Consider the following 115,343-nt stretch of genomic DNA (forward strand, 5'->3'; position numbering starts at 1 on the left):
TGGTCGGCGCGATATGCGTCGGCTTCGTCCACCACGCCTTCTACGAGATCTTCGACCACCTGGGACCGCAGCTTCGCTGGTGGGAATGGACACTGGACCATCCGATGAACCAGCCGTTCTTCGCGTCGGTGCCGCTGCCCAGCGTGGTGGTCTTCGCTGCGCTCTGGCCGATGTCGCTGGCCTTCTGTGTCCAGTTCTTCGTCGGCAGGCATGTCGACCGCGGCCGGCGCTTCACCGGCGGCCAGATCGTCTGGCGCACCGTCGTGGTGGGTCTGCTCGCGTCGGTGGGCACGGTATTGCTACCTGCTCCGGCGACGGTCATCGGCTCATTCACGAACGTCACGGTGATGGGTGTCGTGTACGCGTTGGAGTTGTCGGTGATCACCGTTGTCGCGATCCCGGTGCTTTTCAAGCAGTGGCAGCGGCTGCGCAACACCGCCGCCTCCGCCACTGAGGCGCGTTACGTGAATCCGCCGATGATTCGTTACGGCGTGCTGTATTTGGCGGTGATGGCAGTCCTATGGGCTACCGCGCTGCCTGAGTACTTCTCGGCAGTGGATGGCGTCACCACCAATGGTGATCCCACGGGCAGCCTCGTCTACACCATCGTGTGCTTCGTCATCGCCGGCCTCAGTGCCGCTGCCGCACTGACGGTTTCGTCGGTCCAGCCGGCCAGGGATCTGACGACTTCGGCGCGCTGACGATCGCACAGCGATCGTCAGCGCGCCGAAATCAGACGAGACTAGGTCCCGGTGTAAGTGGCCGGGTCCGGGCGGTACCGGGTGCCGTCATCGAGTCCCGTCAACGCCGCGAGATGCTCCTCGGCCAACACGAAGTCCAGTACGTCGAAGTTCTCCGCGATGCGTTCGGGCTTGGCTGAACGCGGGATCACCACGTTGCCCAACTGCAGATTCCACCGGATCAACACCTGCGCCGGGGTCTTGTCGTACTGCGCGGCCACCTCGGTGACGGTCGGGTTGTCCAACAACTTGCCGACACCCAGTGGGCTGTAGGCCTCGGTCACGATGTTGTGTTCGGCATGCGCGGCACGCTGTTCGGTCTGCACCAGTTGGGGGTGCAATTCGATCTGATTCACCGCGGGGGCCACATAGGACAGGTCGATGATGTTGGTCAGGTCCTCGGGTGTGAAGTTGGCGACACCGATGGAGGTGGCCAACTTGTCCTCGCGAACCCGCAGCAGTCCGCCCCAGCTGTCGACATACTTGCCGGTGTCCCCGCCCGGCCAGTGGATCAGATACAGGTCGAGATAATCGACCCCGAGCCGTTCCAGGCTGGCCTTGGCCGCGTCCTGAGACGCCTGGAAGCCCTGATCTTGGGTGGCCAGCTTGGTGGTGAGGAAGATCTCGGCACGCGGGATGCCCGACGCGGCGATGGCACGACCCACGCCGGCCTCGTTCCCGTAGGCAGCGGCGGTATCGATAAGCCGGACACCGATTTCCAGCGCCGCGGATACCGCGCGCTCGGCCTCATCGTCGGTCAGCTCGCCCACCCCGATTCCGAGAACCGGAATCGTGTTCTCGTCGTTCAAGCCGATACTGGGCACAGCTGCTGCCGATGTCATGTCCTACCTATCCCGTGAAGTTGAAGGTGCGTGGGTCGGGACCCAACCGAGTGCCGTCATCGAGAGATCCGATGGACGCAATGTCCTGCTCGGTCAACTCGAAGTCGAACACGTCGAAGTTACTCGCTATCCGATCGGGGTTCACCGACTTCGGGATGACGATATTACCCAGCTGTAGATGCCATCTGATCAGCACCTGGGCTGGTGTTTTGCTGTGTGCCTCGGCAATCGCGGTGACCGCCGGTTCGCTGAGCAGACCGCCCTGGCCCAGTGGGCTCCACGCCTCGGTGGCGATGCCCAACTCGGCGTGCAGGTCGCGCAGCTCCTGCTGCGGAAGCCGGGGGTGCAGTTCGATCTGATTGACCGCGGGCACGATCCCGGTGGCGTCGATAAGTGTGCGCAGATGCTCGGGCTGGAAGTTACTGACGCCGATGGAGCGGACGCGGCCCTCGTCGCGCAGCGTGGACAACGCCTTGAAGCTCTCCACGTAAAGGTTGATCTCGGGCAGCGGCCAGTGGATCAGGTAGAGATCGACATAGTCCACGCCGAGGCGTTGGGCGCTGGCATCGAATGCCCGCAACGCCTTGTCGTAGCCTTGCTCGGAGTTCCACAACTTGGTGACCAGGTAGATGTCCGCACGGGGCACGCCCGAGGACACGAGACCCTCGCCGACCTCGGTTTCGTTCTGATAGGCCGCGGCGGTGTCGATGTGGCGATAGCCAGTCCGCAGCGCACTTTCGACGGCGAGTCTGGTGTCCTCGGGTGGGGTCTGCCAGACTCCCAACCCGACCGCGGGGATGGAATGTCCGTCGTTGAGCAACCGTGTGGGATATGAGGGGGCAGTCATGGAAACGAGTCTGCCAGCGCGGCCGAACCCGAGCCCGCTGCGATTGAAGGCCGCCACCGTGGCGAGCCGGGTGTCGGTGCCGCTTCTAGCGCGCATCCCGGATCCCGTGAAGAGACTGCTGATGGGCCGGCGCAGCGTCGTCATCGACGGCAACACCCTGGACACCAGCCTGCAATTGCTCCTCAACGCGCAGCGCGCTTCGGGTATCGGCGGCCTTGTGGCCTGCGATGATGTGACCGTCGCGCGCACCCAGCTCGACGCCGCGTCGGCCGCCTTCAAGGCCGACATCGTGGTGCCGACCGACGACTTCTCCATCGCCGGACCGGCGGGCCCGATCGCGCTGCGGCACTATCGCGGTGAGGCGGGCGCACCGCTGCTGGTTTTCCTTCACGGTGGCGGCTTTGTCGTCGGAAGCCTGGCCACCCATGACGGGTTCTGCCGTCGCATCTGCCGTGATGCCGGCGTGCACGTGCTCGCCGTCGACTATCGACTGGCGCCCGAACACAAGGCACCCGCCGCGGCCGAGGACTGTTACGCCGCCTACTCGTGGGCACTGGAACATGCCGCGGAGCTCTGCGCGGACCCCGACCGGGTCGCCATCGGCGGCGACAGCGCCGGTGGCAATCTCGCCGCCGTGGTCACTCAAATTGCCCGTGCCGCCGGCACCAGGATGCCTGTGCTGCAACTGCTGATCTATCCGATGGTCGATCCGGTGGGTGAAACGGTCTCGCGCTCGCTGTTCGCCGAGGGCTTCTTCCTGACCAAGGCCGATATCGACTGGTTCGATCACCACTATGTGGCCGGTTCGGGTGTGGCCCACGACGACCCGCGGGTGGCACCGCTGCACGCCGCCGACCTGACCGGACTGTCGCCCGCGCTGGTGGTGACGGCCGGTTTCGACCCGCTGCGGGACGAGGGCAGGGCCTATGCCCGGGCGCTCACCGCCGCGGGGGTGCCGGTGGATCACCGTGAGTACGGCTCGCTGGTGCACGCGTTCATCAATTTCTTCCCCCTGGGCGGGGACAGTGAACTCGCCGTCGTCGACCTCACCTCGGCGCTACGGGCGCATCTGAGCCGGTAGGCTGCATCCCGTGGCGAACAAACCGAAGAAGCAGGCCAGTTACGACTTGAAGGCCGCTGACCGCAAGCGCAACCTTCTCGTCCAGATCGGGCTGACCTCGGTGGTCGTCCTGTTCGCGGTGGCACTGGTGCTGTGGATCGTGCTGAACGGGGAGACCAACCCCGAGGCCGGTGAGGCACGTGCGGTCCGCGTCGAATCCAGCCAGGTGGTCCGCAACGACGACGGTGTCGACCCCAAGGTCGTGCTCTCGGTGTACGAAGATCCGCTCTGCCCGCACTGCGGAGCATTCGAGAAGGCCTTCGGATCGACGATCAACCAGCTCATCGACAAGGGCGTGATCGCCGTCGACTACTACATGGTCGGCATCCTCGACAGCGCCGGGAACCAGAACTACTCCTCTCGTGCCAGCGGTGCGGCCTACTGCGTCGCCGACGAATCCGTCGAGGCGTTCCGCCGCTTCCACGGCGCCCTCTACGCCCAGCAGCCCTCGGAGGTCGGCGGCTCGTACCCGACCAATGCGCAACTGATCGAGACCGCCAGGCAGGCCGGCGCCGCCGGCAAGGTGCCCGAGTGCATCGACAAGGAGCGCTACGTCAAGATGGCCGGCGGCATGGCCGCGGCCACCAAGATCAACGCCACACCCACCGTGCGGATCAACGGTGAGGACTACCAGTACAGCACCCCCGAAGCGCTGGTCGCCAAGATCAAGGAGATCGTCGGCGACGTCCCGGGTCTGGCCGCGGCATCGTGACCGCCACCGCCGATCTCGACACGGCTGAGTCTCCGGTCGAGCCGAGCGGTGTGCGCAGATCCAGCGCCATCGGGGTGCTGATCGCCGGGGTGCTCGGCCTGGCCGCGGCGGGTGCGCTGACGATCGAGAAGATCGAGATCCTCATCGATCCGAGCTACGTCCCGTCGTGCAGCCTGAACCCGGTGCTGTCCTGCGGATCGGTGATGACCACTCCGCAGGCTTCGGCCTTCGGCTTCCCCAACTCGTTGATCGGCATCGTCGCGTTCACCGTCGTCCTGGTCACCGGCGTACTGGCGGTGTCCAGGGTGTCGCTGCCGCGCTGGTACTGGGTCGGTCTCACGGTCGGCAGCGCGCTCGGCGTCGTGTTCGTCCACTGGCTGATCTTCCAGAGCCTGTACCGGATCGGGGCGCTGTGCCCCTACTGCATGGTCGTCTGGGCGGTCACCATCCCGTTGCTGGTGATGGCCTCGTCGATCGCCCTGCGCGCCGAGACCGCCACCGGTGCCGGGCGCATCCTCTACGACTGGCGATGGTCGCTCGTGGCGCTGTGGTTCACCGCCGTCGTGCTGCTGATCCTGGTCCGCTTCTGGAACTACTGGTCGACGCTGCTGTAACCGGCCACTCACAGTCCGGGGATATCCCGCGGTGAGCTAACTGCAGGTCAGTATCCTCATACCTGCGCATCAGCCGGTCTGTGGTGTCGCCAAGCGCGCCGAATCCGGCGCCCTACCGACTCGCGCGGTCCGGGGCCGTCGGGATCCGAAGACGAAGGAGTAAGAGTTCGATGATTTCGAAACTCTTGGTGGCCAACCGCGGCGAGATCGCCATCCGCGCGTTCCGTGCAGCGACCGAGATGAATATCGCCACCGTGGCCGTGTATCCGTTCGAGGATCGCAATTCGTTGCACCGGTTGAAGGCCGACGAGTCGTATCAGATCGGGGATGAAGGCCATCCGGTCCGGGCGTATCTGTCGGTGGACGAGGTCATCCGAGTGGCCAAGCATGCCGGCGCGGATGCGGTGTATCCCGGCTATGGATTCATGTCGGAGAACCCGGAGTTGGCGCGGGCGTGCGTGGAGGCGGGGATCACCTTCGTGGGTCCCTCGGCCGAGGTGCTGGAGCTGACCGGCAACAAGGCGCGGGCGATCGCGGCGGCACGCGAGGCCGGACTTCCGGTGCTGGCGTCCTCGGAGCCCTCGGATTCGGTCGAGGACCTGCTGGCCGCGGCGGAGTCGATGGAGTTCCCGCTGTTCGTCAAGGCGGTCTCCGGTGGTGGCGGTCGCGGGATGCGCCGGGTCGCCGAGGCGTCGGCGCTGCGTGAGGCGGTCGAGGCGGCCTCCCGGGAGGCGGAGTCGGCGTTCGGGGACGGCCGGGTGTATTTGGAACAGGCGGTGATCAACCCGCGTCACATCGAGGTCCAGATCCTGGCCGACGGTGCCGGCAATGTGATTCATCTGTTCGAGCGGGATTGCAGTTTGCAGCGTCGCCATCAGAAGGTCATCGAGTTGGCGCCTGCGCCGAATGTGGATCCGGCGGTGCGGGAGAAGATCTGCGCCGATGCGGTCGCGCTGGCCCGGCATATCGATTATTTCTGTGCCGGCACCATCGAATTCCTGCTCGATGAGCGGGGCCATCATGTGTTCATCGAGTGCAATCCGCGGATCCAGGTCGAGCACACCGTCACCGAGGAGATCACCGATGTGGATTTGGTGTCCTCGCAGTTGCGGATCGCGGCGGGGGAGTCGCTGACCGATCTCGGACTCTCGCAGGACAATCTGGTCATTCGGGGAGCGGCGATGCAGTGCCGCATCACCACCGAGGATCCGGCCAATGGCTTCCGGCCCGACACCGGGCGGATCACCGCCTACCGCTCTCCGGGGGGTGCGGGCATCCGCCTGGACGGTGGTACGCATACCGGTGCGGAGATCAGCGCGCATTTCGACTCGATGTTGGTGAAATTGACTTGTCGCGGCCGGGATTTCACGATGGCCGCTGCGCGTGCGCGTCGTGCGTTGGCGGAGTTCCGGATCCGTGGCGTGACGACCAACATCCCGTTCCTGCTCGCGGTGATCGATGATCCGGATTTCCGGGCGGGTCGGGTGACGACGTCGTTCATCGATGAGCGGCCGCAGTTGTTGACCTCGCACACTCCGGCCGACCGGGGTACCAAGATCTTGAACTATCTGGCCGATGTCACGGTCAACAAGCCCAACGGGGTGCGCCCGTCGACGGTGTATGCCGCCGACAAGTTGCCCGAATGTGACCTGTCGGTGCCCCCGCCGGCGGGGTCCAAGCAGAAGTTGGTCGACCTGGGCCCGGAGGGTTTTGCGAAGTGGCTCAGGGAGTCTGCGGCGTTGGGGGTGACCGATACGACGTTCCGGGATGCGCATCAGTCGTTGTTGGCGACCCGGGTGCGCTCGAATGGGTTGTTGTTGGTGGCGCCGTATGTGGCGCGGTTGACTCCGCAGTTGTTGTCGGTGGAGTGTTGGGGTGGGGCGACTTATGATGTGGCGCTGCGCTTTTTGAAGGAAGATCCGTGGGAGCGGCTGGCGGCGTTGCGCGAGGCGATGCCCAATATCTGTTTGCAGATGCTGCTGCGTGGCCGTAACACGGTGGGCTACACCCCGTATCCGGAGCTGGTCACGAGTGCCTTTGTCGATGAGGCGACCGCCACGGGTGTCGATATTTTCCGGATTTTCGATGCGTTGAACAATGTGGAGTCGATGCGGCCGGCCATCGATGCGGTGCGCGCCACCGGGACTGCGGTGGCCGAGGTCGCGATGTCCTATACCGGGGATCTGAGTGATCCGGCCGAGGATTTGTACACCCTGGATTACTATCTGCGCCTTGCCGAGCAGATCGTGGCGGCCGGTGCGCATGTGTTGGCGATCAAGGACATGGCCGGGTTGTTGCGTCCGCAGGCCGCCTCCTTGCTGGTGGGTGCGTTGGTGGAGCGGTTTGATCTGCCGGTGCATGTGCACACCCATGACACCCCGGGTGGGCAGTTGGCGACCTATTTGGCGGCGTGGACCGCCGGTGCCAGCGCAGTCGATGGGGCGTCGGCGCCGTTGGCGGGCACGACGAGTCAGCCGGCGCTCTCGGCGATCGTGGCCGCGACTGCGCACACCGATCGTGATACCGGTCTGGATCTCAAAGCGGTGTGTGATCTGGAGCCGTACTGGGAGGCGTTGCGCAAGGTGTATGCGCCCTTTGAAGCTGGTCTGCCGGCGCCGACGGGGCGGGTGTACACCCATGAGATCCCGGGTGGGCAGCTTTCCAATCTGCGCACCCAGGCCGTCGCGTTGGGGTTGGGGGATCGGTTCGAGGAGATCGAGAATGCCTATGCCGGGGCGGATCGGGTGTTGGGCCGGTTGGTGAAGGTGACCCCGTCGTCGAAGGTGGTCGGGGATCTGGCGTTGGCGTTGGTGGGTGCCGGGGTGGACGCATCAGAGTTCGCCGCGGACCCGGACCGCTACGACATTCCCGATAGTGTGATCGGCTTCCTGCGGGGTGAGTTGGGCGATCCGGCCGGTGGCTGGCCGGAACCGTTGCGTAGCAAGGCATTGCAGGGCCGCGCCGACGCCAAACCGGAAACCCCGCTCTCGGCCGAGGATGAAGCGGCGCTGAAGGTGGGCGGGCGCACCCGTCAGGAAACGTTGAACCGGTTGCTGTTCCCAGGGCCGACCAAGGAATTTCAGGCCCACCGCGACCAGTACGGTGACACCTCGATGCTCTCGGCGAACCAGTTCTTCTACGGGTTGCGCCAGGGCGAGGAACACCGTGTACAACTCGAACCCGGGGTGGAGTTGCTGATCGGGCTTGAGGCGGTGTCTGAGGCCGACGAACGCGGCATGCGCACCGTGCTGGCGATCCTCAACGGCCAGCTGCGTCCCACGCTGGTCCGCGACCGCAGCATCGCCAGCGAGGTCGCCGCGGCCGAGAAGGCCGACAAGACCAACCCCGACCACATCGCCGCCCCGTTCGCCGGGGTCGTCACTGTCGGCGTGGACACCGGTGACACGGTGCAGGCCGGACAAACCATCGCCACCATCGAGGCCATGAAGATGGAAGCCTCCATCACCGCACCCAAAGCCGGCACCGTCGCGCGCATCGCCGTCACCGGCACCGCCCAAGTCGAAGGCGGCGACCTCCTGGTCGTGGTGGGCTCGACGGGTAAGGGTGACGCGACCGGGGGCTCGCACTGACCCGGATCATCGCCGGAGCCTACGGTGGGCGCCGAATCTCGGTGCCCGCCAGTGGAACTCGGCCGACCACCGACCGGGTGCGCGAGTCGCTGTTCAGCGTGCTCACCGCTCGGCTGGATTTCGACGGTATCGGGGTGCTGGATCTGTACGCCGGTTCCGGAGCCCTGGGCCTGGAGGCGCTGTCCCGCGGTGCGTCCTCGGCGCTGTTCGTGGAGTCGGATCGGCGGGCCGCTGCGGTGATCGAAGCGAACATCGACGCGCTCGGAGCCCGCGGGGCCGCAGTGCGTCGCGCCCCCGTGGACAAGGTCGTGCAATCCAAGGGCCGGCTCATCGATCTGGTGTTCGCCGACCCGCCCTACGAGGTGAGCACCGCCGCCGTGGAGAAGGTGCTGAGTGCTCTGCACGCCAATGGCTGGGTGCGTTCCGGTGCCCTCGCGGTGATCGAACGACCTGCCGGGGCGGCAGCACTGACCTGGCCGAGCGGCTGGGAAGCCGATGACGAGCGTCGCTACGGTGACACCCGGCTGGAGTTCGGGGTCATCGCGTAGCGTCTCGGATCATGAGCGGCGCTGTATGTCCCGGATCCTTCGACCCCGTCACCCTCGGCCATGTCGACATCTTCGAACGGGCGGCCGCCCAGTTCGACGAGGTCGTGGTGGCGGTGCTGGTGAACCCAAACAAGAAGGGCATGTTCACCGCGGCCGAACGCATCGAGCTGATCGAGGCCTCGACGACGCATCTGCCCAACCTGCGGGTCGAGTCCGGGTCCGGACTGGTGGTCGATTTCGTGAAGGAGCGCGGGCTGACGGCCATCGTCAAGGGCCTTCGCTCGAGCACCGACTTCGAATACGAGTTGCAGATGGCGCAGATGAACAAGCACGTGGCAGAAGTCGACACGTTCTTCGTCGCGACCACGCCGGCGTACTCCTTCGTGTCGTCGTCGCTGGCCAAGGAGGTCGCCGCGCTCGGCGGTGACGTCAGTGACCTGTTGCCCGAACCGGTCAATGCGCGGCTGCGGGACAAGCTCAAGAAGTAGCGTTCCGCGACACACCGGCCGACAAAGCCCAGTCACACGAGTAACACCAGGCACACTGGTCACTAACAACGACGCCTGGAGGGTGCTGCCGTGTACCGAGTTTTTGAGGCCCTTGACGAGCTGAGCGCGATCGTCGAAGAAGCGCGTGGTGTGCCGATGACGGCCGGGTGCATGGTGCCGCGCGGCGACGTGCTGGAACTGCTCGACGACATCAAGGATGCGATTCCCGGCGAGCTGGACGACGCCCAGGATGTGCTCGACGCCCGCGACGGCATGCTCAACGAGGCCCGCGAGCACTCCCAGTCGATGGTCGCCACCGCGACGGCCGAGGCCGACTCGCTGGTCAACCATGCCCGCGGTGAAGCCGACCGGCTGCTGGCCGATGCCAAGGCCCAGGCCGACCGAATGGTCGCCGAGGCGCGTGCGCACAGCGAGCGGATGGTCGGTGAGGCTCGCGAGGAGGCCGCGCGCATCGCGGCCACCGCCAAGCGTGAGTACGAGGCCACCACCGGACGCGCCAAGTCCGAGGCCGACCGTCTCATCGAGAACGGCAACCTGTCCTACGAGAAGGCCGTCCAGGAGGGCATCAAGGAGCAGCAACGCTTGGTGTCGCAGACCGAGATCGTGCAGACCGCGACCGCCGAGGCGACCCGGCTGGTCGACACCGCCCACGCCGAGGCCGACCGGCTGCGCGGCGAATGCGATATCTACGTCGACAGCAAGCTTGCCGAGTTCGAGGATTACCTCAACGGCACGCTGCGCTCGGTGAGCCGCGGCCGTCACCAGCTGCGTACCGCGGCCGGCACCCACGACTACGCCACGCGGTAATCATCGGGTGTCAGAGCTGCCCGTGCCGGGGCGGCTTCGTGCCCGACAGCGTGTAGCGGCCGATGTGTTGCACCTTCCAGCGGGTCGCATCGTGCAGGGTGTGGGTGCGCGCATCGCGCCAATAGCGGGACAGGTTGGCCGCACCTGAGGCGCTGCGGGTCCCGCCGAGTTCGAACAGCGTGCTCGACGCGTCGAGCGAGGCGCGGGTCGCTGCCACCTTCGCGACCGCGACGGCAACCGAGGCCGCCGCGGAACTGTCCTCGTCGAGGTCGGCGGCTGCCGCATCAACCGCACGGGCGGCCTCGCCCAGTAGCGCTTGAGCGCCACGCACCGTCACCGTCAACTCTCCGGCGATCTGCACGACCGTCGGATCATCGGTCGCGCTGTCCACGCCGGCCTCGAAATGTGGCCGGGCCTTGACGGATTGCCGAACGCCCTCGGCCAGGGCGGCAGTGGCGATACCGACATCGAGTGCGGCATGCAGCAACTGTGCGCGTGCACCGTAAGTGGTAGGCCGGGAAAAGATCGGGGTGAACGGCACCACCTGTGATGTCGGCACGCGCACCTCATCGAGGGTGACTGTCCCCGATGCGGTGGTGCGTTGGCCCATCCCGTCCCAGTCGTCGACGACCTGCAGGCCCTCGGTATCGGCGGCGATGAACGCCAACGCTTTCGGGGTCGACGAGGTCGGTGTCTCACCGGGACTGTCGGGCAGTGACGCCCGCACGATCACCCAGTCGGCGAACAGCGCGCCGGTCGAGTAGTACTTGCGGCCACGGAGCACATAATCGTCCCCATCGCGGGTCAGGGTGGTCGCGTCCACGTCGATCGGATGTGGACCCCTTTCGGACTGGGCGTTGGCGAAAAGTGCCCCACCGAGCACCTTCTCGTAGAAGAACGCACGCTGGGCATCGCCACCCTGTAAGCGCAGCGCTTCGAGGAAGGTGAAGTGCGAGTGGGGGATCTGGGCCAGTGATGGGTCGCCGTGGGCCAGCAGCCGGAACACCTCGGCGAGCACCGCGGCCGGGGCGGCAATCCCGCCGTACTCGACCGGCACCGACAACGCCAATAGGCCGGAGTCCTTGAGGGCCTGCACCTGAGCGTGCGGCAGCTCCCGCTGAGCGTCCCGGGCCGCGGCCCCTTCGGCGAACGACGCGGACAGTTCGGCGGCCACCGTCAGCGCGTGGTCGGAGCCGGTGATCCGGGTGGCCGGTGCGCCGACAATCGAATGAAGACGTGGAGTCACCTCGGGATCGTGCCCGCCGCCGCGTTCCGATGCACCCGTTCGGCTCAGTCGGATTCTAGCGTTGCAGGAAGCGAGCCAGGCTGTCGTCCAGTTCCTCCCACCAGGTGGTGCTCGGTACCGGTCCCGCGGTGCCGGTGCACGGCGAGACGAACGACTTGTCGCGGTAGCCGGTGATGCTCTCGTCCTTGTCGTGCTCCCAGGTCAGAAAGTGCTCTCGCACCATGTCCAGGTCGAAGGCCGGATAGTCGGTGAGTGCCATCAGATCGCGCACATAGTCGGTCTGGAAGTCGATCTGTCCCGGAATGCTGTCCACCGCTGCGTATGTGGTCAGCCACATGTCGACGTCGGCGGCCATGGCTTCGGCCGAGGGGAGCATCAGTGTGCCCAGCACCACATCGCGCGCGACGAAGGCCTGCGCGTCGAACATGTTGAACGTGTAGTACTGGTCCTGCATGCCCAGGTACAGCAATCGCGGGTTGCCGGTCCAGACGATGCCCTTGTACAGACCGGCGGGATACAGATTGTTGACGGTTTCCAGGCGCAACGTCGGATCGATGAACGGGAAATGGTGCCGATAGCCGGTGCACAGCACGATGGCATCGACGTCTCGACTGGTGCCATCGGCGAAGTGTGCGGTGCGGCCGTCGAGATGGTGCAGTGCCGGCAACTCGGTGATGCCCGCCGGCCAGCCGAATCCCATCGGGGCGTGTCGGTAGGCGATGGTGATCGATGCCGCACCGTATTTCAACGACTGCAGCGCAATGTCCTCCGCGGAGTAGCTGCTGCCCAGGATCAGCATGTCCTTACCGGCGAACTCCACGGCGTCGCGGAAATCGTGGGAGTGCAGGATTCGTCCCGGAAAGGTCTCGAAGCCGGGGTATTCCGGCACGAACGGTGTGGAGAAGTGCCCGGTGGCGACGATGACGTTGTCGAAGATCTCGGTGTGCAATCGGCCGGTGCCGGTGTCCCAGGATTCGACGGTCACGGTGAAGGCATCGTCGACGAAGGAGACGTCGCGGACCGCGGTGTCGAATCGGATGTACTGGCGCACACTGCTCTTCTTCGCACGACCGACGATGTAGTCGTAGAGCACCTCACGCGGTGGAAACGACGGGATGGGTCCACCGAAGTGCTCGTCGAAGCTGTAGTCGGCGAATTCCAGGCATTCTTTGGGCCCGTTCGACCACAGGTAGCGGTACATGCTCCCGTGCACCGGATCGCCGTGGGAATCCAGGCCGGTACGCCAGGTGTAGTTCCACAGGCCGCCCCAATCGCTCTGTTTCTCGAAGCACACCACCTCGCCGACGTCCGTGCCGTTCAGACGAGCCTGTTCGAAGGCGTGCAGCTGGGCAAGGCCGCACGGGCCTGCGCCGATCACGGCGGTTCGGGTCATCGGAATCTCCTCACGAGCGTGGGCGGGTCTTGTCGGGGTCGTAGAACGGCAGGGTCGTGACGGTGGCAGGAATGCGCTTGAGATGGCCGTCGAGCTTGCCGACCTCCACCGCGGCACCGGGACGGGAGTATTGAACGGCGATGCGGCACATCGCGATGCTGGCGGCCAGGACAGGAGACCGGACGGCACTGGTGACCACGCCGACCTCTGCTCGCCCGGCGTAGACGCAGTCGCCGTGGGAGGCCGTCTCGTTGCTGTCGAGGACGAGGCCGACAAGTGCGCGCTGCGGGTGTGCCTTGCGCTCCATCAGTGCATCCCGGCCGATGAAGTCATCGGCCTTGCTCTGCAACGGGACGGTGAATCCGATCCCCGCCTCGTACGGGTCGGTCTGATGGTCGAATTCATGACCGGCGGCCACCAGACCCGCTTCGACCCGCAGCATTTCCAGCGCCTCCAACCCCAGCGGGGCCAACCCGTACGGGCCGCCGGCCCGCCACACCGTGTCCCACAATGGCGCGGCGTTGTCAGGGTGAACCCATAGTTCGTAACCCAACTCGCCGGTGTAGCCGGTGCGCGAGACGACCACCGGCGGTCCGTCGGGCCCGTCGAGCCGACCGATCAGGAAACGGAACCAGCCCAGCTCCGCGAGCGCCGGCTGGGTGGGTGGGGACCAGATCGATGCCGCCAGCACGTCCCGCGCCGCGGGACCCTGCACCGCGATGTTGTGCATCTGGTCGGTGGAGTCCTTGATCCAGACCTTGTCGAGGCCGAGCAGCCGGGCCTGCGTGCGCAACCAGAGCCCGTCGTGCGGATCACCACCGACGAATCGGAAGTTGTTGTCACCCAGCCGGAAGATTGTGCAGTCGTCGACAACTCCACCGGCCTCGTTGCACATTGCCGAGTACACCACCTGGCCGCGGGACAGCTTGCGGATATTGCGGGTCAGCGTCGTCTGCAGCAGGGCTTCGGCGTCAGGACCCAAGACCTCGAACTTGCGCAGCGCCGAGAGATCCATCACCGCGGCACGTTCCCGGCAAGCCCAGTACTCCTGGTGTGGGCCGTGGGCGTCGAAGCTGTTCGGTAGCCAATAGCCCTGGTATTCGGTGAAGTTGGAGGTCAATGCCCTGGTCCGGGTGTCGAAGGCGCTGGGTTGTGTCAGCACCGGTTCGGTGTCCGGGGTCAGCCGGCGACCCACCGCCACAGAGAACCTCCTGGTCGAGTCGTAGATGCGCACGTGGATGTCGGTGGGCGACCAGCCGTTGGCCGGGTCGATATCGTCGGGACATGCCGACGAGGCGCACACCAGGTCGGTGGCGGCCCGTAGCAGCACGTAATCACCGGGCCTGGACCAGGGTTCGTCGGAGGTCAACTGGTGCGCCGCGTCGAAACTGGTGTTGTAGAACAGGTTCAGCGCCGGCCACCCGGTCTTGGGGGCCACCCCGTGATGAGCCAAGGCGTTGTTGAAGTTGTCGGTGCAGTTGACGTGACCCGGGTAACCGGCGTCGGCGTAATATTTGGCCGTGCACGCCAGCGCGAAGGTGTCGTGGCGGCCGACGGTGTCGCGGACGACCTCGACAAGCGGCCGGCCGCGTCCATCGAAGAACTTCCCGAACAGCCCGGGCTGGGGGTAGGCGCCACCACCGATTGTGCGGGTGGTGGTGGCGTCAAGCCCGTATTCTCGCCCCTCGTCGAGGCCGCGGGCGTCGAAGGCCAGGAAATCCGAGCACTGCTTGCCCTGCACATCGATGATCTGAATGAACTGCCCGGCCCGGATCGGGTAGGCCGATGCCGTCGAGGCATCGATGCGCATGTCCCACAACGGCTCTGCCAATGGTGCGGGCGGTTCGTACGCGGTGGTCGGTCTGGGCTGCGCGCGTCGGACTTCCAGCAGCAGCTCGGAAGGTGGGTTGGGGTTGTCGCTGCCCAGATCCATCGGCGACGCGGGGGCCGCCACCAGGACCACGGCGTCGGCGTTGACGGAGAAGGCGTGCCGGGCGCCGGGTGGGGAGGCGGAGTCGAACAACCGGGTGGCACGTGCGTCACGCTGGTCGCCGTCCAGCAGCGTCAGGATGCGACCGGCCGCGTAACCATCCTCGTCGGGGCCGGCGACCAACCGCCGCAGGACGGTGGCCGGTGCGTCCGGCATCGCCCCGGCGACGGCCCGCGGATCGGCGGAGAGCACCGTGAGCTCTGCAGGCTGCCGACCGTGCCGATCGATGATCTCGAACCGGTCGCCGCCGGCCACGGTCAACGCTGTGACCGACCCAGGGCCCACCCGGAAGCGTTCGATCATGCTGTCCGGCAACGTGATCAGGGCGCGAACGACCGGTAGCCGACGTAGAAGGCCAGGGCGCGATCCGGCGTGGAGAACAGGATCCGCGAGCCCTTCGGGAAGAAGATGGCGTCCTTGGGACCAGCGATCTGCACCTGCCCGGTATCCGGGTTCTCCAATCGGAACTCGCCCTCCAGGACGACCTTCATCTCGTCGTAGGCGTAGTAATAGTCCAGCGGCGCATCGGTATTGCGTAGTTCGAAGTAGCCCGAGCACATCGGCACGCCATCGGGGTTGGCGTAGACGTCGTCGATGAATCCTTCGGTTCCGGGGTACTGCTCGTCCGGCATCTGCGGCAGTGTCTGCCAGAAACCGGACGTCACCTGGAAGATGGGTGGGGCGGTGCGCGTCACGGGACCTCCATCGTGATCCCTCTCATGAAACTCGGTCTGATGAGAGGAAACCATTGGAGGATTTCGGCGAGATTACGCCGACGTTAGGGCTCCCGAACCACGTCTTTCAGCGTGTGCGGCCGTCTTTCAGCGCGCGCCCACGAACGGGATTGCCACACTCGGCGCCTCGTCGGAGCCGGAATTGAACAACCCGCGACGACGCAGGATCGGCACCACGCCCTCGCCGAACCAGAACAGCTCCTCCAGATGCGGGTAACCGGAGAAGATGAACTCGTCGATACCGATGGCGGCGTACTCGGCGATGCGATCGGCCACCTCGGTGTGACTGCCCACCAGGGCCGTTCCGGCCCCGCCGCGCACCAGGCCCACGCCCGACCAGAGGTTCGGTGCGATCTCCAGACTCCTTGCATCACTCCAGGTTCCGTTGGTCCGATTGCTCTCGTGCAGAGCCAGCATCCGCTTCTGCCCCTCGGACTGGCTCCGGGCCAAACCTGCCTGTGCGTTCGCCACCGTCTCCTCGTCGAGCGCGGCGACCAGTTTGTCGGCCTGCGCCCATGCCTCGGCGGAGGTATCACGCGAGATCGTGTGTAGCCGGATCCCGAAGCGCACCCTCCTGCCCTCCTTCTCGGCCTCCGCGCGAATCCAGGCGATCTTGTCGGCCACCGCGGCCGGCGGTTCACCCCAGGTGAGATACACATCGGCATGACGCGCGGCAACAGGGCCGGCGGCCTTCGAGCTGCCGCCGAAGTACAGCGGCGGGATCGGGTTCGGCGGTAATGCCAGGGCCGCCTCCTCGACATCGATGTAGGAGCCCTTGCGGGTGACGGTCTCACCGGCCCACAACCGGCGCACCACGTCGAGGAACTCGTCGGCGCGGTGATAGCGCGCGTCCTTGTCCAGGTGGTCGCCGAAGGAACGCTGCTCGTGGGCCTCGCCGCCGACGACGACATTGAGCAGAATCCGTCCCGGTGCGTGCCGGGCAAAGGTGGCCGCCATCTGGGCCGACAGGGTTGGGCTGACCAGACCCGGCCGGAACGCGACCAGAAACGCCAGCGAGGTCGTCTCGCGGGCCAGCAGGGCGGCGGTGATGAAGGCGTCCTCGCACCATGCTCCGGTCGGGATCAGCGCTCCGGTGAAGTCGAAGCGTTCCGCTGCCCGCACAATCGAGGCCAGATAGTCGATCGAGGCGTCCCGGTCACCGCTCGCGGCACCGGCCGGGGTGCCGTGACCACCCCCGACGATCAGTCGGCTGTCGCCGTAGGTGGGCAGAAACCAATGCAACTTCACGGTCACAAAATCAGTCCTTACGCAGCCGAGGATCTCGTGCGGTCGAGTATCGGCGCTGTATCGGCGGGCCGCGGACAGTCGCCATAGGGAGCGGGACTGCGCGACCGACCTCACCGGGCACGGCGCGGCAAGAGACATAAAAATCTCGGTGATCCGGGATCGGCCCCCGGTCAGCGGTATGGCGCCCCACGTAGAATCTGGAGTCATGTCCGCCAAGAGTCCGCTCGCGATCGACATCTCGCGCCTGGGTCGTCGTCCGGGCTCGTTGATGGAGCTTCACGAGACGGTGCCCGCACCGTCACGTATCGGTCTTGACCTGATCCGGATCGAGCAGGGTGCCCCGCTGGAGCTCGATCTGCGCATCGAGTCGGTGTCCGAAGGTGCGCTGGTGACCGGAACGGTCTCGGCGCCCACCAACGGTGAATGCGTACGGTGCCTGGAGCCCGTCGAAGGTCATGTCAGCATCGACATCACCGAACTGTTCGCCTACCCGGGCAGCGCGACCGAGGAGACCACCGAGGAAGACGAGGTGGGACACGTCGTCGATGACCGGGTGGACATCGAGCAGACGATCGTCGACGCCGTCGGACTGGTCCTGCCCTTCACCCCGCTGTGCCGCGACGATTGCGCGGGGCTGTGCCCGGACTGCGGCATCGTGCTCGCCACCGCCGAGCCCGGGCATCAGCACGAAAAGATCGACCCGCGCTGGGCCAAACTCGCCGCACTGCGCGACGAGGTCGGAGACAGCAGTGACGGCTGAGCACGAGGCGCTGAGCGAGGCGCTGGGTGTGCAGCTACCGTCCGATCTGCTCACCATCGCGCTCACCCACCGCAGCTACTCCTACGAGAACGGTGGCCTGCCGACCAACGAGCGCCTGGAGTTCCTCGGTGACGCGGTGCTGGGCCTGACCATCACCGAAGAGCTCTACCATCGCCATCCCGATCGCCCCGAGGGTGACCTGGCCAAGCTGCGTGCCAGCATCGTCAACACCCAGGCACTGGCCGACGTGGGGCGCAAGCTCGGGCTGGGCCAACACCTGCTGTTGGGCAAGGGGGAGGAGAGCTCGGGCGGCGCCGACAAATCCAGCATTCTGGCCGACGGTGTCGAATCACTCTTGGGCGCAATCTATCTCGAATTCGGCACTGTCACCGCCCGTGACGTGATCCTGCAACTGTTCAGCGAACTACTCGACACCGCACCGACGCTGGGCGCGGGTCTGGACTGGAAGTCCAGCCTGCAGGAACTCACCGTGGCGCGCGGGCTCGGACCGCCCGCCTACACCGTCACGGCACAGGGCCCGGATCACGACAAGGAATTCACCGCGGTGGTGACACTGGCCGAGCGCGAATACGGCCGGGGTGTGGGCCGAACCAAGAAGGAAGCCGAGCTCAAAGCGGCTGCGGCGGCATGGAGCGCGCTGGACGCCGCCGGAACCGACGAGACCGACGGTGCCGGAACTCCCTGAGGTCGAGGTGGTGCGGCGCGGTCTGGACGCGCACGTGCTCGGCCGCACCATCGCCGATGTCCAGGTGCTGCACCCGCGCGCCGCCCGCCGGCATCTGGCCGGGTCGCTGGATCTGACCGCGCGCCTGCGCGGCACCCAGATCACCGGGACCGGGCGCCGCGGCAAGTACCTCTGGTTGACGGTGAGCAGCGGCGACGCCATCGTCGTGCACCTGGGGATGAGCGGGCAGATGCTCATCGGTGCGGTGCCCAACCCCACCCACCTACGCATCGCGACCACCTTCACCGACGGCACGTCGATGAACTTCGTCGACCAGCGCACCTTCGGTGGTTGGATGCTGGCCGACCTGGTGACCATCGATGGCACCGAGATCCCGGAGCCGGTGGCGCACATCGCCAGGGATCCGCTGGACCCGGCGTTCGACCGCGACGGTGTCGTCACGGTGTTGCGGCGCAAGCATTCCGAGATCAAACGCCAGCTTCTGGATCAGACGGTGGTGTCCGGGATCGGCAACATCTATGCCGACGAAGCGCTGTGGCGGGCGAAGGTCAACGGCGCACGACTGGCCTCGGCGCTGACACGCCGTCAACTCGCCGAGATTCTCGATGCGGCCACCGAGGTGATGACGGGCGCCCTCGGTCAGGGCGGCACATCGTTTGATTCGCTGTATGTCAACGTCAACGGTGAATCCGGATACTTCGACCGGTCGCTGGAGGCCTACGGCCGGGTGGACGAACCGTGCCGGCGTTGCGGTGCGCCGATGCAACGTGACAAGTTCATGAATCGCTCGTCGTTCTATTGCCCGAAATGCCAACCACGGCCACGGGTTCGGCGTACCGCTAGCGCTGGTTGAACTCCACCGCCGCCGACATGCAGACCTTCCACTGACCGTTCTCCTTGCGGAAATAAGCGGTCTCGAACGAGCCACCGGGCTCCACCGTCGCCGAGGCGACGTCACCCTTGACCTCGATGTTGGTTGCTTTCATGTCGGTGGGCGGCGCGGTCTGCGGGAGCTCGATGCCCTCCAAGATCTGACCGAGCTCGCCGAGAGCGCCGAACATGGCCGCCTCGTTGGCGCAGAAGTACTGTCCCAACTCCGAGAACTTCCCCGTGTTGCCTGCCGCGCTGAAATCCTCGACCAGTTGCGTGATCTCGGCTTCGTCGCTGGAGACCAGGATGTCGCCACCGCCGCGCACCAGGAACACCCCACCGATCACCAAGGCGGCAACCACCATGACGCTCAGGACGCCGCCGGCGATCCACCACCCGGTCTTGCTCTGTGCGCGCTGCGGCGGGGGAGGCGGGGGATACGGAGCCGGGTAGCCCTGCGGCGGAAGGCCGTACCCGTAGGGCTGCCCACCGTAGCCCGGATACTCCGGATATTCGAAGGTCGGCGGCTGGGTGTTCGGCGGCCCCGGCGGGCCCCACGGGCCGGGCGGCCCCGGCTGCTGCGGGGGGTATTGCGTCACTGCGATGGCTCCTCAGCTGGTGTCTTTCAACACTAACTCCCGTGGCAACCATGCCGGCGTCCGTACACTCGCCGGCGGACACCAGTCGGATACGAGTAGATCAGGTAGACGATGACCGAATTGTGGGTTGAGCGGACCGGCGTTCGCCGTTACACCGGACGGAGCAGCCGCGGGGCCGAGGTGCTGGTGGGCTCCGAGGACGTCGAGGGTGTGTTCACCCCAGGCGAGCTGCTCAAGATCGCGCTGGCTGCGTGCAGCGGTATGAGCAGCGACCATCCGCTGCGCACCCGCCTCGGTGACGACTACCAGGCCACGATCAAGGTCTCCGGCGCCGCCGACCGTGAGCGCGAGGTCTACCCGCACCTGGAGGAACGCCTCGAGGTCGACCTCTCCAGCTTGACCGAGGACGAACGCGCTCGACTGCTGACGATCGTCCGTCGTTCCATCGACAAGGTGTGCACTGTCGGGAACACCCTGAAAGCGGGTACCGAGGTGACCCTGGCGGTGACCGATGTCGGCCAGTCCTGACGTCCGTCTCAACGCCTGGGTGCACGGTCACGTGCAGGGCGTCGGTTTCCGGTGGTGGACGCGTGCGCGGGCACTCGAACTGGGTCTGACCGGGTACGCGTCCAACCGCCCGGACGGCCGGGTGCACGTGGTCGCCCAGGGGCCCAGGGATGACTGCCAGCGCCTGCTTGACCTGCTGCAGTCCGGCGGCACGCCGGGAACCGTGGACAAGGTGGTGGCCGACTGGGCCGAGGTGGGCGACCCGATCGCGGGCTTCAGCGAACGCTGATCGCCCCGCCGGTAGGGTAACTCGGCATGCATCTCAAGAGTCTGACGTTGAAGGGCTTCAAGTCCTTCGCTGCGTCGACGACTCTGCGCTTCGAACCGGGCATCACCTGCGTGGTCGGCCCCAACGGCTCGGGTAAATCCAATGTCGTCGACGCCCTGACCTGGGTGATGGGCGAGCAGGGAGCCAAAACGCTGCGCGGCGGCAAGATGGAGGACGTCATCTTCGCCGGGACGTCCTCGCGGGCGCCGCTGGGGCGCGCCGAGGTGACGCTGACCATCGACAACTCCGATAACGCGCTGCCCATCGAGTACTCCGAGGTCTCGATCACCCGCCGGATGTTCCGCGACGGCGCCGGGGAGTACGAGATCAACGGCAGTCGCTGCCGGCTCGCCGATGTGCAGGAACTGCTCTCCGACTCCGGTATCGGCCGCGAGATGCACGTGATCGTCGGCCAGGGCAAGCTCTCGGAGATCCTGGAATCGCGGCCGGAGGATCGGCGCGCGTTCATCGAGGAAGCCGCCGGCGTGCTCAAGCATCGCAAGCGCAAAGAGAAGGCGGTCCGCAAGCTCGACTCGATGCAGGCCAACCTGGCCCGGTTGACCGACCTGACCACCGAGCTCCGCCGCCAGCTGAAGCCGTTGGGGCGCCAGGCCGAGATGGCACGCCGCGCCCAGACCATCCAGGCCGATCTGCGTGACGCCCGGCTGCGACTGGCCGCCGATGACCTGTTGCGCCGCCAGACCGAGTTCAACGACACCAACCAGGCCGAGACCACGCTGCGCCGCGAGCACGACGAGGTGACCTCCCGTCTTGAGGTGGCGACCGTCGAATTGGCCGCCCACGAGTCTGCGGTGGCCGAGCTGACCGAGCGGGCCGAAGCCGCCCAGCAGACCTGGTTCCGGTTGTCGGCGCTGGCCGAGCGGGTCAGCGCCACGGTGCGCATCGCCACCGAGCGCACCCAGTTGCTCGACGCCGAGCCTGAGGTCGATTCGGGACGCGATCCCGATGCGCTGGAGGCCGAGGCCGATCGGATCGCCGAGCTGGAGCAGGAGCTGCTGGCCGAGCTGGAGGCCGCCCGGGAGACATTGGAGTACGCCCGAGCCGAACTCGCCGAGCGGGAGAATCTCGCCGCGGAGGCCGAACGTGCGCATCGCGCGGCGGCGCGCGCCGAGGCCGATCGTCGCGAGGGGCTGGCCCGGCTGGCCGGACAGGTAGACACCCTGCGGGCCCGCGTCGAGTCGACCGACGAGACGATCGCCACATTGGTGGCCCGCATCGAGGAAGCCGCCGCGCGGGTGCAGAAGGCGCAGGCCGAGTTCGAGACCGTCCAGGCGCGCGTCGGCGAGCTCGACGAGGGTGAGGTGGGCCTGGACGATCAGCACGATCGGTCGGTTTCCGCGTTGCGGGTCGCCGACGAGCGGGTGGCCGAACTGCAGGCGGCCGAACGCAGTGCCGAGCGTTCCGCGGTGTCGCTGAAGGCCCGCATCGACGCCCTGTCGGTGGGCTTGGAGCGCAAGGACGGCGCGGCCTGGCTGCTCGAAAACCATTCGGATGCAGGGCTTTTCGGGCCGGTCGCGAAATTGCTTCGGGTGCGCGCGGGTTACGAGGTCGCGATCGCCACGGTGCTCGGACCGGCCGCTGACGCGCTGGCGGCCGAGAACGTCGGCACCGCGCGTGCCGCCGTCGCGGCGCTCAAGGAGGCTGACGGCGGGCGTGCGGCAATCCTGTTGGGGGACTGGCCGATACACGGTGGTCGTGATGATGAGCAGCTGCCGGCCGGTGTGCAGTGGGCGGTCGACCTGGTTGAGGCACCCGAACGGCTGCGGGGCGCCACGGCAGCGCTGTTGTCCGGTGTGGCCGTGGTCGACGAGCTTTCCGCGGCACTGGATCTGGTGGCGGCCCGGCCGCACCTTCGGGCGGTCACCCTCGAAGGAGACCTCGTCGGCGCCGGCTGGGTCAGCGGCGGTTCCGATCGCAAGGTGTCGACTCTGGAGATCGCCTCCGAGATCGAAAAGGCTCGCACCGAACTGGAAGCGGCCGAGCGCCAGGCCGGTGAGCTTGCGGCCGCATTGGCGGGCGCCAAGGAAGAACAGGCGGCCCGCCAGGACGCGGCCGAGCAGGCATTGGCCGCGCTCAACGAGTCCGATGCGGCGATCTCGTCGGTCTATGAACAGTTGGGCCGCCTGGGGCAGGAGTCGCGCAACGCCGACGCCGAGTGGCAGCGGCTGCTCAAACAACGCGATGAGTTGGAGACCGGCCGCGCCGCCACCGTCGAGGAGCTCACCGAGCTGGAATCCCGACTGCACAACGCGCAGCAGACGCCGATGTTCGAGGTCGACGACTCCGACGAGCGCCAGGAGTTCACCATGGCGGCCGAGGCCGCCCGCGCAACCGAGGTGGAAGCGCGGTTGGCCGTGCGCACCGCCGAGGAACGTGCCAATGCCGTCCGGGGCCGGGCGGATTCGTTGCGTCGATCCGCTGCGGCCGAGCGCGAGTCCCGGTTGCGTGCGGCGCGGGCCAGGGAGGCGCGCGAGCACGCAGCGACGGTGGCCGCGGCCGTCGCCGATGCCGGTCGTACGGTGGCCGCCCGGCTGGCGTCGGCGGTGGCGCTGGCGTCGCGGACCCGCGATCAGCTTGCTGTCGAACGGAGTGCGCAGGCCGAGGCGCTGAGCCGGGTGCGCACCGAGGTCACCGAACTGGGTGCGCGGCTGACCGCGCTGACCGATTCGCTGCACCGCGACGAGGTCGCCAAAGCCCAAGCGGCCCTACGCATCGAGCAACTCGAACAGCAGGCGTTGGAGCAGTTCGGCTTGGCCGCGGCGGATTTGATCGCCGAGTACGGGCCGGATGTGCCGCTGCCGCCGACCGAGCTGGAGATGGCCGAGTACGAGCAGGCACGCGAGCGCGGTGAACAGGTCACCGCGCCGGCGCCGATGCCGTTCGACCGGCCCACCCAGGAGCGTCGGGCGAAGAAGGCCGAGCGGGAGCTCTCGGAGCTCGGCCGTGTCAATCCGCTGGCGCTGGAGGAGTTCGCGGCGCTGGAGGAGCGCTACAACTTCCTGTCCACACAGTTGGAGGACGTCAAGGCGGCCCGCAAGGATCTGATGGACGTCATCGCCGATGTCGATGAGCGAATCTTGACGGTGTTCGCCGATGCCTATGCCGACGTGGAGCGCGAGTTCACCCAAGTGTTCGCCTCGCTGTTCCCCGGTGGTGAAGGCCGGTTGCTGCTGACCAATCCCGACGATCTGTTGACCACCGGTATCGAGGTGGAGGCGCGTCCGCCGGGCAAGAAGGTCAAGCGGCTGTCGCTGTTGTCCGGTGGTGAGAAATCGCTGACCGCGGTGGCGATGCTGGTCGCGATCTTCCGGGCCAGGCCGTCACCGTTCTACATCATGGACGAGGTCGAGGCCGCCCTCGACGATGTGAACCTGCGGCGGTTGCTCGGCCTGTTCGAGCAACTGCGGGAGAAGTCGCAGCTGATCGTGATCACGCACCAGAAGCCGACCATGGAGATCGCCGACGCGCTCTACGGGGTCACCATGCAGGGCGACGGAATCACGCAGGTGATCTCGCAGCGGATGCGTGGTCAGGACCTGGTGGGGACCGGCTGATTTTGGTGTGCGCCCGGGGTCGGGGGCTCCGGTAGGGTTTTTGGGGTTGGAGGTGGCCCGATGGATCTCAAAGTTGACGCCGAACTGCTGAACGCTGCGGGTGAGCGGTTGCTCGCTGCGGCGCAGAGTTTGCCGGATGCACCCGAGCCGTTCACTGCCTCGTTCGGGTCCGATGCGCTGTCCCAGGCGCTGTCCGCCGATATCCCGAAGGCCGAAGCACCCATCATCGAGGGATTGCCCCCGCTGAAGACGGCGGCGACGGGAACGGCCGAGTCGGTGATCGAGGCGGCCCGCCGGTACGGACAGGGCGATGCCCACCTCAAGAGCAAGATCGAAGAGGCGTTCACGCCGTCTGCCGGTGCGCCGGGTTCCGGTGGTGGGGCCGCAGGTGGGGCCGCGGCTGCCGGAGGGGCGGCTGCCGCTGTGCCGGCTGCGGCCGGTGCCGCGGGAGCCGCTGGTGCGTCTGGCGCCGGCGGGATGGGGCAGATGGGCGGCATGCTCGGAATGCCCATGCAGATGGCCCAGCAGGCCGCCCAGATTCCCCAGCAGGTTGGCGGAATGGCGGCGTCGCTGCCGCAGTCGGCCATGCAGGGTGCCCAGCAAGTGGGGGAGCAGGTTCAGCAGATCGTCGAGCAGTTCTCCGACAAGGATTCTTCGGAGAAGGACGCTGAGTCGAAGCCCGAGGAACGGTCAGAGGCCGGCGAGCGCGGGGAGCGTGCCCCGGTCGACAAGCCGTCGCGTTCCACTGAAAACGACGCGACCATCAATCTCTAGGCGTGCTGTCGGCAGACCTGGTGACAATGCCTCCGCAAACGTAGTACTGCCGGTAGTACTAGGCGTTTCAGCTGACCATTGCCGGTAGGGCGTCGCTGGTGAGCACGCTGATGTGCTGCCAGTAGATCCAGTCGGTGATGGCGGCGCGCTGACCCTCGGGGTCGAGCGCTGTCTGGGCCTTGTGCAGTGCGACGGCTTGCAGGTGGTCGGCGTAGGTGATCATCGCTTTGAGGTGTGCGCCTGCGCGGTCGGGGTTGGCGCTCAGCAGCGGTTTGCACACTTCGAGCAGCAGGCTGATGCGGTTGTCCGGCGGCGGGGTTGCGTCGGCGGACGTGGGCGGCAGCAGTTCGGCCAACCCGGCCGGTCCCACGGTGGCGAGTTTGGTGGCGACAGCTGGAGCGATGACCTCAAGTCGGTTGCGGCCCTGCATCTTTCCGGTGTCGGGCATGTCGTCTGGGGTGAGGATGTCGCGGGCTGCGCCGAGGTCGAAGCCTTTGAGGTTTGCTTCGGTGCCGATGACGGCCTGCAGGGTGAGGTTGTGGTGGCGTGCCCATTCCTGAAGGGCGAGCAGGGGATAGGTGGCCCAGGTGCCTCGGGTGGCGGCGGGGATGGATTCGTCGGCGGAGACCATCTTGACCTGTTGCGGCAACTGGACGTGGTCGGGGATGTAGGCGAGCCCGTAGTTGTTGGCGACCAGGATTTGACCGTCACCGGTGACGCCGGCGATCCAGAACAGGCTGGGGTCGGTGATGTCGACGTTGAGTGCGGCGGCGATGTGGCGGGCCAGTTGGCGTGGGTTGTTTCCTTTGCGGCGCAGTGCTCCTGCGGTCGCCGCGGTGGCGATGGCGTCGCGTTCGCGGCGGGCGGCGGAGATGGGCACGGGGGCGGCTGCTGCGCCTGCGGCGCCTTGGCTGGTCGAGGTCGGTGCGATGGCGGGGCCAGCGGTTCCGCCCGTGGGTGCGACCGGTGCGGCCGGCGCCGGTGTCGATGGGGGTGCCAGTGGCATGGGCGGGGCGCCGGCTGGTGGCGCGGCGGGTGCCGCAGGTGCGGGAGCGCTGGGTGCGACGGGTCCGCTGGTGTGGTTGACCGCGGCGGCCGGCGAGGTTGCACTCGATGTGTCGGGCGGTTGGTAGACCGCGGGTGCCGGGGTTGCGGGTGCCGGGGTCGGCTGTCCCAAGGGTGCTTGGGTCAGCGGAGGCTGCGTTGTGCCGGCGGCCTTGGTGATGTCGTTGAAGCCCTTTTGGAAGTCTTGCTGAGGCGTATTGACTGGCGCGGCACCGGATCCCGCGGCATTGCCAGCCGAAGCTGCGGGGGATTGGGATGTTCCGCCGGAAGCTCCACCACCGCCTGAACTGCTCCCGGTGCCCAAGCCGCCGCCTCCGGAAGATGCGCCGCCACCGAAGCCTGGCGAACTGGCGGAGCTGCCAGGTGTCTTTGAACCCGTGGGCGCAGGCGTTGCTGTTGAGCCGGCGGTCGTAGCTGGCATGGTCGGTGGACTGGTCGGCGCCGGCCCAACTGCGTTTGGAGATGGTGGCGGTGCTGCAGTTGGACCGGTCGGACTATTAGTCGGTGTCGCTGGCGCCGGTGGACTGGTCTGCGCCGGAGGAGCAGATGTTGGAGGTGTGAGTTCCGCCGATATGGGTGACTCGGTGTTTGTAGGCGTCTGGGGTGCCGACGGCGGAGTAGCGCCGGATTCTGTTACTGGGTTGGTTTGGTGGGCCTGCTCAGGGTCAGGAGTCCGTGCTGTTCGGTTATTCCGTACTCCCTGGATGTTTGGAGGTGAGGGGTTGCCGTTTAGGTGAGTTGGAGTTTCAGGGGAGGCAGGAGCCTCTGCGGGAACCTGCTGGCGTGTCAGTGCCTCGGTTGACTTCGATATCTGCTCTGGGGTTGGAGTCCACTTATCAAGAGCGCCCGCCTCGGCCGCCGCCTTAACGTCAGCAACGTTCGACTTGTAGACGGCATCAATAATTTCATTGATTCGCTTGTCGCGAATTTCTGGCTTTAGATCTTGCGATTCTAAGTTTGCTATCTCAGCTTGTTCGGAAACAACTCGTTCGAAGATTGCTACCTTAGTAGCAAGCACAATTCCAAAGACATGATTGATCCAGCCTACAGCCCGGACTATAGCAGTCTGTTGGCTTTCGAGGGATCTTATTGTCGATTCTATTGCTGCAGTGCCAGCGGAGGCACCACTGCCTGACCAATGAACTCCGGAAGCGATGTCCGTGTGCTCGTGCCGCCAAGATTCGAGTTTTAAGGTTAGATGTCTGAGAAGATTGACGAGTTGGGTTGAATGATCCATGAGCAACTGCTCGTCTACGTGCGGCCATCCATCTGAGCCGACCATTCGATCAACATACTTGCCGGTTGGTTTCGCGAACCCCATCAGTCAGCTCTTACTTAACGGCTTCACAAGCGTGGTAGACCATGTAAACCACGTAGGCTGCCGTCGCCGACAGGTAATTGTCAGTTGGGCTGTGTGTAGGCACGGACTTGCTGTAGGCCAGCCAATAGATGGAAGCCAATTCGGCAAAGTCCTGGAAAGCGGGATTGTCGCTTCGTGAGCCGAGCTCGCTTAACAATACAGAGTATCGCTCCATCTTCTCAGCCGCAGTTTGCATGAGATCGCGTTGGTCGGGTGTCCAATTGCTCGCTGGAATATTGCCATCAAACTGCTGCCATTCGGCGATTGACGCATCAAATTTGTCTGACTCAATATTCCAGTCATTGCAGACATCTTCCGGCTCAGCGAGAAATATCTTTGGGGTGCTCACATCCCCTACGGCTGCGGTGCTACTTGGTGTGGGGCCGGGGTCGACGAGAATGGAGCGTGCTTCCGCAGATCCATACTCGATCGATCCGCAAATGGACACTATTGCGCTCGAGGCGTTAGTTCCTGCGACGGCGAAGCTGTTGTCTTCCTCGGTGTATTGAGGAATGCTGTCGGCATAGAGGCGCCAGTAGGCAATTGACTGTTCGTAGAGTTCTCGCATCGCCCTGTGAGGGGTTTTGCTGACCAGCGGTACGGTCTGATCAGCCGCAATCTGCATCGCTTCAGCAATAGACTCGTGCATTGACCGCTGCTCCGGCGTCCAAGCCGTTGCAGGTAGCTTATAATCTCGGTTCTGCCAGCCCTGACTCTCTTGCTTCGACAGGGTGCTTGCGATCGGCCGCCAGGCAGCGCAGGTGGGATCTCCGGTGATGATCGAGATCGGACCCTTGTCGTTTGCGCTGGCGATATCCATAGCGCCCGGCGAACTTGCCGTCGACATGGCTGAGTCCCCGTCATCTTGCGTAAAGAGGAGGGTTGTTCCGACTGATATTGCGATGACTAGGAGGACGGCGACGGCAATTAGCAGCCATTTGAGACTGTTGTGCTTTTTTGGTGTAGGAGGCGGTGTCCAATTGGGCTGCTGAGGCCACCGACCTGAGTCGTAACCGGGCTGTGGCGGTCCCCATCCAGGGGGCGGAGGGTTCGTCACCGGCGCCACCTCTTGGAACCGCGCGCAGTCACTCATCCACCCCAATCGTCGTCGAATATCATGATATCGATGCTAGCTACTGTGGCCTATCGTCAGTTTAAGCGAGGCCCGAGTGTTCCAGACACACTACTTTCACATCACATTCGCGCGGCAGCAACTATTGCGAGGGTGTCGGCTGGAGTGTCAACAGGCACTACGCCCAAGCCGAAACAGAGTCAGATGTCGATGAGCGAGAGGAGTCGTCACTGAGGCGCACTGCCAGCTGCTAACTTAAACTAGCCAAGAGATGCCTGGTCCGGGATATCATCGAGCTCACCCCGCGCTTAAGAGACTCGCGCTCTAGTAGAGCTCGACGCTCATGAACCAAATCAGGCCAACTTGCGACCTGACACGAAGCAGCGCAGCGACGGTTACGCCGGCTGAACGTTGACATCCTCACATCCAGACCTCATGAGAGATGAAGTAGCAAACTCTCTGGATGACCGTCGGGCGATTGCGCTAGCCGGTTTCGTCCGGCCACCCGGGCACGGGTGGGCCTGAGGGTGGCGGTTCGTTTTTGATCCCGCTCATCATGCTTCGTCGAACTTCCGGCGCATCAGGCATCGCCGCTGCGCATCGGTCTTGATACTCGGAGGCAATGTCGACAAACTGATCCCTTGATCCCCAGAAAGAGGTGCTGGATCCGGTCACAGACCAATCGCCAAATACGTCGTCGGTTGGCGCTGGCAGCGGACCTTTTTGCGGGGCCTTTGGAGTCTCAGGCATGGTGGATCCGGCAACGGCCTCGCGCTGTGCCAACTCGACTTGGCGGACTCCGACACCAGGATCGTCGATAGGGACGGTGGCACCGAGCTCCTCGTTGAAGACCACCGAGACAAACTTGCCTGGTTGAGTGCTGCTGGGTACGAAGCGGGAATAGTCCCCGAAGCACAGAATGGCGCGGTATCCGGTCGCGATGGGTGCGAGTTCCAAGACGTGCAGCGGTTGGTATCCGTACTGTGGTTGCGCATCTTTGGCGCTTGACAGGGTGCCCTCACCGAGTGGGCGAACCCGCAGCAGCTGCCATTGGAACTGTTCCGACTTAGTCGATTCATTTTCCGGCGTCGCGCGTTCGAATCCAGGGTAGGTGTTGGCGGCATCAAAGGTGTAGTTAGCGATCGAGTGGGACTCTACGTAAGCCCGAATCACGCTTGCTGGCGGGGACGTGAGATCTATTGTGGGATCCGCACTCCAGTGGAAGCGGAAATTGTCGAGCGTCGCTGGCCAGTTTGGCTCTCCATGATTTGCGGGGCTATCAGAATCGCGGGGCATGGAACCGCAGGCCGTGAGCAGGCAGGCCGCGAAACCTAAAGTCACGACGCGCAATGGCAACGGCGGCATCACTTTTGGGGCTCCGCGTTGGCGATAGCGCCTGTGTACTTCTGCCAGTAGGCCTGGTTTAGCGACTCGGCTGCAGGAATGTCGACGTTTCCCTGCCGGCATCGACGGGATCGATAGTTTGTCACTCTCGCTAACCGCCCTTCGGCCATCCGGGTGCCGGCGGCGAGGTGGGGAAGTCGCTCCGCGGGTGATCGCCCGAAGTGAGGAAAGCGCGTCGTGCCGGATCGTCGGGCGCCTGATCGATGCAAGTATTCTTATCTTGCCGGAAAGTGGGCCACTCGGCGACCGACGAGCCAGGCAGGCCGAAGCCGTTGACAAAGCCGGTGATCTTCCAGTCGCCAAATACATCGTTCGCCGGTGCAGGCTCAGGTCCAGCCTGATCGGGCAGATACTCTGCAGTATCTGAGCGTTTGGCAAGGACGACCAACATGGGATCAATGCCGTCGTCATTACGGAACTGTGACGCCACGCTACGGAACGCGCCGTTGTCTTGTCGGTGTGCAAGTCCATACCGGAAGTTGCATAGCAGCGCTGTGCGGCTTTCTCCTTCGGCCACGATGCGAGAGATGCGAAACCGGTTGTTGCCAAATACAGCTTCTGTGAGCGGACCCCGGTCTTTGTCAGGGATCAGACCCACTGCCAGCGGGGAGGGGTCTGATTGTGAGCTGGGCTTCTGGACTGCGTTCTCGAAGCCAGGGTAGGTGTAGTCGAGGCTCCCCATAGTCTGCGCGTTGACCCGCGATTCGATGTATGCGCGGATTGCGACGGCCGATCCCGAGACGAGGTCAATCTCCGGTGCGGCGGTCCACTGAAAGTTCCGCTCTTTCAACGGTGTTTCCGGGCGGTCGACCCCATATCTAGGGTCCGCTGTCTGGCAGGCTGCGACAGAGAAGGTAAGCACAGAGATGATGGAAACGACGGTTGCTTTCATGAGGTGACCGTCAATTCTGGCTTCCGCGCGCACTCACTGATTCGCCCCTATCATCGCCGGTAGTTACGAGCTGATGCTAAGCAAGTTGAGCCTCAAGCTATTTGATTAGTGGGAAGCTGTTTCCCGGTCGCAAGTATCACAATTAGGCCGTACACCTGAGCGTTTAGTTGTCATGACCCCCTCCAGCCGCGAACTCGTACTGACCAAGAAACGCGTCGTCCACAACGTCGTCGACGTTCGCGGCCTCATCAAGAAACTGCGCCAGAGTGTTCCTGTACTCGGAATACTCGGACTCGGTGAGGTTCTGTTTCGCGTCGGCCGGGGATACGACGCGACCGTCCTGCAGAAATTCTGGGGGGAACGTGGCCGATGGGCTGCGCGCCAGGATCGCGTTGGCCAAAACGTACTCAACGTTCACGACCTCTGTCTCGACATCAGGCGGGGTGATGCCAGCTTGGCGGGACCCTACTGCGAGCAGTCCGAGAAGACGACCCGAGTATGCAAGCATCGATGAGAAAGGATTCGAGGGATCGGTGGGGTCATTGTCTGCATATAGCTTTAGGTAACTGTCTATACGCTCATGGATGGCGTCTGAAAAGTCCCTGTACGCATCCTCGTTCGTGCTGAGTGCTTCGAAAATCGGTCTGGCAGCGATGACTGATTGGTCACAGCCACCAGCGATCAACTCGAAGCCGATGGTTGTCCGGTAGTCGCACACCAATCGTCCCTGGAACGGTGTGAGTGCACGACCGTATGCAGCGACGAGTTCGGGATTAAGCTGACCAACCTTCGTACTATCCAAATTTAAGAATCCGGATGAGATGTCGAGGAGTTGACGCCCGTCCGCGCTGAGAAAACGGGCGATCGCATTGGCAGTTGTTCCGGCGCGCTCGGCAGTCGATCTGTCGGGTGACGTTGCGTCGTTCTCGATCCAAGCGAACAGGTCCGCCGTCGCTTCTCCTTCATCTTTCCACCGATGAGTGCTGATCTCTCTGAGGAAGTCAGCACCGGTGGGTCCAGTAAGAAGGTCATGTATTGCTTGAGGCGACCTATCCGAGGGCAGTGTGGGGGCACTGGACCCGCACCCAATAAATGCAAATGGTGTCATCGCAATGAACAGCGAAGTGATGAGAACGGGCCGGCGAGTGATCACTTCTTGCCTGCGGCGTTCTTGTATTGATCATCGAATTGATCCATCGGCTGGGCCAACCTGTAGTTCTCCGGATTTTCCAGATAGCTGTACAGATTTCGATAGTAGTCGTCGATTTTGTCCGCGCCGCCGACCTCAGCCAGAACTTGCTCGGGTGTTTTCAATCGCTGACCGTCGTCGGTCATCCATTGCGACGGAGGCATCGGTCCGTCCGGCCGCTCTTGAATCAACGCGTCCGCCATGATGTAGCTGTAGGCATTCTTAAAGTCTTGTGACCCCTGCATTTCGATGTTCGGCGGCTGCGCAACGTCGGCCAGAGTTGGTGACTCTCCTAGCATCGTCTTTACGAACGCGTCTTTGCCCATCGCGTCGATCAGACCGCCGGCGAAAGGTACTTTGTCGGTCCCGAGCGTCGTCAAGTATTCCAGCGCGTTCTTCTTGATTTCGTAGGTGCTCGTGGCTGCGGCCAGTGCGTCCTCGCCGCGTGCCTGGGCTTCCATCATCGCGCCACCTTCGACCAAGCCAGCGAGAGTGCCTGCGCGGGCCATTCCTTGACTGGCCTGAGCGTCGACATCTATGTTTGGCCCTTGCGCCGCCACGCCAGCAAACTCTCTCTGGAATTGGGTAATTTGCTCGTAGGCATGGGCATTGAAGTTCCTTGCAGCGGTTTCGTCGGAGTCGATCACCGCAAACAGTTGGCGTGTTAGCGGCAGATCGCTGCCGTTCGGGTTCTCTAGCGCACTGAACCCCGGCATCTTGTCTTCGCCGACCATTTCACCTTGGTATGGGATCAGCGCTTCTGCATAGCTCTGAACCAGCAGATGATTTCGGTTCCCGAGCGATTCTGTCCCGCCACCGAGGCCGGAACTCCCGAGGTCTAGCAGCTTGTTGTCGGGGTTACCGAGGTAGTCCGCGAGTGCCTGTGCGGTCTCTCCGGCCCGCAGTTGCTGGTCGAAGCTTGCGACCTGTGGATCGGCAGCATCATCGATCCAATCGGTCATGGTGCGCGCAGCTTGGCCGTCATCGGCCCAGTTGTGTTCTGAGATCGCTTTGATATTGTCCACCCCGTTCGGGCTGGTGAACAGGTCATGATCGACAACAGTGTCGCGGCCTGCAGATTTCAGAATGTCTTGAGCAATGGCATCAGACTGTTCGTTCGGGCTGCCCCACATGTGATCTTTGGACTGCTGGTCCCCTCCGTGGATTACGTCGATTGCGCGGTCCATCATCGTGCGGTCCAGTTCGGAGCCCTGCTGGAATTTTGCGTCACCAGCGGAGATCAGTTCCGAGACCTTCCGAAGGTCCTCTCCCGACGGGTATTTAGTGACTGGCGTGGTTGAGTCGGGATCTGTAGGAAAGTCACGGGTGACCGGCGCCGCATTTATGGCTTGCTGAACGCTCTCGGGGAGAAGCTCCGCGCTGCCTGAACGGATCTTGGTATCCAGCTCTTCCGGAAGGAACAGCCCGTCGCCCTTTACCGGGAACTGAACATCCGGGTCGCTCATTACCTGCATCGAATCACCAAGTATGTCACCGTGATCGCCCAGATCGTTCTTGAGCTTTGTCATGTCATCGAGTGACATCTTCGACATCTGCCGCTGCATCTGGCTGACAACCTCGGCTTGAGTCGTTGATAGAGGTTGCACTGGCAGTGTGGAATTGGGGTTGTTTGGATCGACGTGCGGTTGCAGTTGCTCGGGGCCGATCGTATCGAGGATGTCATCAACTTTCCCTGCCGCCTGCTGATCACCTGCGAGTGCATCACGCACCAGATCTTCGACCTGTTCAGGGTTTGGCTCGCCGCCTGCGGCATCCTCTGTCAACGGCTCTTCATCACTCACCAGCTGCACTTCGTCGTCCCGCTGCTCGGGCTTGTCCTCCTTGCCCGCACCACCGAACTTCTGATCTTGCAACGCATCCCACTCGGTGCCCAGCTTGGTGATGTCACCGGCTACCCGGTTCAGTTCGGAATTCGATGTGCTGACGATCCCGGACAGCTCGCCGAGGCCTTTTTGCACGATCGGCAGGATCAACTGCTCGCGGTTCTTGCCGGGTGGCACCGATGCGGCGGCGTCGACCACCCACTGGCGCAGATTGTCGAGGTTCTGCCGGCCGGTGGCGACGACGTTGGCCGACTCGTTCACGTGATTGGCCAACCGCTTGTCGAGTACGGCCAGCTCGCCCAACACGCGGGCGTGTTCCTTGTTCACCTCGCCGTAGGCGTTGGCGGCCGTGCCTGACCACGCCGACCCCGGTGCGGCGGTCTGCACCGTGGACTGCAGCTGCTGCAACTGTGCGCTCTGATCGAACTGGTCACCGCTCTGGGGCGCCCCAGCCCCGAACGTCTGGCGAGCCTTGTCCCACGTCGACAAGAAACCCTCGAGCGCACCCACCTGATCTCCGTCCCCCGATCCAGCCCTTTGAGTCTATTTGCCGGACGATGCCAGAAAGTGCACCTCTTTGGGAGACGCTCGCCGAACCAAAAAACGGCAAAAGTGACAAAACGGGGCATGCGCCCTCGGTACCCTGCCGCTGTGGAGCTGACCCTGCAACGCATCGGCGCCTGGTGCGGAACCGTCATGATCTTGCTCTACGGCGCCAGCTTTTCCGGTATCGCCCAACTGTTCCCGCCGCTGTCGCCGGCCGACTCTGCCGACCAGATCGCCGCGTTCTTCGTCGACAACAAGCTCTGGATCCGGTTCGGCGTGTCGGGCGCACTTCTCAGCGCCGTCCTGGCGCTGCCCTTTCTGGCCGCCATCATCCTGCGGATCAGACGCGCAGAGGGCGGCTGGGGAATGCTGTCGATGACCCAGCTGATGGCCGCCACCGTCTTCGTGCCCGCCCTGCTGTTCCCGCAGTTCTTCCTCGGCGTCGCCGCCTTCCGCCCCGAGGAACGATCCGCCGAACTCACCCAGGCCCTCAATGATGTGTTCTGGCTGTGGTTCATCGGCATCGTCGGCACCATCATCATCCAGAACCTCACCCTGGCCGCCGCCGCATTCATCGACAAGGGTGACCCGCCGACCTTTCCGCGTTGGTACGGCTACCTCAATCTCTGGGTCGCCACGCTCTCACTACCCGGTTGCGTCGTGGTCGTCTTCAACGACGGTCCGCTGGCCTGGGACGGCATCTTCGCCTTCTACATTCCCGGCCTGGTCCTGGTGGTGTGGCTGTTCAGCACCACCGCGGTGATGCTGAAGTCGATCAGCGCCGAACACGACGCGCCGGCCAACACATGACCACCACGGTGGCACCCACCCAGGGCAGGCGTATCCCCGGTGAAAGCGGCACCTGGGTCTTCCTGTTCGGCGACATGCTCGTCTTCGGCGCCTTCTTCGTCACGTTCCTGGTCGAGCGCGCCGCGGCGCCGGAGGTGTTCGACACCGCGCGCACCACCCTGCACATCGGGGTCGGCGTCACCAACACCCTTGTGCTACTGACCAGTTCGCTCTGTGTGGTACTGACCATCAACGCGATGCGCGCCGATCAGCGGGCCCTGGCGACGAGGGCTGCAGTCACCGCGATGGTGTTCGGCCTGGCCTTCATCGCGCTCAAGGTCTACGAGTACTTCTCGTTGGGTACGGCGGGACATGGTCCGGGCGCCAACGATTTCTATCTGTACTACTTCATCCTCACCGGACTGCACCTGTTCCACGTATGCCTGGGTCTGGGCGCGCTGTCGTTCGTGCTGAGTCACACCCGCAGACACGATCTGAGCGACACCCGCACCGCGCTGGTCGAAGGGGCCGCCTGCTTCTGGCACCTGGTCGACCTGTTGTGGATATTTCTGTTCGCCCTGCTCTACCTGGTGAGCTGATGACGGCGCTGAAGCTACTCACCAATCGAGCGGGCGCCAGTTGGCTCTTCCTGGTCGCTGCCACTGTGCTGTCCTGGGTAGTCGGTGCCGAGCACGGGACCGGATCAATGGTGGCGGTGCTGGTGCTCGGCATCGCCGCCATCAAGGTGCGCCTGATCGGGCTGGACTTCATGGAGTTGCGCCACGCGCCGATCGCACTGCGAGCGGCATTCGAAACGTACTGCGTGGGGATGTGGGCGCTGTTGTCGGCGCTCTATCTCTGGCTCTAGACCCGGGTGATCCCGCCGGCGCGCAACGCGGCCAGATCGGGGGCGCCGCATCCGTGCAAGCACACGCGCAGTTCGGCGATGAAACGCCCCAGCCAGTCCTCGACCGCCGCGGCGGACTCGATCGCCGGCACCAACAACGGCTGCGCCACGGCGACGACGTCGGCGCCCAGCGCAATCGCCTTGGCCGCATCCATCCCGGTACGAATACCGCCGGAGGCGACCAACGGCATCGACGGCAGCGTCGAGCGGACCTCCACCAGGGCCTGCGCGGTCGGAATGCCCCATTCGGCCACATCCGGATCGCTCACCGAGCCATAGCGCACGAACTGTTCGACGCGCGCCCACGACGTGCCGCCGGCCCCGGCCACGTCGACGGCCGCGACCCCGATATCGGCCAGCCCGCGCGCGGCCACCCCACCGATCCCGTGGCCCACCTCCTTGACCAAGACCGGATAACCGATCGACGCGATCACCTGCTGCAGCCGGGTCAGCGACCCGGCGAAATCGGTGTCACCTTCGTACTGCATCGCCTCTTGGAGCGGATTGGTATGCACCGCGAGCGCATCGGCGCCCACCGATGAGAGCGCGTCGCGTAGCGACGGCACCACGTCAACACCCACCTGCGCCAGCCCGATGTTGCCGACGAGCAGCACGTCGGGGGCGATATCGCGCACATGAAAAGTGGTGACCGACTCGTCGCCGAGCATGATGCGCTGCGAGCCGAGCATCATGCCGACACCGAGTGATTGCGCGGCCGCGGCCAGATGGCGGTTGATGGTGCCCGACAATTCCGAGCCGCCCGTCATGGCGCCGATGAGCACCGGCGCAGTGAGCCGCTTACCGAGGAACTGCGTGCTCAGGTCGATGCGGGCCAGATCGGTCTGGGTGAGCGCGTTGTAGGGCAGCCGGTAGCACTCCAACCCCGTGCGCACCGTCTGGTACTGGACGGCCTCCGATAGGCATACGTCGATATGCCGACGCTTGCGCACCTGCATGCGGTCGTCGAAGCCGGGGCCGATGCTCACCGGATCGACATTGCCACATTAATGCGGGTGTCGCGGAGTGCGCCATGAACCCGGCAGCCGGCCCCTGAGACAATGGCCTTGTGTCTGATGCCTTGTGGATCGCGCTCGCGGTCATAGCCGTACTGGTCGTCGTCGCGCTGGTCGTCGGACTGGTGCGCTACCGGAAGCGTCGGATCAGTCTCTCCGCCCCGGAGACCACCACCGAGATCGACAAGTCCGGCGGTTACAAGGCCTCGACCGGGATCACCTTCAGCTCGTCGACGGCCGCGCCGCCGGCCGAACGGATCGACACCACCGGTCTTCCGGGCGTCGGCGACGACGCGGCGGTGCCGCGGGATGCGCCCAAGCGCACGATTTCTGAGGTCACGCTGCCGGAACCGACCGTCGAGACCCCTGTCGAGCCCCCGGTCGAAGAGCCCGCACCGGTCGTAGAGCCCGAGCCCGAACCGATCGCTGAAACCGAACCGGCCCCGGTCATCGAACCGATCGCACCCAGCGAGGGCCGCCTGGAGCGGTTGCGTGGTCGCCTCGCCAAATCACAGAGCACGCTGGGCCGCGGCATGCTCGGTCTGCTCGGCGGCGGCGACCTCGACGAGGACTCCTGGGAGGAGATCGAGGACACCCTGCTGATCGCCGACCTGGGTCCCGTCGTCACCCAGAATGTCATCACCGCACTGCGCGCGAAGATGGCCAGCTCGTCGGTGCGCACCGAGGCCGATGCCCGCGCCGTCCTCAAGGACGTCCTGGTCGCCGAACTGCGCCCGGACCTCGATCGCTCCATCCGCGCGCTTCCGCACGCCGACAAGCCCTCGGTTCTGCTCGTGGTGGGCGTCAACGGCACCGGCAAGACCACCACGGTCGGCAAGCTGGCCCGTGTCCTCGTCGCCGACGGCCGTCGGGTCGTCCTGGGCGCCGCCGACACCTTCCGCGCCGCCGCTGCCGACCAGCTGCAGAGTTGGGCCGCGCGCGTCGGGGCCGATGTCGTGCGCGGACCCGAGAACGCCGACCCTGCCTCGGTGGCCTTCGACGCCGTCGACAAGGGCATCGCGACCGGCGCCGATGTCGTCGTCGTCGACACCGCCGGCCGCTTGCACACCAAGACCGGTCTGATGGACGAGCTGGGCAAGGTCAAACGCGTGGTGGAGAAGCGTTCCAAGGTCGACGAAGTGCTGCTGGTCCTCGACGCCACGATCGGTCAGAACAGTCTGCCGCAGGCCAAGGTTTTCGCCGAGGTCGTCGACATCACCGGTGTGGTGCTGACCAAGCTGGACGGCACGGCCAAGGGCGGCATTGTCTTCCGCGTGCAGCAGGAACTCGGCGTCCCGGTCAAGCTGGTCGGTCTCGGTGAGGGGCCCGATGATCTGGCCCCCTTCGAGCCTTCGGCATTCGTCGACGCGCTCCTCGGATAGCGCCTGCGCAACCCGGAAACACACGTGTAACAGACAACGGGAATCCGTTCACGCACGCGAAACATCGGTGAACCACCGATGAAACGAGGGCGAAAGAGTCTCTTCGGGAGGCCGATTACAGCGGCGCATTTCCCAAGGAGGTTCATACAAAGTGGTTCCTGGCTTGCACGATGTGGCCCTGGCCATACCCGACGAAAATTTCCTGCCGTTCGGCCCCGGAGGCCTGGACTCCGGCAACACGGCATGGGTGCTCGCATCCGCCGCCCTGGTGCTGTTCATGACCCCGGGCCTGGCGTTCTTCTACGGCGGTCTGTCCCGGCAGAAGTCCGTGCTGAACATGATGATGATGTCTTTCGGTTCGCTCGGCTTGGTCAGCGTCATCTACGTGCTGTGGGGCTACTCGATGTCCTTCGCCTCCGCGCACACCGGCGAGACGCCCGGCCTGTTCTTCGATAACCCGTTCTCGCTCTTCGGGGTCAACCAGTTGACCGAAGTGCGCGAGATCAACGGAGCCGAGTCCTACGTCCTGGGTGGCTTCGGCACCGTTCCGGCCATCGTCTGGGTCGCCTTCCAGCTGACCTTCGCCGTCATCACCGTCGCCCTGATCAGCGGCGCGGTCGCCGAGCGCATGAAGTTCGGCACCTGGCTGGCCTTCGGCGGTCTGTGGGTCACCTTCGTGTATTTCCCGCTGTCGCACATGGTCTGGGGCGGCGGTCTGCTCTCCGGTAGCGATCAGGGCCTAGCGGCCAAGCTGTTCGGTGTCGACGAGGAAGGCGCGGCCAACGTCGCACCGATCGACTTCGCCGGTGGCACCGTGGTGCACATCAACGCCGGTATGGCCGCGCTGGTGCTCGCCATCCTGCTCGGCAAGCGGACCGGCTTCGGCAAGACCGCATTCCGTCCGCACAACATCCCGTTCGTGATGCTCGGCGCGGCCATCCTGTGGTTCGGCTGGTTCGGCTTCAACGTCGGATCCGAGGGTGGCGCCGATATGGTTGCCGGCCTGGTGTGGGTCAACACCACCGCCGCCACCGCGGCCGCGATGCTCGGCTGGTTGCTCGTGGAGCGTCTGCGTGACGGGCACGCCACCAGCGTCGGCGCCGCCTCCGGTGTGGTCGCCGGTCTGGTCGCCATCACCCCGGCCTGCGGCAATCTGACCCCGGTCTGGTCGTTGGTCGTCGGTGCGATCGCCGGCATCCTCTCGGCCTTGGCCATCGGCCTGAAGTACAAGTTCGGCTACGACGATTCGCTCGATGTCGTCGGCGTCCACCTGATCGCCGGCCTCTGGGGCACCGTGTCGTTGGGCTTTTTCGCCACCGAAACCGGGCTGTTCGTCGGCGGTGACTACAAGCAGTTGGTCGTCCAGGTCGTGATCGCAGGCGTGGCACTGCTGTTCACCGCGGTGCTGACGACGATCATCGCCTTCGTGGTCAAGCCACTAGGCTGGCGAGTCAGTCAAGAGGAAGAAGCCACCGGCATCGACGAGACCGAGCACGCAGAAACCGCTTATGAACTCGCGTGATCGCGAACAAATGACTCCAGTCCTGGAAGGATCGACCATATGAAACTGATCACCGCGATCGTCAAGCCATTCACTCTCGAAGACGTCAAGACCGGCCTGGAGCAGACGGGCATCCTCGGTATGACCGTCAGCGAGGTGCAGGGTTACGGCCGCCAGAAGGGCCACACCGAGGTCTACCGCGGCGCCGAGTACTCGGTGGACTTCGTGCCCAAGGTGCGCGTCGAGGTCGTCGTCGACGACTCGGCCGTGGACAAGGTCGTCGATGTCATCGTCCAGGCCGCCCGCACCGGAAAGATCGGTGACGGCAAGGTGTGGGTGAGCCCGGTGGACACCGTCGTGCGGGTACGCACCGGTGAGCGCGGAGTCGACGCCCTCTGATCATGCGGTGATGGAGGTCGTTTCCCGGCCATGTACGCAAGACCGTTTCAACGTAGGGCCGGGGGAGGACCGAAATGACTGATCAGACACCAGGTCCCGCCGCTGGGGCAGCCCGATGGGAAGCCCCGGCGGCGGGATCGCCGCGTCCGGCCACCGATCTGGCCAAGGCCACGGCGCAGCTGCTCAACACCGGCGGTAAGCAGTTGGATTCGGCGGGGCTGCGCGATGCGCTGCTGGACCTACACGAGTTCTGGTTGTCCACCAAGGCAACCGAAATCGGCATTACGGCCACCAGCGGTTTCGCGATCGTCGCCACCGGGGGATTGGGCCGTGGCGAACTATTGCCCTACTCGGACCTCGACCTGACGCTGCTACACGACAACATGCCCGCCGATGTGGTCAGCAAGGTCGCCGAACTGCTGTGGTACCCGTTGTGGGACGCCAACATTCGCATCGACCACAGCGTCCGGACCGTTCCCGAGGCACTCAAGGTCGCCGGCGAGGACATCGCGGTCGGTATGGCGATGCTCGACGCCCGCCACATCGCCGGTGACGCAGAGCTTTCCGCGCTGCTCACCGGCGGCGCGCGCCGCCAGTGGCGGATCGGCATCGCCGGTCGTTTCGAAGAACTCGTCGAACACACCAAGGCGCGGTGGGAACGCAGCGGCGAGATCGCACACCGCGCCGAACCCGACCTGAAGAACGGTCGCGGCGGCATCCGCGACGTCCAGCTGCTCAATGCTCTTGCCATCGCCCAGCTGGCCGACGTATACCCGAGTCGCCTTCTCGCCTCACCCACCGGGACGCTCGGCGGGGCGCACCTTTCGCTGCTCAACGTCCGCACCGAGTTGCATCGCGTGTCCGGGCGCGGACGCGAGCAGGTGTTGGCCCAGTATGCCGACGAGATCGGCGCGGCCCTGCGGATCGGAGACCGATTCGACCTGGCGCGCGCGATCTCCGATGCCGCCCGCACCATCAGCTACTACGTCGACGCCGGCATCCGGACCGCGGGAAACGCCCTGCCGCGCCGCGGTTTCGCCGCACTGCGGCGCCCGACGCGGCGTCCCCTCGACGAGGGGGTCATCGAGTTCGCCGGTGAGGTCATCCTGGCCCGTGACGCCCGGCCCGAGCGCGATCCCGGCCTGATCCTGCGGGTCGCCGCCGCGTCGGCCATCACCGGGCTGCCCATCGCGGCACCCACGCTGAGCCGATTGGCCGGTGCGGCACCCGAATTGCGTACGCCATGGCCGCGGGAGGCACTCAAAGACCTGCTGGTACTGCTCTCGGCGGGCCCGACCGCGGTGTCCACCGTCGAGGCCCTCGACCGCACCGGGCTGTGGGGTCGGCTCTTCCCCGAGTGGGGAGCCGTTCGTGACCTGCCTCCGCGCGATGTCGTGCACATCTGGACCGTCGACCGTCATTTGGTCGAAACTGTCTCCCGCGCAGCGGCATTGACCACCCGTGTGTCGAGGCCGGATCTGTTGGTGCTCGGTGCGCTGGTGCACGATATCGGTAAGGGCCGTGGCGGCGACCACAGCATCATCGGTGCCGAGCTGGCCACCCAGATCGGCACCAGGCTCGGTTTGTGGCCCTCCGACGTCGAGGTGCTCTCGAAGATGGTGCGCTACCACCTGCTACTGCCCGACACCGCGACCCGCCGAGACCTGCAGGACCCCAACACCATCGCCTCGGTGGCCGAGGCGCTCGGCGGTGACTCACAATTACTGGAGCTGCTGCACGCGTTGGCCGAGGCCGATTCGCTGGCGACCGGCCCCGGGGTGTGGGGCGACTGGAAGTCCTCGCTCATCGGCGATCTCGTGCGGCGGTGCCGACTCGTCATGGCAGGCGAACCGCTACCCACCCCCGATCCGGTGGACCCCCGCTATCTGGAGCTGGCAGCCGACGCGAAGGTGCACGTGGAGATGGTCCCCGGCGAAGGACCGCACATCCATAACGTCACGATGATCGCCCCGGACCGGCGGGGTCTGCTGTCCAAGGCCGCCGGTGTGCTGGCGCTCAATGCCCTGCGGGTGCACTCGGCGTCGGTGAACAGCCACGAGGGCGTGGCCATCAACACCTTCGCGGTGTCACCGCATTTCGGTACGCCGCCGGCCGCCGAGCTGCTGCGCCAACAGTTCATCCTCGCACTCGAGGGCGGTCTGGACGTCGCCGATATGCTGGCCCGCCGAGACCTGGAGGCCGCCGCTGGGCCGGCTCGGGTCGGTGAGACTCCGGCCTCGGTGCCGGCCATCAGTGCCACGGCGCCGCCACGCATCCTGTGGTTCACCGGGGACGCTCCCGGTGAGCTGGTGCTCCAGGTACGTGCCGGTGACCGACCCGGCCTGCTGTCACGGCTCACCGCGGTCATCGAGCGCAGGGGTCTGGACATCGCCTGGGCGAAGGTGACGACCTTGGGTTCGGTGGTCATCGACGTGTTCAACATCGTGGTACCTGCGCTCGGCGAGACGAAGCTCGACGAGGTGCGCGCCGAGATGGAACGCGAGCTCTACGCGATGCTGCCCACTCCGCCGCGCAAGGTGTCCGAAGCCAGTTAGCCTGCCGGCGATACGGTCACCCAGGTGTTGTTCACCGCCGCCGTTCCCGTATAGGTGTCCACCCGTGTGGGGTCGTGGAGCTCGTTGACATTGGCCCCCGGCAACGTGTTGGCGTGCTGCCAGCCCGTGTTGCGGTGCCCCCAGCCGTGCGGCACGGCGACGGTGCCCGGCCGCATCTCATCGCTGATATCGACCGGGATCTCGATGCTGCCGACATCGGAGGCGATGCGCACCAGCGCACCCTGAACCAGCCCACGCGCGCCGGCGTCCTCGGGATGCATGAGCACCGTGCACCTGTTGTTCCCGCCGGTCATGGTCGGCGCGTTGTGCAGCCAGGAGTTGTTGCTGCGCAGGTTGCGTCGGCCGATCAGCTGCAACCGGCCCGTGCCGGAATCGTCGGCCGCAGCGGCCAGTCGCGCCGCCGCGTCGGCGATGAACGCCGCCGGGGCCAGCTGGACCAGACCGTCGGCGGTGGCGATGACCTCCCGCAGCCGCGGCTGCAACGGCCCCAGGTCGATACCGCCCGGGCTGTCACGCAACGCGCGCAGGGTGATGCCCTTGCGGCCGCGGCGCAGTCTGCCGTACGGGCCGGTCGCCAGCACCAGGGCCGCGGTGCGCATCGGGTCGATCGCCTTCATCAGCAGGGTGCGCACTGTGCGGGGCATCCGCCGTAGCGGGGCCGGTGCGAGCTCGAGGGCGAGTCGGGTGAGGATCTCCCAATCCTCCAGTGCCCCGGCCGCCGGCTCGAAGGAGCGATGCTGATACCGGACGTTGTTGCGCACGCTGTAGACGGTGGTGAGCAGGTTGACATCCTCGCGCTCCAACGGCGAGACGGGCGGCAGGATGAAATCGGCGTGCCGGCTGGTCTCGGTGACGTACATGTCCACGGCCACATAGAAATCCAGCTGAGCCATCGCCGCGTCGAGGCGTCCCTTCTGCGGGATAGAGGACACCGGGTTACCTGCATAGGTGACCATCGCCCGGATGCGGCCGGGACCGTCGGAGAGCATCTCGTCGGCCATCACGACGGCCGGCAGTTCGGATCGGAACGAACGGTGCCGTCCCGAGCGGTCGGTGTAGGTGCCATGTTTGATCGGAAGACGTTTGGCCAGACCCGGAACGTCGATGATCGGGGTCGCGAACATGGTGCCGCCGGGGCGGTCCAGGTTCCCGGTCACCGTGTTGATCACCATCACCAGCCAACTGACCAACGTGCCGGTTTCCTGGTGACAGATACCGATTCGCGCGTAGATGGCCGCCGATTCGGCCGCGGCGTGATCGCGGGCAAGGGCCCGGATCTGCTCTGCCAGGACACCCGCGCGCGGCGCCATGGCCTCCGGGGTGGCCTCCTGGACCAACGAGGTCAGCTCAGTCCAGCCGGTGGCGATCCGGGCCAGGGCCGCTGTGTCGCAATGGTTTTCGGTGACAAGCACATGCAGCATGCCCAACAGCAGGAAGAGATCGCCACCCGGGCGTACCGACACGTGCTGATCGGCCAGGCGGGCGGTCTCGGTGCGTCGTGGATCGATGACGACCACCGTGCCGCCGCGCTCCCGTATGGCCTTGATGCGTCGTTTGGCCCCGGGCATGATCGACAACGATCCGTTGGACACCGCGGGGTTGGCGCCGATGACGACGAGTCGGTGACAACGGTCGATATCGGTCACCGGCATGAGGAAGTTCGAACCGAAGACCTGCCAGGCGGCGTACTCGTGGGGCATCTGGTCGATCGAGGACGCGGTGAAGAAGTTCGGCGTGCGCAGGGCCATCCGCAGCAATAGTCCGTAGCCGGCGCCGGAGCTGTGCGCGGCCGGATTGCCCAGGTACATGCCCAGCGCGTGGGAGCCATGCCGGTCGCGGACCGCGCGGAGCCGACGGCCGATCTCGCGGAAGGCCTCGTCCCAGCCGACCGGTTCGAACCGGTCGCCGACGCGGCGCATCGGGGTTCCCAACCGGTCGGGATCATCGTGCAGTGCGCCCATCGCGGTCGCCTTCGGGCAGATGTAGCCCTTGGAGAAGACGTCCGCGGGGTTGCCGGCGATGCGGCTGACGCGACCGTCGGTGATGGTGACGTGGATGCCGCAGTGCGCCTCGCACAGGGTGCACTGGCTGATATGGGTGGTGCTGTCCGGCTCGGCCGGCGCGGCGCGCTGGGGGAGGGGGAGGTCAACGGTTGTCATGGGGCCTCCGGCCGTTTCTGTCAGCGGGCGTTGTCAGATTAACGCCCGCTGTCGCCCGAGGCCAGAGTGCGCCGTGAGGTCATCATGGCTGACCGTTAGGCTTACCAGGTGTTTGAATCGCTGTCTGACCGGTTGACCGGTGCTCTCCAGGGGCTGCGCGCCCGCGGCCGGCTCACCGACGCCGACATCGACGCCACCGCGCGCGAGATCCGACTTGCCCTGCTCGAGGCCGACGTCTCGCTGCCTGTGGTGCGCGCCTTCGTCGGCCGCATCAAGGATCGTGCCAAGGGTGCGGAGGTTTCCGCGGCGCTGAACCCGGCCCAGCAGGTCGTCAAGATCGTCAACGAGGAGCTCATCGGCATCCTCGGCGGCGAGACCCGCCAGCTCTCCTTCGCCAAGACCCCGCCGACCGTCATCATGCTTGCCGGCCTGCAGGGTTCCGGTAAGACCACGCTGGCCGGAAAACTCGCCAGATGGCTCAAGGCGCAGGGGCACACACCGCTGCTGGTGGCCTGCGATCTGCAGCGACCCGGTGCCGTGCACCAGCTCCAGATCGTCGGCGAGCGAGCAGGTGTCTCGGTGTTCGCGCCGCACCCCGGGGTGTCGCCTGACGGCGTGACCATCGATCAGATGACCACCGGTGACCCGGTGTCCGTCGCGGCCGCCGGTCTGGCCGAGGCCAAGGCCAAGCACTTCGACGTCGTCATCGTCGACACCGCCGGTCGCCTCGGCATCGACGAGGAGCTGATGGGCCAGGCCGCCGCGATCCGCGATGCGGTCAACCCCGACGAGACGCTGTTCGTCCTCGACGCGATGATCGGCCAGGATGCCGTCACCACCGCCGAGGCCTTCGGTTCGGGCGTCGGGTTCACCGGTGTCGTGCTGACCAAGCTCGACGGTGACGCCCGCGGTGGCGCCGCGCTGTCGGTGCGGGAGATCACCGGTGTGCCGATCCTGTTCGCCTCCAGCGGCGAGAAGCTGGAGGACTTCGACGTCTTCCATCCCGACCGGATGGCCAGCCGCATCCTCGGGATGGGTGACGTGCTCTCCCTGATCGAGCAGGCCGAGCAGGTCTTCGACGCCGAGCAGGCCGAAGCGACTGCCGCCAAGATCGGCTCCGGCGAGCTGACACTGGAGGACTTCCTCGAGCAGATGCTGGCCATCCGCAAGATGGGCCCGATCGGCAACCTGCTGGGCATGCTGCCCGGTGCCGGCCAGATGAAGGACGCCCTGGCCGCCGTCGACGACAGCCAGCTCGATCGCGTGCAGGCCATCATCCGTGGGATGACCCCGGCCGAGCGGGCCGACCCGAAGATCATCAACGCCTCCCGCCGGCTGCGCATCGCCAACGGATCGGGCGTCAGCGTCTCCGAGGTCAACCAGCTCGTCGACCGGTTCTTCGAGGCCCGCAAGATGATGTCGCAGATGGCAGGCCAGATGGGAATGCCGTTCGGGCGCAAGAACGCTCAGCGTAAGGCGGCCAAGGGCAAGAACAAGCAGGCAGGCAAGAAGAAGGGTCGCGGTGCCAAGGGGCCGACCCAGCCGAAGAACCCGTTGGGTGCCGGTATGCCCGGTGGCTTCCCGGACCTGTCCAACATGCCCAAGGGCCTGGACGAGTTGCCGCCGGGGCTGGCCAACTTCGACCTGTCCAAGCTGAAGTTCCCCGGACAGAAGTAGCCCGTGCCGCCGCTGCATATTCGGGGCCGAGGGTTACCCGACGGCGAGCAGGTGCAGTGGTGGGTGCACGACGGCGTGCTGTCTGCCGAGCCGATCGCCAACGCGGACACGGTCTTCGGAGCTGGTGGGGCCGACGGATGGATCATCCCCGGTCTGGTCGACGCGCACTGCCACGTCGGGCTCGGGCCCGGTGGGCCGACGACCGTCGAGGAGGCCGTCGAGCAGGCCGAGACCGAACGCGATGCCGGCGCGCTGTTGCTGCGTGACGCCGGCTCTCCGGTGGACACCCGTAGCTTCGACGATCGCGACGACCTGCCGCGCATCATCCGCGCTGGCAAGCACCTGGCCCGGCCGAAGCGCTATATGCCCGGTCTGCCGATCGATATCGAGGATGAATCACAGCTACCTGCCTACGTCGCCGAGCAGGCCCGCTGGGGTGACGGCTGGGTCAAGCTGGTCGGGGACTGGATAGACCGCGGCGTCGGGGATCTGGCCCCGCTGTGGTCCGACGATGTCCTGGTCGAGGCGATTGCCGCCGCCCACGCCGAGGGTGCCCGGGTCACCGCGCACGTCTTCGGCGAGGAGGCGCTGCCCGGGCTGATCAAGGCGGGCATCGACTGCATCGAGCATGGCACCGGTATCACCGAGGACACCATCGAGCTGATGCTGGAGCATGGCACCGCGCTGGTCCCGACGCTGATCAACATCGAGAACTTCCCTGGCATCGCCGACAAGGCGGCCAAGTACCCGACCTACGAAAAGCACATGCGCTCGCTGTACGCCTCGTGCCACCGACGGGTGGGTGCTGCGCACGAGGCGGGTGTGCCGATCTTCGCCGGTACCGATGCCGGCGGGATGGTTGCCCACGGTCGCATCGGTGACGAGATCGACGCGCTGCGGCGGGTGGGGATGACCGCGACGGAGGCGCTCGGTGCGGCGTGCTGGGATGCGCGGGCCTGGTTGGGCCGCCCCGCGCTGGCCCACGGTGCGTCGGCGGATCTACTGTGTTTCCGCGAGGATCCGCGCGAGGTCGGCGTGACCAACCCCGATCTGGTACTGCTGCGCGGGCGCGTCTGGGGGTAGAGCCCGGCTCCGCCTACGCGGTTTCAGTCAGGTACGGCCCGCGCCGCCCAGACTGCACTCAGGTAGGGATTTCCGCGCTGCGGGCTACCTGGTCTCAGTACACGTCGCGCACGTAGCGGTGACTCTTGATCAGGTCGTTGACGTAGGCGTGCGCACCTGCGGCATCGAGACCGGCGCAGCGGGCGACGATATCGTGCAGTGCCGCGTCGACATCCTTGGCCATCCGGTCGGCGTCACCGCACACGTAGACGTATGCGCCCTCGGTCAACCAGCGGTAGAACTCCTCGGCGTTCTCCTGCATCCGTTGCTGCACATAGACCTTGGTCCCCTGATCGCGCGAGAAGGCCAGGTCCAGCCGGGTCAGGACACCGGCGTCGGCGAACTCCTGCAATTCTTCGCCGTAAAGGAAATCGGTGTCGCGGCGCCGGTCACCGAAGAACAACCACGCCTTCCCGCTCGCCTTGGTCGCACGGCGCTCCTGCAGGAAGGCGCGAAACGGCGCGATGCCGGTGCCCGGACCGATCATGATGATTGGGACATCGCCGGCGGGAAGCCGGAAATGCGTGTTGGGGCGCAGGTGCACCAGGACGTCCTGGCAGCGATCAGCCAGGAATGTCGACGCCACCCCGCCGTGGGTGCGGCCGTCGAGGTCGTAGCGAACGCTGGCGACCGTCAGATGCACCGCGGCGGGATGTTCCAGTGGGCTGGAGGCGATCGAGTAGTCGCGGAACTGCAGGGGGCGCAGAGTGTCGAGCACCTCGTCGACGTTCAGATCGGCCAGCGCGACGATATCGAGCACATCCTTGCCGTACAGCCACGAGTTCTCGGTACCGCCGTGGGTGTCGCCGGACTGCAGGGCCGCGGCCACCTCGGTATCGGTGGTGCGGCCGGCGGCCAGGTTCAGCAGTGCCCGTGACGGCGTACGGATTTCGAAGTGTTCGGTCAACAGCACACCGAGGGGCTGCTCGTGTCCGGTGACGGCGTAGTCGGCGCCGACACCGAACGCGGCCAGCAGCGCCTCGACAAGTGCGGGGTCGTTGGTGGCGTGCACCGCCAGCGAATCACCGGCCTGGTAGGCGATGCCGGTCCCGGCCAAGTCGATCTCGTAGTGGCGGACCTCCTTGTCCGACGCGGTGGAATTGAGCCATCGGTTGACCGAGAGCTGGGCGCGTACCGGTACGTTGCGCTCGCGCGGTTCGCTGCGTTCGGGCGCTGAGACCGCCGGCTGCGGTGCCGTTCCGCCCTGTTGGGCCGTCATCACCTTGATGATGTCGGCGGTCCACGCCTTGGCGGGCTCCTCGTAGAAGCCGTCGACGTCGACGCGGTCGACCATGCGTTGGGCGCCCAGGGCCTCGAGTCGCTCATCGAGCAGCTTGCCCGCGTTGCAGAAGAACTCATAGGAGCTGTCACCGAGCGCCAATACGGAGAAGTGCAGATGCTCGAGCCGGTCGGTGTCGGCGCTGATGGCCTCCCAGAACAGGGTCGCCGAGTCGGGAAACTCGCCCTCGCCGAACGTCGAGACCACCACGACGAAATGGGTGGCGTCCTGCAGTTGGCCGAGTTCGACCTGGTTGAGCTCCACCGCCTCGGTCTCGATGCCGATCTCGGCGACCGATTCGGCGAAGGTCATGGCGGCGTCCTCGGCGTTACCCATATCGGTGCCGAACGCGACGATCAACGAGATATCAGCTTGGCCGGACAACGAGTCCCCTTCGGTCGGGCGCGGGACGGCTGTCCGACGCTCAAATTAGGGTGACCTTACTTGTTTGGCCGTCCGTTGTGCGAGCCACCCCGGTCAGGGTTGGCTGAAACCCCAGTCGAAGAGGCTGATCGCCTGGCCGTACAGATCACCCGAGCCGTACATCTGTACCACCACGAGCCTGCGGCCGCCGCGCTGGGCGGCCCCGACGTAGGTTTTGCGGGCCAGGTTGGTGAAACCGGTCTTGCCGCCCAGATCACCGGGGTAGCGGGTCAGCAGTTCGTTCTGATTGGTCAACGTGCGCCCCGGAAATCCCGCCGATCTCGACCCCATGATCTGGGCGATCAGTGGATAGCGCAGCGCGGCCCGGAAGATGACCGCCAGATCATGCGGTGTGGTGACCGATTCCCAGCCCGGGCCGTCCAGTCCCGAGGGCGAGGACGCTCGGGTGTTGCGCGCACCGACGCCGGCGGCCTTGCGGTTCATCGCAGCGACGGCATTGCGCTGGCCGCCCAGCATATCGGCCAGCATGTTCGCCGAGTCGTTGCCCGACACCATGAGCAGCGCGCTGAGCAACTGGGCAACGGTGTAGGGCTGGCCGGCAGTGAGTCCCACACACGAGCATTCGACCTTGGTGTGCGACGCGTTGGCCCTTGCGAAATTGTCCGGCCGCAGATTGTCGAGCACCGTCATGGCCAGCAACACCTTGATGGTGCTGGCCGGGGCGTAGGAACCGTAGGGGTCGTTGGCGGCCAGGACCCGGCCGGTATCCAGATCGGCAAGCAGGTATGCCTTGGCCGGGCCGTTGGCGAACGTCTGGGCGCCAACGGGTTCCACGGTGGGCGCAGCCTGCGCAGGCGCCGCCATGACCGTGCCGAGGGCGAGCACGGTCGCCGCGAGCAGATGCCGCACCCGCGTGAGCGTACGGTCGGCAGGACTCGAACCGGTCTCCGTCGGGTCTCGACTTACAGTGCGCCGACGCTGACCGCTCGGTCCTGGGCGAACCCCCAGTCCAGCAGGGCCGACGCCTGATCCCAATAGGTCGGACCGCCCTCCCGGACGAGACCGAACATCATCGCCACCACCAGGCGGCGGCCGTCGCGCTGGGCCGCGCCGACGAAGGTCTTTCTCGCCATATCGGTGAACCCGGTCTTGCCGCCCAGCATGCCGGGATAGCGGGTCAAGAGCTCGTTCTGGTTCACCAGGATCCGGTCACCGTTGCGACCGGGAAACACCGCCGTCGGCTGCGCGGTGATCGCCGCGAACGCCGGATTGGCCATCGCCGCCCGGAAGATCACCGCGAGGTCGTGCGGCGAGGACCAGATGTCGATACCGGGCCCGTCCAGGCCCGAGGGGGAGCCCGCGGTGGTGGCCCGCGCACCGATCGCCGCGGCCTTGGCGTTCATTTTCTCCAGTGCCGCGGGCCTGCCGCCGAGCATCGTCGCCAGAGTGTTTGCTGCGTCGTTACCCGAGACCAGCAGCAGCCCCTCCAGAAGCTGGCGCGCCGTATAGGTCACCCCGGGCGCCACACCCGCGCAGTTGCACTCCACCTTGGTGTCGGCCTCATCGGCGACCACCGTCGCCTCCAGTGGCAGTTCGTCGAGTGCGACCAGGGCAAGCAACACCTTGATCGTGCTCGCCGGTGGGTGTCGTGCGTACTCGTCCTTGGCAGCCAACACCGCGCCCGAATCCAGATCCGCGACCACCCATGCCTGTGCAGGTCCGTCGGGTATCGGCAGTGAACCGACGGGTTGGTTCACCCCGATGTCGGCACCTGCGGAACCCGTGCCGATGGTCACCAGAATGAGCGCCGACAGGACGGCGGCGACAAGCCTTCGCATGGCTTGTGACCCTAACTACCTTTCGCACCCGGAGGTTTGGAAGGTGCCCTGACCGGTAACGTAAGACCAGCGCGAACCAGAGTGGCCATCGACCATCGAGGGGGACGAAAACAATGTGCGGCATCGCCGGCGAGGTTGCTCGCGGCCGGTCGGCAGATCTCGGAGCCATTGCCCGAATGGCGGAAACCATGGTGCCGCGGGGCCCCGACAGTGGAGGTTTCTGGTCGCAGGGCGGTATCGCCCTCGGCCATCGCAGGCTGGCGATCATCGACCTGTCCAGCCACGGGCAACAGCCGATGCACGACCCCGAACTCGGCCTGACGGTCGCCTTCAACGGATGCATCTACAACTACCCGCAGCTGCGTCAGGAACTCCTGGGCAAGGGTTACCGCTTCTTTTCCCACAGCGACACCGAGGTCGTGCTCAAGGGTTACCGCGAGTGGGGCGAGAAGGTCGTCGATCATCTGTTCGGCATGTTCGCCTTCGCCGTCACCGAGGTGGACAGCGGTCGGGTGCTGTTGGCCCGCGACCGGCTCGGGATCAAGCCCCTGTACTACACCGAAACCCCCGACGCGTTGCGGTTCGCCTCCTCGCTACCCGCGCTGCTGGCCGCCGGCGGCGTCGACACCTCGATCGATCCCGTTGCGCTACATCACTATTTGAGCTTCCACTCGGTGGTTCCCGCACCACACACCATCGTGGCAGGCGTCAAGAAGCTACCGCCGGGCACCGTCATGCGGATCGAACCCGACGGCAAGCGGACCGAACACACCTACTGGGAGCCCGTATTCGAGCGATCGGCCGAGCGATCGGGATGGTCGGACACCGAATGGGAAGAGGCCATCCTGGCCTCGCTGCGGACCGCTGTCGAGCGCCGATTGGTCGCCGACGTCCCGGTCGGCTGCCTGCTGTCGGGCGGATTGGACTCCAGCCTGATCGTCGGGCTGCTGGCCGAGGCCGGACAGCACGGGCTGGCGACCTTCTCGATCGGTTTCGAGGCCGCCGGCGGCGAAGAGGGCGACGAGTTCAAGTACTCCGACATCATCGCCCGCCACTACGGCACCGACCATCACCAGATCCGTATCGACACCGCCCGCATGCTGCCCGCGCTGTCGGGAACGATCGCGGCGATGAGCGAGCCGATGATGAGCCACGATTGCGTGGCCTTCTACCTGCTCTCCCAAGAGGTCAGCAAGCATGTCAAGGTGGTGCAGTCCGGTCAGGGCGCCGACGAGATCTTCGCCGGTTACCACTGGTATCCACCGATGGCCCATGCCCCCGACGGCGATGTGACGGCTGCCCTGGCCAGCTACCGCCAAGCGTTCTTCGACCGCGACCACAGCGCGTTGAACGCACTGCTGCAACCGAACTGGCGCCTCGACGCCGATATCGCCGGTGACTACGTACGGAGCCATTTCGCCCACCCTGGTGCGGCGACGGCGACCGACCGCGCGCTGCGCCTGGACACCACGGTGATGCTGGTCGACGACCCCGTCAAGCGCGTGGACAACATGACCATGGCGTGGGGGCTGGAGGGGCGCGTGCCCTTCCTCGATCACGAACTGGTCGAACTCGCCGCGACCTGCCCGCCGCATCTCAAGACCGCCTACGAGGGCAAGGGCGTACTGAAAGAGGCGGCCCGCAAGGTGATCCCGCACGAGGTGATCGACCGGCCCAAGGGGTATTTCCCGGTACCGGCCCTCAAGCACCTCTCCGGGCCCTACCTGGACCTGGTTCGCGATGCGCTGCACAGCGACGGCGCCAAGGCCCGTGGGCTGTTCGACAAGAGCGAAGTCGACCGACTGCTGGCCGATCCGAACGGTTACCACACCCCGCTTCGGGGTAACCCGCTGTGGCAGCTCGGGCTGCTGGAACTCTGGCTGGCGCACCACGTGGATGGGGTAACGACGAAATGACCCTGGAGAAGGCGACTCCAGACGGCCATGCCCCGCCTAAAGAGGTCATTCAGGATCTCGGTTGGGGCAGGCTGGTCTTCGGACAGACCTTCGACGATCCGGGTGAGCTCGGTACCGCCCTGCGCGCCGAGGCCAGCGGCCGCAGAGACATCGGCATGTACCTTGAGGCGCCGCACGTGTTCGTGGCCCTGAACCCGCAAGAGTTCTTCATCGACCCGAGCTTCACCTACCGGTTGGACCTCACGACGCCGCTGGCTTACCGCCCGCAGGACCTGCCGGGAGTGACGGTGCGGCCGGTCCAGTCCATGGCCGACTGTGCCGCGATCAACGAGATCTACCTGCAGTGCCGGATGGTGCCCGCCGACGTCGATCTGATGTGGCACAACAGTCAATCCGAAGAGCACATGATCTACCTGGTCGCGGTCGACGACCAGAGCGGATCGGTGGTCGGCACCGTCACCGGCATCGACCACGCCCAGTTGTTCGACGACCCGGAGAACGGCTCGAGCCTGTGGTGCCTGGCCGTCAGCCCGACGTTGTGCCGTCCCGGTGCCGGTGGGCTGTTGGTGCGCTCGCTGGTCGAGGAGTTCATCGCCCGTGGGCGCGCCCAGATGGACCTTTCGGTACTGCACGACAACGAGGGGGCCATCGCCCTCTACGAGCGGATGGGCTTCCAGCGGGTCCCTGAACTCGGTGTCAAGCGGAAAAACGCGATCAACGAAAAGCTTTTTGCGCCCGCACAACCCGAGGAAGAGCTCGATCAACTCAATCCGTACGCGCGCATCATCGCCGACGAAGCCATCCTGCGCGGTATCGCTGTCCAGGTCCTCGATGCCCAGGGCGGCTACCTGCAGCTCACGCACGGGGGCACCACCGTCACCACGCGGGAGTCGCTGTCGGAACTGACCAACGCGGTGGCGATGAGTCGGTGTGACGACAAGCGCATTGCCCGCAAGGTGGTCGGCGAGGCGGGAATCGTTGTGCCCCAGGGTGTCACGGCCACCTTCGGGGAAGAGGACCATCGCTTCCTCGCCAAGGTGGGCTCGGTGGTGGTCAAACCGGCCCGCGGCGAACAGGGCGCCGGTATCACCGTCGGTGTGACCCGTCACGACGAGCTGGACCGCGCACTGCAGCTGGCAAGCAAGCACTGCCCCGACGTGTTGATCGAGGAACGTTGTGCCGGCGAAGATCTGCGCATCGTGGTGATCAACGGCAAGGTGATCGCCGCGGCGGTGCGCCGCCCACCGGAGATCATCGGCACCGGCAAGCACACCGTGCGCTCGCTCATCGAAGCGCAGAGCCGCCGTCGGGCGGCGGCCACCCAGGGGGAGTCCCGAATACCGCTGGACTCGGTGACCGAGGACACGGTGCGCGAAGCCGGCTGGGAGATGGACGATGTGCTGCCCGCCAACGAACGCCTGGTCGTGCGGCGCACCGCGAACCTGCATACCGGTGGCACGATCCTCGACGTCACCGACGACCTGAACCCGCTGCTGGCCAAGGTGGCGGTCGACGCCGCCGATGCCATCGGTATCCCCGTGACCGGTATCGACCTGATGGTGCCGTCGGTCGACGGCGAGGAATACGTGTTCATCGAGGCCAATGAGCGTCCGGGGTTGGCCAACCACGAACCGCGCCCGACCGCGCAGGCCTTCGTGGATCTACTCTTTCCCCGGACCGCGGCGACACCCTGGGCGTGGCAGCCCGATCCTGTCGACCAGGGTTAGCGGTGTACGGGGACGCCCGGACTGTTCGGGCGTCCCGAATCCGATGCTTGAGAAGGAGGCATGGTGTCCGAACGTGCGGTGATGCCGGAGGAGACCCGGGCGTGGATGATCGACACGCTGTTGGGACTGCTGCAGACGCCCAGTCCGTCGGGTCGCACCGACGCGGTGATGCAGCTCATCGGCGACACACTGAACGAGATCGGCGTGCCGTTCACCCTGACCCGCCGCGGCGCGTTGACCGCGGTGCTGCCCGGTGAATCCGCCACCACCGACCGTGCGGTGGTGGTGCACGCCGACACCATCGGCTGCATGGTGCGCGATCTGAAGGACAACGGCCGCCTGGAGTTGATCCCGGTGGGCACGTTCTCCGCCCGTTTCGCCACCGGCGCCCGGGTGCGGATCTTCACCGACGACGCCGACGAGTTCTTCACCGGAACGGTGATGCCGCTCAAGGCCTCCGGCCATGCGTTCGGCGACGAGATCGATACCCAACCCACCGAATGGGAACACGTCGAGGTCCGCATCGACCGCAAGGTCACCAACCGGGCCGAGCTCGAACGGCTCGGCTTCCGGGTCGGCGACTTCGTCGCCCTGATCGCCGCCCCGGAGCTGACCTCGGATGGCTATATCGTCTCCCGCCATCTGGACGGTAAGGCCGGCGTCGCGGTGGCGCTCGCACTCGCCAAGACCGTCGCCGAGCAGAAGATCGTGCTCCCGCACACGACGACGATCATGGTCACCATCACCGAAGAGGTCGGGCACGGCGCCAGCCACGGTCTGGACCCCGACGTCGCCGAACTGGTGTCGGTCGACAATGCGGTGTGTGCCCCCGGGCAGCATTCGATCGAGGACGGCGTGACCATCCCGATGGCCGATCTGCACGGACCGTTCGACTATCACCTGACCCGCAAGCTGTGCCGGCTGGCCGAGGAACGGCAGATCCCGCACGCGCGCGATGTCTTTCGCTATTACCGCTCCGATGCGGCGGCGGCCATCGAGGCCGGCGCGAACACCCGCGCAGCGCTGGTCGGATTCGGCCTCGATGGCAGCCACGGCTGGGAGCGCACCCACATCGACTCCCTCGAGGGGGTCTACAACCTGCTGTTCGCCTGGTTGCAGACGCCGCTGACGTTCGCGAAATGGGATGCCAAGCCCTCCGGCCAGCTGCGCGATTTTCCGTCATCCAAGCAGCCGGCGCCCACCGAACAGTGGGTACCGCTGTCCCGCGGCGACCACGCCGAGCCGGGCGAATGGTCGGGGGAGCACTGGCCGCCTGCGGAAGGTCCCGCCGGCCAGCAGTGATGGATGGTTCAATCGAGTCGTGCTGAGCATCGAAGAGATCTCCGACCGTCTGGAAATACAGCAACTGCTCATCGCCTACTCCACCGCGATCGACTCGCGCCGGTTCGATGACCTCGATCAGGTCTTCACCGCCGATGCCTATATCGACTACCGGGCCATGGGCGGTGTGGACGGCCGCTACCCAGAGGTCAAGGCCTGGCTGTCGGAGGTGCTCCCCAACTTTCCGGCGTACGCGCACTTGGTGGGTAATTTCGACGTGCGGATCACCGGCGACACCGCGACCTCGCGCACGCTGTGCTTCAACCCGATGGTGTTGGGCGGCGAGGAGGGCCAGGTGCTGTTCTGCGGGCTCTGGTACGACGACGAGTTCGTCCGTACCGCCGAGGGTTGGCGGATGACCAAGCGCGTCGAGGAGAAGTGCTTCGACCGAATTGTCTGAGTCGGCTCGCCGACGTGTGGTCCAGCCGGGATTTGGGCAGGCCCCGGCTGCTCTGGCACAATGGTCCGCTGTCCGTTCGCGACCCGTTAGATGCGCCGCGCGGCGGTCACACACGTAAGGCAAAACCGGATCCCGGCACCCCGCCGGAGATCGCTGAATTGCAGCGTGGCAATGCACAGGAGTGATTCATGGCTGTCAAAATCAAGCTCACCCGTATGGGCAAGATCCGCAACCCCCAGTACCGCATCTCCGTCGCCGACGCGCGCAACCGCCGCGACGGCCGCTCGATCGAGGTCATCGGCCGCTACCACCCGAAGGAAGAGCCGAGCCTGATCGAGATCGATTCCGAGCGTGCGCAGTACTGGCTGGGCGTCGGCGCGCAGCCGACCGAGCCGGTCCTGGCGCTGCTGAAGATCACCGGTGACTGGCAGAAGTTCAAGGGCCTGCCGGGTGCCGAGGGCACCCTGAAGGTCAAGGAGCCCAAGCCCTCCAAGCTCGATCTGTTCAACGCCGCACTGGCCGCCGCGGATGACGCGCCGACCGGTCAGGCCGTGACCCAGAAGAAGAAGAAGGCCCCCAAGGCCGACGACGCTGCTGAGGCTCCCGCCGAAGAGGCCGCGGCCGAAGCGCCCGCCGCCGAATGAGTTCCGTCGTCGTCGACGCCGTAGAGCACCTGGTGCGCGGGATCGTCGACAATCCTGACGATGTCCGGGTGGACATGGTCACCAACCGTCGTGGTCGCACGGTGGAGGTGCATGTGCACCCCGACGACCTGGGCAAGGTCATCGGCCGCGGCGGGCGTACCGCCACCGCGTTGCGGACCCTGGTCGCCGGGATCGGCGGGCGCGGGATCCGTGTCGACGTGGTGGACACCGACCAATAGCGTCATGGAGCTGGTCATCGGGCGGGTCGCCAAGGCACATGGCGTCACCGGCGAGGTCGTCGTGGAGATCCGCACCGACGATCCCGAGCGGCGGTTCGTCCCTGGTGCGCAGTTGCGTGGACGCGCCGCCAGGGGTGGTCCGGAGCGGAGCTTCGTCATAGAGACGGTGCGTGAGCACGCCGGTCGACTGCTGATGCGGTTGACCGGCGTCGCCGACCGCAATGCGGCAGATGCGCTGCGCGGCACCCTGTTCCTCGTCGACACCGAGCAGCTTCCACCCATCGATGATCCCGACGAGTTCTACGATCACCAGCTCGAAGGGCTGGCCGCGCGCACCGTCGACGGCACGGCGATCGGCACCGTTGCCGAGGTGCTGCACACCGCGGCCGGTGAGCTGCTGTCGATCAAGACCCCGGAGGGCCGTGAGGTGCTGGTCCCGTTCGTCAGCGCCATCGTCACCGCCGTGTCGCTGGCCGACGGCACCGTGGATATCGATCCGCCCGACGGCCTGCTCGATATGGACTGATATGCGGCTGGACGTCATCACGATCTTCCCCGCCTATCTCAACCCGCTACACGAAGCCTTGCCTGGCAAGGCAATTCAGGCGGGCATTGTCGAACTCGGCGTGCACGACCTGCGACGCTGGACCCATGATGTGCACCGATCGGTCGACGATTCACCCTACGGCGGTGGTCCCGGCATGGTGATGAAGGCGCCGGTGTGGGGCGCGGCACTGGACGAAATCTGCACCCCCGAGACGCTGTTGGTGGTGCCCACCCCGGCCGGGCGGCCGTTCACGCAGAGCACTGCGCAACGATGGAGCGCCGAGCGGCACCTCGTATTCGCGTGTGGTCGCTACGAGGGCATCGATCAGCGGGTGGCCGATGATGCTGCCCGGCGGATGCGAGTCGAAGAGGTGTCGATCGGCGACTATGTGCTTGCCGGCGGCGAATCGGCGGCATTGGTGATGATCGAGGCCGTGGTTCGGCTCATTCCGGAAGTGCTCGGCAATCCCGAGTCGCACCAACAGGATTCACATTCGGACGGACTGCTCGAGGGGCCCAGCTACACCCGGCCCCCGGTCTGGCGCGAACTGGAAGTTCCGCCGGTCCTGCTGTCGGGCGACCACGCGAAGATCGCGGCCTGGCGCCACGACCAGTCCATGCAACGCACCAGGGAACGTCGACCCGACCTCCTCGACTGAGCCGCTCTGCGCGATGCCCGGCCACCCGGGGGCGCAACGAAACTCCCTTCCCGGGTGGTGTCGTCGTTGCTGACCGATGAGTGGGAAGGGGAATCTGTGAAAGCTGAGAGTTCTCTCAACGTAGGTTAGGCATACCTATTGTTTTCTCCTTCAAGTGCAGCTAACGTTCCGGCGCGTCTAGCTGACACCGCTGTCAAAAAGGAGAATTCGTGCCAATGCCTCTACCTGCCGACTCATCGGAGCGCAGTTTCCGCTCCCCGGACGAGTCGGTAGCGGCTCCTCGTCCTGGCAAACTTCTCGCAGCCGGTGTGGCAATGGCCACCGCCGGTGCCCTCGTTGCCGCTCCGGTGGCGACGGCGCCGACAGCGCTGGCGGCCAGCACCCAGGTCCGTCACCAGGCGGTCGAGCTGGCGGCCTTCGAGAACCCGTTCGTGGTGCTGCAGAACGCATTACAGGTCACCGGCAGCAACCTGAACACCCTCGGCGGCAATATCAACACCCAGTGGACCACCCTCGGTGCGACCCTGGGCACCCCGGCTGTCCAGGCCGAGCTGGCCGACACCATCCGCAACGTCTTCAACCCCGGTCGGACCATCGGCGCGACCATCGCAGCTCCGGGGAAGTACGGCCCGCGCATCCTCGAGGGCGCGAGCGACATCGGCAGTGCGGCCTTCAATGCGCTGGCAGCGCTCGTGGTCAGTCGCCCGTCCTTCGACACGGCGGGCCGGCCGATCCTGGATCCGGAGACCGGTGAGCAGGTCATCCGCCCGGCGGTGCTGCCGCTGGTCGCGGGCCTGCTGGCGCAGGGCAAGGTCGTGGAGGCCTTCGGCGAACTGAATTACTGGTTCCTGGTGGACGGGCTGGTGCACCTGCGTGCCGCCTCGCTGGACCTGCTGCGTATTCCGGGTGACTTCCTCGACGATCTGGGCCTGAGCGCACTCGGTCGAATTCTCGGCACCTCGTGGATGACTACGGTCAGGCCTGATGGCGAGCTCGATGGCCCTGGCCTGTTGTCGCGCGGTGTGATCGGCAACTTCGGCAGGGCAATGCTGGCGCCCGCGGTGACGGCGACGTTCCAGACCGTCGAGATCGTGCAGGCCACGATGTCGGCGGTGCTGAGCGGAAACCTGGTGGATGCTCTCAGTCATCTGGTCAATGCGCCGGTCAAGATCATGAGTGCCTTCGTCAACGGTTACGTGCCGGGCTTCCTCGGTGGTGACGATCCCATCTGGGAGCCGGGCAGCGGCCAGACCTTCCCCGGCCTGCTCTCCCCGCAGGGCACCTTCGACTTCTTCTTCGCGCAGCTGCCGCAGCAGATTGCCCGTGCTCTCAACTTCCCTCGGCCCGAACCGGTGCCCGCGGCAGCAGAGCAGGAGGCCGATCCGGCCGAGGGGCTGGTGCTGCAGGCGGGCCTGCGGTCCGATGATGAGGGCCAGGCGCCCGAATCCGCCGATGATGTGATCGATCCTGTTGCGGGCGAGTCGGTTTCCGAGGAGGCCACCGTCGACGAGGGCACCGACAGCATCGAGGTCGTCGATGAGGTGACCGATGTGACCGACGGTGAAGCCCCCGACCTCACCGATGGCGAGGGCGGTGCGCAGGCCGGCGACCTGACCGACGGCCTGACGGACGACGAGGGGTCCGAGGATTCCAAGGACGACCTGAAGAACGAGTTCAAGGACGACCTGAAGAACGAAAAGGACGCGAACGACGCGAAAGACGCCAAGGAGTCCACGGACGCCAAGGACTCCGGCGAGTCCACGGGTGCCAAGGGCTCCAACGAGTCCACGGGTGCCAAGGACTCCCGCGACTCCGATCGCGGCGACAACAAGCCGAGCGGATCCGGATCCGACAGCGGAGAGTGATCTCGGCGACATGAGATGAGAGGCCTGCCCAGAAGGCCTCGTCCGTGGGGGTGACCGACAGGTCATCCCCACGGCTCGTCTCAACCTAGAGGTGTCCGCCGGGAAAGATCGTGCGGACGGCATCGGTGATGGTCTCGCGCGCCGCGTCGTCGCTGGTGGCCTGCATGGAGCTGATGGCCATCACGAACCGGCGATCGGGGCCGATGACACCGGTGGACAGGTGCATCCAGTCAGCACCCACGCAGCACATCCAGCCCTGCTTGACCGCGACCGGTTCGCCGGGAATCCCCTCCGGGATGCCGAAGCGCTGCGGATAGACCCCACCAGGAACCATCCCGTCGGGCGCGGTCGGGGTGGACTGCGACAGGTTGGCCATGATGATGCTCGCCCGCTCCGGCGGCAGCCCGCCGGTGCCGGCGAGCAGCTTGTCGTAATAGCGGACCAGGTCGGTCACCGTGCTCGTCGTGTTGAACCACCGCCCGTTGCCCGGCGCGCTGGTTGTCGACAGGCCATACCGCGCGACGACGCGATCGATGATGTCGGTGCCCCCGCTGCGATTCCAGAACACCTCGGCGGCACTGTCATCGGAGGATCGCAACATCACGTCGAGCATCACGCGGTCCTCGGGGCTGAGTTCTGCCCGCCCTTCGGATTCCTGCAGCAGCAGATCGTCGGCGATGAACAGTTTCACCACCGAGGCGATCGCCACGGGGTTCGGAGCGCCATTGGTCACCAGCTGGCCGGTATCGCGGTCCAGGATGGCGACCGTCAGGTCGGCGCCGGCCTCGGCGGCATCGGCGCTGGCCTTGTTCACCCGGGCCTGCAGCCCGTCGAAGGTTGCGGTCGGCTGATCGGGTGGAGCCTGGGGGAGCGGTGCCGCCGTTGCTAGTGGGGCCATCACCGTGAGCTGAGGTGCTTGCGGAGATACCGCGGGTGCGCCGTACCCCTTCGCCTCACAACCGGCCACCAGGGCCGTCGTACACGCTGTCGCCAAGACCAGGTGGAAGGCGGTCACCGGCCGCGGCATGGAGTCCTCCAGATGCTTGAAGGGGCGGGGATCGCCGGCCACGATGGCTCGGGCTCGTCGTCTACCCCGGTGACCAGTAGCCTAATCACCGCCTAACACCGCTGCAGCCCGGTCTGGCCGATGTGCGATTTCGCCTGTCGCGTCTCGTCTGGCACAATTGAGCAGTTGCCTGCGCAGGGTCGGTCCCTGCTGCCTGGCACATCCAGTCAGATCCGCCCGAATACGTCGGCTCGGCTGCGCGAACGTTGCGCCGCCCACGAAGAGCCGCCCACAGCAAGGAAGAGTCACCGATGAACACGCTTGACTTCGTCGACCAGGCGTCGCTGCGCGACGATATCCCGGTATTCGGCCCCGGCGACACCGTCAACGTGCACGTCAAGGTCATCGAGGGTTCCAAGGAACGTATCCAGGTCTTCAAGGGTGTCGTGATCCGGCGCCAGGGCGGCGGTTCCCGCGAGACCTTCACCGTGCGCAAGGAAAGCTACGGCGTCGGCGTCGAGCGGACCTTCCCCGTGCACTCGCCCAATATCGACCACATCGATGTCGCCACCCGCGGTGACGTCCGTCGCGCCAAGCTGTACTACCTGCGCGAACTGCGTGGCAAGAAGGCCAAGATCAAGGAAAAGCGCTGACGCTGGCCTGTCAGGTCATGACGACACGCCCGCCGGTCCGGCTGCTTTCAGCCATGCTGGCTACCCTGATGCCGTGACCGACGACGCCGAGGAAACCGCCAATCCGGAATCGGGTACCGATACCGACGGCGACGAGCAGCGCAAGCCGAAGAAGAAGGGCGGCGCCCTGCGTGAAGGCGCCATCCTGGTCACCATCGCGCTTGTCCTCTACTACGTGATGCTGACCTTCGTCGCCCGTCCGTACCTGATCCCCTCGGAGTCGATGCAGCCGACGCTGCACGGTTGTCCCGGCTGCGTCGGTGATCGGATCATGGTGGACAAGCTCACCTTCCGGTTCACCGAGCCCGAGCCCGGCGATGTCGTCGTCTTCAAGGGTCCGCCGAACTGGAACATCGGCTACAAGTCGATCCGCTCGGACAACACCGCGATCCGCTGGGTGCAGAACGCGCTCTCGTTCATCGGCTTCGTCCCGCCCGACGAGAACGATCTGGTGAAGCGTGTGATCGCGGTCGGCGGGCAGACCGTCCAGTGCCGTGCGGCCACCGGTCTCACGGTCGACGGCAAGAAGCTCAACGAGCCCTACCTCGACCCCACCACCATGAATGCCGACCCGGCGGTCTACCCGTGCCTGGGCAACGAGTTCGGGCCGGTGACCGTGCCCGAAGGCAAGCTGTGGGTGATGGGTGACAACCGCACGCACTCGGCGGACTCGCGCTCCCGGTGCGCGAGCCTGCCCCAGGACGCACAGCGTGGGCTGATCTGCACCGGCGACCCGGAGGCCGGTACGGTTCCGGTCGCCAATGTCATCGGCAAGGCGCGGTTCATCGCGTGGCCGCCGGGCCGGTGGGGCGGCGTGGACAGCGTGAACCCGCAGATCGACTAGGAGCCCGTGCTGTGCCGGCGAGTTGGCCGCCTCGACCCGTAATTCGCAGGTCCGGCCTGCGCACCCTGGAATCGGCGCTCTACCGCAACGGGCTGGGCCCGGTGGCCGGTGTCGACGAGGTGGGCCGCGGCGCATGCGCCGGTCCGCTGGTGGTCGCGGCCTGCGTGCTCGGCCCCAACAAGTTCAAAAGCCTTGCCGCCCTTGATGACTCCAAGAAGCTCACCGAAGTCGAACGGGAACGGCTGTTCCCGCTGATCCGGCGGTACGCGCTGGCCTATCACATCGTCTTCATACCGTCGGTCGAGGTCGACAGGCGCGGGGTGCACCACGCGAACATCGAGGGCATGCGGCGTGCGGTGGCGGGGCTGCCGCTGCGCCCGGGCTATGTGCTCTCCGACGGCTTCCGGGTTCCCGGGCTGCCGATGCCCTCGCTGCCGGTGATCGGCGGGGACGCCGCGGCGGCTTGCATCGCGGCGGCTTCGGTGTTGGCCAAGGTCAGCCGGGACCGCTTGATGGTGGCGATGGACCGCCAACACCCTGGCTACGGCTTTGCCGAACACAAGGGTTACAGCACGCCGGTCCACACGGCCGCCCTGGAAACACTCGGGCCGTGCGCCGAACACCGGTACTCGTTTGCGAACGTCCGGCGAGTCGCGGGCCAGGGTGCCATGGTGCGCAGCTTTGATGGTGACGCCGGGTGGGGAATGATGGATGCCAACCTAGACGAAGGACAGCAGAGCAGATGAGTGCCGAGGATCTCGAGAAGTACGAAACCGAGATGGAGCTCTCGCTGTACCGCGAGTACAAGGACATCGTCGGGCAGTTCAGCTATGTGGTGGAGACCGAACGACGGTTCTACCTCGCCAACAGCGTCGAGATGGTGCCACGAAACGCAGACGGTGAGGTCTACTTCGAGCTGCGTCTCGCCGACGCCTGGGTGTGGGACATGTACCGCCCGGCGCGCTTCGTCAAACAGGTGCGGGTCATCACCTTCAAGGACGTCAACATCGAAGAGGTCGAGAAGCCCGAGCTGCGCCTACCCGACTGACCATCGGGAATATGCGCCCGGCCGCTCGGGTATGTACACGGCATGGACAAAGCAGCCATCGACGCGATGAACCAGGCCGTGATCCAGGAGTTCCGCACCACCGGCGGTACGGCGGGCGGCGTTTTCGCCGGTAAGCCGCTGATCTTGTTGCACCATATCGGCGCCAAGTCGGGGACCGAGCGCATCGCGCCGCTGGTACCTCTCATCGACGGCGACAAGGTCTACATCTTCGCCAGCAAGGGTGGCGCGGACACCGACCCCGACTGGTACCGAAACCTGGTTGCGCACCCGCGGGTCACGGTCGAACGCGGAACCGAGACCTACCAGGCGTCGGCCCGGGTTCTCGAAGGCGCCGAGCGGGACGAGGTGTACGCCAAACAGGTTGCGCTGGAACCGCAGTTCGGGGAGTACCAGCGTAAGACCGACCGGGTGATCCCGGTGGTGGAGCTGGTCCGCTCCTGACCGTGTGGGTGCGCGTCGACGAAGGTGAACACCCGGCTGTCGTGTCTGACTCCGTCGGCCTGCCGTTGAGCTGATCCAGGGTTGATAGCTTGACCGGGTGACTGGCGTGGCGCACGCACCTCTGGCCGGGGTGCGCATCATCGAGATATCGAGTTTCGTGGCGGTGCCGCTCGCGGGTATGACGCTCGCACAGCTGGGCGCGGAGGTGATCCGCGTCGATCCCGTCGGAGGTGCCGCCGACTACCGACGCTGGCCCGTAACCGAGGCCGGTGAGAGCATCTACTGGGCCGGACTGAACAAGGGCAAGCAGTCCGTCGCGGTCGACATGCGCTCGGCCGACGGCCGGCAGATCGTCCGCAAGTTGATCGCCGATGCCGGCATCCTCATCACCAACGTCGCTGGGCGGCAATGGCATTCCTACGACGAGCTGGTTTCCCTGCGTCCCGACCTCATCCACGTCGAGATCTCCGGACGCGCCGACGGGGGAACCGGCGTCGACTACACGGTCAATGCCGCGGTCGGTTTCCCGCTGGTCACCGGCCCCGCCGAGTTGAATGCCCCGGTCAACCACGTACTGCCGGCCTGGGACGTGTCCTGTGGGCTCTACACCGCGCTGGCCGTGGTCTCGGCACTGCGCGCACGCGATGCCGGTGCCGGTGGACAACGCATCACGATACCGCTGGAGAACGTTGCGCTCGCCACGGCGGGCAACCTGAGTTTTCTCACCGAGGTCCTGCTCGGGGCAGGCGAACGTCCACGCCTCGGGAACTCCCTGTACGGCCAGTACGGTCAGAACTTCACCAGCAGCGACGGTGCGGTGTTCATGGTGGTCGCCTTGACCGGCAGGCATTTTCGGGATCTCGCCGACGTCACCGGGACCACCGCGGCCGTCGATGCGCTGGCCGTCGCGTTGGGGGCGGATTTCACCGACGAGGGGCAGCGTTATCGACATCGTGACGCCCTGACCGGTTTGTTCACGCTGTGGTTCGCCCAGCACAGCGCCGCGGAGATCACCGACGCCCTGACACCCACTTCGGTGCTCTGGGAGCGTTACCGCAGCTTCTCCGAGATCGCCGCCGATCCGCGCGTCACCGACAACCCGCTGTTCAGCAGCGTGGAACAGCCCCGGATCGGCCGGCATCTGGCACCGGGGCTGCCCATCGCCACCGACGGGAGCTATCCACCGGCGGTACCCGCACCGGCGCTTGGTGACCACACGGCCCAGGTGCTCGCGACATTGGGTCTTTCCGCCACTGAGATCGAGGCACTGATCGCGTCGGGAGTCGTTGCGTGAGCACCGTGCTGGACCTGCTGACCGTGCGGCAGACCGGTGTCGACCGCTGGCGAGGACAAGGCGCGGGCCCGCAGGGAAAGCGATCTTTCGGTGGATTGTTCGCCGCGCAGAGCCTGGCGGCGGCGATCGCCACGGTGCCCGCCGAGAAGCGGGTGACCAATATGCATCTGCAGTTCCTGCGCGGCGGGGAGGCGGGCGACGGCGCGGAGTACCGCGTCGAGCGGGTCTATGACGGCAGGACCGCCGCGGCCCGCCGGGTCGAGTGCCGTCAACACGATCGCCTGCTGAACACGGCGACGGTGTCTTTCTCGGCCGAGATGGTCGGGCCCGAGCATGGCACGCATCCGATGCCCACGCACCCGGATGCGCTGGACCCGGACCGATCGCTGGGCCCGTCGCCGTCGGTGCCATTGCACGAGTTCGACATCCGAGTCGACGATCAGGGCGAGGGAACGGATTTCGTGCGGAGTTTCTGGTGGCGGACGACGGTTCCGTTACCCGCAGATCCGGTATTGCACACACTGGTCGCGGTGTATATCACCGACCTCTACGGCGTCGACCCGATCTTCGCAGTGCACGGGCATTCGATGCGCGATCGCACCTACCGCGGCGGCACGACCGACACGTCGATGTGGTTTCACCGGCCCGTCTTCGCCGATCAGTGGAATCTGCTGGAATCCCGGTCTCCCGCGGCCGCCCAGGGGCGCGGTGTCGTCACCGCATCGCTGGTGCGTGCCGATGGCGCCGTTGCCGCCACCATGGTCCAGGAGGGATTGGCCGCCAACCGCTGACGTAGTCGGCGGATCGCCTGCGCCACCGCGACTCCGACCGCCAACGCGGACAGCACACCCGCCAACCGGTGCTCACCGAACAGCGGGTAGATCTGGAAATGCGTCAGATAGATGTAGAGCGAGGCATCGGCCAACACCGCGAGCACGCCCGCCGCCGGTATCGGGCACCGCAGCGACGGCAGCCAGATCAGTAGCGCCAGACCGCCGAGCACCAATGTCTCCCGGACCGGATCGGCGAAGTAGCCGTACACACCGACGGCGGTCACCGCGGTGACCGCGGCACGTTGCCACACCGTGGTCGCCTTCGAGACCGCCCACCCGACGGCAAAGAACCAGAAGGCCGCCATGCTGAACCACGCGGCCTCCCCGGTCACCAGGTAGCGCACGATCAAACCGGCGACCAGGAAGACCGAAGCAAAGCCGAACGCGTGCCGACGTTCGATCCGGTCGACCACCGGTAGCGCCAGCGCCAGGGTCAGCGCCACCAGGATCCAGACGAGCACTTCGATGAACCACAACCGGCCCGCGGTCATGCTGTCGAAGGGGCCGAGAATCTTGTTGGCCAGCAACAGATTCGTCCAGCCGTAGTCGTCGCTGAACGACATGGTGATCGCGATCCACAGGACGGTCGGCACGGCGATCCAGCCGATCGTGTTGCGGAGCCGACGGATCCGCTCAGCGCGGGGCACTCCGGTCAGGCAGAACCGGCCGAAGTTGTATCCGGCGACACCGAGCAGGATGTGCGCGCCACCCCACATCTCGAAGAGTTCGGCATGTGATCCGACGATGAGCACGATAGCCACGGCGCGCAGCGCCACACTGGTATCCATGGTGGCCGTCCACCGGCGGCGCCGCGGTTGCAGCGCTTCCAGCTCGGCCAGCGGCAGCTGCGCCCACTGCCGGGGCAACCTGCCCAGGGCACGTTCGATGCGCACCGACATGGACACGTAGCTCAGCGAGTTGCCGCCCAGGTCGACGAAACTGGCGCGCGGGTCGATGCCTGCGGGATCGACATGCAGGACGTCGGCGAAGATGGTGCGCAACGGGGTGGGAGCGGCGGTTCGCTCGGTGTGCAGCCCCTGGACCGCCGGATAGTCGGGCTTTCCGGAGGACAGCATGGGCAACTGCTCGACGGCGACGATATCGACCGACCCGGCCGGCAGTCCGGTGATCTCGGCGACCGCAGTGCGCACCGCCGCGGTCGAGGCGGTGGTCGCGACCACCAACATCTCGCCCGCTGCGGCGCACAGCGCCGGTAGTCCACGCTCGCGCAAAGCCATTTCGACCCGTTGCAGGTCGATCCGCAGGCCGAACAGTTTGGCGATGCGATTGGCTCTGCCGACGACCTCGAAGAGACCGTCGGGACCGACACGCGCGAGGTCGCCGGTGCGCAGTTCGGTGATGACGCGCCCGGTGGCCAGGTCGGCATGATCGTGGGCATAACCCATCATCACGTTGGGCCCGGTGTAGACGAGCTCACCGACGCGGCCCTGGTCTGCGTCGGTGCCGTCCCCGGCGATACGCAGCTGCCCACCGGGAATGGCGCGCCCGATCGCCTCGGGACGCTCGACGGCGAACTCGGGTGGCAGATAGGCCATTCGGGCGGTGGCCTCCGTCGCGCCGTACATGACGAACAGCGCCCAGCCCTTTCGGCGGCCGAGTTCGGCGAAGGCGCGCACCCGCGGCGGTGCCATGGCGCCGCCGGCTTGGGTGACGTACCGCAGGTGCGGCAGCTCCATCGCGTCGAATCCGATGCGGTCCAACAGGTCGAAGGTGTAGGGCACTCCGGCGAACGTCGTGGCCCGGTGCGTGCGGAACAAGTCCCAGAACTGGCTGTCGATCACCGAGAGCTCGGTCAGCAGCAGGGCCGCGCCGCGCAGCAGATGGCTGTGCACGACAGACAGTCCATAGCAGTAGGACATCGGTAACGTCGTTGCCGCACAATCGGTATCGCGGATATCGAGATACTCGGCGATGGACTGGGCATTGGCGATCAAGTTCGCAACTGACAATCTGACCAGCTTGGGCGAGCCCGTACTGCCCGAGGTGGACATCAACAGTGCCAGGTCGGGATGCAGCTCACGCGCGGGCGCCCGGCGAGGGTGCGCGCCGAGCTCGTCGATGACGATATTGGGCCCATAGGTGTCCAGCAGATCGGTGTGGTCTGCGCCGGGCGGTACCGGTAACACCACATGTCCGCCTGCGAGTGCACCGAGATACCAGGTCAGCGTGTCGATATCGTTGCGGGTCTCCAGCAGCACCAGCTTTCGGGGGCTGCCGAGTTCGGCGGCCGCGGTCTCGACGAGATCGGCCAGGGTCCGATAACTCAGCGTGGTGTCGGCGGTATGGACTGCCGGTCGCGCACCGTGACGACGCAGATGGGCGATGAGACCTCTCATGGCAGCATCAGTGCGGTACCCATGACGGTGATGCGGACCTTGGTGTCCACCGCCGGCGGGTCGATGCTGTGCTGGCGGACCGTGATCGGGGCGGACTCGCCGATGTCGACGGTGAGCAGCACATCGTGACCGAGGAATTCGGTGGACAGCACCGTGCCGATCCCGGGCGCAGGGTGCGGCCCAGCATCGGCGATCACGGCGGCCACCAGCTGCTCGGGGCGAAGGAGAACGGTGCCCGAACGTGCGGCGGGTGGTTCCGACACCGGTATCCGACCGAGCGCACATTCGGCGGCTCCGTCGCGGACGGTCGCCTGCAGAAAGATGCAGTCGCCGAGGAACTCGGCGGTGAACCGGTCGGCCGGGGCGCGATAAACCCGTTCTGGGGTGCCGACCCCGGTGAACCGGCCGGCCCGCATGACGGCGACCTGATCGGCCACCGACAACGCCTCGCCCTGATCGTGCGTGACCAGCAGGGTGGTGATTCCGGCCTCGGTGAGCACCTTGGTGACCGCACGCCGGGTGGCCGCGCGCAGTCCGGTGTCCAGCGCCGAGAACGGCTCGTCGAGCAGCATCAGGGCAGGCTTGCGTGCCAGGGCGCGCGCCAGCGCGACGCGCTGCTGCTGGCCGCCCGACAGCTCATGGGGCCGACGCTGCGCGAAAGACGGCTCCAGCGAGACGGTTTCCAGTAGTTCGGTAACCCTGGACCGAACCTCGGCGCGGCGGGGCGATCCGTCCAGCCCGTAGGCGATGTTCGCTCCGACGGTCAGGTGCGGAAAGAGCGCCCCGTCCTGCGCGACGTAGCCGACCGAACGGCGATGGGGGGCGATACTGGTCTGCGCCGAGGCAACCCGGCGCCCGGCAATGTCGATGGTGCCGGAGTCGGGTTTCTCGAATCCGGCGACCAGACGCAGCAGGGTGGTCTTACCGCATCCGGAGGCGCCGACAACGGCCGTGATGCTGCCGGTGGGCAGCGTCAGGTTCACGTGGTCGAGAACCGTTGTGCCGGTGAAGGATTTGGAAAGATCCTGCACGGTCAGGGTATCGGTCATGAGTGCGTCACCTCGCGGAAGAGTGCCACCGTCACCGGGATGGAGAGCGCCACCAGGACCAGGGCGTACGGCGCGGCGGCGGCATAGTCGAGCTCGCTGGACAACGACCAGAACCGCATCGCCAGGGTGCGGGTACCGGTGGGAGCGAGCAGCAGGGTCGCGGTCAGCTCGGTGGCCACCGCCACGAAGACCAGGGCCGCTCCCCCACCTGCCGCCGGGGCGATCAGCCGCAATGTCACCCGCAGGAAACTGCGGGTCGGTGACATGCCCAGCGACCGCGAGGCCTCCTCGAGCCCCGGCGGAATCTGGGCCAGCCCCGAGCGCAGGCTGACCAGCGCGCGGGGCAAGAACATCAGAACGTACGCGCCGAGCACGAGGGACACCGTCTGGTACAGCGGGGGCGCGAAGCGGATGGCGACGGTGACCAAAGCGAGCGCCGTGACGATTCCCGGCATGGAGCTGGTGACGAAGTTCGCACCCTCCACCGCCCGGGACAGCGCGCCGCGATAACGCACCGCCAGCCACGCGAACGGGAATGCCGCCAGCGTGGTCAACACCGCGGCCACGGCTGCCAGGACAGCCGTCTGCCCCATGGCCTGGGTCAGGTCGACGGCGTCCCACACCGCGGCCCCGCCGATCCACAACCAACGCAGCAGCGTGTAGACCGGGACACCGAGCGCTAGCACCGCGCAGATCATCAATCCGATCAGTGCGGGAAAGGTCCACGCGCCCAACCGGATCGGAGTCATCATGCGCGGGGCGCCCGAGCCGACCCGCGCGAAACGGGCATGGCCGCGCAGGACCGCCTCGGTGGCCAGCAGCACCAGACACAACACGACCAGCACACCGGCCAGGGTCGCCCCGGCCGCACCGTCGAACGTGGCCTGGAACTGTTCGAAGATGGCCGTGGTGAAGGTCGAGAAACGCAGCATCGCGAAGGCACCGTATTCGGCGAGCAGGTGCACACCGATGAGCAGTCCGCCGCCGAGAATGGCCAGCCGCAGCTGCGGCAGCACCACCCGCAAGAAGACGCCGAGGGAGCCCGACCCGAGCGCCTGTGCGGACTCCTCGATGGCCGGGTCCAGCCGGCGCAGGGTAGCCGCCGCGGGCAGGAATACGAACGGAAAATAGGAGAGCGTCGCGACCAGCACGCCGGCCCCGAAACCGTGCAATGTCGGCCATACGCTCACCCAGGCGTAGCTGTTGATGAAGGCGGGCACCGCCAGCGGCGCGACCAGCAGCGGTCGCCACACCGCGGCGCCGGGCACATCGGTGCGCTCCACCAGCCACGCCGCACCGACACCGAGCACGACGCACAGCGGCACCGTCACCACGACCAGCCCGACGGTGTTGAGCAGCAGCTCGCCGACCCGGGGCCGCACCATCAGTTCGTAGATGCGATCCGGTCCGGTGCTGATGACCGCCCACACCACATAGCCCAGCGGGATGAAGGTGGCGGCCACCAGCACGCCGATGGCGCCGGTGAGGGCCGGGCCGGGCCGGGCCGGGGGCCGCGGTCCGGGAGTCGGGCGGTCGGTGTGCGTGGAAACCACCTAGAGCAGGCCAGCCTTGGTCATCAGGTCGGTCACCTTGGCCGCGTCGAGGGTGGACGGATCCACCGCGGGCGCCTGCAGGGTGTCCAGCGGGGGCAGCGCCGGGTTGGCGGGCACACCGCTGGCGACCGGGTACTCGAACGAGGTGCCCTTTTCCAGCACTTCCTGGCCCGCCTTGGAGGTGATGAACTTCAGGAACTGCTGCGCCTGATCCTTCTTCTTGCTGGATTCGAGCACGCCGCCGCCGGAGATGCTGACGAAGGCGCCCGGATCCTCGTTGCGGAAGTAGTGCAGCGCGGTGTTACCACTGATTTCCTTGGTCTTCGCCTGGTCGCGGAACCAGTAGTAGTGGTAGATGATCCCGCCGTCGATCTCCCCGTCGTTCACCGCGCGCAGTGTCGCGATGTTGTCTTGGAGCAAAGTCGCGTCGGACTTCATCGCCGACAGCCATGCGGACGTGGCCTGCTCGCCGGTGAGCTGCAACATGGCCGCGATGATGGCCTGGAAGTCGGGCTTGGCCGGGGGAGCGCCCCAGCGGCCCTTCCACTCGGGCTTTTCCAGGTCCATGATCGACCGCGGCAGCTGCCCCAGTTGCACCTTGCTCGTGTTGTAGACGAACACCGTCGAGCGGGCGGCGACGCCGGTCCACTTGTTCGTCGAGGGCCGGTACTGGGCCGGCACCTGCTCGACGGTGGCCGGGTCGACGTCGGCGAACAACCCGGCGTCCTCTACGGCGGCCATTGCGGGTGAGTTCTCGGTCAGGAACACGTCGGCCGGGGAGGAGTCGCCCTCGGCGATCAGCTGGTTGCCCAGCTCGGTGTCGCCGCCCTGACGATAGGTGACCTTGATGCCGGTCTCCTTGGTGAAGGCGTCGATCCACTCCTTGGTCAGCGACTCATGCTGAGCGTTGTAGATGAGCAGTTCGTCGCTTTGCTCGCTGGACGAGCATGCGGTCGCCGCCGATACGACTGCGAGGACGGACAGCAGTGCCATGACCCGTCGGAAGTGGATACGCATGAGGCAATCCTTACATCCCTACCTAGGTAAGGTTTGCCTTCCCCCGCTTTTCACAGGCAGCGCAACGGAAAGGCGTCCTGCTCGGCCCGCAACAACGCCTCCGGATCGTCGAACACCGACCGCGGGTCGACCCACTGGATGGACTGGCTGTCGCCCAGCCGGCGAAAGTACAGGCATCGGCCGTGGCCTGCTGTTCGTTCACGGGCCATCCGCGGCGGCAGTGGCAACCGGTAGATATCGCCGCAGATCGGGGCGGCGCCGGCCTGGCGGGCGCTGTCGAAACGCAGGTATCGCAACGCGATGGGACGCTGCTCCCGGGTGCACCGCGAGGAGATCATGCGCACGGTCAACTCACCGGTCAGCACGCACCGGTAGAGAGATTCATCGAATTCGACTCCATGCAGGTGGAATCTCCCGGTGCCGTCGGACCATTCGATCGCCGGGCGGCCGGTATCGCAGTGCACGACATCGGAGGCGGCACTCTCGTAGCGGGTGGTGGGCATCGGCACCAGCAGGATTTCGCCGTGGATCGGCAGGATCCAACCGAGACCGAGTTGCACCGCCCGACCCATGGACTCGCAGTGACGGGCCCATCGACGTGCCGAGACGATGGTGTTCGGCGGTAGCCACTCGGCCTCGGGCATGGTCGCGACGAAGTGGTTGTAGAGAGTGTCGCGCTCGTCACGCAACCGCACGGTGCCCGGGGTGTCCTGGATATCGTGGTTGCCGGACCATCGCTGCATCCGTCGCCAGCGCGGGTCCGGCCCGATGACCGAGGCGATCCGCAGCGCGCGATCCAGGGCCGGAACGATCGTGTAGCCCGTCCGACGGCCGACATCGTGGGTGACACAGAACTGCGAGACCAAGGCGATGGCTGCGTCGTCATCAAACGACCCGGTGGGTGTGCTGATATCGGACCGGAGCACACGGGTGGGGTTGGACATGGGCGTCACGCTAGCGGCGGGGTCCGACATGTCCATTTCGCGACAACCGGGTGCGCGGGGACCCTCCATCGCGCAGGATCGACGCATGAAACAGATAGCCACGCTCGCGCTCGCCGGCCTCGCCGCGTCCATCGTCACCGTCGCGGGCGCTCCCGCAGCGCAGGCCGCCCCGCCGTGCTCGGCGAGCAATCTGGCCACCGTCGCCAGCGGTGTGCTGGCGCAGGCCGGCGGTTATCTGGACACGCATCCGTCGGCCAACGATGTGTTGACCGCGGCGGCCAATCAGCCGACCAATGAGGCCGAGCAGTCCATCCGCGGTTACTTTCTGACCCACCCCGGGGAATTCCTGGACCTGCAGAACATCGCCAGGCCGCTGATCGACCTGCGCCGTTCGTGCGGGGTGGCGGTCTCGCCAGGTCAGCTGGCGGCGCTCATCGACGCGCTGAGCTGACGAGCCCGGTACGGACGGCTCAGAGCCGTCCGTACCGACTGCGGACGAAGCTGTAGGCACCGTAGGCGGCGATGCCCACGGCGGCGATGATGAGCAGGAACTTGCCGAACGGCGCCTGACCCAGCGTCTTGACCGCAGCGTCCAGACCCGACGCCTTCGCCGGGTCGGCCTGCAGGGTGGCGACGATGACGAGGATCCCGGCACCGGCCAGCACGAGCCCCTTGGCGGTGTAACCGGCAATGCCGACCGCGGTGATCCCGGTGCCGCCGGAGACCCGCAGGTCCTTGAAGAACTTCTTCGACACGCCCTTGTACACGTGGTATCCGCCGACACCCAGGACTCCGAGCCCGATCACGATCAGCACGGCCTTACCCCAGCCCGACTGCATGAGCTGTGCCGACATGCCCGAGTTCTGCTGGCCGCTGGATTGGCCACCGCCGGTGGCGAAACGCAACGCGGAGAACGCGATGGCGATGTTCGCGACCGCGAGTCCGACGGACTTGGCGCGCTTCCACGCCGGCGAGTCGTCGTCTCCCGATCGTTCGGTGGGCTTGGAGCCGACCACGGCCTCGGCCAGGTGCCACAGGCCGAGGGCGAACAATCCCAGCGCGGCGATCCACAGCATCACCTGACCACCGGTTTGGCCGGCCAGGGTGGCCAGTGCGCCGGATTGATCGGCATTACCGCCGCTGCCTAGAGCGAGCCGCAGAATGATGTAACCCAACAGCAGATGCAGCACGCCGCTGGCCGCGAAACCGGCGCGAGCGCCGTATTGGAATGCGTCGCTGTCGGTGGCCCGGTCCACCGCTCCGTGGACCGGGCTCGCGCTCGTCTTCATGGTGTGTCTCCCCGATTGCCGACTCGATGGGCCCGGGTTCCCCCTTTTTGACGCGCGCGAAACCGTCAGCCGAAGATGAGGCCGCCGGTCTTGGTGGTGGCGCGTGCGTAGCGGTCTTGGACGTCGGCCCAGTTGACGACGTTCCAGAAGGCCTTGACGTAGTCGGCCTTGACGTTCTTGTACTGCAGGTAGAAGGCGTGCTCCCACATGTCGACCTGCAGCAGCGGGATGATGCCCAGCGGGACGTTGGCCTGCTGGTCGTAGAGCTGGAAGGTCAGCAGGCGCTGTCCGAGGCTGTCGTAGCCCAGGACGGCCCAGCCGGAGCCCTGCAGGCCGTTGGCCGCGGCGGTGAACTGGGCGCGGAACTTGTCGAAGCTGCCGAACTGGTCGTCGATGGCGGCGGCCAGTTCGCCTTCGGGCTTGTCGCCGCCGTTGGGGGAGAGGTTCTTCCACCAGATGCTGTGGTTGACGTGGCCGCCGAGGTGGAAGGCGAGGTTCTTTTCGTTGAGGAAGATCGCGGACTGGTCGTCGCCTGCGCGGGCTTCTTCGAGCTTGGCCACGGCGTCGTTGACACCCTTGACGTAGGTGGCGTGGTGCTTGCTGTGGTGCAGTTCGTTGATCTGGCCGGAGATGTGGGGTTCCAGGGCGCCGTAGTCGTAATCGAGGTCGGGCAGGGTGTATTCAGCCACCGGGTTTCCTTTCGTTGCATGTACCTGCGCCACGCTAGAACCTGAAGCGGCCTTGAGGTCAACCGTCGGCTGCGTCACCATGGATGCCATGGCGAAGTACGACGTCAACCCGGCAGGCGTGCGGTGGGCCACGGAGTTGATCGACAAGCGGCAGTACGTGCTGGACAGCGACTGGGGTGAGGTACAGCCGGGCTCCGATGCGCAGAACTCCTTTCTGAAGAGACACTCGTGGGAGGATTACGCACGCTGGCACCTGGGGTTGACCGACGGTGCCGACGATGAGACCAAGGCGCGATATGCGTTCGGGTACGGCGACTTTCGGCGCGTGCACCGGTCGGGTCTCATCGCGTGTGTGTTCCGGGCGGCGCAGTGGCGGCACAAGGCCGTCGAGTTGGCGGCGCACGATCTGTTGCAGCAGTTGGACAAGGCGGCCGGCATCGGGTGAGCGGCCGAGGGTGGAGCGTCTTCAAGGGCGCGGTGAACCGGGCCACCGCGAGTCGGACCGTCGAGACGATCGCCCGTATCGGATATCCCGTGAGCGGGATACTGCACCTGTTGATCGCCTTTATCATCGCGCGCATCGCTTTCGGGTTCCGGGGAGAAGCCGACCAGACCGGGGCGTTGGCGGTACTTGCCGGACAGCGTGGCGGATCGATGTCGCTGTGGGCGGTGGCATTCGGTCTGTTCGCATTGGCGATGTGGCGATTGGCCGAGGTGGTGCTCGGTCTGCACCCGGGTGAGAGTGCCACTGCGGACAAGCGGGATACGCCGTTGGTCAACCGGCTCAAGGCGCTCGGGCTGGCCGTCGTCTATCTGGCACTGGCCTTCGCGGCCGTGCAGTTCGCGATCGGGGTCGGCAGGCAGGGCAGTGAACGGGCGGCGGGGCTGAGTGCCCGGCTGATGCAGACCGGTGGTGGCAAGGCCGTCCTGGTGGCCGTCGGGTTGGCGATCGCGGGATTCGGCGGCTACTTCATCTACAAGGGCGCCTCCCGGAGGTTCCTTGGCGATCTCACGGTGCGGGGTGGCCCGTTGATGACCGCATTGGGGTTGGTCGGCCATGTCGCGGAAGGTCTCGTGTTGTCAGCGGCCGGCATCTCGGTGATCGCGGCATCGTTCCTGCATGATCCGGCGCGGGCGACCGGGTTGGATGCGGCGGTGCGGGCGCTGGGACAGACGGAATACGGCCAGGTGACCCTGCTGGCCGCGGCGGTCGGTTTTGCGGCCTATGGGCTGTACAGCATTGCGCTGACGCGGTATTCGCGGATGTGAGTGGTGGCCGCGGGTCCGTACCTCGACCCAGGTTCACAGGAACACGCTGAGTAGAACCATTGCGTGCGCAATGGGGTGCCCTCGATAATCACCGCCATGAGCCACGCCGATCCGCACGCGACCGATTCCACCCCGGCACTGTCCGGGCTCGCGCCGCAACTGGAGGAACTGGCCGAGCGCCTGGGCGTCAAGTCGGTTCTGGTGATGCGCTCGGATCCGGACTCGATGGTGGTCGCGGCCACCGCCGGCGAGGCGACCAAGCATTACACCGTGGGTGCGGCGGGCAAGAAGGCCGGCACCGATGACAGCCGGACTCCGCTGTATTGCGAGCGGGTGGTCGACACCGATGAGGCGCTCTTCGTTCAGGATTCGCGAGTCGACGCCACGTTTGCCGGTAACGAAGACGAGACCGAGTTCGGACTGCACAACTATCTGGGTGTCGCCGTACACGATGCCGACGGGCGGGTGGTGGGCACGGTCTGCGTGCTGGACGACACCGCGCGGGAGTACACCGCCGAGGAGCGTGCGGAGCTGGACCGGGTGCGCGCCGAGGTCGAGAAGGTGGTGGCTACCGACAGCGACGCGCTGGGGTGAATCCATCTGTGGATGAATCGGTGATTGTGGATAAGTAGGTTTCATCGGCCGTTGGTGGCGGTGGGTGTCCGTGGCCGGGTGCAGGGTCAGGTCATGGAAACCTGGACCCGCGCCGAGATCGGGGCTTTGGGCGAGCAGATTGCGGCGGATCACCTGAGCTCGCTCGGTTTGACGGTGCTGGAGCGTAATTGGCGGTGCCGGTACGGAGAATTGGATGTGATCGCCTTCGATCCGGTGTCTCGGGTCGTGGTGTTCGTGGAGGTGAAGGCGCGCACCAGTGACCGGTTCGGCGGTGTCGCGTACGCCGTGACCCCGGAGAAGGTGCGCCGGTTGCGTCGGTTGGCCGGGCTGTGGCTGGCGGCGCATCCCGGGCGTTGTGCCGGGCTGCGCCTCGATGTGATCGGGATCCGATTCGGGCGCAGCCGCGAGCCGGAGTTGCGTCATCTCGAGGCGGTCGGCTGATGGCGTTGGGGCGGGCGTTCGCGGTGGCCATCCGCGGGCTGGACGGCATCACGGTGGAGATCGAGGCCGATATCACCCGCGGTCTTCCGGGGGTGTTCCTGGTGGGGTTGCCCGATACCGCATTGCAGGAGGCGCGCAATCGGGTGCGGGCGGCGATCACCAATTGCGATAACAGTTGGCCCGACACCCGGTTGACGTTGGCGCTGTCACCGGCGACGCTGCCCAAGGGCGGCTCGGCCTATGACCTGGCGTTGGCCTCGGCGGTGATGTCGGCGCAGCTCAAGCAGCAGTGGCCGGCGTTGGAGAAGACGGTGCTGCTGGGCGAGTTGGCGCTCGATGGCCGGGTCCGGTCCATCAACGGCGTGTTGCCCGCGGTGTTGGCGGCCAAGCGTGACGGTTGGCCCGCGGTGGTGGTCCCGGTCGGGAATCTGGCCGAGGCCAGCCTGGTCGAGGGTATCGAGGTGTGGGGTGTGCAGAGCCTGCGGCAGTTGCACGCCTGGTTCAAGGGCGCGGGGCGGTTGACCGGACGGATAGCTGATGTGGAGACGCCGGCGGCGCCGCCGTGTCCGGACCTGGCTGATCTGATCGGGCAGACCGAGGCGCGGATGGCCGTCGAGATCGCGGCGGCGGGGGCGCATCATCTGTTGTTCACCGGTCCGCCGGGTATCGGGAAAACGATGCTGGCGCAACGGTTACCGGGTCTGCTGCCGGTGTTGACCGATGAGGAGTCCATCGAGGTCACGGCGATTCACTCGATTGCGGGCACGCTGTCACCGGACACCCCGCTGATCACCAGGGCTCCGTTCATCGCGCCGCACCACTCCTCGACCGTGGCGGCGATGGTCGGCGGCGGCACAGGACTGGCGCGCCCGGGCGCGGTCAGCCGGGCCCATCGCGGAGTGCTCTTCCTCGACGAATGCGCCGAGATTGCCACGAGCGTGTTGGAAGCACTACGAACACCGTTGGAAGACGGCGAGATCCGGCTGGCTCGCCGCGACGGCGTCGCCCGGTACCCGGCCCGATTCCAACTGGTGATGGCGGCCAACCCGTGTCCGTGCGCGCCCACGAATCCGGCTGACTGCCTGTGTAATCCGGGAGCCAAACGACGCTATCTGGGCAAGCTGTCCGGCCCGCTGATGGACCGTGTCGATCTCAAGGTCGAAATGCACGCGATCCGCGCGGGTGCGTTCACCCATGAGGTGGCGGAACCGACCGCGGCGGTTCGTGACCGGGTCGCGGTGGCCCGCGCCACAGCGGCCGAGCGGTGGCAACGGTTGGGTGTGCGGACCAACGCCGAGGTATCCGGAACCGCACTGCGCACCACCTTCCGGCCCGGCAGCGCCACGATGGCGGTGCTGCGGGCCGCCGTGGACCGCGGAAAGCTCAATCTGCGCGGTGCCGATCGCACGCTGCGGATCGCCTGGTCGATCGCCGATCTTGCCGGTGCGCAAACACCGACTCCCGAGCACGTGGCCACCGCGCTGAGCTTCCGCCAAGGGGGTGCGCGATGACCGACGATGTGCGACGCGCCTGGGCGTACCTGTCGCGGGTCGCCGAGCCACCCAACCATGAACTGGCCAAACTGGTTGCCACACATGGTCCCGTCGATGCCGCCGCGATCATCCGGGCCGGGGCGGAACCGGTCGAGTTGCGCAACGCGGTGTCCGCGCGCCGTGATATCGACCGTGCCGCAGCGGATCTGGAGATACTGGATCGACGCGGTGGGCGGTTGATCACCATCGACGATCCGCAATGGCCGCATCTGGCGTTCGGGGTGTTCGGCTCGTCGGTTGTCACCGATCGCGAATCGGGCCGGTCCCCGCTGGTGCTGTGGGCGCTGGGGCCCGCAGCACTCGGTGACGTGGCGGTGCGGTCGGCGGCCATCGTGGGGACCCGGGCGTGCACGTCATACGGTGAACACATGGCGGCCGATCTGGCTGCCGGTCTGGCCGAGCGTGACGTCGCCGTGGTGTCCGGCGGCGCCTACGGCATCGACGGTGCCGCGCACCGTTCGGTGCTGGGGGTCGACGGCGTCACCGTGGCCGTACTGGCCTGCGGCGTCGACGTGTCCTACCCCGCTGGGCATTCTGGACTGTTGCACCGCATCGCGTCGAGCGGTGTGGTGCTCAGCGAGTACGCGCCGGGGGAGCGGCCCACGCGGTACCGGTTCCTGACCCGCAACCGGTTGGTGGCCGCGCTCGGCGGGGCGACGGTGGTGGTCGAGGCGGGGTTGCGCAGCGGTGCGGCGAACACCGCCGCCTGGGCTAAGGCGATGGGCAGGACCGTGTGCGCGGTGCCCGGGCCGGTCACCTCGGCAGCGTCTGCGGGCTGTCATGTATTGATCAGGAACGGGACGGCGGAATTGGTCGGACGGGCCGAGGAGATCGTCGAAATCGTCGGCAGGATAGGCGAACTCGCCGATGAGCCGGAGCATCCGCAGATGCCCCTGGATGGACTGTCCAGAGAGGAGATGCTGGTGTACGAGGCGTTGCCCGCGCGCGGGTTGCGCAGCGTCGAGCAGATCGCCGTGGATGCCGGGATACCGCCTGAGCACGTGCTCGGGCCGTTGGCGCTGCTGGAGATCGCAGGCCGAGTGGAGCGTCGCGATGGGCGGTGGCGGATCACCTCCGGATGACGCGGAGCCCACCACGACCCACGCGTGCCTCGTACAGTGGTGAGCGGATCAGCTGACGATATTGCGAGGTAGTGCCATGGCAGGACGCCCTATTCATACATTCGAAGTGATCAGCAAGTTGCAGCTGACACCGCACATGATTCGCCTGGTTCTCGGTGGTGTCGGGTTCGACACCTTCACACCAGGCGGATTCACCGACTCCTACGTCAAGATCGTCATCGTCCCGGCCGATGTCGACGTCGTGGCACTGCCGCATCCGCTGACCCTCGACAGCTTCGACGAACTGCCCGAGTCCAAGCGCCCGACGGTGCGCACATACACGGTGCGCAGCATCGACGACGCAAAACGCCAGATCGCCATCGACTTCGTCGTCCACGGCGAACTGGGCGTGGCGGGTCCGTGGGCGGCGGCCGCCGAACCGGGACAACAGGTCTATCTGATGGGACCCAGTGGTGCCTACGCACCCGACCCGGCGGCCGACTGGCATCTACTCGCCGGTGACGAATCGGCGATCCCCGCCATCAGCGCGGCGTTGGAAGCACTGCCGCCCAACGCAATCGGCCAGGCCTTCATCGAAGTCAGCGGTCCCGACGACGTGCTGGAACTGATTGGTCCCGAGGGGGTCGACGTGCACTGGATCTTTCGCGGTGGCCGTGCCGACCTGGTCAGCGAAAGTCAGGCGGGCGACCATGCCCCGCTGATCGCCGCGGTGAAAGAGGCGAAGTGGCTGCCCGGACAGGTCCAGGTCTTCGTCCACGGCGAAGCCCAGGCCGTGATGCACAATCTGCGTCCCTACCTGCGCAAGGAACGCGGCGTTGAGGCCAAGTGGGCGTCCATCTCGGGCTACTGGCGCCGCGGCCGCACCGAGGAAACTTTCCGCGAATGGAAGTCGGAGCTAGCCAAAGCCGAGGCGGGCCAGACAGACTGACCCGATGGCATACGGCGACTACCAGCTGGAGATCTACCTACAGGGCTTGGCGGGGGTGCTGCCGTCGTATCCGATCCTGTTCGCCGAACTGGAACAGCGAGCCGAATATGCATTGTCACCGTCGGTATGGTCCTACGTGGCCGGCGGGGCGGGAGACGAGCGCACCCAACGCGTGAATGTCACCGCGTTCGAGCACTGGGGCCTGATTCCGCGGATGGGGGTCGGGGCCACCGAACGACACCTCGAGATCGAGCTGTTCGGGCTGACACTGCCGTCCCCGGTCTTCATGGCGCCCATCGGCGTCACCGGCATCTGCAGCCAGGACGGTCATGGTGACCTCGCCGTCGCCCGGGCCGCCGCACGGACCGGGGTGCCGATGACGGTCTCGACGCTGACCGCCGATCCGCTGGAGGACGTCGCCGCCGAGTTCGGGGACACCCCCGGTTTCTTCCAGCTCTACACCCCCAAGGATCGGGAGCTGGCCGCCAGCCTGGTTTCGCGGGCCGAGAAGGCCGGTTACAAGGCCATCATCGTCACCCTCGACACCTGGGTGCCGGGCTGGCGTCCGCGCGACCTGAGCACCTCCAACTTCCCGCAGCTGCGCGGCAAATGTCTGTCCAATTACATGAGCGACCCGCTGTTCCGGGCCAGCCTGGCCCAGTCGCCCGAAGAGAATCCGCAGGCCGCGATCCTCAAATGGGTCAGCACCTTCGGCCAACCCGTGACCTGGGATGACCTGCGCTGGCTGCGAACCCAGACGACGCTGCCGCTGATCGTCAAGGGCATCCAGCATCCCGACGATGTCCGGCACTCCATCGACGTCGGCATGGACGGCATTTATTGCTCCAACCACGGCGGCAGGCAGGCCAACGGCGGGTTGCCTGCCATCGACTGCCTGCCCGAGGTGATCGAAGCCGCCGACGGAGTGCCGGTGCTCTTCGACTCCGGCATCCGCAGCGGCACCGACATCGTCAAGGCGCTGGCATTGGGTGCCTCCGCCGTCGGCGTCGGACGGCCCTATGTCTACGGGCTGGCCCTCGGTGGCACCGACGGCGTGGTGCACGTGCTGCGGTCGCTGCTGGCCGAAACCGACCTGACGATGGCCATCGACGGCTATCGCAGCCTGGCCGATCTCACCCCGGACACGTTGCGGCGCGTCCACTAGACACCTTCGGTAATTCTGCGACCGTGAAGCCGTGACCGAGCCACCGATCGAGACCCTGCTCGAGGAATTCGACGAGTATCTCGAGCTGAACCGCGGCCGATCGGCACATACCCGCCGGGCCTACCTGTCCGACCTGCGTTCGCTGTTCGAGTTCACCGGCGGCGGACTGAGCAGCCTGACCTTGCCGCGGCTGCGGTCCTGGTTGGCCGCCCAGGCCGGTGCCGGGGCGGCCCGCAGCACCCTGGCCCGCCGCACCTCCGCGGTGAAGACCTTCACCGGCTGGGCACTGCACCGCGGGCTGCTCGGCACCGACCCGGCCGCGCGGCTGCAGACACCGAAATCGCACCGCGTGCTGCCTGCCGTGCTACGCCAGGACCAGGCCCTCGATGCCATGGAAGCGCTCAGCATCGGTGCGCAGCAACATGATCCGCTGGCCCTGCGGGACAGGGTGATCGTCGAGCTGCTGTACGCGACCGGGATCCGGGTCAGCGAGCTGTGCGGGCTGGACGTCGACGATATCGACACTGCGCGCCGGCTGTTGCGGGTCCTGGGCAAGGGCAACAAGGAGCGCACCGTGCCCTACGGCGAACCTGCCGAGGATGCGTTGACGGCGTGGCTGCAGGCCGGTCGACCCGCGCTGGCCACCGCGCATTCTCCTCCGGCGCTGCTGTTGGGCGCCCGCGGTGGCCGGCTCGATCAGCGGCAGGCCCGTACCGTCGTGCACCAGACCATGGCCGCCGTCGACGGCGCGCCCGACCTGGGCCCGCACGGCCTGCGGCACAGCGCGGCCACCCATCTGCTCGAAGGCGGCGCAGACCTTCGGGTGGTGCAGGAATTGCTCGGCCACTCGACGCTGGCCACCACCCAGCTCTATACCCACGTCAGCGTGGCCAGGCTGCGCTCGGTCCACGATCAGGCGCACCCGCGGGCATAGCGAGCGATTTCGGTGCGCTCGCGCTCGGTGAGCGAGCGTCAGCGCGCCGAAATCGGCTTGAGCACGATCGGTGTCCCGGCCAGCAGCCCCAGCGGGTCGACATAGTCTGCCCGCGCGGCCGGACCCCACATCGCGCCCCAGTGCAGGCAGGCGCTCATAGGGCAGCCGGGATGACCGGCGCGCAGGGTGCCCAGCGCGGTCCCTGCCGCGACGCGCTGCCCGGCGCGCACCGCGGCCTCGACCGGTTCATAACTGGTGCGCAATCCGCCGGGATGCTGCACCGATACCAGCGGCCGGCCGGCCAGCACCGCGGCGAACACGACCACACCCTCGCCCGCCGCGTACACGGTCTGCCCGTCGCTCCCACCCAGGTCGATGCCCCGATGACCGGACCGCCAATTCGGCCGTGGGGCGTCGAAACCCCGGGTGACCACGGGGTCGGGTCGCAACGGCCAGGACAACCGCGCCGTTTCGGCCGACACCGGTGCCGCCGCGGCCAGCGCCGTGACGAAGATCGCCACCGCCCATCTCATCTGCCCAGTTCAGCGCGTTATCGTCGGAATCGGAACCGCACCCCGGCAGACTGTGGACGAACGGGCGTTTGTGGAAATTGCGCGTGGTAAAAGCACCGGTTCCCACGGTGTAAACTTCTTCCCGCAGCTCACATCCGTGGGCTGACTTCGCGCGTCTGCACCGCAACCCAGGACAAACAGGTTGCTCAGCATGCCGGGCGGTCCCGACCGGGAAACCGGACGGGTCCGGCAGCAGCAGGCGCCAGGGCCGGGCATCAACCGATGTCGGGCATCAACCGAACACCTAGTGAGGCACAACCATGGCCGTCGTGACCATGAAGCAGCTGCTCGACAGCGGCACCCATTTCGGACACCAGACCCGGCGCTGGAACCCCAAGATGAAGCGGTTCATCTTCACCGACCGCAACGGCATCTACATCATCGATCTGCAGCAGACGCTGACCTACATCGACTCGGCGTATGAGTTCGTCAAGGAAACCGTCGCCCACGGCGGCAGCATCATGTTCGTCGGCACCAAGAAGCAGGCGCAGGAATCGATCGCCGAAGAGGCGACCCGCGTGGGTATGCCCTACGTGAACCAGCGCTGGCTCGGCGGCATGCTCACCAACTTCTCCACCGTGCACAAGCGCCTTCAGCGGATGAAGGAGCTGGAGGCCATGGAGCAGACCGGTGGCTTCGAGGGTCGCACCAAGAAGGAAATCCTCATGCTCACGCGTGAGAAGAACAAGCTGGAGCGCTCGCTCGGCGGTATCCGGGACATGGCCAAGGTTCCCTCGGCCGTCTGGGTCGTCGACACCAACAAGGAGCACCTGGCGGTCGCCGAGGCTCGCAAGCTGAACATCCCGGTCATCGCGATCCTGGATACCAACTGCGATCCCGACGTGGTCGACTACCCGATCCCGGGTAACGATGACGCCATCCGCTCGGCCGCGCTGCTGACCAAGGTGATCGCCTCCGCGGTTGCCGAGGGTCTGCAGGCCCGCTCGGGTGCCGGCAAGGCCGAGGCAGGCCAGGACGCCGCCGCCGAGCCGCTCGCCGAGTGGGAGCAGGAGCTGCTGGCCGGTGCGACCACCGGTGCCGCAGAGGGCGCTCCCGCCGCCGAGACCACCACTGACGCTTCCTAAATCTTTTCAGGAGAAGGCTTTATGGCTAACTACACCGCTGCCGATGTCAAGCGCCTGCGGGAGCTGACCGGCGCCGGAATGATGGACTGCAAGAACGCGCTGGCCGAATCGGACGGCGATTTCGACAAGGCCGTCGAGCTGCTGCGCATCAAGGGCGCCAAGGATGTCGGCAAGCGCGCCGAGCGCGCGACCGCCGAGGGTCTGGTGGCCGCCAAGGACGGCGTGCTGATCGAGCTCAACTCGGAGACCGACTTCGTCGCCAAGAACGCCGAGTTCCAGGGTCTGGCCGACACGATCGTGGCCGCTGCCCTGGAGGCGAAGGCCGGCGATGTCGAGACGCTCAATGCCGCCAAGGTGGGCGACTCGACGGTCGAGCAGGCTGTGGCCGACCTGTCGGCCAAGATCGGCGAGAAGCTGGTCCTGCGCCGCGCCGCGTACTTCGACGGTCAGGTGGAAACCTACCTGCACAAGCGCGCCGCGGATCTGCCGCCGGCCGTGGGTGTGCTGGTCGAATACACCGGTGACGACAAGAGCGCCGCGCACACCGTGGCGCTGCAGATCGCCGCGCTGAAGGCCAAGTACCTCACGCGTGAGGACGTGCCGGAGGACATCGTCGCCAACGAGCGTCGGATCGCCGAGGAGACCGCCAAGGCCGAGGGCAAGCCCGAGCAGGCGCTGCCCAAGATCGTGGAGGGTCGCGTGACCGGCTTCTACAAGGACGTCGTGCTGCTGGATCAGCCGTCGGTGTCCGACAACAAGAAGACCGTCAAGGCGCTGCTCGACGAGGCAGGCGTGACCGTGACCCGGTTCGTCCGCTTCGAGGTCGGCCAGAACTAACACGTTCGGCTTGAGAACCCCGTGTCACCTCGGTGACCCGGGGTTCTCTGCATTGGCGCAGCGTCGTGGTACGGACTGGTACCGTCGGTCGAATGCCCCGCATCCACGCTTTCGGCGATGACGCTCTCGGTGACCACGACGCGGTCGGGCTGGCGGCCGCCCTACGCGCAGGCACGGTATCGCGCGAAGAGGTCATCGAGGCCGCCATCGCCCGCGCGGAGGCGGTAGACCCCGCGCTGAACGGATTGGCTTACCGCGCCTATGACCGTGCCCGTGCAACAGCGGAGCGGGGTGGCTTCTTCGCCGGGGTGCCCACCTTCGTAAAGGACAACGCCGACGTGGCCGGTATGCCGACGATGGACGGTACCGACGCGTGGACGCCACGCCCTGCTCCCGCCGACGGCGACTTCGCGCGCGCCTATCTGGGCACTGGACTGGTCGCACTCGGCAAGACGCAGCTCTCGGAGTTCGGATTCAGCGCCTCGGCAGAGCATCCCCGGCTCGGTGCGGTGCGCAACCCGTGGGACACCGACCACACGGCAGGGGCATCGTCATCGGGATCGGGCGCGTTCGTCGCCGCCGGCGTGGTCCCGATCGCCCACGCCAACGACGGCGGCGGGTCGATCCGAATTCCGGCCGCCTGCAACGGGCTGGTGGGCCTGAAGCCGACGCGGGGCCGCCTGCCGCTGGACAAGCAGATGCGCCAGATGCCGCTGCGCATCGTCGCCAACGGTGTCGTGACGCGGTCCGTCCGCGACACCGCCGCGTTCTACCGGGAGGTGGAGCTGCTTTACCGCAATCCCAAGCTCCCTGCCATCGGTGACGTGACGGGACCGGGAAAGCGTCGCCTGCGTATCGCGGTCACCACCGAATCCATTGCGCGCGAGGCCGGCCCGCAGGTGCGCGAGGCGACCATGAAGACCGCGGCGTTGCTGGAGGGACTCGGTCACCAGGTCACCGAGATCGCCAACCCGATCCCGTCGTCGTTCATCGACGACTTCCTGCACTATTGGTCGCTGCTGGCCTTTGCGCTGGTGCGCGGCGGTAAACGCACGTTCGGACCCAGCTTCGACCCGGAGCAACTGGACAACCTGACGCGCGGGCTGGAGCGGTTGGCCGCCCGCAACCTGCATCGCATGCCGCTGGTCATCGCTCGGCTCTCGCGGATCCGGCGGATCACCGCAAAGCTGGGTCATCGATACGATGTGCTGCTGATGCCGACGCTGGCCGATGTCACGCCTCGGATCGGGCACCTCGACCCCACGGCTGATTACCAGCAGATCATCGACCGGCTGATCGACTGGGTGGCCTTCACGCCGCTGCAGAACGTCACCGGCGACCCCGCGATTTCCTTGCCGCTCAGCACTTCTGACGACGGCTTGCCGCTGGGGGCGATGTTCGCGGCGACCCGGGGCAACGAGCGCGTGCTCTTGGAGCTGGCCTTCGAGTTGGAGCAGGCCAGTCCGTTCGCGCGCATCCAGGATTGACGCTCCGTCCGGCCGGAACCTAGACCTGGTCCGAACCGACCGCGTCCAGGATCCGTTTCAGCGCGCTGCGGTCGGTATCGCTCAACCGGCCGAGCACTCGATGTTCGGCCGCGCGGATACCTTCGTCGGTGCGGGCGAGCAGCGACCGGCCCGCACGGGTCAGTTCGGCCGGTCGGGCCCGCCCGGAGGAGACGCTGGCCGGCCTCGTGACCAGTCCGCGATCCTGCAAGACGCGTAGCACCATGTTCGTCGCCTGCGGCGAGACTGCGAGGTCACGTGCCAGCTCGGCATTGGACCGGCCGGGGGTTTTGGACAGGATGCGCATGCAGATGTATTGCGGGAAGGCGAGATTGAGCGGTTCGAGGACGCTGGAGGTCACGTCTGCGCGTAACCGCATCGCGGCGCGGTGCAGCAGATAACCCAATGGTTGATCCGGCTGCGAAGAGGACATGTCAACAATGTTGACACATATCAACTAGATTGATATACCGGATCCATGACGACGCCCGAGCCGCAAGAAATGTTCGAACAGGCCTACCGGGGTGACGCACCGGCGTTCCGGGGTGTCCGTCCGCCGTGGAGTATCGGCGCGCCGCAACCCGAGATCGCGGCACTCATCGAAGCCGGGAAGGTGCACGGGGACGTCTTGGATGCCGGGTGCGGTGAAGCGGCGACTGCGCTGGAACTTGCGGCCAGGGGTTTCACCACCGTCGGTCTGGATCAATCGCCGACCGCCATCGAACTCGCCCGCGCCGAGGCGGCTCGCCGTGGGCTGACGACCGCCACGTTCGAGGTAGCCGATATCAGCTCGTTCACCGGCTATGACGGCCGCTTCGGCACCATCATCGACTCCACGCTGTTCCACTCGATGCCGGTGGAGCTGCGGGAGGGATACCAACAGTCCATCGTGCGGTCGGCCGCACCGGGGGCGTCCTATCACGTGCTGGTCTTCGATGCGGGGGCGTTGCCCGTCGGTGGACCCGTCAACGCCGTCACCGAGCCCGAACTGCGGGACGTGGTCGGCAGGTACTGGCAGATCGACGAGATCCGCCCCGCCCGCATCCACGCCAACTTCCCCGATGCGGTCTTGGCGGCCGGACCTTTCGCAGGCAACGACATCCGAGAGGAGCCGACCGGCCTGAGATCGGTCGGTGCGTGGCTGCTTTCCGCCCATCTGAGCTGACTGCCCAACCGGTCACACCGTGCCCCCGCGACCCGAGCGTCGCGGGGGCACGTTGATGAGGCAGGATTGTCTGCGAATTGTGTGTCGCGGGACCGAAGGAGTCTGATGGCAGAGCCAGGCAGCGCCAGCCCCGGAGTCATTCGACCCGCCTATACGCGGGTCCTGCTCAAACTCGGTGGGGAGATGTTCGGCGGGGGACAGGTGGGCCTGGACCCCGACGTGGTCGCACTGGTGGCACGTCAGATCGCCGACGTCGTGCGGGCCGGAGCGCAGGTCGCCGTCGTCATCGGTGGTGGCAACTTCTTCCGGGGCGCGCAATTGCAGCAGCGCGGGATGGAGCGCACCCGTAGCGATTACATGGGCATGCTCGGGACCGTGATGAACAGCCTTGCGCTGCAGGACTTCCTGCAGAAGGAAGGCATCGACACGCGGGTGCAGACCGCCATCACCATGGGACAGGTCGCCGAGCCCTACATCCCGCTGCGGGCGCGTAGGCATCTGGAGAAGGGGCGAGTGGTCATCTTCGGTGCGGGTATGGGGTTGCCGTACTTCTCCACCGACACCACCGCCGCACAGCGCGCGCTGGAGATCGGCGCCGAGGTGGTCCTGATGGCCAAGGCCGTCGACGGTGTCTTCACTGCCGACCCCCGCAAGGTGCCCGACGCCGAACTGCTCACCACCATCACCCATCGCGAGGTCATCGACCGTGGCCTGCAGGTGGCCGATTCGACCGCCTTCAGCCTCTGCATGGACAACGGCATGCCGATTCTGGTGTTCAATCTCCTCACCGATGGCAATATCGCGCGAGCGGTTGCAGGTGAGAAGATCGGAACTCTGGTCACCAGCTGAGCGCGCCCTTAAGGAGATAGACACGTGATCGACGAAACCCTCTTCGACGCCGAGGAGAAGATGGAGAAGGCGGTGTCGGTGGCTCGCGACGACCTGTCGTCGATCCGCACCGGCCGCGCCAACCCGGGCATGTTCTCCCGACTGAACATCGACTACTACGGTTCGATGACCCCCATCACCCAGCTCTCCAGCATCAACGTGCCCGAGGCACGGCTGGTCGTGATCAAGCCCTATGAGGCCAACCAGCTCAAGGCCATCGAGGACGCGATCCGCAACTCCGACCTGGGCGTCAACCCCTCCAACGACGGCAGCGTCATCCGGATCTCGATTCCGCAGCTCACCGAGGAACGCCGTCGCGAACTGGTCAAGCAGGCCAAGGGCAAGGGCGAGGATGCCAAGGTGTCGGTGCGCAACATCCGGCGCAAGGCCATGGACGAACTGGCCCGCATCAAGAAGGACGGCGAGGCCGGCGAGGACGAGGTCGGGCGCGCCGAAAAGGATCTGGACAAGACCACCGGGCAGTACGTGGCCCAGATCGACGAACTGGTCAAGCACAAAGAAGGCGAGCTGTTGGAGGTCTGATGACCTCTCAGCAGCGCAGTCCCGTGGTAGACGCCGAAAAACCGAAGAAATCCTCGCGTGCGGGTCGGGACCTGCCCGCGGCCATCGCCGTCGGCGTCGTGCTCGGCGGGCTGGCCATCGGCACGTTGCTGTTCGCCCCGCTGTGGTGGTTGCCGCTGCTGGCGGTGGCCATCGCCATCGCCACCCATGAGGTGATCCGCCGGCTGCGTGAGCACGGCTTCGTCCTGCCGACCGTGGCGTTGCTGATCGGCGGCCAGGCGATGATCTGGCTGACCTGGCCGTTCGGCGCCGCCGGACTGCTGGGCGCCTACGCGGGCACCATCGTGATCTGCATGATCTGGCGGCTCTTGGGCCAGGGACTGAACAAGCAGCCCATCAACTATCTGCGCGATATCGCGGCGTCGGTGCTGCTGGCGACGTGGGTACCGTTGTTCGCGGCATTCACCGCGCTGCTGATCTTCGCCGACGACGGTGGGGAACGGGTGTTCACCGTCATCGCCACCGTCGTGTTCGCCGATATCGGCGGCTACGTCGCCGGCGTCCTGTTCGGCAAGCATCTGATGGCCCCGGCGATCAGCCCCAAGAAATCCTGGGAAGGCCTGGGTGGGTCGATGGTCTTCGGCACCGCCGCCGCGGTCCTGTCAGTGGCGTTCCTGCTGGACCGCCCGGCCTGGATCGGTGTGCCGCTGGGCGTGCTGCTGGTCATCACCGGTGTCCTGGGAGACCTGGTCGAATCGCAGGTCAAACGCGACCTCGGTATCAAGGACATGGGCACACTGCTGCCCGGGCACGGCGGCATCATGGATCGGATCGATGCCATGCTGCCCTCGGCTGTCGTCGGTTGGATCGTGCTGACGCTGCTCGCCTGAGTCCGGCCTGAATTCGTTGCCGGCCGGCCCGCAATGGGATACTGGGACAGATCATGGCCGTTTCCCTTCCGCTGGTTTTCGACGCTCCGCGACGCGCACTGCCGCCGCGGCATCTCGCCGACCTCGACGCCGATGGCCGCATCGCCGCCGTCGCCGAGCTGGGCCTACCGAAATTCCGGGCCAAACAGCTGGCCAACCACTATTACGGCCGGCTGAGCGCCGATCCGCGGGAGATGACCGATCTGCCCGCCGCGGTGCGCGAACAGGTGGCCGAGGCGCTGTTCCCCACGCTGATCCAGCCGGCCAAGCAAATCCAGTGCGATGCCGGCGAGACCCGCAAGACGCTGTGGCGCGCGGTCGATGGCACCACCTTCGAGTCGGTCCTGATGCGCTATCCGCAGCGCAATACCGTGTGCATCTCCTCACAGGCCGGCTGCGGGATGGCGTGCCCGTTCTGTGCGACGGGCCAGGGCGGCCTGCAGCGCAATCTGTCCACCGCCGAGATCCTGGAACAGGTGCGGGCGGCATCGGCGGCCATGCGCAACGAACATGACGGCAGGCTGTCCAACATCGTCTTCATGGGCATGGGGGAGCCGCTGGCCAACTACAACCGCGTCGTCGCCGCCGTGAAGCGGATCATCGCGCCGCCTCCGGAGGGCTTCGGCATCGGCGCCCGGTCGGTGACGGTGTCCACCGTCGGGCTGGCGCCGGCCATTCGCAAGCTGGCCGACGAGAAGCTCGGTGTGACGCTGGCATTGTCTCTGCACACCCCGGACGACGAGCTGCGCGACACCCTGGTGCCGGTGAACAACCGGTGGAAGGTCGACGAGGTCCTCGACGCCGCCCGGTACTACGCCGATGTCACCGGCCGTCGTGTCTCGGTGGAGTACGCGCTGATCCGCGATGTCAACGATCAGCCCTGGCGTGCGGATCTTCTCGGCAAGAAGCTGCACAGCAAGCTCGGCCCGCTCGTCCACGTGAACCTGATTCCGTTGAACCCCACTCCGGGTAGTGAATGGGACGCAAGTCCCAAACCGGTCGAGCGTGAGTTCGTGCGACGGGTGCAGGCCAAGGGGGTTTCCTGCACCGTGCGCGATACCCGTGGCCGCGAAATAGCAGCCGCCTGCGGACAACTGGCCGCCGAGGGCTGACCCGGCTATTTGATGCCGACGGCGTGGCGCAGCTGCGCCAGGAACTGGGCATCGTCATCGCTGCGCACGATGTAGTGCGATATCGCCACCCTGATCACCGTCGCGGCCTTCACTTCGGCATTCGCGCCGCTGAGCAATTTCAGCAGGCGTGCCCGCATGATCGGGATGACGTAGCCCAGCTGCTTGATGACGACCTCGGGTTCGATGTCCACCACTCGCACCCCGGAATACGACTGCTGATACTCGACGATGAAACGCAATGCAGCATCCAGCTTTTCGGTCCCGCGCAAACCCGCGGTCGCCGCGCCCATCCCGGTGTCGAACAGCTCGGACTCATATCTGCCGAAGGCGCGCAGCAGCTCTTCCTTCGACGCGAACCACCGGTACAGAGTGGGTCGGGACACCCCGGCCTGCAATGCAACCTCGGAAAGGCTGAGTTTGGTCTGACCGTTGCGGCCGAGCACCTCGGCCGTGGCAGCCAGGATCCGGCGGCGCGTCGAGGTGTCCTCGGCACCGTCGGAATGTGCGGTCAGCGGCTTGTTCACGCCCATGATGCTAATGGGACCGCTGTGCGTTGACGGTCTCGAGCAGCTCTTGGATCCGCTCCGGGGGTACGGCACCACCGCTGAGTGAGGTGATTCGGCCGATCGGGATCGAGGACAGCATCCGCAGCATGTCGGTTCCCAGGCCCTGGCCCGAATTCTGTTCGGGTGCCGCTTCGGCGATCGCGGCCATCGCGCCCATCACCACCGGCGCGGCCTCCGGATCCGACAGCAACTCCCCGATGGTGGAGTCCATGGTGAACGAGGTCGGTACCGCGTCGCCGGATACGGCGACCGTGGTGCTCAGGCGAATGTCGCGACTGGAGGCCGCCGCGGCCAGCGAATAGTCGCCTGCTTCGACCACCCACCGCGACGCGGCGATATCCCAATAGGCGAGTTCGGAACGCGCGACCGCGATCTCGACGGTGCGGCTGTCACCGGGCGGCAGCGTCAACTCGCCGAAACCGACAAGCCATTGCGGCGGTCGGGATACCGGGGATTCCGGCCGCCCGGCGTAGATCTGAACCACCTCACGGCCGAGCCGTTGTCCGGTGTTCGTGATCGTCACGCGAACCGTGAAACGATCGGTTCCCTCCTCGACCGTCATGTCGTCATAGCTGAAGTTCGTATAGGACAGGCCGTGTCCGAACGGGAATGTCACCTCCAGATCGCGCGCGTCATAGCCGCGGTATCCGACGAAGAACCGTTCCCCGTAGATGATCTTGCCGTTCTCGCCCGGGAAGTTCAGATAGGCCGGGCAGTCCTGCAGGCGGACGGGCACGGTCTCGGTGAGCTTGCCGGAGGGATTGGCCGCGCCGAAGAGTACATCGGCGATCGCCGCCCCGCCGCCCTGTCCGAGCAGCGCGCCGTCCAGGATCGCCGGCGCCAGTTCCGCAACCGGCTGCAGCCGCAGCACGCCGCCGTGGCTCAGCACCGCCACCGTGCGCGGCTGGGCCCGCACGACCGCGGCCAGCAGTTGGAGTTGTTCGTCGGGCAGCTCGATATCGGGACGATCGAAGCCCTCGGATTCGGCCTCGGCGGGCAGCCCGAGGAAGACCACCGCGGCATCAGCGGCAGCGACCGCGGCAAGGGTTTCCTCGGTGATGCCATCGGAATGGCTGACCTTGCCCGCACGGATTTCGATCTCCGCCAACGGGATATCCAGCCGGGTCGGGTTCACGTGGGAGCTACCCCCGCCCTGGTACCGCGGCTGAACCGCGAACTCGCCGACGACGGCGACCGAGGAGGCCGGGTTCAAGGGCAGCACATCGTGGTCGTTCTTGAGCAGCACGATCGATCGTGTGGCCGCCGCACGGGCCAGGTCGTGGTGCTCGTCGACATCGAAAGTCACCGCCGCAGTGTCGTGTTCGCCGGCCCGCCGGGCCAATCGCGCCACCCGCTCGGCGGCCCGTGACAGAACCTCTGCGGGCAGCTCACCGGACTCGACCGCGGCGCAGACCGCGGCATCGGTGCTGCCGCCGGTGCCCGGCATCTCCAGATCCACACCCGCGGACACCGCGGCGACCCGGTCTCGCACGGCGCCCCAATCGCTGACCACGACACCGTCGAAATCCCACTCGTCGCGCAGCACGGTGCTCAACAGCCACGCGTTCTCGGCCGCGTAGACACCATTGATGCGGTTGTAGGAGCACATCACCGTCCACGGTCGGGTGTGGGTGATGATGTGTTCGAAACCGCGCAGATAGATCTCCCGCAGGGTGCGTTCGTCGACCTCGGAGCTGACGCGCATCCGGTCGTCCTCGGCGTTGTTGGCCGCAAAGTGTTTCGGTGAGGCGCCGACGCCCCGGCTCTGCACACCCGACACCCATGCCGCTCCCAGCACGCCGGTGAGCAATGGATCCTCGGAGAAGTACTCGAAGTTGCGGCCGCACCGCGGATCTCGCTTGATGTTGACCCCGGGACCCAACAGCACGTCGACCCCGAGCGCGCGCGCCTCGGTCCCCAATGCGACGGCGACCCGGTGCACCAGATCGGGGTCCCAGGATTGTGCAAGACCCGCCGCCGGCGGGAAGCAGGTCGCCGGCTCGCTCGCGGCGATCCCGATGTGATCGACCGCGCCGGACTGTTTGCGTACCCCGTGAGGTCCGTCCGTCAACACGATCGACGGGACATTCCCAACGGCCTTGGTGGTCCAGAACGTGGCGCCGCTTCCGAGGGCGGCCTGTTCGGCGGTGGACAGTGCGGTGATGTCATCGGAGCGCTCGGTCACCTGTCCCATTGTCCACAGCGGATCCGTGCCCTGGGCCGCCCTGACACGAGAACGCCCCGGAACCCATGGGCTCCGGGGCGTTCTCGCGCAGTGTGGGTTAGCGGTACCAGCCGCGGCTGCGGGCGATCCAGTCCCGCGCCACGATGCCGAGGATCAGCACGGCAAAGAAGATGAGGAAGACGTCCTCGACGTGCCCGACGTGGTTGCCGTGGGTCATCACGACCAGGAAGATCGCGGCGAAGATGCCGATGATGTGCAGCACCCGGGGGTTCTCCACAGACCAGCCCCATGCCGCCGAGGGCACATCTTCGGTATCGACGCCGTGGTGACGCTCGACCTCGGTGCTGGACACGCCTTCTCCTCACGTCCGGTGGACAGTGCGCCCATTCTGGCACACCTCGGTGATCGAGCCCGAACGAGGCCGGCCGAGCGCCGGCGAGACAGGCGCGGAAAAAGGAGTGGAAAAGGGCCGGTAGTGGGTACGTTGCGTGCGTGACGGAACGATTGCGCAGGAAATCCGTAGAGCAGTCCATCGCCGATACCGACGAACCGGGTACCCGGCTGCGCAAGGATCTGACCTGGTGGGACCTGACGGTCTTCGGTGTGTCGGTCGTCGTGGGTGCCGGCATCTTCACCGTCACCGCCTCCACCGCGGCCAATATCACCGGCCCGGCGATCTCGGTGTCGTTTCTGTTGGCTGCCGTCACCTGTGGCCTGGCCGCCCTGTGTTACGCCGAGTTCGCCTCGACGGTGCCGGTGGCCGGTAGCGCCTACACGTTCTCCTATGCGACCTTCGGCGAGTTCATCGCCTGGATCATCGGTTGGGACCTGATCCTGGAGTTCGCCGTCGGTGCCGCCGTGGTGGCCAAGGGGTGGTCGAGCTATCTGGGAACGGTGTTCGGCTTCTCCGGTGGTGTCGTCGCGGTCGGACCACTCGATTTTGACTGGGGTGCCCTGCTGATCGTCGGCACCGTCGCGGCGCTGCTGGCACTGGGGACCAAACTGTCCTCGCATGTCAGTCTCGTCATCACCGCCGTCAAGGTGTCGGTGGTGCTGCTGGTGGTGATCGTCGGCGCCTTCTACATCAAGGTGGCCAACTACACACCCTTCATCCCGCCCACCGAATCGGGGGAGTCCGCGGGGTCCGGTGTGGACCAGTCGGTCTTCTCGCTGCTGACCGGCGCGGCGGGCAGTCACTACGGCATCTACGGTCTGCTGGCGGGTGCGTCGATCGTCTTCTTCGCCTTCATCGGTTTCGACGTGGTCGCGACGACAGCCGAGGAGACCAGGAATCCGCAGCGCGACGTCGCCAGGGGAATCCTTGCCTCGTTGGCGATCGTGACCGTCCTCTACGTGGCGGTGTCGGTGGTGCTGTCCGGGATGGCCTCCTACGTCGACATGAAGGAGGCCGGTGGCGGACATCCCAACCTGGCCACCGCGTTCGAACTCAACGGTGTGGACTGGGCCGCGAAGGTCATCTCGATCGGAGCGCTGGCGGGCTTGACCACCGTGGTGATGGTGCTGATGCTCGGCCTGTCGCGGGTGCTGTTCGCGATGTCGCGTGACGGCTTGCTCCCGCGGTCACTGGCGCGCACCGGCTCCCGGGGAACCCCGGTGCGGATCACCGTCATCGTGGCTGTACTGGTCGCGCTGGCGGCCTCGCTGTTCCCGGTCAACCGGCTCGAAGAGATGGTCAATGTGGGCACGTTGTTCGCCTTCGTGCTGGTGTCGGCGGGTGTCATCGTGCTCCGGCGCAGTCGCCCGGATCTCGAACGTGGCTTCCGGGTGCCGTGGGTGCCGCTGCTGCCGATCGCCTCGATCGTCGCGTGTCTGTGGTTGATGCTGAATCTGACCGCGTTGACCTGGATCAGGTTCATCGCGTGGATGGCCTTGGGTGTGTTGATCTACCTTGCCTACGGGCGTGGGCATTCGCTACTCGGTCAGCGACAGGCGCTCGACGGCAAGATCTGAGTAGTCGCGTCAGCCGTAGGTGAACGAAAACGCCTGCAGCCCATCGTCGAGTGACACCTCGACGGTGCCGGTGCCCGCGGGATCGTCGGCGATGATCTGGCGCATGTTCGGCGGACCGGAGACCGGCAATTCGCGGGTGACACCCTCGTGGGTGATCCGCACGGTGCCGTTACCGCCGACGACGAGATAGACATTGCGCGCGCGATAGTTCAGCCGGATCGTCGCGCCGTCGGCCCGTGCCGTGATGCCCTGGTAATTCAAAGCCCACGGCCCGCGCAGGGCGAAGCTGTCCGGGGCGAGCCGGTCCGGGAAGTCGAACGTGTGGTTGCCCTCGTCATAAACCCCGGTGCCGCCGTAGTTGACCACCTTGCCGACGCTGAAGTACGTCTCCGGTGTGGTGGGGGCTGTCGGGGTGTCGTCCGAGCGTTCCGTCGCCGCCGGCAGGGTACGGCTGTCACCGTCGGAAAGAAGTTGGCGGATCAGCTTTTCGGTGGTGGCGTAGTCGCCCTCGCCGAACTTGATGTGGCGCACCACGCCGTTCTTGTCGATCAGGTAGTGGGCGGGCCAGTAACGGTTGCGATAGTTGGTCCAGGTCGAGAAGTTGTTGTCCATCGCCACGGGATAGGTGATGCCGAGATCGGCGGCACCGCTGACGACGTTGGCCTGCACCTTCTCGAAGGCGTACTCGGGGGTGTGCACACCGATGACCTGCAGACCGTGGTCCCGGTAGGCCGCATACCAGTCGACCAGATGCGGTGTGGCCCGCTGACAGTTGATGCATGAGTAGGCCCAGAAGTCGATCAGTACCACCTTGCCGCGCAAGGACTTCAGGTCGATCGGTGCGTTGCCCGGAGTATTGAGCCATGCCGCGATCCCTTTGATGTCCGGTGCGGTGCCGCAGCTTTCCAGGACGGGCGCACCGTTGGTGCAGTTCGACAACTCGGCATTCTGATCGTTGACCAACCCGCCGAGGTCGAGCTTCTCGCGCAGCTGCTCCTCGCCGCCGACCCGGTACTGCAGGGCGGCGGTGTAGTCGGGGATGGCGCGCTGTAACACCGCGGGAAGGTTGAACACCAATGCCACGGCCAATCCGATGGTGACCACCCCCGCGACGACGCGGATCTGGCGCTGCCGGCGACGAAATGCCGCCACCCGCTCGGTGACCCGCCGCCCGGCCAGGGCGAAGAACAGGAGGGGCAGGGCGGCGCCGATCGCGAACGACAGTGTCAGGGCGATGATGTCCGCGCCGATGCTGCCGGTGGCGCCGGCAACGACGATCGCCGCGAGCACCGGGCCTGCGCACGGTACGTACAGCACGCCCAGGGTGAGACCGAGACCGAAACCGCTGGTGCCCGAATAGAACTGCTTCTGCGGCAACCGGGCGAACGGCTTCTCCAGCACGGCTTCGAACCGCGGGAAGATCAGCCCGAGGCCAATGGCCACCAACGCCGCCAGGGCCAGCCAGCGGATGGTGTCCTGGGGTAGGTGCAGCAGCGACAGCAGAGCCGATCCGAGCAGTGTGACCAGGCTGAAGCTCACGACCAGGCCGGTGATCACCAGATACGGCCGCAGCCGCGACGTCCGCGCCGAACCGGTGGGTGCTGCGGTGTCCCCGGCCTGGGTCCCTGAGAAGAAGATGACCGGCAACACCGGCAGAATGCACGGCGAGATGCCGGTGATCAGGCCACCGAGGAAGCCGATCGTGATCAAAGTGGCCATATGAGTCATTCGTCACGGCAACGCAATTGGATGGCCCGAACGCACATCAGCCCGGCCGCGTGGACGGCCGGGCTGATGTGGTGGAGAACAGATCACATGGGCGGCATCAACACGGTGTCGATGAGGTAGACGGTGGCGTTGGCGGTCTGCACGCCCCCGCACACCACGTTGGCGTCGTTGACCTTCAGCTCGGCCGGCATCATCATGTTCGGGGCCGTCACGGTCACGTCGGCGCCCTGCATGGTCTTGTGCATGCCCACAACCTGCTCGGGGCTGGCCTGGCCCTCGACCACGTGGTAGGTCAAGATGCTGGTCAGCAATGCCGAGTCGGTCTTGAGCCGCTCGATGGTCGCCGGGTCGATCTTGGCGAAAGCCTCATCGGTGGGCGCGAACACCGTCAGCGCGGGAGCACTGTTGAGGGTGTCGACCAGATTCACGTGCGGGTTGAGCTGACCCGAAAGCGCCTGGGTGAGTGTCTTGAGCATCGGGTTGTTGGCCGCCGCGACGGCCACCGGATCGGCCGCCATGCCGGTCACCGAGGCCGGGCCGACCGGGTTCTGGGCGGCGTACGCGGCGCAGCCGGGGCCGACCGGGGCGGCCTGGGCCACTCCGGCAGAAGCGAACAGGAGGCCGGTAGCGGCGGCGGCGGTGCACGCGACGCCGGCGAGCTTGTGGGTGTTCAGCGAGAAAGTCATCGATCCATTCCTTCTACTCGGTCGTCTTCACGTTTCGTGTGGGGGAGTGGGGCGGGACGGCGGTGCCGTCGATGGGGGCGAGGCAGCCCGGTCGGGGGAACGGGCCGCCTCGCCTGCTCGGTACCGGCTATCAGGCAGCCGGGGGCATCAGGACGGTGTCGATCATGTAGACCGTGGCGTTGGCGGTCTTCACGCCGCCGCACACCAGGCCGGCGTCGCCGACCTTGAGGTCGTTACCCGCACCGGTGACGGTGACCGGGGCGCCCTGAACGGTGGTGTGCTCACCGGCGATCTGGTCGGGGCTCGCCTGGCCGGGGACCACGTGGTAGGTCAGGATCGAGGTCAGCAGATCCGAGTCGGTCTTCAGGGTCTCCAGCGTGGCCGGATCGATCTTGGCGAAGGCGTCATCGGTCGGGGCGAACACGGTGAACTCGCCGCCGTTGAGGGTGTCGACCAGGTTGACGTTCGGGTTGAGCTGGCCCGAGAGCGCCTGGGTGAGTGTCTTGAGCATCGGGTTGTTGGAGGCGGCGACGGTCACCGGATCGGCGGCCATGCCGGTCACCGAGCCGGGGCCCTCGGGATTCTGTTCGGCGTATGCGGCGCAGCCCGAACCGATCAGGTTGCCGGCGGGCGCGGCCATGCTGGAGGTGGTCTCCGGTGCTGCCATCGACGAGGTCATCGAGGAGATTGAGGAACTGGCTTCACTGGCACTGCTCTCGACTGACGACGTGCCGCCCGAACAGGCGGACAGCCCGAGCGCCGCGACGGCGGCGAATCCGGCGAATGCGATGCGATGCTGGTGGGTCAATGTCATGAGACTCAACTTCCTTGTTGGCGGGTGGCTGATACCGACCCGGTTGGCCCTACATCGCTGATTCGGTGCCAACCACGGCCCGGATGGGTCTGCACCGGAATTCGTGTCCAGGCGGGGCACAATGGTCGGTGTGAGTTCTGACCGCCGGCGTGTGCTGATCCTGGGTAGTACCGGATCGATCGGCACCCAGGCCCTCGATGTGATCGCCGCGAACCCGGACAGTTTCGAAGTGGTGGGGCTGGCCGCCGGCGGCGGCAACGCTGAACTGCTGGCCCGCCAGGCCGCCGAGACCGGCGTGACGAACGTGGCCGTCGCCGACCCCGATGCGCCCATCGACGCCCGCTACCGCGGACCCGACGCCGCCACCCGACTCGTCGAGGACACCGACGCTGATGTGGTGCTCAACGCGCTCGTCGGCGCCTTGGGGCTCAAACCCACCCTGGCCGCGCTGCACAGTGGCGCCCGGCTGGCGCTGGCGAACAAGGAATCCCTTGTGGCGGGTGGTCCGCTCGCCCTCGCCGCCGCGGCCCCCGGCCAGATCGTTCCGGTGGACTCCGAGCATTCCGCGTTGGCGCAATGTTTGCGCGGCGGAACCCCCGACGAGGTCGCCGCCCTGGTGCTGACCGCCTCGGGCGGACCGTTCCGGGGCTGGTCGGCGCAGGCGCTGGAGGATGTCACCCCCGAACAGGCCGGCGCCCACCCGACCTGGTCGATGGGTCCGATGAACACGCTGAACTCGGCAACCCTGGTCAACAAGGGGCTGGAGCTGATCGAGACGCACCTGCTGTTCGGCGTCGACTACGACCGCATCGAGGTGGTCGTCCATCCCCAGTCGATCGTGCACTCGATGGTCACCTTCACCGACGGCTCGACACTGGCCCAGGCCAGTCCGCCGGATATGAAGTTGCCGATCGCGCTGGCATTGGCATGGCCGGCACGGGTGCCGGGAGCGGCCGCAGCATGTGATTGGACGACCGCCTCGACCTGGACGTTCGAACCGCTGGACGCGTCGGTATTCCCGGCCGTCGACCTGGCCCGCGAGGCCGGTCGCCGGGGCGGCAGCCTGACCGCGGTCTACAACGCCGCCAACGAGGAGGCCGCGGCAGCGTTCCTCGACGGCCGGATCCGTTTCCCGGCGATTGTCCGAACCGTTGCCGATGTGCTGCACGCCGCAGATCAGTGGGCCGCGCAACCAGCTACCGTGGAAGAGATACTCGAAGCGCAGGACTGGGCCCGAGCACGGGCCGGCAGCGCCATCGACCGGGAGGTAGTCGGAAGCCGATGATGTTCACTGTCGGCATCGTGCTCTTCGCACTGGCCATCCTGGCGTCGGTGGCCTTACATGAGTGCGGCCACATGTGGGTGGCCCGAGCCACCGGGATGAAGGTGCGCCGCTACTTCGTCGGCTTCGGTCCGACGCTGTGGTCGACGCGGCGACCCAACAAGCGCGGCAGCACCGAATACGGCATCAAGGCCGTGCCGCTGGGCGGGTTCTGCGATATCGCGGGGATGACGGCCGTCGACGAGATCGCCGACGAGGACCGGCCCTACGCGATGTACCGCCAGAAGGTGTGGAAGCGCGTCGCGGTGTTGTTCGCCGGTCCCGCGATGAACTTCATCATCGGCCTCGTCCTCATCTACGGCATCGCCGTAGTGTGGGGCCTGCCCAGCCTCACACCGCCGCCGACGACCGCCGTGATCGGTGAAACCGCCTGTGTCGCACCGCAGGTCGCCAAGGAGGGGGACAACCCCTACGGTCCGTGCCCGCAGCCGGGCCCCGGCCCGGCGGCGCTGGCGGGCCTGAAGCCCGGGGACACCATCGTCAAGGTCGGCGAGACCGAGGTGTCGACATTCCCCGAGATGGCGGCCGAGATCCGCAAGCTCGCCGGCCCGGTCCAGGTGGTCTACGAGCGAGACGGCCAGCGCCTGTCCACCGTCGTCGACGTCGCCCGCACCCAACGTTTCACCTCGGCCGAGGCCGCCACCCCGGACACGGTCGGCGCCATCGGTGTCAGTGCAGTGCAGCCCCCGGGACCCACGCAGTACAACCCGTTGACCGCCATTCCGGCGACCTTCACCTTCACCGGTGATCTGGCCGTCGAACTCGGCAAGGCGCTGGCGAAGATCCCCACCAAGATCGGTGCCCTCGTCGATGCCATCGGAGGTGGGGAACGGGACAAGGAAACCCCGATCTCGGTGGTGGGCGCGTCGATCATCGGCGGCGAGACCGTCGACGCCGGGCTGTGGGTGGCCTTCTGGTTCTTCCTGGCCCAGCTGAATTTCGTGCTGGGAGCGGTCAACCTGATCCCACTGCTGCCCTTCGACGGTGGTCACATCGCGGTGGCCACCTACGAGAAGCTACGGAACATGTTCCGTGCGGCCCGCGGCAAAGTCGCCGCGGAACCGGTCAACTATCTCAAGCTGATGCCCGCCACATACGTTGTGCTTGCGGTGGTCGCCGGCTACATGCTGTTGACGGTCACCGCCGACTTTGTCAACCCGATCAGCATCTTCGACTAGGAGTTCGACTGTGACGTCCATCGGCCTCGGCATGCCGGCCCCGCCACCGCCCGTGCTGGCACCCCGCCGCCCGACCCGGCAACTCAAGGTCGGCGATGTCGGTGTGGGCAGCGAATCCCCGATCTCGGTGCAGTCCATGTGCACCACCAAGACCCATGACATCAACTCGACGCTGCAGCAGATCGCCGAGTTGACCGCCTCCGGATGCGATATCGTCCGCGTCGCCTGCCCGCGTCAGGAAGATGCCGACGCGCTGCCGATCATCGCGAAGAAGGCCAATATCCCGGTCATCGCGGACATCCATTTCCAGCCCAAGTACATCTTCGCCGCCATCGACGCCGGGTGTGCGGCGGTGCGGGTGAACCCCGGCAACATCAAGGAATTCGACGGCCGGGTCAAGGAAGTCGCCAAGGCCGCGGGCGCGGCCGGTATCCCGATCCGGATCGGGGTCAACGCCGGTTCGCTGGACAAGCGCATGCTGGAGAAGTACGGCAAGGCGACCCCGGAGGCGCTCGTCGAATCCGCGTTGTGGGAGGCCTCGCTGTTCGAGGAGCACGGATTCGGCGATATCAAGATCAGTGTCAAGCACAATGATCCGGTCGTCATGGTCGAGGCCTACGAGCAGTTGGCTGCCCAGTGCGACTATCCGCTGCACCTCGGTGTCACCGAGGCCGGGCCGGCGTTCCAGGGCACCATCAAGTCCGCCGTCGCGTTCGGGGCGTTGCTCTCCCGTGGAATCGGCGACACCATCCGGGTGTCGTTATCGGCGCCGCCCGCCGAGGAGATCAAGGTCGGCACCCAGATCCTGGAGTCGCTGAACCTGCGCCCGCGCGGGTTGGAGATCGTCTCCTGCCCGTCCTGCGGACGCGCCCAGGTCGATGTGTATACGCTGGCCAACGAGGTCTCGGCCGGCCTGGACGGGCTCGATGTGCCGCTGCGGGTCGCCGTGATGGGCTGTGTGGTCAACGGACCCGGTGAGGCGCGGGAGGCCGACCTCGGGGTCGCCTCGGGTAACGGCAAGGGGCAGATCTTCGTCAAGGGTGAGGTCGTCAAGACCGTGCCCGAGGCCCAGATCGTGGAGACCCTGATCGAGGAAGCCATGCGGATCGCCGGGGAGGCCGACGCGCAAGGAACTCCCTCCGGTCCGCCGGTCGTCACCGTAAGCTGAGAAACGGCCCTGCCCAGCGGGGCCACCACCATCGGCCGACCCCGAGAAAGAGTCCCCCAATGTCGGCTCCACCGCTGTCCCGCTTCGCCGCAGACCGCAGGGTCTCGGTGGTGCGCGACCTGGAGCCGGTGCGCGTGGTCCTGGACCAGGACCCCGTCGCCGCATGCATGGTGGCCTGCCGGGTTCAGGAATTCGGGGTGGACCCCAGCGCCATCGGCGGCGAGCTGTGGACGCGCCGGCGACCGGCCGAATCTCTGTGCTACGCCGGGGCGAATCTGATTCCGCTGCGTGGCGAAGGCGACGATCTCGCCGCCTTCGCGGCCAAGGCGCTCAGTGCCCCCCGGCGCTGTTCCTCGCTGGTCGGCCGCGCCGAGCTGGTGATGCCGATGTGGCGGCATCTGGCGCCAGGGTGGGGACCGGCCCGCGACGTCCGCGACGACCAACCGCTGATGGCGCTGACCGATGCTCCGAGCTGCGCGCCCGACTCGGCGGTTCGCCAAGTGCGGATGGAGGAACTGGACAGCTACCTGGTGGCCGCCATCGAGATGTTCATCGGCGAGGTCGGTATCGATCCTCGGATGGGCGACGGTGGCCGTAGTTACCGACGCCGGGTTGCGGGACTGATCGCGGCGGGGCGGGCCTGGGCACGATTCGAGCGGGGCGAGGTCGTCTTCAAGGCCGAGATCGGTTCGCAGTCACCGACGGTCGGGCAGATTCAGGGAGTCTGGGTGCACCCGGACTGGCGCGGCCGGGGGCTGGGGGCCGCCGGGACTGCGGCGGTATCGGCCGCGGTGCTGCGCAGCGGCCGCATCGCGAGCCTCTATGTCAACGGGTTCAATCACGTCGCGCGCGCGACGTACGCGCGGATCGGTTTTACCCAGGTCGGCACGTTCGCCACGATCCTGCTGGACTGAGATCGACATTTCCGTGGTTTACGCGTGCCGTGGACCGCAAAAGTGTTGATCTCGACGCAATCACAGTTGTGTCTCGGTGCGCCTCCGCCACCGCCGCCCACCACACTCATAACATTTGCCCCAATGACAACACAGGCATCGGTGACCACATACGTATCACGGCGCCCAAGGCTACGAACCGCGGTCGCCGTGCTGGCTGTCGCTGCCCTCGGCACCTCGCTGAGCGCCTGCACGCCGAAACCCGACGGGCCCGAACCCGCGGCCGCACGGTTTTTCGCGGCCCTGTCCACGGGTGACACCGCGGCCGCGGCAGCCCTGGCCGACAAACCCGAGGAGGCCAAGGAGGCGCTCAACGAGGCCTGGGCGGGTCTGCAGGCCAATCGGCTGGACACCCAGATCACCGGATCCAAGTACGAACTCGACACCGGCACAGTGAAATACCGCTACACCTGGCACCTGCCCAAGGAGCGGACCTGGACCTATGACGGTGAGCTCAACATGGTCCGCAACGAGGGACAGTGGGAGGTCCGCTGGACCACCACCGGCCTGCACCCCGGACTCGGCGCCAATCAGACCCTGGCGCTGCGCGCCGACCCGCCGCGGCGGGCCTCGGTCAACGAACGCTCCGGCAGCGATGTGTTGGTGCCGGGCTACCTGTATCACTACGCCCTCGACGCACGCGCCGCCGGCGCCGAGCTGATGCCGACGGCCCGCGCCATCGTCGACGCACTGCGACCGTTCGACGCCACATTGGATGCCCAGCGGCTCGCGGAGGAGGCCAGCTCGAAGGCCACCCCGCTGAGCCTGATCACCCTGCGCAAGACCGACCACGACCGGGTGTTCGCCGCGATCGGCTCCCGACCGGGTGTGGTGGCCACACCGCAACCGGAGATGCTGCCGACCGACGAGAAGTTCGCACCGGCGATCGTCCAGGAGGTCAAGAAGGCGGTCAGAGGTGATCTGGCCGGCGAGCCGGGTTGGCGGGTGGTCAGTGTCAACCAGAACGGTGTCGACGTCGCCGTGCTCAGCGAGGAGCCCGGCACCCCGGCGCCGTCGGTGACCATCAGCCTGGACCGCTCGGTGCAGAACGCGGCGCAGGACGCGGTGAACATGGTCGGCAAGAAGGCGATGATCGTGGCCATCAAGCCCTCGACGGGCGAGATCCTGGCCGTTGCGCAGAACGCCGCCGCCGACGTCGACGGTCCCACCGCGACGATGGGCCTCTACCCGCCAGGGTCGACGTTCAAGATCGTCACCGCGGCCGCGGCGCTCGAACGCGATATGGCCACCCCCAACACCCTGCTCGGCTGCCCGGGCACCCTGGACATCGGGCACCGCACCGTGACCAACTACAACGCCTTCGATCTCGGCACCGTGCCACTGTCGCGGGCCTTCGCCAACTCGTGCAACACCACCTTCGCCGAGCTGGCCAGCGTGATGCCGCCGCGCGGCCTGACCACCGCCGCGGCCCGTTACGGCCTGGGTCCCGACTTCATCGTCGACGGCGTGCCGACGGTCACCGGATCGGTGCCGCCCACGGTGGATCTGGCCGAACGGACCGAGGACGGTTTCGGCCAGGGCAAGGTGCTGGCGAGCCCCTTCGGCATGGCTCTCGTCGCGGCGACGGTCGCAGCGGGCAAGACCCCGGTGCCGCACCTGATCGAGGGACGGCAGACCGAGGTCCACGGGCAGACGGGCGAGCCGCTGAATCCGGAGATCGTCGACGGGCTGCGGCCGATGATGCGCCTGGTGGTGACCAACGGCACGGCCAAGGATCTCAACGGGCTCGGCGACGTGCGGGGCAAGACCGGTGAGGCCGAGTTCGACGGCGGCTCACACGCCTGGTTCACCGGGTACCGCGGGGACATGGCGTTTGCCGCCCTCATCGTCGGCGGCGGCAGCTCGGAATATGCGGTGCGGATGTGCCGCGACATGCTCAACGGGCTGCCCCCGGACTACTTGGCCTAGCCTGGACCGGTGACCGACGATCTGACGCTGCGGGTCTCCGATGCGGACCGCAACGGCACGCTGCGCAGACTGCACAACGCCGTCGCGCTCGGGCTCATCGATATCCAGGAGTTCGAGGAGCGTTCCGCACTGGTGGCCTCGGCCAGGCTGCACTCGGATCTGACCGCCCTGGTCGACGACCTGCCCGGCCCCGGTGCGATCGTCACCTCCGCGGCCGACCGGGTCGAACTGCGCGGGGTGATGGGCTCGCTGAAGCGCCAGGGGGAGTGGGTGGTTCCGACCCGGCTGGCCCTCACCCGGCGGATGGGCTCGGTGGATCTGGACCTGACCCGAGCCCGGTTCGCCGGACCGATGGTGGTGGTCGAACTCGACCTGAAGTTCGGTTCGCTGGACCTGCGCCTGCCCGCCGGTGCCAGCGCCTCGATCGACGATGTGGAGGTCGTGGTGGGCAGCGCGCGCGATCACCGCGCAGACGCGCCCGCCGAAGGCACCCCGCACATCATCCTCACCGGGAAGGTGGTCTGCGGGTCGGTGGACATCCGCGGGCCGCGGCGGAACTGGAAGCCGAGCCTGCGGACACCGGTACGGCGCGGTCCCCGATCTCGGTAGGCTGACAGTCATGCCTGTTCGTGCCCCGTTGCGCTCCGGAGAGCTGTCACCGACCCTGCCGGTGCCCAAATCGATCGAGCGCCCGGAGTACGCCTGGAAACCCACGGCAGTCGAGGGCAGCGAGCCCTGGGTCCAGACACCCGAGGTCATCGAGAAGATGCGTATCGCCGGGCGGATCGCCGCGGGCGCGCTGCGGGAAGCGGGCAAGGCCGTTGCGCCGGGTGTCACCACCGACCAGCTCGACCGCATCGCCCACCAATACATGATCGACCACGGCGCCTATCCGTCGACGCTCGGCTACAAGGGATTTCCCAAGTCGTGCTGCACCTCGCTCAACGAGGTCATCTGTCACGGCATCCCGGATTCCACGGTGATCGCCGACGGTGACATCGTCAACATCGATGTCACCGCCTATATCGGCGGCGTGCACGGCGATACGAACGCAACCTTTCTGGCCGGCGATGTCTCCGAGGAACACCGGCTGCTCGTAGAGCGCACCCACGAGGCGACCATGCGGGCGATCAAGGCGGTCAAACCCGGCCGCCAGCTCTCGATCGTCGGACGGGTCATCGAGGCGTACGCCAACCGGTTCGGTTACAACGTGGTTCGCGATTTCACCGGCCACGGCATCGGTGAGACGTTCCACAACGGATTGGTCGTGCTGCACTACGACCAGCCGGCCGTCGAGACGGTGCTCGAACCCGGGATGACCTTCACCATCGAACCGATGATCAACCTCGGGTCGCTGGACTACGAGATCTGGGATGACGGCTGGACGGTGGCCACCCGGGACCTGAAGTGGACCGCCCAGTTCGAGCACACGCTCGTCGTCACCGAGGACGGTGCCGAGATTCTGACCCTGCCTTGAGGGGCGCACTGCTGATCGCCGGCACCACCTCTGATGCCGGTAAGTCGATGGTGGTGGCCGGCCTCTGTAAGTTGCTGGCGCGCAGGGGTATCAGCGTCGCGCCGTTCAAGGCGCAGAACATGAGCAACAACTCGGCGGTGACGGTCGAGGGCGGGGAGATCGGCCGGGCGCAGGCGGTTCAGGCCCGCGCCTGTGGCTTGGCGCCCAGCGTGCGTTTCAATCCCGTATTGCTCAAACCCGGCAGCGACCGCACCTCACAGCTGGTGGTACGCGGCCAGGTCGCAGGCACGATGGCCGCCGGCGACTATTTCACCAGGCGCACCCAGCTCGCCGAGATCGTCAATGATGAATTACGTTCCCTGCGAGACGAATTCGACGTCGTCATCTGCGAAGGGGCCGGCTCACCCGCCGAGATCAACCTGCGCGCCTCCGACCTGTCGAACATGGGGCTGGCACGCGCCGCCGACCTGCCGGTGGTAGTGGTCGGCGATATCGACCGCGGCGGACTGTTGGCCCACCTGTTCGGCACCGTCGCGGTGCTGTCACCGGAGGACCAGCGTCTGGTCAGCGGCTTTCTGGTCAACAAGTTCCGCGGCGATCCGGGACTGCTGTCACCCGGGCTGGACCAGCTGCGCGGGCTGACCGGTCGTCCCACCTACGGGGTGATCCCGTATCTGGAGGAACTGTGGATGGACACCGAGGACTCCTTATCGGTGCAAGCAGGCCGCACGTTGGGCGCTTCCGTTCCCGCCCTGGGGCGTGACGGGCTGCGCGTCGGTGCGATCCGGCTGCCACGCATCTCCAATTCGACCGATGTCGAGGCGCTGGCCTGCGAACCGGGTGTCGAGGTGCACTGGATCACCGAACCCGTCGAGCTCGCCGACGTCGACGTCGTGGTGCTGCCTGGCAGCAAGGCCACGGTGTCCGATCTGGACTGGTTGCGGGCCCGTGGGTTGGCCGACGCGGTGACCGCCCATGCGGCCGCCGGTGGTCCCGTGCTCGGGGTGTGCGGTGGCTTCCAGATGCTGTGCCGATCCATCGACGATCCGGTCGAGTCGAAGGCAGGCACCGTCGATGGATTGGGGCTGTTGGCCGCCGATATCGTGTTCGCGCAGCAGAAGACGTTGCGGCACTGGGAAACTCCACTGACAGGCTATGAGATTCACCACGGCCAGGTGGTCGGTGGCGCGGAGGCCGACTGGTTGGGGGTCGGCATCCGGCGTGGCCAGGTGTATGGGACCCACTGGCACGGCCTGCTCGACAACGACGAACTGCGCCGGTCCTGGCTGGCCGAGGTCGCCGAGGCGGCCGGGCGTACCGGCTTCGTGGTGGCGACCGACGTCAGCGTGCCCGCCCGTCGCGATGCCCAACTCGACGCCATGGCCGACGCGTTGCTCGCCCATGTCGACATCGACGCGATGTTGGCGCTGCTGGCCGGAGCCCCGCAGCGACCCGTGATCACCCACCGCGCTCGGTAGCCTGGGCCCATGATCTGCGCACTCCGGTGGTTGTCCGTACTGGTCGCCGTGCTGACGACGCTCACGGGCTGCACGAGCGCGGTTCCGGGGACGCCGACGTGGCCCGGTGCGCGCCTGGAGAAGGTGGTGCTGACGGCAGCAGATTTCCCCGACGGTGTGCAGTACGACCGCATCGTCGAGGATGCAGGGGTACCCGACGGGGCGGGCGGACCGCCGCCGATGCTCTCGGACCCGCCCGGGTGCAGCGAGGGATTCAGCAAGTCGATCGGCGCCACGGCAGAGCGTGGTCCGGGCAGCGCCGCTAAGTACGTCGTCGGCTACAACGGGGCGCGGATGCTGATCACCGTGTTGAGCTGGTCGCTGGACACCGAGACGCTGCAGGCGATCGCCGAACGCTGTGAACGCTTCGTCACCTATTTCGGGCCCGGATCGCCCTCGATCCCGATGACCACGACCGCCCTGGACACCGACCGCGACGGCGCGCTGGTCTATCAGCAGACCATGGAGCTGGGTGGGGCGCGCAGCAGCGTCTTCTTCTCGTTCGAGAACGTGGGTTCGATGGCGGTGTTCGGCGTCGCCTTTCCCACCCCGGATCCCCGGATCCCGGTCAAAGCGACGCTGCCGCAGACCTTTCTGGAGGCGATGGGCAAGCAGGCCGAACGCTTGGAACAGGCGTGAAGACCGGTGAAAACAGCCCCGCCGGACAGCGGGATGACCTAGCGTGACCGAAATGCCCACCACGACCGTGACCGTCGACGGAACTGGGTTCGCGGTGGACGTCGCGGGTCCGGAGAACGCCGGTGCAGTCGTGCTGCTCGGCTCGGCGCAACTCGCGCCCGCCGCCTATGACGGGGTGTGCCAACGGCTGCACACCGCGTCGCTGCGCACCGTGGTGATCGCCGCGCATCCGCGCCTGGACGCCGCAGCGGTCATCGCCATCATGGACACCCTGGACATCCGCTGGAGCACACTGGTCGGCGATCGGGCAGGTGCCGAGATCGCCTGGGAGCTCGCGGCGACCCGACTGGACCGGTTCACCGGTCTGGTGGTGATCGATCGGGGTCACCCGCGGGTCACCGATGAGGCCGGGGTGATTCGCAACGAGAACTGCAAGCCGGTCGAGGTCGCGACGACCGTACTGGTCAGCACCACCGTGGCTGCTGATATCGCCAGGGCGAGCCAGCGCTACGTCTACGGCGAGTTCCGGCTCGTCGAATTGTTGGGCCGGCGCAATGCCGGCGAGTCGACCGCGCAACTGGCGGCCGAGATCGTGATGCGCACCAGTACCTGGTGACTTGCTCCCGACCTGGCGGGTCCTCTCGCTTTCCATTGGTCTGATGGCCTACCTTTAGAGGTGACGGCTGGGTCGATGCCGATCCGCGCCGAGCCGACAGGACGGAGCCAGCATGCTGACGCAAGCCGAATTGGAGCGTCTTGTTGCCGCCGGGGAGATCGACACGGTCATCGTCGCCTTCCCCGATATGCAGGGCAGGCTGACCGGTAAACGGGTATCGGCACGGTTGTTCGTGGAAGAAGTCGCCGCCCATGGCGCCGAATGTTGTAACTACCTGTTGGCCGTCGACGTGGACATGAACACCGTCGAGGGCTACGCCATGTCCAGCTGGGAAACCGGCTACGGCGACATGGTCATGACCCCCGATTTCGACACGCTGCGCCTGCTGCCCTGGCTACCCGGCTCGGCGCTGCTGATGGCCGATCTGTCCTTCACCGACGGCAAGCCGGTCGCCCCCGCGCCGCGCAGCATCCTGGCCGCACAGCTCAAGCGGCTCGCCGACCGCGGGCTGAGTGCCTACGTGGGTACCGAGCTGGAGTTCATGGTCTTCGACGACACCTTCCGCGATGCGTGGAAGGCCGGATACCGCGGGCTGACCCCGGCCAGCGACTACAACATCGACTACGCGATGCTGGCTTCGACGCGGATGGAACCGCTGCTGCGCGATATCCGGCTCGGCATGGACGGTGCCGGGATGTACTGCGAGGGCGTCAAAGGGGAGTGCAACCTCGGCCAGCAGGAGATCGCGTTCCGGTATGACGAAGCGCTGGTCACCTGCGACAACCACACCATCTACAAGAACGGTGCCAAGGAGATCGCCGACCAGCACGGCAAATCGCTGACCTTCATGGCCAAGTTCGACGAACGTGAAGGCAACAGCTGCCATATCCACATATCTCTTCGGGGTACCGACGGTGCGGCGGTCTTCGCCGATGACACCGACCCGCTGGGGATGTCGCCGATGTTCCGCAGCTTCGTGGCCGGCCAGCTCGCCACGCTACGCGAGATGAGCCTGTGGTATGCGCCGAACATCAACTCCTACAAGCGATTCGCCGATGGCAGTTTCGCCCCGACGGCAGTGGCCTGGGGTTTGGACAACCGGACCTGCGCCCTGCGCGTCGTCGGACACGGGCAGGGCATGCGGATGGAGAACCGGGCACCCGGCGGCGATGTCAATCAGTACCTGGCCGTATCGGCGCTGATCGCCGGTGGACTCCACGGTATCGACAACGAGCTCGAGCTTCCGGATGCGTTGGCAGGCAATGCCTATACCAGCGGCGCCGACCGGCTGCCGACCACGCTGGCCGAGGCCGCCGACTTGTTCGAGGCGTCGCAGGTTGCGCGCGACGCGTTCGGGGACGAGGTCGTCGAGCATTATCTGAACAACGCTCGGGTCGAGCTGAAGGCCTTCAATGCGGCCGTCACCGACTGGGAGAGGGTACGGGGTTTTGAACGGCTCTGAGGTTGTGCACGACTCTGAGAATCCCGGAACACACCCCGGGTGCCCGCCGATCCTTGGCCTGACGACCTATCTCCAGCAGGCCCAGACCGGGGTCTGGGACGTGCAGGCCAGCTTCCTGCCCGCCATCTATCTGCAGGGTGTGAACCTGGCCGGTGGTACCGCGGTGCTGCTGCCGCCCCAGCGGCCCGACGTCGCCGACCGGGTGCTCGACGGTCTCGACGGGTTGATCATCACCGGTGGTCGTGACGTCGACCCGGCGGCCTACGGCCACGTCAGGCATCCATCGACCGACGAGCCCGCCGGCGATCGCGATGCCTGGGAGTTCGCCCTCGTCGAGCGGGCGTTGGCACGCGGGCTTCCTGTGCTCGGGATCTGCCGCGGTGCACAGGTTCTCAACGTCGTGCTCGGGGGCACCCTGCACCAGCATCTGCCCGATGTGCTCGGACACAGCCGCCACCAACTCGGCAATGCGGTGTTCACCACCTCGGCGGTGGTGACGGTGCCCGGAACCCGGCTGGCCGCACTCATCGGGGAGAGCACCGACGCCCAGTGCTATCACCACCAGGGCATCGACCGGCTGGGACGTGGGCTGATCGTCAGTGCGCTCGACGGTGCCGACCGCACCATCGAAGCCGTGGAACTCGACCCCGGTGCCCACCCCGATCAGTTCGCGATCGCCGTGCAATGGCATCCCGAGGAGCGGCTGGACGATCTGCGCCTGTTCGCCGCCGTCGTCGCCGCCGCCCGCGAGTACGCGCACACCAGACATCCATCGGCAGAAAGCGTTTCATGACCAGTTGTGACGTCATCAACCCGGCGACCGAAGAACTGCTACGCCAGGTCGAACTGCTCGACGTCGCCGCCGTCGACGATGCGGTGGCCCGTGCGGTCGTCGCGCAACGGAAATGGGCCCGGCTCGCCCCCGCGGAGCGGGCCGCCGGCTTACGTGCCTTCGCCGCCGTCGTCGATGCTCACATCGGCGAACTCGCCGCCCTCGAGGTGGCCAACTCCGGGCACCCGATAGGACAGGCCGAATGGGAGGCCGGCCATGTCCGAGATGTGCTGACCTTCTACGCGGCCAGCCCGGAACGCCTGTCCGGCAAGCAGATCCCGGTCGCCGGCGGCATCGACGTCACGTTCAACGAGCCGCTCGGGGTGGTGGGCATCATCACCCCGTGGAACTTCCCGATGACCATCGCGTCCTGGGGATTCGCGCCCGCGCTGGCCGCAGGTAACGCCGTCCTGGTCAAACCCGCCGAGTGGACCCCGCTGACCACGCTGCGGCTGGCCGAGCTGGCCGTCACAGCGGGCCTGGATCCCGACCTGTTCCAGGTGCTGCCCGGGGCGGGCCCGGTGGTGGGGGAGCGGTTCGTCACCCACCCAGACGTCCGCAAGGTCGTCTTCACCGGCTCCACCGCGATCGGCACCCGGGTGATGGCGGGGGCCGCCGCGCACGTCAAGCGGGTGACCCTGGAACTGGGCGGCAAGAGCGCCAACATCATCTTCGACGACTGCGATCTGGAGCGAGCGGCCGCGACGGCACCCTACGGAGTGTTCGACAATGCCGGGCAGGACTGCTGCGCGCGCAGCCGGATCCTGGTGCAGCGCAATGTCTACGAGCGATTCATGGAGCTTCTCGAGCCCGCCGTTTCCGCGGTCAGGGTGGGTGACCCGACATCACCGGAGACCGAGATGGGGCCACTGGTATCACGCAAGCATTGGGAGTCGGTGCGCAGCTACGTGCCCGACGACGCGCCGATCGCGTTCCGCGGATCCGCGCCGCAAGGCCCCGGATTCTGGTTCCCGCCAACCGTCCTGACCCCGCAGCGCACCGACCGCACCGTCACCGAGGAGATCTTCGGACCCGTCGTCACGGTGCTGCCGTTCGACGACGAAGCCGATGCCATCACGCTGGCCAACGACACCGAATACGGGTTATCCGGTTCGATCTGGACCGACAACCTGTCACGGGCGCTGCGGGTGTCGCGTGCCGTCGAAGCGGGCAACCTGAGCGTCAACTCGCATTCCTCGGTCCGTTACACCACCCCCTTCGGTGGTTTCAAGCAATCCGGTCTGGGCCGCGAGCTCGGCCCGGATGCGCCGCTGTCCTTCACCGAGACCAAGAACGTGTTCATCGCCGTCGGCGAAGCCCAGTAGAGGAGAGGCAAGTGGATCTGACCCAGCGACTCAAGGACAAGGTCGCCGTCATCACCGGCGGTGCCAGCGGGATCGGACTGGCCGCCGCGAAGCGCATGCAGGCCGAGGGCGCCATCGTGGTCATCGGTGATGTCGACGCGGCCACCGGTCAGTCGGTGGCCAACGATCTCAACGTCACCTTCGTCCAGGTCGACGTCGCCGACCCGGTCGCGGTGGACAACCTGTTCGACACCGCCTTCGAGGTACACGGCGGCGTGGACATCGCCTTCAACAACGCCGGGATAAGCCCGCCCGAGGACGATCTGATCGAGAACACCAGCCTGGATGCCTGGCAGCGGGTCCAGGACATCAACCTCAAATCGGTCTTCCTATGCTCCAAAGCCGCACTGCGGCACATGGTTCCCGCGCAGCGCGGGTCGATCATCAACACCGCGTCCTTCGTGGCAGTGATGGGTTCGGCG

108 protein-coding genes and 2 pseudogenes (2 of these 110 running past the window's edge) are annotated in these 115,343 nt (G+C 66.4%); 74 read left to right on the forward strand and 36 right to left on the reverse strand.

The annotated features are described in order from the left end of the window. A protein-coding gene (locus tag PGN27_RS23565) for a hypothetical protein (protein ID WP_335328284.1) crosses the window boundary here: on the forward strand, positions 1-701 show its 3' portion. 445 nt of this gene lie to the left of the window's left edge; only the last 701 of its 1,146 coding nucleotides appear in the window; the start codon falls outside the window, past its left edge; its stop codon occupies positions 699-701. 41 nt (positions 702-742) lie between these two features. Here PGN27_RS23565 and PGN27_RS23570 read toward each other — a convergent pair whose 3' ends face one another. Both PGN27_RS23570 and PGN27_RS23575 read right to left on the reverse strand, forming a co-directional pair. Further along, on the reverse strand, positions 743-1,582 hold the full coding sequence (locus PGN27_RS23570; RefSeq protein ID WP_335328285.1) for an aldo/keto reductase: 840 nt from the start codon (positions 1,580-1,582) through the stop codon (positions 743-745). 7 nt (positions 1,583-1,589) lie between these two features. Further along, a complete protein-coding gene (locus PGN27_RS23575; RefSeq protein WP_335328286.1) occupies positions 1,590-2,429 on the reverse strand; it encodes an aldo/keto reductase in 840 nt (279 codons plus the stop codon). On the opposite strand from PGN27_RS23575, the gene PGN27_RS23580 reads away from it, so the two are divergent. The 7 genes from PGN27_RS23580 (at position 2,428) to sepIVA (ending at position 10,329) form a co-directional block, all read left to right on the forward strand. Then, the gene (locus PGN27_RS23580) at positions 2,428-3,510 is read left to right on the forward strand and encodes an alpha/beta hydrolase (RefSeq protein ID WP_335328287.1); all 1,083 of its coding nucleotides are present in this window, start codon (positions 2,428-2,430) and stop codon (positions 3,508-3,510) included. The genes PGN27_RS23575 and PGN27_RS23580 overlap by 2 nt on opposite strands. A gap of 10 nt (positions 3,511-3,520) precedes the next feature. After that, positions 3,521-4,261, forward strand: coding sequence for a DsbA family protein (locus tag PGN27_RS23585; protein WP_335328288.1), 741 nt, complete (start codon positions 3,521-3,523; stop codon positions 4,259-4,261). Further along, the gene (locus tag PGN27_RS23590; RefSeq protein WP_335328289.1) at positions 4,258-4,875 is read left to right on the forward strand and encodes a vitamin K epoxide reductase family protein; all 618 of its coding nucleotides are present in this window, start codon (positions 4,258-4,260) and stop codon (positions 4,873-4,875) included. Before PGN27_RS23585 ends, PGN27_RS23590 begins: the two co-directional genes overlap by 4 nt. A 170-nt stretch (positions 4,876-5,045) precedes the next feature. After that, positions 5,046-8,465 (forward strand): pyruvate carboxylase, encoded by a 3,420-nt coding sequence (locus PGN27_RS23595; RefSeq protein ID WP_335328290.1) that lies wholly within the window; start codon positions 5,046-5,048, stop codon positions 8,463-8,465. Beyond that, positions 8,462-9,013, forward strand: coding sequence for a 16S rRNA (guanine(966)-N(2))-methyltransferase RsmD (rsmD, locus tag PGN27_RS23600; protein ID WP_335328838.1), 552 nt, complete (start codon positions 8,462-8,464; stop codon positions 9,011-9,013). The genes PGN27_RS23595 and rsmD overlap by 4 nt, the downstream gene beginning before the upstream one ends. 11 nt (positions 9,014-9,024) lie before the next feature. After that, complete coding sequence (gene coaD / locus PGN27_RS23605) at positions 9,025-9,501, forward strand: pantetheine-phosphate adenylyltransferase (RefSeq protein WP_335328291.1); 477 nt, start codon at positions 9,025-9,027, stop codon at positions 9,499-9,501. A 90-nt stretch (positions 9,502-9,591) separates the two neighbouring features. Then, positions 9,592-10,329 carry a cell division protein SepIVA gene (gene sepIVA, locus PGN27_RS23610; protein ID WP_030133491.1) on the forward strand — a complete coding sequence of 246 codons (738 nt, stop codon included), beginning with the start codon at positions 9,592-9,594 and terminating at the stop codon, positions 10,327-10,329. 10 nt (positions 10,330-10,339) lie between these two features. Here the strand turns inward: sepIVA and PGN27_RS23615 are convergent, their stop codons facing one another. The 5 genes from PGN27_RS23615 to PGN27_RS23635 form a co-directional block, all read right to left on the reverse strand. Then, positions 10,340-11,554 carry an SfnB family sulfur acquisition oxidoreductase gene (locus PGN27_RS23615; protein WP_335328839.1) on the reverse strand — a complete coding sequence of 405 codons (1,215 nt, stop codon included), beginning with the start codon at positions 11,552-11,554 and terminating at the stop codon, positions 10,340-10,342. 76 nt (positions 11,555-11,630) lie between these two features. Next, on the reverse strand, positions 11,631-12,968 hold the full coding sequence (locus PGN27_RS23620; protein ID WP_335328292.1) for a trimethylamine monooxygenase: 1,338 nt from the start codon (positions 12,966-12,968) through the stop codon (positions 11,631-11,633). Positions 12,969-12,978: 10 nt separating this feature from the next. Next, positions 12,979-15,261 (reverse strand): trimethylamine N-oxide demethylase, encoded by a 2,283-nt coding sequence (locus PGN27_RS23625; protein WP_335328293.1) that lies wholly within the window; start codon positions 15,259-15,261, stop codon positions 12,979-12,981. A 17-nt stretch (positions 15,262-15,278) separates the two neighbouring features. Continuing rightward, positions 15,279-15,653: a EutQ-related cupin domain-containing protein gene (locus PGN27_RS23630; RefSeq protein ID WP_335328294.1), complete on the reverse strand. Its 375-nt coding sequence runs from the start codon at positions 15,651-15,653 to the stop codon at positions 15,279-15,281. A gap of 126 nt (positions 15,654-15,779) precedes the next feature. After that, positions 15,780-16,946, reverse strand: coding sequence for an LLM class flavin-dependent oxidoreductase (locus PGN27_RS23635; RefSeq protein ID WP_335328295.1), 1,167 nt, complete (start codon positions 16,944-16,946; stop codon positions 15,780-15,782). Between the two features lie 199 nt (positions 16,947-17,145). Here PGN27_RS23635 and PGN27_RS23640 point away from each other — a divergent pair, with 199 nt between their 5' ends. Genes PGN27_RS23640 through mutM form a run of 3 tightly spaced genes read left to right on the forward strand, consistent with a single transcriptional unit; the run spans position 17,146 to position 19,259 of the window. Beyond that, the gene (locus PGN27_RS23640) at positions 17,146-17,700 is read left to right on the forward strand and encodes a YceD family protein (protein ID WP_335328296.1); all 555 of its coding nucleotides are present in this window, start codon (positions 17,146-17,148) and stop codon (positions 17,698-17,700) included. Then, on the forward strand, positions 17,690-18,406 hold the full coding sequence (gene rnc, locus PGN27_RS23645) for a ribonuclease III (RefSeq protein ID WP_335328297.1): 717 nt from the start codon (positions 17,690-17,692) through the stop codon (positions 18,404-18,406). Before PGN27_RS23640 ends, rnc begins: the two co-directional genes overlap by 11 nt. Then, positions 18,390-19,259 (forward strand): bifunctional DNA-formamidopyrimidine glycosylase/DNA-(apurinic or apyrimidinic site) lyase, encoded by an 870-nt coding sequence (mutM, locus tag PGN27_RS23650; RefSeq protein ID WP_335328298.1) that lies wholly within the window; start codon positions 18,390-18,392, stop codon positions 19,257-19,259. Before rnc ends, mutM begins: the two co-directional genes overlap by 17 nt. Here mutM and PGN27_RS23655 read toward each other — a convergent pair. Beyond that, complete coding sequence (locus tag PGN27_RS23655; protein WP_335328299.1) at positions 19,246-19,875, reverse strand: Rv0361 family membrane protein; 630 nt, start codon at positions 19,873-19,875, stop codon at positions 19,246-19,248. The two genes, mutM and PGN27_RS23655, sit on opposite strands and share 14 nt — an antisense overlap. A 111-nt stretch (positions 19,876-19,986) precedes the next feature. On the opposite strand from PGN27_RS23655, the gene PGN27_RS23660 reads away from it, so the two are divergent. Genes PGN27_RS23660 through PGN27_RS23675 form a run of 4 tightly spaced genes read left to right on the forward strand, consistent with a single transcriptional unit; the run spans position 19,987 to position 25,059 of the window. Next, entirely contained in the window at positions 19,987-20,403 is a 417-nt protein-coding gene (locus tag PGN27_RS23660) for an OsmC family protein (protein WP_019514132.1), read from the forward strand. Continuing rightward, the gene (locus PGN27_RS23665) at positions 20,387-20,671 is read left to right on the forward strand and encodes an acylphosphatase (protein ID WP_335328300.1); all 285 of its coding nucleotides are present in this window, start codon (positions 20,387-20,389) and stop codon (positions 20,669-20,671) included. Before PGN27_RS23660 ends, PGN27_RS23665 begins: the two co-directional genes overlap by 17 nt. Positions 20,672-20,697: 26 nt before the next feature. Then, a complete protein-coding gene (gene smc, locus PGN27_RS23670) occupies positions 20,698-24,285 on the forward strand; it encodes a chromosome segregation protein SMC (RefSeq protein WP_335328301.1) in 3,588 nt (1,195 codons plus the stop codon). 60 nt (positions 24,286-24,345) lie between these two features. Next, entirely contained in the window at positions 24,346-25,059 is a 714-nt protein-coding gene (locus tag PGN27_RS23675; RefSeq protein WP_335328302.1) for a hypothetical protein, read from the forward strand. Between the two features lie 67 nt (positions 25,060-25,126). Here the strand turns inward: PGN27_RS23675 and PGN27_RS23680 are convergent, their stop codons facing one another. Next, on the reverse strand, positions 25,127-25,939 hold the full coding sequence (locus tag PGN27_RS23680; protein WP_335328303.1) for an EspK C-terminal domain-containing protein: 813 nt from the start codon (positions 25,937-25,939) through the stop codon (positions 25,127-25,129). A gap of 49 nt (positions 25,940-25,988) precedes the next feature. Here PGN27_RS23680 and PGN27_RS23685 point away from each other — a divergent pair, with 49 nt between their 5' ends. Continuing rightward, complete coding sequence (locus tag PGN27_RS23685; protein ID WP_335328304.1) at positions 25,989-26,192, forward strand: hypothetical protein; 204 nt, start codon at positions 25,989-25,991, stop codon at positions 26,190-26,192. A 1,263-nt stretch (positions 26,193-27,455) separates the two neighbouring features. Here the strand turns inward: PGN27_RS23685 and PGN27_RS23690 are convergent. The 6 genes and pseudogenes from PGN27_RS23690 to PGN27_RS23710 all read right to left on the reverse strand — a co-directional run bounded on the left by PGN27_RS23690 (position 27,456) and on the right by PGN27_RS23710 (position 34,395). Next, complete coding sequence (locus tag PGN27_RS23690; RefSeq protein ID WP_335328305.1) at positions 27,456-28,331, reverse strand: ESX-1 system-associated protein; 876 nt, start codon at positions 28,329-28,331, stop codon at positions 27,456-27,458. Positions 28,332-29,039: 708 nt separating this feature from the next. After that, positions 29,040-29,924: a hypothetical protein gene (locus PGN27_RS23695; protein ID WP_335328306.1), complete on the reverse strand. Its 885-nt coding sequence runs from the start codon at positions 29,922-29,924 to the stop codon at positions 29,040-29,042. Positions 29,925-30,051: 127 nt separating this feature from the next. Continuing rightward, positions 30,052-30,852 carry a hypothetical protein gene (locus tag PGN27_RS23700; RefSeq protein WP_335328307.1) on the reverse strand — a complete coding sequence of 267 codons (801 nt, stop codon included), beginning with the start codon at positions 30,850-30,852 and terminating at the stop codon, positions 30,052-30,054. Between the two features lie 163 nt (positions 30,853-31,015). After that, complete coding sequence (locus PGN27_RS23705; RefSeq protein WP_335328308.1) at positions 31,016-31,570, reverse strand: hypothetical protein; 555 nt, start codon at positions 31,568-31,570, stop codon at positions 31,016-31,018. Positions 31,571-31,795: 225 nt separating this feature from the next. Next, positions 31,796-31,960 (reverse strand): annotated as a pseudogene (locus PGN27_RS25760) (TPR repeat domain-containing protein); the annotation flags it as partial. A 41-nt stretch (positions 31,961-32,001) separates the two neighbouring features. Next, positions 32,002-34,395 (reverse strand): TPR repeat domain-containing protein, encoded by a 2,394-nt coding sequence (locus PGN27_RS23710; protein WP_335328309.1) that lies wholly within the window; start codon positions 34,393-34,395, stop codon positions 32,002-32,004. 186 nt (positions 34,396-34,581) lie between these two features. On the opposite strand from PGN27_RS23710, the gene PGN27_RS23715 reads away from it, so the two are divergent. Genes PGN27_RS23715 through PGN27_RS23725 form a run of 3 tightly spaced genes read left to right on the forward strand, consistent with a single transcriptional unit; the run spans position 34,582 to position 36,088 of the window. Next, entirely contained in the window at positions 34,582-35,241 is a 660-nt protein-coding gene (locus PGN27_RS23715; protein WP_335328840.1) for a hypothetical protein, read from the forward strand. Next, the gene (locus tag PGN27_RS23720; RefSeq protein ID WP_335328310.1) at positions 35,238-35,819 is read left to right on the forward strand and encodes a cytochrome c oxidase subunit 3; all 582 of its coding nucleotides are present in this window, start codon (positions 35,238-35,240) and stop codon (positions 35,817-35,819) included. The genes PGN27_RS23715 and PGN27_RS23720 overlap by 4 nt, the downstream gene beginning before the upstream one ends. Continuing rightward, positions 35,819-36,088, forward strand: a complete 270-nt coding sequence (locus PGN27_RS23725; protein WP_335328311.1) for a cytochrome C oxidase subunit IV family protein — start codon at positions 35,819-35,821, stop codon at positions 36,086-36,088. Before PGN27_RS23720 ends, PGN27_RS23725 begins: the two co-directional genes overlap by 1 nt. On the opposite strand, the gene fni is transcribed toward PGN27_RS23725, so the two are convergent. After that, the gene (gene fni, locus PGN27_RS23730; RefSeq protein ID WP_335328841.1) at positions 36,085-37,083 is read right to left on the reverse strand and encodes a type 2 isopentenyl-diphosphate Delta-isomerase; all 999 of its coding nucleotides are present in this window, start codon (positions 37,081-37,083) and stop codon (positions 36,085-36,087) included. The genes PGN27_RS23725 and fni overlap by 4 nt on opposite strands. A gap of 110 nt (positions 37,084-37,193) precedes the next feature. On the opposite strand from fni, the gene ftsY reads away from it, so the two are divergent. The 4 genes from ftsY (at position 37,194) to PGN27_RS23750 (ending at position 42,977) form a co-directional block, all read left to right on the forward strand. After that, a complete protein-coding gene (gene ftsY / locus PGN27_RS23735) occupies positions 37,194-38,522 on the forward strand; it encodes a signal recognition particle-docking protein FtsY (protein WP_335328312.1) in 1,329 nt (442 codons plus the stop codon). Between the two features lie 172 nt (positions 38,523-38,694). Then, positions 38,695-40,044 carry an ammonium transporter gene (locus PGN27_RS23740; RefSeq protein ID WP_019511303.1) on the forward strand — a complete coding sequence of 450 codons (1,350 nt, stop codon included), beginning with the start codon at positions 38,695-38,697 and terminating at the stop codon, positions 40,042-40,044. Between the two features lie 39 nt (positions 40,045-40,083). Beyond that, complete coding sequence (locus PGN27_RS23745; RefSeq protein ID WP_030133509.1) at positions 40,084-40,422, forward strand: P-II family nitrogen regulator; 339 nt, start codon at positions 40,084-40,086, stop codon at positions 40,420-40,422. A gap of 74 nt (positions 40,423-40,496) precedes the next feature. Then, positions 40,497-42,977: a [protein-PII] uridylyltransferase gene (locus tag PGN27_RS23750; RefSeq protein WP_335328313.1), complete on the forward strand. Its 2,481-nt coding sequence runs from the start codon at positions 40,497-40,499 to the stop codon at positions 42,975-42,977. Here PGN27_RS23750 and PGN27_RS23755 read toward each other — a convergent pair. Next, complete coding sequence (locus PGN27_RS23755) at positions 42,974-45,157, reverse strand: molybdopterin-dependent oxidoreductase (RefSeq protein WP_335328314.1); 2,184 nt, start codon at positions 45,155-45,157, stop codon at positions 42,974-42,976. The two genes, PGN27_RS23750 and PGN27_RS23755, sit on opposite strands and share 4 nt — an antisense overlap. A gap of 108 nt (positions 45,158-45,265) precedes the next feature. On the opposite strand from PGN27_RS23755, the gene ffh reads away from it, so the two are divergent. Then, a complete protein-coding gene (gene ffh / locus PGN27_RS23760) occupies positions 45,266-46,834 on the forward strand; it encodes a signal recognition particle protein (protein WP_019511307.1) in 1,569 nt (522 codons plus the stop codon). Positions 46,835-46,837: 3 nt separating this feature from the next. Continuing rightward, complete coding sequence (locus PGN27_RS23765; protein ID WP_335328315.1) at positions 46,838-47,917, forward strand: amidohydrolase family protein; 1,080 nt, start codon at positions 46,838-46,840, stop codon at positions 47,915-47,917. 94 nt (positions 47,918-48,011) lie between these two features. Here the strand turns inward: PGN27_RS23765 and PGN27_RS23770 are convergent, their stop codons facing one another. The 3 genes from PGN27_RS23770 to PGN27_RS23780 form a co-directional block, all read right to left on the reverse strand. Continuing rightward, complete coding sequence (locus tag PGN27_RS23770; protein WP_335328316.1) at positions 48,012-49,619, reverse strand: diflavin oxidoreductase; 1,608 nt, start codon at positions 49,617-49,619, stop codon at positions 48,012-48,014. A 93-nt stretch (positions 49,620-49,712) separates the two neighbouring features. Next, positions 49,713-50,528 (reverse strand): D-alanyl-D-alanine carboxypeptidase family protein, encoded by an 816-nt coding sequence (locus PGN27_RS23775; RefSeq protein WP_335328317.1) that lies wholly within the window; start codon positions 50,526-50,528, stop codon positions 49,713-49,715. 53 nt (positions 50,529-50,581) lie between these two features. Beyond that, positions 50,582-51,457, reverse strand: coding sequence for a D-alanyl-D-alanine carboxypeptidase family protein (locus PGN27_RS23780; protein ID WP_335328318.1), 876 nt, complete (start codon positions 51,455-51,457; stop codon positions 50,582-50,584). Positions 51,458-51,570: 113 nt separating this feature from the next. Here PGN27_RS23780 and PGN27_RS23785 point away from each other — a divergent pair, with 113 nt between their 5' ends. The 9 genes from PGN27_RS23785 to PGN27_RS23825 all read left to right on the forward strand — a co-directional run bounded on the left by PGN27_RS23785 (position 51,571) and on the right by PGN27_RS23825 (position 60,794). Continuing rightward, positions 51,571-53,373 (forward strand): N-acetylglutaminylglutamine amidotransferase, encoded by a 1,803-nt coding sequence (locus tag PGN27_RS23785; protein WP_335328319.1) that lies wholly within the window; start codon positions 51,571-51,573, stop codon positions 53,371-53,373. Further along, positions 53,370-55,100, forward strand: a complete 1,731-nt coding sequence (gene ngg / locus PGN27_RS23790) for an N-acetylglutaminylglutamine synthetase (RefSeq protein WP_335328320.1) — start codon at positions 53,370-53,372, stop codon at positions 55,098-55,100. The genes PGN27_RS23785 and ngg overlap by 4 nt, the downstream gene beginning before the upstream one ends. Before the next feature lie 60 nt (positions 55,101-55,160). Then, positions 55,161-56,402 (forward strand): osmoprotectant NAGGN system M42 family peptidase, encoded by a 1,242-nt coding sequence (locus PGN27_RS23795; RefSeq protein WP_335328321.1) that lies wholly within the window; start codon positions 55,161-55,163, stop codon positions 56,400-56,402. 19 nt (positions 56,403-56,421) lie between these two features. Next, complete coding sequence (locus tag PGN27_RS23800; protein ID WP_335328322.1) at positions 56,422-56,841, forward strand: nuclear transport factor 2 family protein; 420 nt, start codon at positions 56,422-56,424, stop codon at positions 56,839-56,841. A gap of 188 nt (positions 56,842-57,029) precedes the next feature. Next, entirely contained in the window at positions 57,030-57,485 is a 456-nt protein-coding gene (gene rpsP / locus PGN27_RS23805; RefSeq protein ID WP_019511316.1) for a 30S ribosomal protein S16, read from the forward strand. Next, complete coding sequence (locus tag PGN27_RS23810; RefSeq protein ID WP_003928628.1) at positions 57,482-57,724, forward strand: RNA-binding protein; 243 nt, start codon at positions 57,482-57,484, stop codon at positions 57,722-57,724. Before rpsP ends, PGN27_RS23810 begins: the two co-directional genes overlap by 4 nt. 4 nt (positions 57,725-57,728) lie before the next feature. After that, positions 57,729-58,250 carry a ribosome maturation factor RimM gene (gene rimM, locus PGN27_RS23815; RefSeq protein ID WP_335328324.1) on the forward strand — a complete coding sequence of 174 codons (522 nt, stop codon included), beginning with the start codon at positions 57,729-57,731 and terminating at the stop codon, positions 58,248-58,250. Position 58,251: 1 nt separating this feature from the next. Then, complete coding sequence (gene trmD, locus PGN27_RS23820; RefSeq protein WP_335328325.1) at positions 58,252-58,929, forward strand: tRNA (guanosine(37)-N1)-methyltransferase TrmD; 678 nt, start codon at positions 58,252-58,254, stop codon at positions 58,927-58,929. 314 nt (positions 58,930-59,243) lie between these two features. Then, positions 59,244-60,794, forward strand: a complete 1,551-nt coding sequence (locus tag PGN27_RS23825; RefSeq protein ID WP_335328326.1) for a hypothetical protein — start codon at positions 59,244-59,246, stop codon at positions 60,792-60,794. Positions 60,795-60,879: 85 nt separating this feature from the next. Here PGN27_RS23825 and PGN27_RS23830 read toward each other — a convergent pair whose 3' ends face one another. Continuing rightward, positions 60,880-61,821, reverse strand: coding sequence for a serine hydrolase (locus tag PGN27_RS23830; protein ID WP_335328842.1), 942 nt, complete (start codon positions 61,819-61,821; stop codon positions 60,880-60,882). A 290-nt stretch (positions 61,822-62,111) separates the two neighbouring features. On the opposite strand from PGN27_RS23830, the gene rplS reads away from it, so the two are divergent. From rplS to PGN27_RS23865, 7 genes are all read left to right on the forward strand, one after another. Further along, a complete protein-coding gene (rplS, locus tag PGN27_RS23835; protein WP_030133526.1) occupies positions 62,112-62,453 on the forward strand; it encodes a 50S ribosomal protein L19 in 342 nt (113 codons plus the stop codon). Positions 62,454-62,460: 7 nt separating this feature from the next. Then, complete coding sequence (lepB, locus tag PGN27_RS23840) at positions 62,461-63,336, forward strand: signal peptidase I (RefSeq protein ID WP_418888666.1); 876 nt, start codon at positions 62,461-62,463, stop codon at positions 63,334-63,336. Between the two features lie 11 nt (positions 63,337-63,347). Further along, entirely contained in the window at positions 63,348-64,082 is a 735-nt protein-coding gene (locus PGN27_RS23845; RefSeq protein WP_335328328.1) for a ribonuclease HII, read from the forward strand. Further along, positions 64,079-64,384: a DUF2469 domain-containing protein gene (locus tag PGN27_RS23850; protein WP_019511324.1), complete on the forward strand. Its 306-nt coding sequence runs from the start codon at positions 64,079-64,081 to the stop codon at positions 64,382-64,384. Before PGN27_RS23845 ends, PGN27_RS23850 begins: the two co-directional genes overlap by 4 nt. 42 nt (positions 64,385-64,426) lie before the next feature. Beyond that, complete coding sequence (locus PGN27_RS23855) at positions 64,427-64,846, forward strand: nitroreductase family deazaflavin-dependent oxidoreductase (protein WP_335328329.1); 420 nt, start codon at positions 64,427-64,429, stop codon at positions 64,844-64,846. A 106-nt stretch (positions 64,847-64,952) separates the two neighbouring features. Then, positions 64,953-66,140 carry a CoA transferase gene (locus tag PGN27_RS23860; RefSeq protein ID WP_335328843.1) on the forward strand — a complete coding sequence of 396 codons (1,188 nt, stop codon included), beginning with the start codon at positions 64,953-64,955 and terminating at the stop codon, positions 66,138-66,140. Beyond that, a complete protein-coding gene (locus tag PGN27_RS23865) occupies positions 66,137-66,931 on the forward strand; it encodes an acyl-CoA thioesterase (protein ID WP_335328330.1) in 795 nt (264 codons plus the stop codon). The genes PGN27_RS23860 and PGN27_RS23865 overlap by 4 nt, the downstream gene beginning before the upstream one ends. Here the strand turns inward: PGN27_RS23865 and PGN27_RS23870 are convergent. From PGN27_RS23870 to PGN27_RS23890, 5 genes and pseudogenes are all read right to left on the reverse strand, one after another. Then, positions 66,871-69,330, reverse strand: a pseudogene (locus PGN27_RS23870) (AMP-binding protein); the annotation flags it as partial. The gene PGN27_RS23865 and the pseudogene PGN27_RS23870 overlap by 61 nt on opposite strands. Next, positions 69,327-70,379, reverse strand: a complete 1,053-nt coding sequence (locus PGN27_RS23875) for an ABC transporter ATP-binding protein (RefSeq protein ID WP_335328331.1) — start codon at positions 70,377-70,379, stop codon at positions 69,327-69,329. The pseudogene PGN27_RS23870 and the gene PGN27_RS23875, both read right to left, overlap by 4 nt. Next, positions 70,376-71,932 (reverse strand): ABC transporter permease, encoded by a 1,557-nt coding sequence (locus PGN27_RS23880; RefSeq protein WP_335328332.1) that lies wholly within the window; start codon positions 71,930-71,932, stop codon positions 70,376-70,378. Before PGN27_RS23880 ends, PGN27_RS23875 begins: the two co-directional genes overlap by 4 nt. Beyond that, a complete protein-coding gene (locus PGN27_RS23885) occupies positions 71,933-72,949 on the reverse strand; it encodes an iron ABC transporter substrate-binding protein (RefSeq protein WP_335328333.1) in 1,017 nt (338 codons plus the stop codon). Between the two features lie 50 nt (positions 72,950-72,999). After that, a complete protein-coding gene (locus PGN27_RS23890; protein ID WP_335328334.1) occupies positions 73,000-73,893 on the reverse strand; it encodes a hypothetical protein in 894 nt (297 codons plus the stop codon). 85 nt (positions 73,894-73,978) lie between these two features. On the opposite strand from PGN27_RS23890, the gene PGN27_RS23895 reads away from it, so the two are divergent. Beyond that, positions 73,979-74,344, forward strand: a complete 366-nt coding sequence (locus PGN27_RS23895; RefSeq protein ID WP_335328335.1) for a heme-binding protein — start codon at positions 73,979-73,981, stop codon at positions 74,342-74,344. Between the two features lie 19 nt (positions 74,345-74,363). Here the strand turns inward: PGN27_RS23895 and PGN27_RS23900 are convergent, their stop codons facing one another. Both PGN27_RS23900 and PGN27_RS23905 read right to left on the reverse strand, forming a co-directional pair. Next, the gene (locus PGN27_RS23900; protein WP_335328336.1) at positions 74,364-75,182 is read right to left on the reverse strand and encodes a DUF1206 domain-containing protein; all 819 of its coding nucleotides are present in this window, start codon (positions 75,180-75,182) and stop codon (positions 74,364-74,366) included. A 65-nt stretch (positions 75,183-75,247) separates the two neighbouring features. Further along, positions 75,248-75,871 (reverse strand): superoxide dismutase, encoded by a 624-nt coding sequence (locus tag PGN27_RS23905; RefSeq protein ID WP_335328337.1) that lies wholly within the window; start codon positions 75,869-75,871, stop codon positions 75,248-75,250. Between the two features lie 88 nt (positions 75,872-75,959). Between PGN27_RS23905 and PGN27_RS23910 the strand changes: the two genes are divergently transcribed. From PGN27_RS23910 to PGN27_RS23950, 9 genes are all read left to right on the forward strand, one after another. Next, on the forward strand, positions 75,960-76,316 hold the full coding sequence (locus PGN27_RS23910) for a hypothetical protein (protein WP_335328338.1): 357 nt from the start codon (positions 75,960-75,962) through the stop codon (positions 76,314-76,316). Further along, positions 76,313-77,140 carry a DUF1206 domain-containing protein gene (locus PGN27_RS23915; RefSeq protein ID WP_335328339.1) on the forward strand — a complete coding sequence of 276 codons (828 nt, stop codon included), beginning with the start codon at positions 76,313-76,315 and terminating at the stop codon, positions 77,138-77,140. The genes PGN27_RS23910 and PGN27_RS23915 overlap by 4 nt, the downstream gene beginning before the upstream one ends. 96 nt (positions 77,141-77,236) lie before the next feature. Next, entirely contained in the window at positions 77,237-77,734 is a 498-nt protein-coding gene (locus PGN27_RS23920) for a GAF domain-containing protein (RefSeq protein ID WP_335328340.1), read from the forward strand. Positions 77,735-77,827: 93 nt separating this feature from the next. Further along, complete coding sequence (locus PGN27_RS23925; RefSeq protein ID WP_335328341.1) at positions 77,828-78,196, forward strand: YraN family protein; 369 nt, start codon at positions 77,828-77,830, stop codon at positions 78,194-78,196. After that, the gene (locus PGN27_RS23930; protein ID WP_335328342.1) at positions 78,196-79,707 is read left to right on the forward strand and encodes a YifB family Mg chelatase-like AAA ATPase; all 1,512 of its coding nucleotides are present in this window, start codon (positions 78,196-78,198) and stop codon (positions 79,705-79,707) included. The genes PGN27_RS23925 and PGN27_RS23930 overlap by 1 nt, the downstream gene beginning before the upstream one ends. Beyond that, a complete protein-coding gene (gene dprA, locus PGN27_RS23935) occupies positions 79,704-80,831 on the forward strand; it encodes a DNA-processing protein DprA (RefSeq protein WP_335328343.1) in 1,128 nt (375 codons plus the stop codon). The genes PGN27_RS23930 and dprA overlap by 4 nt, the downstream gene beginning before the upstream one ends. 76 nt (positions 80,832-80,907) lie before the next feature. Further along, positions 80,908-81,759, forward strand: a complete 852-nt coding sequence (locus PGN27_RS23940; protein ID WP_335328344.1) for a siderophore-interacting protein — start codon at positions 80,908-80,910, stop codon at positions 81,757-81,759. 4 nt (positions 81,760-81,763) lie between these two features. Further along, on the forward strand, positions 81,764-82,924 hold the full coding sequence (locus PGN27_RS23945) for a lactate 2-monooxygenase (protein WP_335328345.1): 1,161 nt from the start codon (positions 81,764-81,766) through the stop codon (positions 82,922-82,924). A gap of 46 nt (positions 82,925-82,970) precedes the next feature. Beyond that, positions 82,971-83,858: a tyrosine recombinase XerC gene (locus PGN27_RS23950; protein ID WP_335328844.1), complete on the forward strand. Its 888-nt coding sequence runs from the start codon at positions 82,971-82,973 to the stop codon at positions 83,856-83,858. Between the two features lie 38 nt (positions 83,859-83,896). On the opposite strand, the gene PGN27_RS23955 is transcribed toward PGN27_RS23950, so the two are convergent. After that, a complete protein-coding gene (locus tag PGN27_RS23955) occupies positions 83,897-84,391 on the reverse strand; it encodes a M23 family metallopeptidase (RefSeq protein ID WP_335328346.1) in 495 nt (164 codons plus the stop codon). Between the two features lie 299 nt (positions 84,392-84,690). Between PGN27_RS23955 and rpsB the strand changes: the two genes are divergently transcribed. The 3 genes from rpsB to PGN27_RS23970 all read left to right on the forward strand — a co-directional run bounded on the left by rpsB (position 84,691) and on the right by PGN27_RS23970 (position 87,839). After that, positions 84,691-85,515, forward strand: a complete 825-nt coding sequence (gene rpsB, locus PGN27_RS23960; protein WP_030134942.1) for a 30S ribosomal protein S2 — start codon at positions 84,691-84,693, stop codon at positions 85,513-85,515. Between the two features lie 21 nt (positions 85,516-85,536). Beyond that, the gene (gene tsf, locus PGN27_RS23965; RefSeq protein WP_335328347.1) at positions 85,537-86,352 is read left to right on the forward strand and encodes a translation elongation factor Ts; all 816 of its coding nucleotides are present in this window, start codon (positions 85,537-85,539) and stop codon (positions 86,350-86,352) included. Between the two features lie 92 nt (positions 86,353-86,444). Beyond that, a complete protein-coding gene (locus PGN27_RS23970; RefSeq protein WP_335328349.1) occupies positions 86,445-87,839 on the forward strand; it encodes an amidase in 1,395 nt (464 codons plus the stop codon). A gap of 19 nt (positions 87,840-87,858) precedes the next feature. On the opposite strand, the gene PGN27_RS23975 is transcribed toward PGN27_RS23970, so the two are convergent. Beyond that, entirely contained in the window at positions 87,859-88,290 is a 432-nt protein-coding gene (locus tag PGN27_RS23975; protein WP_335328350.1) for a MarR family winged helix-turn-helix transcriptional regulator, read from the reverse strand. Between the two features lie 45 nt (positions 88,291-88,335). Here PGN27_RS23975 and PGN27_RS23980 point away from each other — a divergent pair, with 45 nt between their 5' ends. The 5 genes from PGN27_RS23980 to rlmN all read left to right on the forward strand — a co-directional run bounded on the left by PGN27_RS23980 (position 88,336) and on the right by rlmN (position 92,473). After that, positions 88,336-89,022: a class I SAM-dependent methyltransferase gene (locus tag PGN27_RS23980; RefSeq protein WP_335328351.1), complete on the forward strand. Its 687-nt coding sequence runs from the start codon at positions 88,336-88,338 to the stop codon at positions 89,020-89,022. Positions 89,023-89,127: 105 nt separating this feature from the next. Beyond that, a complete protein-coding gene (gene pyrH, locus PGN27_RS23985; protein ID WP_019511997.1) occupies positions 89,128-89,871 on the forward strand; it encodes a UMP kinase in 744 nt (247 codons plus the stop codon). Between the two features lie 24 nt (positions 89,872-89,895). After that, complete coding sequence (gene frr / locus PGN27_RS23990) at positions 89,896-90,453, forward strand: ribosome recycling factor (RefSeq protein ID WP_030134947.1); 558 nt, start codon at positions 89,896-89,898, stop codon at positions 90,451-90,453. Next, the gene (locus tag PGN27_RS23995; protein WP_335328352.1) at positions 90,453-91,322 is read left to right on the forward strand and encodes a phosphatidate cytidylyltransferase; all 870 of its coding nucleotides are present in this window, start codon (positions 90,453-90,455) and stop codon (positions 91,320-91,322) included. Before frr ends, PGN27_RS23995 begins: the two co-directional genes overlap by 1 nt. 53 nt (positions 91,323-91,375) lie before the next feature. Beyond that, the gene (gene rlmN / locus PGN27_RS24000; RefSeq protein ID WP_335328353.1) at positions 91,376-92,473 is read left to right on the forward strand and encodes a dual-specificity RNA methyltransferase RlmN; all 1,098 of its coding nucleotides are present in this window, start codon (positions 91,376-91,378) and stop codon (positions 92,471-92,473) included. A gap of 5 nt (positions 92,474-92,478) precedes the next feature. On the opposite strand, the gene PGN27_RS24005 is transcribed toward rlmN, so the two are convergent. The 3 genes from PGN27_RS24005 to PGN27_RS24015 all read right to left on the reverse strand — a co-directional run bounded on the left by PGN27_RS24005 (position 92,479) and on the right by PGN27_RS24015 (position 95,597). Continuing rightward, a complete protein-coding gene (locus PGN27_RS24005) occupies positions 92,479-93,024 on the reverse strand; it encodes a TetR/AcrR family transcriptional regulator (protein ID WP_418888640.1) in 546 nt (181 codons plus the stop codon). Positions 93,025-93,028: 4 nt separating this feature from the next. After that, a complete protein-coding gene (locus PGN27_RS24010; protein WP_335328355.1) occupies positions 93,029-95,254 on the reverse strand; it encodes a glycoside hydrolase family 3 C-terminal domain-containing protein in 2,226 nt (741 codons plus the stop codon). A gap of 88 nt (positions 95,255-95,342) precedes the next feature. Beyond that, entirely contained in the window at positions 95,343-95,597 is a 255-nt protein-coding gene (locus PGN27_RS24015; protein ID WP_335328356.1) for a DUF2631 domain-containing protein, read from the reverse strand. Between the two features lie 140 nt (positions 95,598-95,737). On the opposite strand from PGN27_RS24015, the gene PGN27_RS24020 reads away from it, so the two are divergent. Beyond that, a complete protein-coding gene (locus PGN27_RS24020; protein WP_335328357.1) occupies positions 95,738-97,216 on the forward strand; it encodes an amino acid permease in 1,479 nt (492 codons plus the stop codon). A gap of 9 nt (positions 97,217-97,225) precedes the next feature. Here the strand turns inward: PGN27_RS24020 and PGN27_RS24025 are convergent, their stop codons facing one another. From PGN27_RS24025 to PGN27_RS24035, 3 genes are all read right to left on the reverse strand, one after another. After that, positions 97,226-98,935, reverse strand: a complete 1,710-nt coding sequence (locus PGN27_RS24025; protein ID WP_335328358.1) for a cytochrome c biogenesis protein DipZ — start codon at positions 98,933-98,935, stop codon at positions 97,226-97,228. Between the two features lie 92 nt (positions 98,936-99,027). Beyond that, a complete protein-coding gene (locus PGN27_RS24030) occupies positions 99,028-99,630 on the reverse strand; it encodes a fasciclin domain-containing protein (RefSeq protein WP_335328359.1) in 603 nt (200 codons plus the stop codon). Between the two features lie 130 nt (positions 99,631-99,760). Then, the gene (locus PGN27_RS24035; protein WP_335328360.1) at positions 99,761-100,444 is read right to left on the reverse strand and encodes a fasciclin domain-containing protein; all 684 of its coding nucleotides are present in this window, start codon (positions 100,442-100,444) and stop codon (positions 99,761-99,763) included. Positions 100,445-100,565: 121 nt separating this feature from the next. On the opposite strand from PGN27_RS24035, the gene dxr reads away from it, so the two are divergent. The 14 genes from dxr to PGN27_RS24105 form a co-directional block, all read left to right on the forward strand. Beyond that, positions 100,566-101,729: a 1-deoxy-D-xylulose-5-phosphate reductoisomerase gene (gene dxr, locus PGN27_RS24040; RefSeq protein WP_335328361.1), complete on the forward strand. Its 1,164-nt coding sequence runs from the start codon at positions 100,566-100,568 to the stop codon at positions 101,727-101,729. Beyond that, positions 101,726-102,964, forward strand: coding sequence for a M50 family metallopeptidase (locus tag PGN27_RS24045; protein WP_335328362.1), 1,239 nt, complete (start codon positions 101,726-101,728; stop codon positions 102,962-102,964). The genes dxr and PGN27_RS24045 overlap by 4 nt, the downstream gene beginning before the upstream one ends. 10 nt (positions 102,965-102,974) lie before the next feature. Then, the gene (gene ispG, locus PGN27_RS24050) at positions 102,975-104,132 is read left to right on the forward strand and encodes a flavodoxin-dependent (E)-4-hydroxy-3-methylbut-2-enyl-diphosphate synthase (RefSeq protein ID WP_335328363.1); all 1,158 of its coding nucleotides are present in this window, start codon (positions 102,975-102,977) and stop codon (positions 104,130-104,132) included. A 59-nt stretch (positions 104,133-104,191) separates the two neighbouring features. Further along, positions 104,192-105,046 carry a GNAT family N-acetyltransferase gene (locus tag PGN27_RS24055; protein ID WP_335328364.1) on the forward strand — a complete coding sequence of 285 codons (855 nt, stop codon included), beginning with the start codon at positions 104,192-104,194 and terminating at the stop codon, positions 105,044-105,046. Between the two features lie 123 nt (positions 105,047-105,169). After that, positions 105,170-107,014 (forward strand): penicillin-binding transpeptidase domain-containing protein, encoded by a 1,845-nt coding sequence (locus PGN27_RS24060; protein WP_335328365.1) that lies wholly within the window; start codon positions 105,170-105,172, stop codon positions 107,012-107,014. Between the two features lie 9 nt (positions 107,015-107,023). Continuing rightward, complete coding sequence (locus PGN27_RS24065; RefSeq protein ID WP_335328366.1) at positions 107,024-107,623, forward strand: DUF1707 SHOCT-like domain-containing protein; 600 nt, start codon at positions 107,024-107,026, stop codon at positions 107,621-107,623. Positions 107,624-107,633: 10 nt separating this feature from the next. Next, positions 107,634-108,491: a type I methionyl aminopeptidase gene (gene map, locus PGN27_RS24070; protein WP_335328367.1), complete on the forward strand. Its 858-nt coding sequence runs from the start codon at positions 107,634-107,636 to the stop codon at positions 108,489-108,491. Beyond that, positions 108,488-109,969, forward strand: coding sequence for a cobyric acid synthase (locus PGN27_RS24075; protein WP_335328368.1), 1,482 nt, complete (start codon positions 108,488-108,490; stop codon positions 109,967-109,969). Before map ends, PGN27_RS24075 begins: the two co-directional genes overlap by 4 nt. Positions 109,970-109,978: 9 nt before the next feature. Continuing rightward, positions 109,979-110,647, forward strand: a complete 669-nt coding sequence (locus PGN27_RS24080; protein ID WP_335328369.1) for a hypothetical protein — start codon at positions 109,979-109,981, stop codon at positions 110,645-110,647. Positions 110,648-110,699: 52 nt separating this feature from the next. Further along, entirely contained in the window at positions 110,700-111,263 is a 564-nt protein-coding gene (locus PGN27_RS24085) for an alpha/beta hydrolase (RefSeq protein WP_335328370.1), read from the forward strand. Positions 111,264-111,375: 112 nt separating this feature from the next. After that, positions 111,376-112,725, forward strand: a complete 1,350-nt coding sequence (locus PGN27_RS24090; RefSeq protein WP_335328371.1) for a glutamine synthetase family protein — start codon at positions 111,376-111,378, stop codon at positions 112,723-112,725. A 4-nt stretch (positions 112,726-112,729) separates the two neighbouring features. Next, complete coding sequence (locus PGN27_RS24095) at positions 112,730-113,518, forward strand: gamma-glutamyl-gamma-aminobutyrate hydrolase family protein (RefSeq protein ID WP_335328372.1); 789 nt, start codon at positions 112,730-112,732, stop codon at positions 113,516-113,518. After that, positions 113,515-114,882 carry an aldehyde dehydrogenase family protein gene (locus PGN27_RS24100; protein WP_335328373.1) on the forward strand — a complete coding sequence of 456 codons (1,368 nt, stop codon included), beginning with the start codon at positions 113,515-113,517 and terminating at the stop codon, positions 114,880-114,882. Before PGN27_RS24095 ends, PGN27_RS24100 begins: the two co-directional genes overlap by 4 nt. A gap of 11 nt (positions 114,883-114,893) precedes the next feature. Further along, positions 114,894-115,343, forward strand: the 5' portion of a protein-coding gene (locus PGN27_RS24105; protein WP_141869519.1) for a 3-oxoacyl-ACP reductase. 324 nt of this gene lie beyond the right edge of the window; the window shows 450 of its 774 coding nt (coding positions 1-450); it begins with the start codon at positions 114,894-114,896; its stop codon lies beyond the right edge, outside the window.

The organism is Mycolicibacterium neoaurum, from assembly GCF_036946495.1.
Taxonomy (GTDB): domain Bacteria; phylum Actinomycetota; class Actinomycetes; order Mycobacteriales; family Mycobacteriaceae; genus Mycobacterium; species Mycobacterium neoaurum_B.

Coding starts and splice junctions, on each gene's coding strand:
- PGN27_RS24060 (WP_335328365.1), top strand. CDS start 105,170: ATGACAACACAGGCATCGGTGACCACATACGTATCACGGCGCCCAAGG.
- PGN27_RS23970 (WP_335328349.1), top strand. CDS start 86,445: ATGCCCCGCATCCACGCTTTCGGCGATGACGCTCTCGGTGACCACGAC.
- PGN27_RS23890 (WP_335328334.1), bottom strand. CDS start 73,893: ATGTCCAACCCCACCCGTGTGCTCCGGTCCGATATCAGCACACCCACC.
- PGN27_RS23895 (WP_335328335.1), top strand. CDS start 73,979: ATGAAACAGATAGCCACGCTCGCGCTCGCCGGCCTCGCCGCGTCCATC.
- PGN27_RS23620 (WP_335328292.1), bottom strand. CDS start 12,968: ATGACCCGAACCGCCGTGATCGGCGCAGGCCCGTGCGGCCTTGCCCAG.
- PGN27_RS23795 (WP_335328321.1), top strand. CDS start 55,161: ATGGTGTCCGAACGTGCGGTGATGCCGGAGGAGACCCGGGCGTGGATG.
- PGN27_RS23750 (WP_335328313.1), top strand. CDS start 40,497: ATGACTGATCAGACACCAGGTCCCGCCGCTGGGGCAGCCCGATGGGAA.
- PGN27_RS23955 (WP_335328346.1), bottom strand. CDS start 84,391: ATGAGATGGGCGGTGGCGATCTTCGTCACGGCGCTGGCCGCGGCGGCA.
- PGN27_RS24035 (WP_335328360.1), bottom strand. CDS start 100,444: ATGACATTGACCCACCAGCATCGCATCGCATTCGCCGGATTCGCCGCC.
- rpsP (WP_019511316.1), top strand. CDS start 57,030: ATGGCTGTCAAAATCAAGCTCACCCGTATGGGCAAGATCCGCAACCCC.
- PGN27_RS23665 (WP_335328300.1), top strand. CDS start 20,387: ATGTCGGCCAGTCCTGACGTCCGTCTCAACGCCTGGGTGCACGGTCAC.
- PGN27_RS23830 (WP_335328842.1), bottom strand. CDS start 61,821: ATGCCGCGGCCGGTGACCGCCTTCCACCTGGTCTTGGCGACAGCGTGT.
- PGN27_RS23575 (WP_335328286.1), bottom strand. CDS start 2,429: ATGACTGCCCCCTCATATCCCACACGGTTGCTCAACGACGGACATTCC.
- PGN27_RS23720 (WP_335328310.1), top strand. CDS start 35,238: ATGACCACCACGGTGGCACCCACCCAGGGCAGGCGTATCCCCGGTGAA.
- PGN27_RS23855 (WP_335328329.1), top strand. CDS start 64,427: ATGGACAAAGCAGCCATCGACGCGATGAACCAGGCCGTGATCCAGGAG.
- smc (WP_335328301.1), top strand. CDS start 20,698: ATGCATCTCAAGAGTCTGACGTTGAAGGGCTTCAAGTCCTTCGCTGCG.
- PGN27_RS23945 (WP_335328345.1), top strand. CDS start 81,764: ATGGCATACGGCGACTACCAGCTGGAGATCTACCTACAGGGCTTGGCG.
- trmD (WP_335328325.1), top strand. CDS start 58,252: ATGCGGCTGGACGTCATCACGATCTTCCCCGCCTATCTCAACCCGCTA.
- fni (WP_335328841.1), bottom strand. CDS start 37,083: ATGCAGGTGCGCAAGCGTCGGCATATCGACGTATGCCTATCGGAGGCC.
- PGN27_RS24045 (WP_335328362.1), top strand. CDS start 101,726: ATGATGTTCACTGTCGGCATCGTGCTCTTCGCACTGGCCATCCTGGCG.
- PGN27_RS24010 (WP_335328355.1), bottom strand. CDS start 95,254: ATGGGACAGGTGACCGAGCGCTCCGATGACATCACCGCACTGTCCACC.
- PGN27_RS23930 (WP_335328342.1), top strand. CDS start 78,196: ATGGCGTTGGGGCGGGCGTTCGCGGTGGCCATCCGCGGGCTGGACGGC.
- PGN27_RS24005 (WP_418888640.1), bottom strand. CDS start 93,024: ATGGGCGTGAACAAGCCGCTGACCGCACATTCCGACGGTGCCGAGGAC.
- PGN27_RS23675 (WP_335328302.1), top strand. CDS start 24,346: ATGGATCTCAAAGTTGACGCCGAACTGCTGAACGCTGCGGGTGAGCGG.
- PGN27_RS23850 (WP_019511324.1), top strand. CDS start 64,079: ATGAGTGCCGAGGATCTCGAGAAGTACGAAACCGAGATGGAGCTCTCG.
- PGN27_RS23745 (WP_030133509.1), top strand. CDS start 40,084: ATGAAACTGATCACCGCGATCGTCAAGCCATTCACTCTCGAAGACGTC.
- coaD (WP_335328291.1), top strand. CDS start 9,025: ATGAGCGGCGCTGTATGTCCCGGATCCTTCGACCCCGTCACCCTCGGC.
- PGN27_RS23755 (WP_335328314.1), bottom strand. CDS start 45,157: ATGACAACCGTTGACCTCCCCCTCCCCCAGCGCGCCGCGCCGGCCGAG.
- PGN27_RS23910 (WP_335328338.1), top strand. CDS start 75,960: ATGGCGAAGTACGACGTCAACCCGGCAGGCGTGCGGTGGGCCACGGAG.
- PGN27_RS23780 (WP_335328318.1), bottom strand. CDS start 51,457: ATGCGAAGGCTTGTCGCCGCCGTCCTGTCGGCGCTCATTCTGGTGACC.
- PGN27_RS23925 (WP_335328341.1), top strand. CDS start 77,828: ATGGAAACCTGGACCCGCGCCGAGATCGGGGCTTTGGGCGAGCAGATT.
- PGN27_RS24090 (WP_335328371.1), top strand. CDS start 111,376: ATGCTGACGCAAGCCGAATTGGAGCGTCTTGTTGCCGCCGGGGAGATC.
- dxr (WP_335328361.1), top strand. CDS start 100,566: ATGGTCGGTGTGAGTTCTGACCGCCGGCGTGTGCTGATCCTGGGTAGT.
- PGN27_RS23940 (WP_335328344.1), top strand. CDS start 80,908: ATGGCAGGACGCCCTATTCATACATTCGAAGTGATCAGCAAGTTGCAG.
- PGN27_RS23570 (WP_335328285.1), bottom strand. CDS start 1,582: ATGACATCGGCAGCAGCTGTGCCCAGTATCGGCTTGAACGACGAGAAC.
- PGN27_RS23700 (WP_335328307.1), bottom strand. CDS start 30,852: ATGAAAGCAACCGTCGTTTCCATCATCTCTGTGCTTACCTTCTCTGTC.
- PGN27_RS24030 (WP_335328359.1), bottom strand. CDS start 99,630: ATGACTTTCTCGCTGAACACCCACAAGCTCGCCGGCGTCGCGTGCACC.
- rimM (WP_335328324.1), top strand. CDS start 57,729: ATGGAGCTGGTCATCGGGCGGGTCGCCAAGGCACATGGCGTCACCGGC.
- PGN27_RS23825 (WP_335328326.1), top strand. CDS start 59,244: ATGGCCACCGCCGGTGCCCTCGTTGCCGCTCCGGTGGCGACGGCGCCG.
- PGN27_RS24085 (WP_335328370.1), top strand. CDS start 110,700: ATGCCCACCACGACCGTGACCGTCGACGGAACTGGGTTCGCGGTGGAC.
- dprA (WP_335328343.1), top strand. CDS start 79,704: ATGACCGACGATGTGCGACGCGCCTGGGCGTACCTGTCGCGGGTCGCC.
- PGN27_RS23690 (WP_335328305.1), bottom strand. CDS start 28,331: ATGTCGACGGCAAGTTCGCCGGGCGCTATGGATATCGCCAGCGCAAAC.
- pyrH (WP_019511997.1), top strand. CDS start 89,128: ATGGCAGAGCCAGGCAGCGCCAGCCCCGGAGTCATTCGACCCGCCTAT.
- PGN27_RS23580 (WP_335328287.1), top strand. CDS start 2,428: ATGGAAACGAGTCTGCCAGCGCGGCCGAACCCGAGCCCGCTGCGATTG.
- map (WP_335328367.1), top strand. CDS start 107,634: ATGCCTGTTCGTGCCCCGTTGCGCTCCGGAGAGCTGTCACCGACCCTG.
- PGN27_RS23715 (WP_335328840.1), top strand. CDS start 34,582: ATGATCTTGCTCTACGGCGCCAGCTTTTCCGGTATCGCCCAACTGTTC.
- PGN27_RS23595 (WP_335328290.1), top strand. CDS start 5,046: ATGATTTCGAAACTCTTGGTGGCCAACCGCGGCGAGATCGCCATCCGC.
- PGN27_RS23685 (WP_335328304.1), top strand. CDS start 25,989: ATGGCGGGGCCAGCGGTTCCGCCCGTGGGTGCGACCGGTGCGGCCGGC.
- PGN27_RS23725 (WP_335328311.1), top strand. CDS start 35,819: ATGACGGCGCTGAAGCTACTCACCAATCGAGCGGGCGCCAGTTGGCTC.
- PGN27_RS23785 (WP_335328319.1), top strand. CDS start 51,571: ATGTGCGGCATCGCCGGCGAGGTTGCTCGCGGCCGGTCGGCAGATCTC.
- PGN27_RS23900 (WP_335328336.1), bottom strand. CDS start 75,182: ATGAAGACGAGCGCGAGCCCGGTCCACGGAGCGGTGGACCGGGCCACC.
- PGN27_RS24055 (WP_335328364.1), top strand. CDS start 104,192: ATGTCGGCTCCACCGCTGTCCCGCTTCGCCGCAGACCGCAGGGTCTCG.
- rplS (WP_030133526.1), top strand. CDS start 62,112: ATGAACACGCTTGACTTCGTCGACCAGGCGTCGCTGCGCGACGATATC.
- PGN27_RS23625 (WP_335328293.1), bottom strand. CDS start 15,261: ATGATCGAACGCTTCCGGGTGGGCCCTGGGTCGGTCACAGCGTTGACC.
- PGN27_RS23875 (WP_335328331.1), bottom strand. CDS start 70,379: ATGACCGATACCCTGACCGTGCAGGATCTTTCCAAATCCTTCACCGGC.
- PGN27_RS23885 (WP_335328333.1), bottom strand. CDS start 72,949: ATGCGTATCCACTTCCGACGGGTCATGGCACTGCTGTCCGTCCTCGCA.
- PGN27_RS23810 (WP_003928628.1), top strand. CDS start 57,482: ATGAGTTCCGTCGTCGTCGACGCCGTAGAGCACCTGGTGCGCGGGATC.
- PGN27_RS23640 (WP_335328296.1), top strand. CDS start 17,146: ATGTCCGCCAAGAGTCCGCTCGCGATCGACATCTCGCGCCTGGGTCGT.
- PGN27_RS23975 (WP_335328350.1), bottom strand. CDS start 88,290: ATGTCCTCTTCGCAGCCGGATCAACCATTGGGTTATCTGCTGCACCGC.
- ngg (WP_335328320.1), top strand. CDS start 53,370: ATGACCCTGGAGAAGGCGACTCCAGACGGCCATGCCCCGCCTAAAGAG.
- PGN27_RS23980 (WP_335328351.1), top strand. CDS start 88,336: ATGACGACGCCCGAGCCGCAAGAAATGTTCGAACAGGCCTACCGGGGT.
- PGN27_RS23995 (WP_335328352.1), top strand. CDS start 90,453: ATGACCTCTCAGCAGCGCAGTCCCGTGGTAGACGCCGAAAAACCGAAG.
- PGN27_RS23920 (WP_335328340.1), top strand. CDS start 77,237: ATGAGCCACGCCGATCCGCACGCGACCGATTCCACCCCGGCACTGTCC.
- PGN27_RS24100 (WP_335328373.1), top strand. CDS start 113,515: ATGACCAGTTGTGACGTCATCAACCCGGCGACCGAAGAACTGCTACGC.
- PGN27_RS24025 (WP_335328358.1), bottom strand. CDS start 98,935: ATGGCCACTTTGATCACGATCGGCTTCCTCGGTGGCCTGATCACCGGC.
- rlmN (WP_335328353.1), top strand. CDS start 91,376: ATGGCCGTTTCCCTTCCGCTGGTTTTCGACGCTCCGCGACGCGCACTG.
- tsf (WP_335328347.1), top strand. CDS start 85,537: ATGGCTAACTACACCGCTGCCGATGTCAAGCGCCTGCGGGAGCTGACC.
- PGN27_RS23660 (WP_019514132.1), top strand. CDS start 19,987: ATGACCGAATTGTGGGTTGAGCGGACCGGCGTTCGCCGTTACACCGGA.
- PGN27_RS24080 (WP_335328369.1), top strand. CDS start 109,979: ATGATCTGCGCACTCCGGTGGTTGTCCGTACTGGTCGCCGTGCTGACG.
- rpsB (WP_030134942.1), top strand. CDS start 84,691: ATGGCCGTCGTGACCATGAAGCAGCTGCTCGACAGCGGCACCCATTTC.